Origin of the sequence: Rhodoplanes elegans, assembly GCF_016653355.1 — a bacterium.
Classification (GTDB): Bacteria; Pseudomonadota; Alphaproteobacteria; order Rhizobiales; family Xanthobacteraceae; genus Rhodoplanes; species Rhodoplanes elegans.
The window spans coordinates 112,613-199,253 of the sequence record NZ_NHSK01000076.1; the positions used below are offsets into that span (position 1 = coordinate 112,613).

The 86,641-nt window shown below is 70.1% G+C and carries 86 protein-coding genes and 1 pseudogene (1 of these 87 only partly in view); 38 read left to right on the top strand and 49 right to left on the bottom strand.

What is annotated here, in order from left to right:
* The 6 genes from CCR97_RS10015 to CCR97_RS10040 all read right to left on the bottom strand — a co-directional run.
* Positions 1 to 96, bottom strand: partial view of a flavin reductase family protein gene (locus CCR97_RS10015; protein ID WP_170145866.1) — the beginning only. The gene continues 588 nt to the left of window position 1, outside the view; 96 of the gene's 684 nt are visible here — the first part of the coding sequence; its start codon is at positions 94 to 96; its stop codon lies beyond the left edge, outside the window.
* 109 nt (positions 97 to 205) lie between these two features.
* Entirely contained in the window at positions 206 to 1,198 is a 993-nt protein-coding gene (locus CCR97_RS10020) for a Bug family tripartite tricarboxylate transporter substrate binding protein (RefSeq protein WP_111357683.1), read from the bottom strand.
* 72 nt (positions 1,199 to 1,270) lie between these two features.
* A complete protein-coding gene (locus CCR97_RS10025; RefSeq protein ID WP_111357682.1) occupies positions 1,271 to 2,236 on the bottom strand; it encodes a Bug family tripartite tricarboxylate transporter substrate binding protein in 966 nt (321 codons plus the stop codon).
* Between the two features lie 50 nt (positions 2,237 to 2,286).
* A complete protein-coding gene (locus tag CCR97_RS10030; RefSeq protein ID WP_111357681.1) occupies positions 2,287 to 3,135 on the bottom strand; it encodes an alpha/beta fold hydrolase in 849 nt (282 codons plus the stop codon).
* A 114-nt stretch (positions 3,136 to 3,249) separates the two neighbouring features.
* Positions 3,250 to 3,876 (bottom strand): fumarate hydratase C-terminal domain-containing protein, encoded by a 627-nt coding sequence (locus tag CCR97_RS10035; RefSeq protein ID WP_111357680.1) that lies wholly within the window; start codon positions 3,874 to 3,876, stop codon positions 3,250 to 3,252.
* A gap of 9 nt (positions 3,877 to 3,885) precedes the next feature.
* Positions 3,886 to 4,755 (bottom strand): fumarate hydratase, encoded by an 870-nt coding sequence (locus CCR97_RS10040; RefSeq protein WP_111357679.1) that lies wholly within the window; start codon positions 4,753 to 4,755, stop codon positions 3,886 to 3,888.
* 307 nt (positions 4,756 to 5,062) lie between these two features.
* On the opposite strand from CCR97_RS10040, the gene CCR97_RS10045 reads away from it, so the two are divergent.
* Complete coding sequence (locus tag CCR97_RS10045; protein WP_111357678.1) at positions 5,063 to 5,671, top strand: glutathione S-transferase family protein; 609 nt, start codon at positions 5,063 to 5,065, stop codon at positions 5,669 to 5,671.
* Positions 5,672 to 5,770: 99 nt separating this feature from the next.
* On the opposite strand, the gene CCR97_RS10050 is transcribed toward CCR97_RS10045, so the two are convergent.
* The 5 genes from CCR97_RS10050 to CCR97_RS10065 form a co-directional block, all read right to left on the bottom strand.
* Positions 5,771 to 6,913: a thiolase family protein gene (locus tag CCR97_RS10050; protein WP_111357677.1), complete on the bottom strand. Its 1,143-nt coding sequence runs from the start codon at positions 6,911 to 6,913 to the stop codon at positions 5,771 to 5,773.
* A 12-nt stretch (positions 6,914 to 6,925) separates the two neighbouring features.
* On the bottom strand, positions 6,926 to 7,336 hold the full coding sequence (locus CCR97_RS10055) for a Zn-ribbon domain-containing OB-fold protein (RefSeq protein ID WP_201159464.1): 411 nt from the start codon (positions 7,334 to 7,336) through the stop codon (positions 6,926 to 6,928).
* Between the two features lie 534 nt (positions 7,337 to 7,870).
* Positions 7,871 to 7,999 carry a hypothetical protein gene (locus CCR97_RS32040; RefSeq protein WP_274611504.1) on the bottom strand — a complete coding sequence of 43 codons (129 nt, stop codon included), beginning with the start codon at positions 7,997 to 7,999 and terminating at the stop codon, positions 7,871 to 7,873.
* A gap of 61 nt (positions 8,000 to 8,060) precedes the next feature.
* Entirely contained in the window at positions 8,061 to 8,330 is a 270-nt protein-coding gene (locus CCR97_RS10060; protein ID WP_111357676.1) for a DUF1488 family protein, read from the bottom strand.
* Positions 8,327 to 8,614, bottom strand: coding sequence for a hypothetical protein (locus CCR97_RS10065; protein WP_420826067.1), 288 nt, complete (start codon positions 8,612 to 8,614; stop codon positions 8,327 to 8,329). The genes CCR97_RS10060 and CCR97_RS10065 overlap by 4 nt, the downstream gene beginning before the upstream one ends.
* Before the next feature lie 454 nt (positions 8,615 to 9,068).
* Between CCR97_RS10065 and CCR97_RS10070 the strand changes: the two genes are divergently transcribed.
* The 3 genes from CCR97_RS10070 (at position 9,069) to CCR97_RS10080 (ending at position 10,229) form a co-directional block, all read left to right on the top strand.
* A complete protein-coding gene (locus CCR97_RS10070; RefSeq protein WP_111357674.1) occupies positions 9,069 to 9,395 on the top strand; it encodes a hypothetical protein in 327 nt (108 codons plus the stop codon).
* Between the two features lie 50 nt (positions 9,396 to 9,445).
* The gene (locus CCR97_RS10075; RefSeq protein WP_170145865.1) at positions 9,446 to 9,811 is read left to right on the top strand and encodes a hypothetical protein; all 366 of its coding nucleotides are present in this window, start codon (positions 9,446 to 9,448) and stop codon (positions 9,809 to 9,811) included.
* A 115-nt stretch (positions 9,812 to 9,926) separates the two neighbouring features.
* Complete coding sequence (locus tag CCR97_RS10080) at positions 9,927 to 10,229, top strand: hypothetical protein (RefSeq protein WP_111357672.1); 303 nt, start codon at positions 9,927 to 9,929, stop codon at positions 10,227 to 10,229.
* Positions 10,230 to 10,416: 187 nt separating this feature from the next.
* Here the strand turns inward: CCR97_RS10080 and CCR97_RS10085 are convergent, their stop codons facing one another.
* Both CCR97_RS10085 and CCR97_RS10090 read right to left on the bottom strand, forming a co-directional pair.
* Positions 10,417 to 10,572, bottom strand: a complete 156-nt coding sequence (locus tag CCR97_RS10085; protein WP_170145936.1) for a hypothetical protein — start codon at positions 10,570 to 10,572, stop codon at positions 10,417 to 10,419.
* A 221-nt stretch (positions 10,573 to 10,793) separates the two neighbouring features.
* Entirely contained in the window at positions 10,794 to 11,006 is a 213-nt protein-coding gene (locus CCR97_RS10090) for a cold-shock protein (RefSeq protein WP_111358491.1), read from the bottom strand.
* Positions 11,007 to 11,674: 668 nt separating this feature from the next.
* Here CCR97_RS10090 and CCR97_RS10095 point away from each other — a divergent pair.
* Entirely contained in the window at positions 11,675 to 12,826 is a 1,152-nt protein-coding gene (locus CCR97_RS10095; RefSeq protein ID WP_244670352.1) for an acyl-CoA desaturase, read from the top strand.
* Between the two features lie 178 nt (positions 12,827 to 13,004).
* Here the strand turns inward: CCR97_RS10095 and fdhD are convergent, their stop codons facing one another.
* Positions 13,005 to 13,913: a formate dehydrogenase accessory sulfurtransferase FdhD gene (gene fdhD / locus CCR97_RS10100; RefSeq protein WP_111358493.1), complete on the bottom strand. Its 909-nt coding sequence runs from the start codon at positions 13,911 to 13,913 to the stop codon at positions 13,005 to 13,007.
* 178 nt (positions 13,914 to 14,091) lie between these two features.
* On the opposite strand from fdhD, the gene CCR97_RS10105 reads away from it, so the two are divergent.
* Positions 14,092 to 16,401 carry an FdhF/YdeP family oxidoreductase gene (locus CCR97_RS10105; protein WP_111358494.1) on the top strand — a complete coding sequence of 770 codons (2,310 nt, stop codon included), beginning with the start codon at positions 14,092 to 14,094 and terminating at the stop codon, positions 16,399 to 16,401.
* Positions 16,402 to 16,444: 43 nt separating this feature from the next.
* On the opposite strand, the gene CCR97_RS10110 is transcribed toward CCR97_RS10105, so the two are convergent.
* From CCR97_RS10110 to CCR97_RS32280, 4 genes are all read right to left on the bottom strand, one after another.
* Entirely contained in the window at positions 16,445 to 17,395 is a 951-nt protein-coding gene (locus CCR97_RS10110; RefSeq protein ID WP_146618816.1) for a cytochrome c oxidase assembly protein, read from the bottom strand.
* A 126-nt stretch (positions 17,396 to 17,521) separates the two neighbouring features.
* On the bottom strand, positions 17,522 to 18,961 hold the full coding sequence (locus CCR97_RS10115) for a DUF1254 domain-containing protein (RefSeq protein ID WP_111358496.1): 1,440 nt from the start codon (positions 18,959 to 18,961) through the stop codon (positions 17,522 to 17,524).
* Between the two features lie 195 nt (positions 18,962 to 19,156).
* Positions 19,157 to 20,170 carry a SphA family protein gene (locus tag CCR97_RS10120; protein WP_111357570.1) on the bottom strand — a complete coding sequence of 338 codons (1,014 nt, stop codon included), beginning with the start codon at positions 20,168 to 20,170 and terminating at the stop codon, positions 19,157 to 19,159.
* A gap of 243 nt (positions 20,171 to 20,413) precedes the next feature.
* Complete coding sequence (locus CCR97_RS32280; RefSeq protein WP_146618756.1) at positions 20,414 to 21,367, bottom strand: helix-turn-helix domain-containing protein; 954 nt, start codon at positions 21,365 to 21,367, stop codon at positions 20,414 to 20,416.
* A gap of 289 nt (positions 21,368 to 21,656) precedes the next feature.
* Here CCR97_RS32280 and CCR97_RS10130 point away from each other — a divergent pair, with 289 nt between their 5' ends.
* The 3 genes from CCR97_RS10130 (at position 21,657) to CCR97_RS10140 (ending at position 26,083) form a co-directional block, all read left to right on the top strand.
* Positions 21,657 to 22,952 (top strand): anaerobic sulfatase maturase, encoded by a 1,296-nt coding sequence (locus tag CCR97_RS10130; protein ID WP_170145856.1) that lies wholly within the window; start codon positions 21,657 to 21,659, stop codon positions 22,950 to 22,952.
* A gap of 43 nt (positions 22,953 to 22,995) precedes the next feature.
* The gene (locus CCR97_RS10135; protein ID WP_111357568.1) at positions 22,996 to 25,539 is read left to right on the top strand and encodes an arylsulfatase; all 2,544 of its coding nucleotides are present in this window, start codon (positions 22,996 to 22,998) and stop codon (positions 25,537 to 25,539) included.
* 199 nt (positions 25,540 to 25,738) lie between these two features.
* On the top strand, positions 25,739 to 26,083 hold the full coding sequence (locus tag CCR97_RS10140) for a hypothetical protein (RefSeq protein ID WP_111357567.1): 345 nt from the start codon (positions 25,739 to 25,741) through the stop codon (positions 26,081 to 26,083).
* Between the two features lie 60 nt (positions 26,084 to 26,143).
* On the opposite strand, the gene CCR97_RS10145 is transcribed toward CCR97_RS10140, so the two are convergent.
* The 9 genes from CCR97_RS10145 to CCR97_RS10185 form a co-directional block, all read right to left on the bottom strand.
* Complete coding sequence (locus CCR97_RS10145; RefSeq protein WP_111357566.1) at positions 26,144 to 28,411, bottom strand: GAF domain-containing protein; 2,268 nt, start codon at positions 28,409 to 28,411, stop codon at positions 26,144 to 26,146.
* A 350-nt stretch (positions 28,412 to 28,761) separates the two neighbouring features.
* On the bottom strand, positions 28,762 to 30,132 hold the full coding sequence (gene ppsR / locus CCR97_RS10150; protein ID WP_111357565.1) for a transcriptional regulator PpsR: 1,371 nt from the start codon (positions 30,130 to 30,132) through the stop codon (positions 28,762 to 28,764).
* A gap of 303 nt (positions 30,133 to 30,435) precedes the next feature.
* The gene (locus CCR97_RS10155) at positions 30,436 to 30,753 is read right to left on the bottom strand and encodes a hypothetical protein (RefSeq protein WP_111357564.1); all 318 of its coding nucleotides are present in this window, start codon (positions 30,751 to 30,753) and stop codon (positions 30,436 to 30,438) included.
* 11 nt (positions 30,754 to 30,764) lie between these two features.
* Positions 30,765 to 31,298 carry a TspO/MBR family protein gene (locus tag CCR97_RS10160; protein WP_111357563.1) on the bottom strand — a complete coding sequence of 178 codons (534 nt, stop codon included), beginning with the start codon at positions 31,296 to 31,298 and terminating at the stop codon, positions 30,765 to 30,767.
* Positions 31,277 to 32,467, bottom strand: a complete 1,191-nt coding sequence (locus CCR97_RS10165; protein ID WP_420826069.1) for a geranylgeranyl diphosphate reductase — start codon at positions 32,465 to 32,467, stop codon at positions 31,277 to 31,279. The genes CCR97_RS10160 and CCR97_RS10165 overlap by 22 nt, the downstream gene beginning before the upstream one ends.
* Before the next feature lie 5 nt (positions 32,468 to 32,472).
* Positions 32,473 to 33,876: a BCD family MFS transporter gene (locus tag CCR97_RS10170; protein ID WP_111359171.1), complete on the bottom strand. Its 1,404-nt coding sequence runs from the start codon at positions 33,874 to 33,876 to the stop codon at positions 32,473 to 32,475.
* Positions 33,873 to 34,772 (bottom strand): chlorophyll synthase ChlG, encoded by a 900-nt coding sequence (chlG, locus tag CCR97_RS10175; protein ID WP_111359170.1) that lies wholly within the window; start codon positions 34,770 to 34,772, stop codon positions 33,873 to 33,875. Before chlG ends, CCR97_RS10170 begins: the two co-directional genes overlap by 4 nt.
* 30 nt (positions 34,773 to 34,802) lie before the next feature.
* Positions 34,803 to 36,224, bottom strand: a complete 1,422-nt coding sequence (gene ppsR / locus CCR97_RS10180) for a transcriptional regulator PpsR (RefSeq protein WP_111359169.1) — start codon at positions 36,222 to 36,224, stop codon at positions 34,803 to 34,805.
* A 66-nt stretch (positions 36,225 to 36,290) separates the two neighbouring features.
* Positions 36,291 to 37,175: a cobalamin B12-binding domain-containing protein gene (locus tag CCR97_RS10185; RefSeq protein WP_170145980.1), complete on the bottom strand. Its 885-nt coding sequence runs from the start codon at positions 37,173 to 37,175 to the stop codon at positions 36,291 to 36,293.
* A gap of 322 nt (positions 37,176 to 37,497) precedes the next feature.
* On the opposite strand from CCR97_RS10185, the gene bchF reads away from it, so the two are divergent.
* The 14 genes from bchF (at position 37,498) to CCR97_RS10255 (ending at position 52,902) form a co-directional block, all read left to right on the top strand.
* Positions 37,498 to 38,016 (top strand): 2-vinyl bacteriochlorophyllide hydratase, encoded by a 519-nt coding sequence (bchF, locus tag CCR97_RS10190; RefSeq protein WP_111359167.1) that lies wholly within the window; start codon positions 37,498 to 37,500, stop codon positions 38,014 to 38,016.
* Complete coding sequence (locus CCR97_RS10195; RefSeq protein ID WP_201159466.1) at positions 38,013 to 39,308, top strand: ferredoxin:protochlorophyllide reductase (ATP-dependent) subunit N; 1,296 nt, start codon at positions 38,013 to 38,015, stop codon at positions 39,306 to 39,308. Before bchF ends, CCR97_RS10195 begins: the two co-directional genes overlap by 4 nt.
* An 18-nt stretch (positions 39,309 to 39,326) precedes the next feature.
* The gene (gene bchB / locus CCR97_RS10200; protein ID WP_201159467.1) at positions 39,327 to 41,033 is read left to right on the top strand and encodes a ferredoxin:protochlorophyllide reductase (ATP-dependent) subunit B; all 1,707 of its coding nucleotides are present in this window, start codon (positions 39,327 to 39,329) and stop codon (positions 41,031 to 41,033) included.
* Positions 41,008 to 44,622: a magnesium chelatase subunit H gene (locus tag CCR97_RS10205; protein ID WP_111356743.1), complete on the top strand. Its 3,615-nt coding sequence runs from the start codon at positions 41,008 to 41,010 to the stop codon at positions 44,620 to 44,622. Before bchB ends, CCR97_RS10205 begins: the two co-directional genes overlap by 26 nt.
* Positions 44,619 to 45,572: a ferredoxin:protochlorophyllide reductase (ATP-dependent) iron-sulfur ATP-binding protein gene (bchL, locus tag CCR97_RS10210; RefSeq protein WP_201159468.1), complete on the top strand. Its 954-nt coding sequence runs from the start codon at positions 44,619 to 44,621 to the stop codon at positions 45,570 to 45,572. Before CCR97_RS10205 ends, bchL begins: the two co-directional genes overlap by 4 nt.
* 52 nt (positions 45,573 to 45,624) lie before the next feature.
* Positions 45,625 to 46,323, top strand: coding sequence for a magnesium protoporphyrin IX methyltransferase (bchM, locus tag CCR97_RS10215; RefSeq protein WP_111356739.1), 699 nt, complete (start codon positions 45,625 to 45,627; stop codon positions 46,321 to 46,323).
* Positions 46,320 to 47,771, top strand: coding sequence for a BCD family MFS transporter (locus CCR97_RS10220; protein WP_111356738.1), 1,452 nt, complete (start codon positions 46,320 to 46,322; stop codon positions 47,769 to 47,771). The genes bchM and CCR97_RS10220 overlap by 4 nt, the downstream gene beginning before the upstream one ends.
* Positions 47,772 to 47,794: 23 nt before the next feature.
* Positions 47,795 to 48,574, top strand: a complete 780-nt coding sequence (puhA, locus tag CCR97_RS10225; RefSeq protein ID WP_111356737.1) for a photosynthetic reaction center subunit H — start codon at positions 47,795 to 47,797, stop codon at positions 48,572 to 48,574.
* Positions 48,571 to 49,218, top strand: a complete 648-nt coding sequence (gene puhB / locus CCR97_RS10230) for a photosynthetic complex putative assembly protein PuhB (RefSeq protein ID WP_276330212.1) — start codon at positions 48,571 to 48,573, stop codon at positions 49,216 to 49,218. Before puhA ends, puhB begins: the two co-directional genes overlap by 4 nt.
* 13 nt (positions 49,219 to 49,231) lie before the next feature.
* A complete protein-coding gene (gene puhC, locus CCR97_RS10235; RefSeq protein WP_111356736.1) occupies positions 49,232 to 49,714 on the top strand; it encodes a photosynthetic complex assembly protein PuhC in 483 nt (160 codons plus the stop codon).
* Positions 49,711 to 50,013 (top strand): hypothetical protein, encoded by a 303-nt coding sequence (locus CCR97_RS10240; protein WP_111356735.1) that lies wholly within the window; start codon positions 49,711 to 49,713, stop codon positions 50,011 to 50,013. Before puhC ends, CCR97_RS10240 begins: the two co-directional genes overlap by 4 nt.
* Positions 50,010 to 51,137 (top strand): magnesium-protoporphyrin IX monomethyl ester (oxidative) cyclase, encoded by a 1,128-nt coding sequence (gene acsF, locus CCR97_RS10245; RefSeq protein ID WP_244670353.1) that lies wholly within the window; start codon positions 50,010 to 50,012, stop codon positions 51,135 to 51,137. The genes CCR97_RS10240 and acsF overlap by 4 nt, the downstream gene beginning before the upstream one ends.
* A gap of 19 nt (positions 51,138 to 51,156) precedes the next feature.
* Positions 51,157 to 52,188 (top strand): putative photosynthetic complex assembly protein PuhE, encoded by a 1,032-nt coding sequence (gene puhE / locus CCR97_RS10250; protein WP_111356734.1) that lies wholly within the window; start codon positions 51,157 to 51,159, stop codon positions 52,186 to 52,188.
* A 183-nt stretch (positions 52,189 to 52,371) separates the two neighbouring features.
* Positions 52,372 to 52,902 (top strand): REP-associated tyrosine transposase, encoded by a 531-nt coding sequence (locus CCR97_RS10255; RefSeq protein WP_111356733.1) that lies wholly within the window; start codon positions 52,372 to 52,374, stop codon positions 52,900 to 52,902.
* A gap of 275 nt (positions 52,903 to 53,177) precedes the next feature.
* Here CCR97_RS10255 and rpmB read toward each other — a convergent pair whose 3' ends face one another.
* Entirely contained in the window at positions 53,178 to 53,489 is a 312-nt protein-coding gene (gene rpmB / locus CCR97_RS10260; RefSeq protein WP_111356732.1) for a 50S ribosomal protein L28, read from the bottom strand.
* A 253-nt stretch (positions 53,490 to 53,742) separates the two neighbouring features.
* On the opposite strand from rpmB, the gene CCR97_RS10265 reads away from it, so the two are divergent.
* The 3 genes from CCR97_RS10265 (at position 53,743) to fdxA (ending at position 59,379) form a co-directional block, all read left to right on the top strand.
* On the top strand, positions 53,743 to 54,597 hold the full coding sequence (locus CCR97_RS10265; RefSeq protein WP_111356731.1) for a DUF3108 domain-containing protein: 855 nt from the start codon (positions 53,743 to 53,745) through the stop codon (positions 54,595 to 54,597).
* Between the two features lie 583 nt (positions 54,598 to 55,180).
* Complete coding sequence (locus CCR97_RS10270) at positions 55,181 to 59,005, top strand: helicase-related protein (RefSeq protein ID WP_476705561.1); 3,825 nt, start codon at positions 55,181 to 55,183, stop codon at positions 59,003 to 59,005.
* A 38-nt stretch (positions 59,006 to 59,043) separates the two neighbouring features.
* The gene (fdxA, locus tag CCR97_RS10280; protein WP_111358060.1) at positions 59,044 to 59,379 is read left to right on the top strand and encodes a ferredoxin FdxA; all 336 of its coding nucleotides are present in this window, start codon (positions 59,044 to 59,046) and stop codon (positions 59,377 to 59,379) included.
* A gap of 244 nt (positions 59,380 to 59,623) precedes the next feature.
* On the opposite strand, the gene CCR97_RS10285 is transcribed toward fdxA, so the two are convergent.
* On the bottom strand, positions 59,624 to 60,004 hold the full coding sequence (locus CCR97_RS10285; protein ID WP_201159480.1) for a hypothetical protein: 381 nt from the start codon (positions 60,002 to 60,004) through the stop codon (positions 59,624 to 59,626).
* Between CCR97_RS10285 and CCR97_RS10290 the strand changes: the two genes are divergently transcribed.
* Together CCR97_RS10290 and CCR97_RS10295 are read left to right on the top strand one after the other, a co-directional pair.
* Positions 59,931 to 60,965: a CarD family transcriptional regulator gene (locus tag CCR97_RS10290; RefSeq protein ID WP_111358058.1), complete on the top strand. Its 1,035-nt coding sequence runs from the start codon at positions 59,931 to 59,933 to the stop codon at positions 60,963 to 60,965. The genes CCR97_RS10285 and CCR97_RS10290 overlap by 74 nt on opposite strands.
* Before the next feature lie 135 nt (positions 60,966 to 61,100).
* A complete protein-coding gene (locus tag CCR97_RS10295) occupies positions 61,101 to 61,538 on the top strand; it encodes a PACE efflux transporter (RefSeq protein WP_201159469.1) in 438 nt (145 codons plus the stop codon).
* On the opposite strand, the gene CCR97_RS10300 is transcribed toward CCR97_RS10295, so the two are convergent.
* The gene (locus CCR97_RS10300; RefSeq protein WP_111358057.1) at positions 61,539 to 62,486 is read right to left on the bottom strand and encodes a LysR family transcriptional regulator; all 948 of its coding nucleotides are present in this window, start codon (positions 62,484 to 62,486) and stop codon (positions 61,539 to 61,541) included. It lies immediately after the preceding gene.
* Between the two features lie 94 nt (positions 62,487 to 62,580).
* Between CCR97_RS10300 and CCR97_RS10305 the strand changes: the two genes are divergently transcribed.
* Positions 62,581 to 63,399 carry an NAD(P)H-dependent oxidoreductase gene (locus tag CCR97_RS10305; RefSeq protein WP_111358056.1) on the top strand — a complete coding sequence of 273 codons (819 nt, stop codon included), beginning with the start codon at positions 62,581 to 62,583 and terminating at the stop codon, positions 63,397 to 63,399.
* Here the strand turns inward: CCR97_RS10305 and CCR97_RS10310 are convergent.
* The 4 genes from CCR97_RS10310 to CCR97_RS10325 all read right to left on the bottom strand — a co-directional run bounded on the left by CCR97_RS10310 (position 63,380) and on the right by CCR97_RS10325 (position 68,329).
* Complete coding sequence (locus CCR97_RS10310; RefSeq protein WP_245428965.1) at positions 63,380 to 64,474, bottom strand: esterase-like activity of phytase family protein; 1,095 nt, start codon at positions 64,472 to 64,474, stop codon at positions 63,380 to 63,382. The two genes, CCR97_RS10305 and CCR97_RS10310, sit on opposite strands and share 20 nt — an antisense overlap.
* Positions 64,471 to 66,369 carry a cobaltochelatase subunit CobT gene (gene cobT / locus CCR97_RS10315; protein WP_111358055.1) on the bottom strand — a complete coding sequence of 633 codons (1,899 nt, stop codon included), beginning with the start codon at positions 66,367 to 66,369 and terminating at the stop codon, positions 64,471 to 64,473. Before cobT ends, CCR97_RS10310 begins: the two co-directional genes overlap by 4 nt.
* Before the next feature lie 128 nt (positions 66,370 to 66,497).
* A complete protein-coding gene (gene cobS, locus CCR97_RS10320) occupies positions 66,498 to 67,484 on the bottom strand; it encodes a cobaltochelatase subunit CobS (protein ID WP_111358054.1) in 987 nt (328 codons plus the stop codon).
* Between the two features lie 221 nt (positions 67,485 to 67,705).
* On the bottom strand, positions 67,706 to 68,329 hold the full coding sequence (locus CCR97_RS10325; protein WP_111358053.1) for a J domain-containing protein: 624 nt from the start codon (positions 68,327 to 68,329) through the stop codon (positions 67,706 to 67,708).
* Positions 68,330 to 68,536: 207 nt separating this feature from the next.
* Between CCR97_RS10325 and CCR97_RS10330 the strand changes: the two genes are divergently transcribed.
* Positions 68,537 to 68,809 (top strand): BolA family protein, encoded by a 273-nt coding sequence (locus CCR97_RS10330; protein WP_201159470.1) that lies wholly within the window; start codon positions 68,537 to 68,539, stop codon positions 68,807 to 68,809.
* Positions 68,810 to 69,036: 227 nt separating this feature from the next.
* Here the strand turns inward: CCR97_RS10330 and CCR97_RS10335 are convergent, their stop codons facing one another.
* The 3 genes from CCR97_RS10335 to CCR97_RS10345 all read right to left on the bottom strand — a co-directional run bounded on the left by CCR97_RS10335 (position 69,037) and on the right by CCR97_RS10345 (position 72,223).
* A complete protein-coding gene (locus CCR97_RS10335) occupies positions 69,037 to 70,335 on the bottom strand; it encodes an HlyC/CorC family transporter (RefSeq protein WP_111359806.1) in 1,299 nt (432 codons plus the stop codon).
* 89 nt (positions 70,336 to 70,424) lie between these two features.
* Positions 70,425 to 71,552 carry a 3-dehydroquinate synthase gene (gene aroB / locus CCR97_RS10340; protein ID WP_111359807.1) on the bottom strand — a complete coding sequence of 376 codons (1,128 nt, stop codon included), beginning with the start codon at positions 71,550 to 71,552 and terminating at the stop codon, positions 70,425 to 70,427.
* Positions 71,549 to 72,223: a shikimate kinase gene (locus tag CCR97_RS10345; RefSeq protein WP_111359808.1), complete on the bottom strand. Its 675-nt coding sequence runs from the start codon at positions 72,221 to 72,223 to the stop codon at positions 71,549 to 71,551. Before CCR97_RS10345 ends, aroB begins: the two co-directional genes overlap by 4 nt.
* A gap of 284 nt (positions 72,224 to 72,507) precedes the next feature.
* On the opposite strand from CCR97_RS10345, the gene CCR97_RS10350 reads away from it, so the two are divergent.
* The gene (locus CCR97_RS10350; protein ID WP_146618913.1) at positions 72,508 to 73,122 is read left to right on the top strand and encodes a Spy/CpxP family protein refolding chaperone; all 615 of its coding nucleotides are present in this window, start codon (positions 72,508 to 72,510) and stop codon (positions 73,120 to 73,122) included.
* Positions 73,123 to 73,203: 81 nt separating this feature from the next.
* Here CCR97_RS10350 and CCR97_RS10355 read toward each other — a convergent pair whose 3' ends face one another.
* On the bottom strand, positions 73,204 to 73,383 hold the full coding sequence (locus CCR97_RS10355) for a hypothetical protein (protein ID WP_201159471.1): 180 nt from the start codon (positions 73,381 to 73,383) through the stop codon (positions 73,204 to 73,206).
* A gap of 41 nt (positions 73,384 to 73,424) precedes the next feature.
* Between CCR97_RS10355 and CCR97_RS10360 the strand changes: the two genes are divergently transcribed.
* The gene (locus CCR97_RS10360; RefSeq protein ID WP_111360735.1) at positions 73,425 to 74,114 is read left to right on the top strand and encodes a response regulator; all 690 of its coding nucleotides are present in this window, start codon (positions 73,425 to 73,427) and stop codon (positions 74,112 to 74,114) included.
* Between the two features lie 112 nt (positions 74,115 to 74,226).
* On the opposite strand, the gene CCR97_RS31630 is transcribed toward CCR97_RS10360, so the two are convergent.
* The 7 genes and pseudogenes from CCR97_RS31630 to CCR97_RS10390 all read right to left on the bottom strand — a co-directional run.
* A partial coding sequence (locus tag CCR97_RS31630) for a transposase (RefSeq protein ID WP_244670354.1) occupies positions 74,227 to 74,720 on the bottom strand: 494 nt, incomplete at its 5' end.
* Between the two features lies 1 nt (position 74,721).
* Positions 74,722 to 75,173 (bottom strand): annotated as a pseudogene (locus CCR97_RS31635) (IS110 family transposase); the annotation flags it as partial.
* 290 nt (positions 75,174 to 75,463) lie between these two features.
* Complete coding sequence (locus CCR97_RS10370; RefSeq protein ID WP_111360631.1) at positions 75,464 to 75,691, bottom strand: cysteine rich repeat-containing protein; 228 nt, start codon at positions 75,689 to 75,691, stop codon at positions 75,464 to 75,466.
* Between the two features lie 59 nt (positions 75,692 to 75,750).
* The gene (locus CCR97_RS10375) at positions 75,751 to 76,083 is read right to left on the bottom strand and encodes a hypothetical protein (RefSeq protein WP_111360632.1); all 333 of its coding nucleotides are present in this window, start codon (positions 76,081 to 76,083) and stop codon (positions 75,751 to 75,753) included.
* Positions 76,084 to 76,204: 121 nt separating this feature from the next.
* The gene (locus CCR97_RS10380; RefSeq protein ID WP_111360633.1) at positions 76,205 to 76,675 is read right to left on the bottom strand and encodes a periplasmic heavy metal sensor; all 471 of its coding nucleotides are present in this window, start codon (positions 76,673 to 76,675) and stop codon (positions 76,205 to 76,207) included.
* On the bottom strand, positions 76,672 to 77,100 hold the full coding sequence (locus CCR97_RS10385; protein ID WP_201159472.1) for a hypothetical protein: 429 nt from the start codon (positions 77,098 to 77,100) through the stop codon (positions 76,672 to 76,674). Before CCR97_RS10385 ends, CCR97_RS10380 begins: the two co-directional genes overlap by 4 nt.
* Positions 77,097 to 77,657 carry an RNA polymerase sigma factor gene (locus CCR97_RS10390; protein WP_201159473.1) on the bottom strand — a complete coding sequence of 187 codons (561 nt, stop codon included), beginning with the start codon at positions 77,655 to 77,657 and terminating at the stop codon, positions 77,097 to 77,099. The genes CCR97_RS10385 and CCR97_RS10390 overlap by 4 nt, the downstream gene beginning before the upstream one ends.
* Positions 77,658 to 77,809: 152 nt before the next feature.
* On the opposite strand from CCR97_RS10390, the gene CCR97_RS10395 reads away from it, so the two are divergent.
* Positions 77,810 to 78,139, top strand: coding sequence for a hypothetical protein (locus tag CCR97_RS10395; RefSeq protein WP_111360522.1), 330 nt, complete (start codon positions 77,810 to 77,812; stop codon positions 78,137 to 78,139).
* Between the two features lie 22 nt (positions 78,140 to 78,161).
* Here the strand turns inward: CCR97_RS10395 and CCR97_RS10400 are convergent, their stop codons facing one another.
* Both CCR97_RS10400 and CCR97_RS10405 read right to left on the bottom strand, forming a co-directional pair.
* A complete protein-coding gene (locus CCR97_RS10400) occupies positions 78,162 to 78,482 on the bottom strand; it encodes a hypothetical protein (protein ID WP_111360523.1) in 321 nt (106 codons plus the stop codon).
* Between the two features lie 147 nt (positions 78,483 to 78,629).
* Positions 78,630 to 79,973, bottom strand: coding sequence for a L,D-transpeptidase family protein (locus CCR97_RS10405; RefSeq protein WP_244670355.1), 1,344 nt, complete (start codon positions 79,971 to 79,973; stop codon positions 78,630 to 78,632).
* A gap of 428 nt (positions 79,974 to 80,401) precedes the next feature.
* On the opposite strand from CCR97_RS10405, the gene CCR97_RS10410 reads away from it, so the two are divergent.
* Positions 80,402 to 81,007: a UbiX family flavin prenyltransferase gene (locus CCR97_RS10410; RefSeq protein ID WP_111359935.1), complete on the top strand. Its 606-nt coding sequence runs from the start codon at positions 80,402 to 80,404 to the stop codon at positions 81,005 to 81,007.
* Between the two features lie 284 nt (positions 81,008 to 81,291).
* On the opposite strand, the gene CCR97_RS10415 is transcribed toward CCR97_RS10410, so the two are convergent.
* The gene (locus CCR97_RS10415; RefSeq protein ID WP_111359934.1) at positions 81,292 to 82,359 is read right to left on the bottom strand and encodes a tartrate dehydrogenase; all 1,068 of its coding nucleotides are present in this window, start codon (positions 82,357 to 82,359) and stop codon (positions 81,292 to 81,294) included.
* A 328-nt stretch (positions 82,360 to 82,687) separates the two neighbouring features.
* On the opposite strand from CCR97_RS10415, the gene CCR97_RS10420 reads away from it, so the two are divergent.
* Positions 82,688 to 83,098 (top strand): DUF3775 domain-containing protein, encoded by a 411-nt coding sequence (locus tag CCR97_RS10420; RefSeq protein ID WP_111359933.1) that lies wholly within the window; start codon positions 82,688 to 82,690, stop codon positions 83,096 to 83,098.
* 223 nt (positions 83,099 to 83,321) lie between these two features.
* Here CCR97_RS10420 and apaG read toward each other — a convergent pair whose 3' ends face one another.
* Positions 83,322 to 83,717, bottom strand: a complete 396-nt coding sequence (gene apaG, locus CCR97_RS10425; protein WP_111358755.1) for a Co2+/Mg2+ efflux protein ApaG — start codon at positions 83,715 to 83,717, stop codon at positions 83,322 to 83,324.
* Between the two features lie 249 nt (positions 83,718 to 83,966).
* Between apaG and CCR97_RS10430 the strand changes: the two genes are divergently transcribed.
* The 3 genes from CCR97_RS10430 to CCR97_RS10440 all read left to right on the top strand — a co-directional run.
* Positions 83,967 to 85,121, top strand: coding sequence for an OpgC domain-containing protein (locus tag CCR97_RS10430; protein WP_111358756.1), 1,155 nt, complete (start codon positions 83,967 to 83,969; stop codon positions 85,119 to 85,121).
* 26 nt (positions 85,122 to 85,147) lie between these two features.
* Complete coding sequence (locus tag CCR97_RS10435; protein WP_244670356.1) at positions 85,148 to 85,873, top strand: SGNH/GDSL hydrolase family protein; 726 nt, start codon at positions 85,148 to 85,150, stop codon at positions 85,871 to 85,873.
* On the top strand, positions 85,870 to 86,641 hold a 772-nt coding region (locus CCR97_RS10440; protein WP_201159474.1), incomplete at its 3' end, for an SGNH/GDSL hydrolase family protein. The genes CCR97_RS10435 and CCR97_RS10440, both read left to right, overlap by 4 nt.

The following is an 86,641-nucleotide window of genomic DNA, read 5'->3' on the forward strand; positions in this document are numbered from 1 at the left end:
GACCGGCCGCGGGACGACGCATCCGACGAGCAGCCGGTACGCCGCCTCGGTGTCGAGGGTCCGGCTTTCGATCGTGATGAAGGTGTCGTCTGACATCGTGGGAGTCCGATCGGCTATGCAGTGCATGCAGTGTGGCGGAGGTGAGCGCGCGACGCACGGTGCGTCCGGACCACGTGCGCGAGGCGTGGTCCGGACCGGCTTGCGATCAGCGGGTCTTGAGCCCGGCCGTGTCGATCAGCTTCGCCATCCGCTCGGCGTCGCGCTTCAGGTAGGCCGCGAAGGCGTCGGCGTCCAGATAGAACACCTCGCTGCCCTGGCCGACGATCTTCTGCCGCACGGCCGGCATCGCCATTACGGTCGCCAGCGTGCGGCGGAGCTTGTCGAGCACGGCGGGGGGCGTCTTGGCGGGCGCCGAGATCCCGTACCAGGTGCCGATGTCGAATCCTTTCAGCCCGAGCTCGTCGAGCGTCCGCACCGACGGGAGCTGGTCGGCTCGCTTCGGAATCGTCACGGCGAGCGCCCGCAGGCGCCCCGACTCGATGTGCTGGAGCAGCGGCGGCGCGTTGAGGAAGCCGAGGTCCATCTGACCCGAGAGCAGATCCGTGGTCGCCGGCGCGACGCCCGTGTACGGGACGTGCACCATGCTGGCGCCGGTCATCTGCATGAACAGCTCGCCGGCGAGATGCGGCTGGCTGCCGATTCCGACCGAGGCGAAGTTGAGCTGCCGGGGATGCGCCTTGGTGTAGGCGACCAGCTCGGCCATGGTCGTGATCGGCAGCGAGCTTCGCACCACCAGCACGTTCGGGACGTTGGCGATCATGGCGATCGGCGCGAAGTCGGCGACCCCGTCGTAGGTCGTCTTGGACAGGCGCGGCATGATCGTGTGCGCCGTCGCGGTCGAGAGATAGAGGGTGTGGCCGTCCGGCTCGGCATGGGCGACGAAGCTCGCCCCGATGGTGGTGCCGGCGCCCGGCTTGTTGACGACGATCACCTCCTTGCCGAGCAGGTCGCCCATGGCGGAGGCGACGGTGCGGGCCAGGAGGTCGGCCGAGCCGCCGGCTGCGTAGGGGTTCACGAGCTGAATCGTCGTGCGCGGAAATGCTTGTTCCTGTGCCTGCGCCTCGGCGCGCGTCGTGCCGGCCGTGGTGGCGGCGACGAGCAGGCTCAGGACGGTCGTGATCAGTCGTCGCCCGGTCATGGGTCCTCCCGTTCGTTCGTTGTGATTGTCGCGGGCCCGCCGGCCCGCGAGGTCGACGTCGCGGCACACCGCTCATTCGATCCGGATGCCTGCGGTCTCGATCACGGCTTTCCACTTGGCGGTCTCGGCCGCCATGAAGCGCGCCAGATCCTGCGGCGTGCCGCCGGTCGGCACGGCGCCGAGATCCTGGATGCGCTTCGCCATCGCCGGGTCCTTCAGGGCGGCATCGACCTCGGAGGCGATCTTCTCGACCACGGCCCGCGGCGTGCCGGCCGGCGCCAGGAAGGCGAGCCAGCTCCCCATCTCGATGCCGGGAATGCCCGCCTCGGCATTGTTCGGCACGTCGGGAATGGCCGGCGCGCGGTCCTTGCCGGTGACGGCGAGGGCCCGCACGGTGCCGGCCGTGATGAAGCTCATCAGACCAGGCACGGTGTCGACCGTGAAGTCGATATTGCCGGCGATCAGATCCTGCAGCATCGGGGCACTGCCGCGGTAGGGGACGTGAGTGCCGTTCAGGCCGGTGCTCGCCACCAGCACGGTGCCGCCGAGATGGCCGGTCGAGCCGACCCCGGCACTGCCGTAGGTCGCGCCCTTCGGCGCGGCCTTCAGCTCGGCGACGAAGTCCTTCACGGTCGTCGCCTTCACCTTGGGGCCGACCACCAGGACGCTCGGGAAGTCGGCGATCGAGACGACCGGCGTGAACGCTTTGGCGGAGTCGAACGGCATCTTCCGGTACATGAACTGGTTCATGACCGCCGGTCCGGGCGTCGCCATCAGCAGCGTGTATCCGTCGGGCTGGCTGCGGGCGACCGCGGCGGCGCCGAGATTCCCGGCGCTGCCGCCCATGTTCTCGACGACGACGGGCTGGCCGAGCCGCGTCTGCAGGCTGGCGGCGACGAGGCGGGCGACCACGTCGGTGCTCCCGCCCGCCGCGTAGGGGACGACGATGCGCACCGACGCGTCCGGCCACGCGGCGGCGGCCGTACCGGTGCATGCGAGCAGAAGCGCGACCGCGAGACCTTTCCAGCAGCTTCGCATGGGACCTTCTCCGAGTCCTGATCGAGATCGGCGGCCGTCGCGACCGGCCGTCACGGCAGCGTCGCGATCCAGGTCGCGAGCGCGTCGACGACGGCCTTCGGCTGCTCGGGGATCAGCGCGTGGCTGGCGTTCGGAATCACCGCGATGGTGACGCGCGCGCCGAACTCGTCCTTCATCTCGTTGCGCTTCGCCGGCGGCTTGAACGGATCCTGCTCGGCCTGCAGATCGAGCAGGGGCGCGGTGCCGCCGGACCACCAGTCGCTCTGCTTGACGGCGGCGACCGCGGCGCGCTGGGCGTCGCGCACCTGTGGGTGCCAGCCGTCGAGCCACACGCGCGGATCGTTGCCCGGGGCGAAGAAGCCGAACCGCAGCGCGGCGAGCCGCTCCTCCTCGGGCAGCGACGGATTGCCCGCCTTGGTCACCGCGACGGTGAGCTCGGGCGCGTACTGCTTGGCCGCGGCGGCTGCGATGACGACGCCGCGCACCAGCGCCGGGTGGTCGACGGCGGTCATCCGCGCGACCCAGTTTCCGTAGGCGTGGCCGACCACGACGGCGCGGCCGCCGCCCAGCGTCTCGATCACGGTAGCGATGTCGCGGGCGAAGTCGTGCAGGCTGATGCCGGTCATCGGGCCTTTGCTGCGGCCGATGCCGCGCGGCTGCGGCCGCAGCACGCGGAAGCCGCGGGCCGCGAGCCCCTCGGCCACCGCGTCGTAGTCCTCCGAGTCGCGAGCGAGCGAGGGCAGCAGCACCACGGCCGGCCCGCTGCCCTCGACGATCACGTCGATCTCGACGTCGGCATGGCGGACGATCTCGCGGTGGCGATCGGCCGCGGTCGCCGCCGTGACCAGCACGGCCAAGGCCGCGATCAGCCCGATCAGACTCTCGAACAGGGGCGTCATCGTTCGTGTTCCTCTCCCTTTGGGGCTCGCTCTCGTGGAGACGAGACCTCGTCGTTGGGCCGGACGGTCCGGCGGGTCCGTCAGGACCGTGCCACCGTCCGGTCGTGTGCCGGCTCAGACCATCCGTCTGCCCCGTTCGGCGTCGAGCGTCTTCACGATCTCCGGAAGGCGCTCCTCTGCGGTGCGCGAGCACTGCTCGAAGATGCTGTTGCCGTGGCTGTCGATGCCGACCACCAGCGGTCCGAGATCGGCGACCCGCAGCCTCACCAGGCGATAGTGGGAAATGAGATCGTCCCAGGCGACCGCGACGACGCTCCGGATCGCCTCGGTCAGCAGCGGGCAGCCGCCACCCAGGAACGACAGGTAGACGCAGCCGACCTCCTGCATGGCCGCGGTCGAGGTCATCCCGAGCCCGCCCTTGCCGCCGACCATGCGCAGCCGGTAGTGGCGGATCAGGTCCGGCATCAGGCCGTCGAAGCGGGTGCTGGTGGTCGGGTTCATGTAGAGGACGTCGAAGCGGCCGTCGGTCTCCTCGCTGTAGCTGCCGAGGTGGAAGAGCGTGTCCTCGGTGATGTCGATGGGGAGCGCCCGGCCGGCCTTCATGTACTCGACGATGCGGTGGTGGGTCGGCAGGCCCGCCGTGATGGTGATGTCGCCGTTCAACGTCACCAGATCGCCGGCCTCGAGGGAGCGGACGTCGGCTTCCGTCACGGGGAGCGCGAGAGACTTGAGGTCCGGCATGCCGTGCTCCTATTCGAGGGTCTCGATGCGGCCGTCGTCGTAGAGACGCGCGCTCGCCCGCCGATTGATCCAGCAGTTGAAGCACACGGCGACCGGCACGAAGCCGTGCGACGCCGCGTAGTCGACATGGACGGCGAGCGCCGTGGTGTCGCCGCCCGTGCCCATCGGGCCGAAGCCGGTCTTGTTGACGGCATCGAGGAGCCGGGCCTCCATGTCGGCGAGGATCGGCTCCGGGTTGATCTGCCCGAACGGGCGCAGCGACGCCTGCTTGGCGAGCTTGGCGCAGTAGTCGAAGGTGCCGCCGATGCCGACACCGATCACCACGGGCGGACAATGCTGCGATCCCGCCTTCAGGACGCAGTCCATCACGTAGCGCTCGATCACGTCGAGGCTCGGGAAGCTGAAGATCTCGAGCGCCGCCCAGCGGCCGGAGCCGAGCCCCTTCGGCGAGCAGGTGATCTCGAGCCAGTCGGCGCCGTCGACCAGCTCGAAGCTGACCAGCGGCATGCTGCGGCCCTTGTGGCCGCGCTCGAGCGTCAGCGGGTTCGTCACGTGCTTGAGGATCGGCGGCTGGACCGTGGCGACGAGATGGTCGAAGCCGTCGGAGATCGCCTGCCGGATGTTGCCCTCCAGGCGCACGGCCGTGCCGATCTTGACGAAATAGGTCGGAATCCCAGCGTCGGAGCAGAGATGGCGATCGGCCGCTTCGGCCCGCTGGGCGCTGCCGATCATCATCGACAGCACGCTCTGCGCCACCGGGCTGCTCTCCGCGGCGCGGGCCCGGACCAGCGCCGCCTTGGTGTCCTCGGGGACCTTCTTCAGGGCGCTGCCGTAGAGCTGCGCGGCGACCGCCTTGACCTGCTCGTAAGTGACTGGCACGGGCGTGACCCTCTGTGGTCGCGGCGATCCGGGTGCAGCTCTTCGTCGGGGACGTCTCTGGTCGACGGCGGGGCGGACGACCTCTTGCCTTAAAGGTCATAAAGATGACATTATAAGGACAATCAGCTAGCTGAATAAGGAAACGGTGTCAACACATGGACGATCCGCAGCACGTGGCGACACGGATGGAAGCGGGGCCGCACTGCAGCATGCGCCGCTCCGCTCCTCAGGCCGGCGACGGCGTCGCGTCGGCCGACCGTCGTCCCGGAGCCGAGCCGTCGACGTCATGACGAAAAGCGAGTGTCCGATGAAACTCCACTGGTCTCCCCGCTCTCCGTTCGTCCGCAAGGTGATGCTGTTCGCCCACGAGACCGGCCTGGTCGACAGGTTGGAGCTGCGGCGGACCGTCGTCGCGATGACGAAGCCGAATCCGGAGCTGCTTCCGGACAATCCGCTCAACAAGATCCCGACCCTGATCCTCGACGATGGGTCGTCCCTCTACGACTCCATCGTCATCTGCGAGTATCTGGACGGCCTGCACGGCGGTGCGAAGCTGTTCCCCGAGGAGCCGAAGGCCTATTTCACGGCGATGCGCCGCTGCGCGCTCGGCGACGGCCTGCTCGACCTCCTGATCCTGTGGCGCAACGAGCGCGAGCGGAAGCACCCCGATCCTGATTACCTTGCCGCCTATGCGGTGAAGTTCGACGCGAGCCTCGCCGCGCTGGAGAGCGAGGCCGACGCGCTCGCTGCGACGCCGTTCGGCATCGGCCATATCGCGATCGGATGCGCGCTGTCCTACACGGGCTTCCGCTTCCCCGATCTGGAATGGCGTCCGCGCCATCCGAAGATCGCCGCCTGGCTCGCCGACTTCTCGCGGCGCCCCGCCGCCGTCGCCACCGAGGCGCGCGACGGCTGAGGCGCGCGACGTCTGATATCGGCCGACACGCCGGCCCCGAGACGCGAAAGGACCGACAGGCGGGCGCCTGCCGGTCCATTCTCCGCGAAGCGTGCGACGTCAGCGCTTCAGGATCGTCACGGCGCAGTTGCCGCCGGCGCCGAGCACGTGTGCGAGCCCGACCTTCGCGCCCTCGACCTGGCGCTTTCCGGACTGTCCGCGGAGCTGCGACACGATCTCCACCACCTGGCCGAGATGCGAGGCGCCGACCGGCTCGCCCTTGCTGATCAGGCCGCCGCTCATGTTCACCGGCTTGGCGCCGCCGATCTCGGTGGTGCCGTCGTCGATCAGGCGGCCGGCCTCGCCGAGCCCGCACAGGCCGAGCTCCTCGTAGATCTCGATCTCGCAGAACGCGTCGGTGTCCTGGACCTCGAAGCAGTCGATGTCCTCCGGTCCGAGCCCGGCCCGCTCGTAGGCCATCTTGCCGGTCACCTCGGTCGGCCCGGGATTGTTCGCCGTGGCGCTCATGCTGTCGGCCGGGCAGCGGAAGTCGGCCGAGAAACGCGCGATGCTGTGGCAGCAGGCCGCGATGGTGATCGGGTCGCCGCCGAGCTTCGCGGCGCGCTCCTTCGAGGCGACGACGACGGCGGCGGCGCCGTCGTTGGGCGCGCAGATCTCGAGCCGCCGGATCGGGTCGCAGACCAGCGGCGAATGGAGAATCTCCTCCAGGCCGAACTCCTTGCGATACATGGAATTCGGATTGTGCACGCTGTTGCGGTGGTTCTTGTAGGCGACCTTGGCGATGTGCAGATCGGTGGTGCCGAACTCGTGCATGTGGCGGCGCGCTCGCATCGACCAGTAGCTCGGGTTGAGCGACATGCCCATCGCGATCTGCCACGGCGCGTAGATCATTCGTGGATCCATGAAGCCGCGCGGCATCTTTTCGGTGCCGAGCACCATCACGAGGTCGGCCTCGCCGGAGCGGATCGCGAGGATCGCCTGACGCAGCGCGACGCCGCCGGAGGCGCACGCCGCCTCGACGTCGACGATCGGGATGTCGGTCGAGCCGAGCCGGCGCAGGATGCGCGCCCCGGAGGTCGCGGGAAGATACATGCGCGCCAGATAGGCGGCCTGGATGTCCTTCCAGGCGACCCCGGCATCAGCGAGCGCGGCGGCCGCCGCATGGGCGCCGATCTCTTCGTAGCTCGTGTCGAACCGGCCGAACGGATGGATGCCGGCCCCCAGAATCACGACATCGGACATGATCGATCCTCTTCAGCTCTCGGCCGCGAACGCGAAGGCGACGACGTCCTCGCCGGACGGTCCGACGTGGTGGATCGCGACCTTCAGGGTCAGCGGCATGCCGACGCGCAGGCTGTCGACGTCGCCCTCGATCGGCGACATCACCCGCAGCCCGTCGGGCAGCTCGACAAGACCGAGGCCGAACGGCCGGAACGGCTCCGGCCCGCGATAGTCACCCGGCGGCTTGTGGCGCACCACCGTGTAGGTCCACAGCTCACCGCGGTCGGAGAGCGGGATCGTCTCGAGGTCGCTGCCGCCGCAGTTCGGGCACAGGCTGTTGCGGCCGAGCGTGACCTCGCCGCAGTGGCGACAGCGCGATCCCTGCAGCCGGACCCGGCCGAGATCGTCCAGCGGCTCCGTCAGCACGCCGTCACGAATTGCCACCCTGCGCGGGCCCCCGGTATCGTTCGCCATGTCTGCGGCCATGTCTGCCATGCTCCCGTGCAAGGACCGATCTTCGACGCGAGATGACGTCGGGCCGCGCCGCCGGTTCCTCCGGATTTGTTTAGGTCATAATGCTAGCCTTTAGAGCATGAGGGGTCAAGGGCGCGGTGGCGCGCCCGTGGGCGATCGGCCGATCGCAGCGATACCCGCCGAGATCGGAGATCGATCGCGAACGTCGTCCGCTCGACTCGGCGCTCGACCGCATGGAGCCAGTAGTCGGCTTCGCCGCAGACTCGATCCGGGCTGGAGCGCTTGGTCGTCGGGGATTTGTCGGTGCCGGCCGCCACCCCCGGCAAAGCCGATGCCGGACCAGGCGAGGGCTACCGTGAGCACGTCGCCGGTTCAGGCCATCGGGGCGCACAGCCATGGCCCGGCGAGGATCACGCCGGCGCTGTCGTGGCGCTCGGCCGCCGACAGGACGGCGGCATCGACCGCGTCGGCCGTATCGGAAAGGTCGCTATCGCCGCCAGGGCATCAAAAGAAGTCGGTGAAGTTGAACAGCCACAGAAAGCCACCCGACACGACCGCGGCCAGAATCGCGAGCGCGACGAGAATGCGACGGTCGAACGTCGCCGAGCCGGAGGCGTCGAGGGCTGGTTCCATGGTTCCTGATCCGGTGAGGGAGGACCTGCATGCCGGATCGGCTGGACCGATCCGTCGCGGTTCAGAAGTCGTCGTCGCTGAGCGCATGCGCTCCACTCCCGCCGCGCGCATAGGCCTTCACGGCGGCGGCCTGGATGCGGTCACGATGCGCATCGAACGCCTGCAACATGCTCGGCTCATCCGCGGACATGCCCGGCTGGAGCTGCCGAAGAATGCCCTCCGCCACGAAGAACGCGGCCTCCATGGCCCTGTCGTGCGCCCAGAATCCCACAGCGCGGCGGGTCGCATCGTAGTAGCGCGAGCGGTTCGGAAAGCGCAGCGCGACGGTCATCCGACCGATCCGTTGGACAGGACCTCGAAGTCTTTCAGAACATCGGCGATCAGGCGCTGCCGGCGTGGATCCAGCGCTGCCGGAGTGGCGGCGAACAGCGAGAGCAGATAGTGCGCCTTCTCGGCCGCCTCCGCCCAGCTCTGGGCCGGCGCGGCCAGAAGGTGGGACTCCAACGCCTGCTCACGCTCGCGCAGGGCCTTGGCGTTCGCCTCGACGTCGGCGCGCATCCGCCGCAGCTCGGTCGCCTGCTGAGCGATCATTCCACGGTGATTGTCGAGCGTCACGGGCTGATCGGTCATCTGGGCCTCTGGCGATGATCGCCGGAGGACCACCATGGACCTCGCCGGCGATATAAGCGAGACAATTCGCTGTATCCCGATGTCGCAACGGTCCGCGCGGAGAGCGCCTCCGTCCCGTCGTGAGACTCGCCACCTTCGTGAAACTGCAGCCTTCGATGAGAGAAGCCGTCGTGAAAAAGACGGACCATCTCGATAATAGGCTGGTCATCGTGAGACGAGACCGTCGTGAGAGGTGGTCTCGTGATAACGTTGATTCGGCGCCGCGGTCGTTCGGGGTCGAGATCGTATCGGGGGCGAAATCGTAGCGAAGCCGCTCGTCACATTCGCTTCTTTGCCCTTCTCCATCGCTGGAACATTCTCTCTCTTCGGGCGTTGACCCTTGTTCCTCGGACAGGTCCGCGATGTCGACGCCCCCTTCGGGAGGCAGGAAGGATCCTTCATGACGACGTTCCTGCGAGCCGAGAAGCCCGACGCCGACTGCGTGACGATCGCCTTCTGGAGCGAAGAAGGGATCACACGCTGCCGCATGCTCGGTCCGACGAAGATGATCTTCGGGCAACCGTTCGAGCTGCACGGGCCGGTCGCCGGCTCGGCGGCCGTCGTGCGGTCCCTCGAGATCGGACGTCGGTTCGCGGACGATCTCGGCGTGCCGATGGTGATCGTCGATCCGGACCGGCTGTGGAACGACGCCTGGGGCACGCTCGCCGACCGCGGCGCGCCCGGCCCACTCCTGCCGAGCGAGACGATCGGCTCGGTCCGAATTTGAGACCCGCGAGCGAAGCCCTCACGGCGACGATCGGCGCGCCCGCGTGCAGCTTGGCGCGATCGCGCATCGGCCTTGCCGTTTTACTGGCGGCACTCGCGCTGCCGGGTGCAGTGGCGACCGCGATCGCCGCCGGCGACCAGCCGGTGTTGGGACACGGCAATGTCGCCTGCCGGGCCTGGAGCGACGACCGACGCAGCCCGACGTCTGCCGGCGAGCCGCGGACCGCCTGGATTCTCGGATTCCTCACCGCCACCAGTCAGTACGGCGAGGCACCGGCAACCGACGTGTCGCGCGGCAGGAGCACCGAGGAGATCGTGGCGGCGATCGACCGGTATTGCGGCGAGCACCCCGACGACTCGCTTCACAAGGCCTCGTCGGTGTTGGTCGAGACCTGGCGCCAGCAGGCGAAGCCGTGACGACACGACGAGTGCGGCGCAGCGACCAAACCCACATGTCACGAGGCGCCGTCGCCCGTGGACAAGAACCCGAAGCATCAGGCCGGTCGTTGCCGGCGCCCTTGGAGATCGATCAATGAACACCCGATCCGTTCGCGTGCGTGAGGATGCCGAGAAGCGTTTCAAACGGAAGGCCGAGGATGTCGCACTCGCCAGCCGGGCGGCGGCGGATTACGCCGCGGCCCACCAGGGCGCGCTCGTCAACATGGCGCGGCTGAAGGCGTTGCGAATCGCGCGCGATGCCGGAGCGGTCCTCGCAAGCGCTCCCGTTCCCGTCCCCGCACCCGCGATCGCGGCGCCGCGGGCGAAGCGGGCGCGGCCGGCGCCGCTCGGCCATCGGCTGAAGCGCGTGAGCACCTCCGAGCGGGCGACATCCTGATCGCGATGTGAGCCGGCCGGTCCGTCGACCGGCACGGCATACGGCACGCGGAAACGTCCCGGTGGATCCGGCCTCGCGAGGCCGGATCCACCGGGACGTCTGCTCGTCGGGGCTGGAACGGATGTCGGAACCGTGCGACAGGCGCGGCGCCGCGCGGTGACGGTGCCGCGGCAGGCCGCCACCCGGCTCAGGCCTTGCTCTTCCTGAACAGTTCGCTCGTCGAGACGACCGTTGGTCTGCCCTTGGGCGCACCCGTCGGCGCGCTCGTGGCGATCGCGCCCTGCACCTTGTTCTTCTTCGGCTTCTTCTGCTCTCGATTGCCGCGCCGCTTCTCCTTCGACATGCCGTCCTCCTCGGGCTTTTTCGGGCCGTTCGGCCCTCTTCAAGCAGAACGGCCCCGCACCTCGGAGAGGCGCGGGGCCGAGACGAGGCGCCGAGCGCCTCCTCGAGGGTGATTGTCGCCGCATCCTTCATCCGGGCCGCCAGTACATCCGTGGTCGGCCGATCGGAACGATGCGGGCTGTGCCGGCGGCGTGGCGAGATACGCCCGGGCCGCCGAGACAATCAACCCAGAAGCTCGAGCTTCGTGGCCGTCATCTTGCCGGTGTTGCCGTCGGGAACGAGGTCGTAGCCGACCTTCTGCCCCTCCCGCAGATCGGAGATGCCGGCGCTCTCCAGTGCACTGATGTGCACGAAGGCATCCGCACCGCCGCCGTCCGGAGCGATGAACCCGAAGCCCTTTTGGGCGTTGAACCACTTCACGGTTCCATTGATCATGGCGACCGCCTTTCGTGAGCTGAAACGGGGAGCGCCCGCTCGCACACGGGCCGTCGAAATCGCATTGTCAGGAAAGAGGAGCGGGCGCGGCGCTGATCCATCAGCGCAAGGCCAGTCGTCCGGCCGTCTATCGACCTCTTTCATATGGGAGACGCGAGCCGGCATGACAAGGGGCGTGGTTTCGACGGCCGCGTGCGCCTCAGATCGCTGGTCGATCTGTGCATCCGCCACCGGACGATCCTCGATCGTCGTATTTCCGTGACGCCGTGGCCGCGCCGTGCGATGGTGCGCCACCGGATGCCACGCGACGAGGGTCATGGGCCTCGCGCTCACGGTGACCTCGATGCGTGGATTGGCTGCGCCCGCGATGTCTTCGGCGACGCCGTGGCGACGCGACGGTCGGCGACGGTGCCTCCACCCGCGAACCCCTGGACCACACAGGCCTCGGCGGCGCAAATCTGATGCCGGTCGCGGTGGCGCGGGACATCCGGCAAGCAATCCGGCGATCAGCGGCCTTCGCCACATCGTCGACACGAGAATCGGGCCGTCTGCGGCCCACCCGTGCCCACCGGCATCGGAGGCGAGTGACTTCACTCCGCCCCGACCGATGCAACCCGGCGAGGCACCGCGACGTTCACGACCAGACCCCAACCTCCTGGAGCCCCCGTTTGCCGAATCAGATCGAGTGCAGCGACGAGCACGACGACATCGTCTATCCGTCCGCCATACCGTTCCTGCTCGTCCACCTGGCCTGCTTCGCCGCGATCTGGACCGGTGTGACCCTGGACGCCGTGATCCTCGGGGTCGGCCTCTACTGGCTCCGGATGTTCGGAATCGGCGCCGGCTATCACCGCTACTTCTCGCACCGCGCCTTCTCGACCAGCCGCGTTTTCCAGCTCGGCCTCGCCGTCCTGGCCCAGAGCACGGCGCAGAAGAGCGTGCTGTGGTGGGCCGCCAAGCACCGGCATCACCACCTGCATTCCGACACCGAGCAGGACGTGCACTCGCCGGTGCGGAACAGCTTCCTGTACAGTCACGTCGGCTGGATCTTCGCCCGCCGGCACGACGCCACCGACCTGTCGAAGATCGCCGACTTCGCCCGCTTCCCCGAGCTGATGTGGCTGCATCGGTTCGAGCTGGCGCCGGCCGTGCTGCTGGCGGTGCTGTGCTTCCTGGTGGCCGGCTGGCCCGGGCTCGTGGTCGGCTTCTTCTGGAGCACCGTCGCGGTCTATCACGCGACCTTCTGCATCAACTCGCTCGCCCATGTGCGCGGCAAGAAGCGCTTCGTCACCGGCGACGAGTCGCGCAACAACTGGGCGCTCGCGCTCATGACCATGGGCGAGGGGTGGCACAACAACCACCACGCCTATCAGAGCAGCGTGCGCCAGGGGTTTCGCTGGTGGGAGATCGACCCGACCTACTACATCCTGCTCGGCCTGTCTCGGCTCGGCCTCGTGTGGGGCCTGAAGACTCCGCCGGCCGAGGTGCTCCGCAACGAGCAGCGCCTCGGCACCAAGGTGGTGAACCGGGCGGCCGAGCAGCTCGCGGCTCGCTTCAACGTCGAACGCATCGCCGCGGCGGCGGCGGCGGCGCTGCAGGGGCCCGACCTCGCGGCGTTCCGCGCCAGCGTCGCCTCGGCGCAGCACCGCGCGGCCGACATGCTGGCGAGCCTGCACCTGCCGCACGTTCCCGGTCGCGACGAGCTGCTGGCCGAGGCCCGTGCCATGTTCGCCAAGACGCCCTCGCTCGACGACATCGTCGACCGCGCCTACGGCCTGCTGCTCGCATCGGTCGCGTCACGCCTGGCGACCGCGAGCTGATCACGACGGAGCTGCGGGGCCGGACGCCCATGGCGCCGGCTCCCGACGCCATCCTCGCACTTCTCGTAGGCGCGGCTCGGTTCCAGCCTGCACGCGCCAGTGTCCGCAGCAGGTCACCCGCCCGGCCGTGGTCGTCAACGAGCATCTCCGGCGGGTGGTGCCGGGCGGGTGTCCCCGATCAGCGGATCCGCTGCGGATGGGCATAGACCTCGAAGGACGCTCCGCGCGCCATCGCCACCAGCGTGATGCCGGCCGCGGCGGCGACCCGGACCGCGAGCGCGGTGGGGGCCGAGACGGCGATCAGCACCGGGGCGCCGATCGCGGCCGTCTTCTGCACCATCTCGACGGAGACGCGGCTGGTGATGACGACGGCGCCCGACGCGGTGGACACGCCGCTGCACGCCAACGTGCCCGCGAGCTTGTCCAGAGCATTGTGGCGTCCGACATCCTCGCGCAGCGCCACCAGGCCGTCCTCCGGCGAGAAGAAGCCGGCCGCGTGGGTCGCGCGGGTCGCATGCTGGAGGTGCTGGGCGGATGCGAGCGCCGCCACGGCGGCGGCGATCGCCGCGCCGTCGAGAGTCGTGCCGTCGAGATCGGTGTGATCGGACACGGCGCGGATGGGCCGGCACGCCTCGTCGAGACTCTCGATCCCGCACAGGCCGCAGCCGGTGGGCCCGGCGAGGCGGCGCCGACGCCGAGTCTGGTTCTCGGCGCGCGGGCCGGCGAGCCACATCCGCACCTCGATCCCCGAAGGACCCGGCACGATCGCCAGGTCCTCGATCTCGTCGCGGCGCGTGACGATCCCCTCAGTCAGGCTGAAGCCGATGCCGAAGTCCGCGAGGTCGGCCGGCGTCGCCATCATGACGGCTTCGGTGCTGCCGCCATAGACCAGCGCGACCGCGGTCTCCTCCGGCACCGTGCGGTGGCCCGCCGCCGGCGCAGCGCTCCCGTGGGCGATCGACACCAGCCGCCGTGCGGGGGCCGGCAGATCGCTGGCGGGCTCGGACGTCTGCGCGGCGGGCCGCACAGAAACGGCCGCGACCGCGTGCGCGGCGGCGGGATGGGGACGCGGAAGCGGCGCGGTCATGGTGACGGATGGCAAAGGTCCGGCCTCGTCTGTTCGCCGGCAGACCGAGCTCGCGCGCCGGCTCCTGTCGGGAGATCGTCTCCACAGGAACTCCGATCCCCCGCCCGGCGTTCGCACCGCAGGATCGTTCCCGTCCGAGCGACGTGAGCAGCCCACTTCCCACTCCCGCGAGGACGACATGACGCAGCAGCGAAAGCAGAAGGCCGTCCAGAAGGACTATTCGGGTCCGGCCGGCGGGTGGGGGTCCGTCAGGGCGGTGGCCAGCATCCTGACCCAGGAGGAGGTCCGGATCCTGGGCAGCGAGATCCTGTGGAAGCAGAACAAGCCGGACGGCTTCATGTGCGTGTCGTGCTCATGGGCGAAGCCGGCCGAGCCGCATCCGTTCGAGTTCTGCGAGAACGGCGCCAAGGCGACGGCCTGGGAGATCACGCCGAAGAAGACCGATCCGGCCTTCTTCGAGGCCCACACGCTGACCGAGCTGCGCGACTGGTCGGATCACGCGCTCGAGGAGAACGGCCGCCTGACGCATCCGCTGCGCTACGATGCCGCGCGCGACAAATACGTCCAGGTGTCGTGGGACGAAGCCTACGCCGAGATCGGGGCCGAGCTGAAGAAGCTCGATCCGAAGGAGGTCGTCTTCTACACGTCCGGGCGCGCCTCGCTGGAGGCGAGCTACATGTGGCAGCTCTTCGGCCGCATGTACGGCACGAACAACTTCCCGGACAGCTCCAACATGTGCCACGAGTCGACCTCGGTGGCGCTGCCGCAGGTGATCGGCGTGCCGGTCGGCACCGTCCTGCTCGAGGATTTCGAGCACACCGACTGCATCTTCTTCTTCGGCCAGAACACCACGACCAACTCGCCCCGCATGCTGCATCCGCTGCAGGGCGCGTCGAAACGCGGAGTGCCGATCGTCGTCTTCAACCCGATCCGCGAGCGCGGGCTCGAGCGCTTCACTAATCCGCAGAACCCGGTCGAGATGGCGACCGGCAGCACCACCCGGATCGCCACGCAGTATTATCAGGTGAAGCCGGGCGGCGACATCGCCGCCATCGCGGGCGTCTGCAAGGCGCTGATCGAGATGGACGTGGTGGCGCAGCAGAACGGCCGGCCGCGCGTGCTCGACGTCGACTTCATCGCGCAGCACACCCACGGCTTCGAGGACTTCGCCGCGTTCTGCCGGGCGCAGTCGTGGGTCGACCTCGAGGCGGTGTCGGGCCTCTCCGAGGCCGAGATGCGGCAGGCCGCACGGACCTATGCGAAGGCGAACGCCGTCATCGCCAATTACGGGATGGGCATGACCCAGCACGTGCACGGCGTCGAGGCCTGCCAGATGGTCGTGAACCTGCTGCTGCTGCGCGGCAACATCGGCAAGAAGGGCGCCGGCATCTCGCCGGTGCGAGGCCACTCGAACGTGCAGGGCCAGCGCACCGTCGGCATCTCGGAGAAGGCCAAGCTCGTGCCGCTCGATCGGCTGAAGGAGCTGTACGGCTTCGAGCCGCCACGCGAGGATGGGCTCGCCACCGTGGATGCCTGCGAGGCCATCCTCGACGGCCGGGTGCGCGGCTTCGTCGCGCTCGGCGGCAATTTCCTGCGCGCGATTCCGGACCATTCCCGCATGGAGCCGGCCTGGGGCAAGCTTCGCCTCTCCGTCCAGGTCGCGACCAAGCTCAACCGCACGCATCTGATCCCGGGCGAGGTGACGTATCTGTTGCCGTGCCGGGGCCGCATCGAGATCGACCGCCAGGCGACCGGGCCGCAGGCCGTGTCGATGGAGGATTCGACCACCTGCATCCACGGCTCGAACGGCTTTCGCGAGCCGGTCAGCGCGCATCTGCGCTCCGAGCCGGCGATCGTCGCCGGCCTCGCCAAGGCGACGCTTGCGCGAAACCCGAAGGTCGATTGGGACGCCTGGGTCGGCGACTATTCGCTGGTGCGGGACGCCATCGAGAAGACCTGGCCGGACCAGTTCGAGGGCTTCAACAAGCGCCTGTTCACGCCGGGCGGGTTTCCGCGCCCGCTCGGTGCCCGCGAGCGGAAATGGACCACGCCGAACGGCAAGGCGAACTTCACGGTTCCGAAGAGCCTGGAGAACCGGCTTCCGGCCGAGGAGGGCGTCTATCAGCTCGTCACCCTGCGCTCCGACGGCCAGTTCAACACCACGGTCTACGGCCTCGACGACCGCTTCCGCGGAGTCTTCGGCGGGCGCGACGTCGTGCTGATGAACACGGCCGACATGGCGCGGCTCGGGCTCGAGAAAGGCGACACGATCCGCCTCGTGACGGCTTATCACGACGGCATCCGACGTGAGCTCGGCGGCCTGCAGGTGCTGCCCTTCGGCATCCCGCAAGGGTCGATCGCCGGCTATTATCCCGAGTGCAACGTGCTGATCCCGGTGGGGCACCACGCGCAAGGCAGCAAGGTACCGGCGGCCAAGTCGGTGCCGGTGCGGATCGAGAAGGACACCGCCGCGCTCGCGGCCGAGTGAGCGCGACGCTCGGACCTTGTCCGGCCTGGTCGCCCTGGCGGCGCTATCGGAGCGGTCCGGTGCCGGCCGACGCCGGGCCGCACGCCTCGTCCGCATCGCCGGTGGCCGCGAGCCCGCGCGCCACGAGGCCGAGCGCCGCCGCCATGTAGACGAGCCCCATCGGCACCCACATGATCAGGCCGGCGAGCTGCTGATCGGCGAGCGGCGACAGGCCGAAGGCGAGTGCGCCTTGCGCCATCAGCGGGAACCACAGGCCGGGCGAGAAGGTGAGCAGCGCCCCCAGCATGCCGGTGTGCATCAGGGTCGCCAGCAGCACCGGCGCGGCGGCGAGCGCGGCCCCGGCGCCGCTACGCGCCGCCACCAGGAGACTGTGCCAGAACGTCAGCGAGACGCCGAGGAGCGTGCCGAGCATCACGAGATGCAGCCCGCCATCGCGCAGCGCCGCTTCGTAGAAGCCCGGCACATGCCAGAACCAGATGGCGGCCCCGTAAGCCAGCCCGGCGCCAGCCGGCCGCCCGAGCCACGATGCGACCCCGGCCTCGCGTGCGCGGGCGTCCTCCGGACCCGCCCACACGCTCCGGGCTCCGAGCAGAAGGAGGGGCGGCGCCAGCGCGACCAGGATCACGTGCTGGACCATGTGAGCCCAGGCGAGATGGGCGGCGAGCCGACACAGCGGTGACACCACCGCGACGACGAGCAGGAGCCATCCCGTGCCGAACAGCACGATCCGCCAGGCGGGCGGCGCGGTGCCCTCGCGCCACCGCGCGACGACGGCCGAGAGAAAGAGCGCCGGCAGGAGCAGCACGGGCAGCAGCGTCGCCGGCGCGAGGCTCCAGGCGGACGCGACCGTGGTCGGTGTCAGGGCGGTCGCACCCGCGAGGCACAAGGAGATCAGGCGCTCGACCGGACCCGTGGACGGGCCGAGCAGGACGCCGAGGACGGCACCGGCGAGCCCGGCCGCCGTCACCGCCAGGATCAACCGAAAAGGCCGCATCACGTCTCCTCGTGCGCAGGAACCGATGGTCGCGCCGCCCGTCCGGTCCAGAAAGACCGCGATCAGACCGCGCGCGACCGCGCCGTCGAAGACGTAACGCGACAAGGGCGACAGCGATCCCGCCGCTCAGACCTTCCGGATCCGCGGCGGCTGCCAGGTTCCTTCGCCGGGCGGCAGGATGGAGGGCGGCGTGGACTTCGGCCAGTACAGCCGCATCACCACGTAGATCGGCCCCTCGGGCGCCGGCAGCCAGTTGCTCTCGCGCTCGGGGCCGGGTGACTTCGCCTGGATGTAGAGGGTCAGCGCGCCGTCGGGGCCGGTCTTCAGGTTCGGCAGCATCGGCGAGTTGATCAGATAGCGGTCGATCGGGTTCTTGACGAGGAGCTGCGTCTTGCCGTCGTACATGGTGACCGACCAGAACGCCTCTACGGGCGGCAACTGGCCCTTCTGGAAGGTCAGCGTGTAGCTCGCCTTGGCGCAATCGAGCGGCTGGCCGTCGGCATCGACCTTGGCCATCGGATACATCGCCTCGACGGCGTCGTTGCCGAGGATGCCGGCCTGCGCCGCGGCGGCGCGCATCAGCCAGTCGCCGTGGAAGAAGGCCGCGTCGCCGAACGGCGACCCGACCCGCCAGCCGTTGATGTCCTTGCCGAAGGTCGCGACCGCCGCCTCGACCTTGCGCTGGCCCTCCTTCATGCCGAGCAGGATCTCGGCCTTGTCCTCGAGCGAGAGCGCGCGGAAGTCGAAGCTCTTGCCGGGGCCGACGCCGATCTTGGCGAGCTGATCACGAATCCAGCGATCCTCGGGCAGCGCCGGGGCGAGCGAGAGCGCGAAGTCGAGGTACTCGAAGAACTCGGTGCGGACGAGATCCTTCTCGAATTTCGGAAAGTCGAACGCCGGGGCCGGCGGCGGCGCCGGCTGGTTCAGGAAGGCCGACAGCGGCTGCGCCTTGTAGCCGGCCTGGACCTTCTTCACGTTCTCGATGTCGGCCGGGTCGAACAGCTGGGTGCGAAACAGGCCGAGCGCGATGTCGGTGGTGGAGCGGAAGACCCGTCTGATCCCGACCGGGGTGGAGCCGGTCCAGTCGGGACCCGCCACCAGATAGCTGCCCGCGACGTTGCCGGTCGCGCGGCTGCCGACATAACCGAAATTGTAGGTGTTGAAGTCGACGAGCTGGACCGAGTAGTAGCGCTTCGCCTCGACGGCCGGCACCGAGATCACCATCGGCTCGGCGCGCAGATCCATCCACACGAAGGAGTACGGCGTGTCGCTGTTGGGCGTGACCACGGCCGTGTCCTGCCAGGTGAAGACCCGCGCCTCGTTGGACAGGACGTTCAAGGGAGCGCGATAGAGCTTCGAGCTCTTGTCGACCGCGTACTCGTACAGGATCCCGTAGGCCATCACCATCGGCAGGCCGTAGATGAAGCCGGCCTCGGCGATGTCCTTGGCCTTGAAGAATCCCGGGCGGCTGGAGAACCAGCCGGCCTGCGCCGGCGCGGTCGCGAGCGCCGGGGTCGAAAGGGCGGCAGCGCCGGCCACCCGCATCAGATCGCGTTTGGTGAGCATCGAATCTCTCCGGTTACGAAAGGCTGCGTGCGTCGGGGGCGTCGCGATCGTTCGATAGCGGGCTTTCGCCGGCGGTCGAAATCACGATCCCGAAAGCCGGCGAGCGATCGGCGCGGCGGTCCGGACCGTGGCTCGACGCCACCCGGCCGGCCGCGGGGGCCGGGTGGGACAGGCGTCGCGGGGAAGCCGGGCGCGCTACTTCAGCGCCAGATGCCGCTTCGGCGTCGCCGCGGGCGGCGGCGCCGCGGCCGGCGAGAGCGCCAGCGTCAGCCAGACGTTCCAGCCCTCGGGCCGGTTCTCCGACTCGAACTCCTTGTAGGCCTTGAGATTGAGATAGCCCTGGATCTCGCCCATCGGCACGATGTAGCCGACCTGGGCCCCGACGCTCATGATGCGCGATTCGAAGCAGCCGACGCGGTCACCCGAACCGCTGTCGCACGAGAGCTGCTGATACAGATAGCCGACCAGGCCGATCTGGAACTGCTTGGTGACGAACTGCGAGGCGCCCCAGTCGACATGGAAGTCGACGCCGTTCCGATACTGCGTGTCGGGGTTCTTGAAGTTGTAGGTGAGGCCGGCGACGGCCGAGAACTCGCGGCCGGTCGCCGGATTGAAATAGGTGTAGCCGAAGCCGCCGTCGATGGCGCCGTGCCCGAGGCCCAGATTGGCGATGCTGTTCGGGTCGTAGCTGCCGACCGGGATGTCGCCGGTCAGGTAGGTCATGTAGTTGTTCACTCCGGCATTCCAGCGCAGGAAGAACTGCGGGTAGAGATCGCCGACCCCGGTGTCGGTCTCGCTGAGATTGAAGAAGCGCGAGCCCGACGCGGCGAAGGGGCCGGCCAGCACAGAGGCGTTCAGCAGCGCGTCGATCGAGGTCGTGTTTCGGCCCGACACGGTCATCAGGCCGATGGTCGCCTGTCCGCCGAGCACCGGCGTGGCGAACGTGTAGGACGGGATGACGATGGCGAGGTCGGCCTTGCCGGTGAGGCTCGCCTCGACGTTCCCCGCGATCGTGACGGGCAGCCGGCCGGCGTTGATCTCGCGGGCGCGGGCGACGCTGCCGCCCGCCGTGACGGTCGTGTGATAATAAATCGAGGTGAGCGAGAAGCCGGGCTGCTGCGGCGCCGCCGCGAGGCTGCCGAAGATGCCGGGCAGCCAGAAGCTCACGCCGCCCTCGTCGGCGGCGGCCGGGGCCGCGGCAAGCGCCATCGCGGCAGCGGCGACCAGCGTTGCCGATGTCCCGGCCCGTCCGCGCCCGTCCCCTCGCCGATGTCCGGTTGTCGCGCCCGCCATCTCGGCCTCCCCCGATGCCGCCAATATCCCGGCCGTGACGGTACCGGGATCGCCGCCTGTCACTATGCAGAATCGGTCATGGGGGTCGGCGATAAGACAATTCGCGTGCGATGTGGCCGGCTGACAACATGGACGCGAACGGCGGCGCGGCCGCGTCCGTCAGCCGGTGGAGCGCTCCAGCCGTCGCATGGTCTGCGACGGCAGCTCGCCGAACAGTGTCCGGTATTGCGCCGCGAAGCGGCCGAGTTCGGTGACGCCGTGGCTGGTCAGTACGTCGGTGACAAGCCGTCCGCGCGCGCTCGGATCGAGCAGAGAGGCATGGACGTGGTTGAGCTGCAGGAGCTTGAGATAGCGCGACGGCGGCATGCCGTAGACGGCGCCGAAGGCGCGCCGCAGCGTCCGTTCGCACACCCCGGCGGCGACACACAGATCGGCGAGGCCCGGGACCGGCCCGGTCGCGTCGCGCCCCTGCTCGAACGCCCGTCGGACGATCAGATGGTGGTGCGGCGCCGCGGGCACGTGGCGGCTCCCCGGCGCTCCGATCACCTCGACGAGCATCTGGGAGATCGCCGTGGCGGCGTCGTGCGCCTGCTCCGGCGACGCCGCGTCGTCGCCGGATGGCGCCTCATCACGGGCCGCCTGGGACCGACCCTTGTCGATCTGCGCCAGCAGGGCGGCGAAGGTCTCGGCCTCTGCCTGGATCAACGATGCGGTGGCGCTGCGGGTCCGGCCGGCGAGCCGGTCGACCTGGGCGGGCGTCAGCATGGCCAGCGGCAGCGTCAGCGAGATCCAGCTGTGCGGCACCGCGTTGGCGAACACGAAGCGGCTGCCCGGCGGCAGCACGGCGATGCCGTGCCGCGCGACCGGGACCCCGTTGAGCGTGACGGCGTGCCGGTCGAGCGTGCTCTGCATGACGAAGACCAGGACGCCCGGCTGCCCGATCGTGCCGTCGGCCACCATGCCGGCCCCGCAGCGCCCATGTTGGATCACGACGTCGCCGCAGCGCCGGTTGTGCACCGACCACTCGGGCAGGCCGCGGCTGGTCAGCAGGAAGCTGACATCGGCCTCGCGCACTGCACGAGCGAACTCGACGAACGCCGATGCCGAAGACACGTTGCCCCACCCACCTAAGTCAATAAGGCTAATACAAAATGCCGGCGTGAAACCTCATCATACGAACAAACCGTGCGCATGCCTATCGTGATAAGCTTCATGGATTGCACATAAAGGTGTGGCCGCGCTCGGTTCGATCACAAGCACGGCATCCGGTCTCGCGTCCCTCGCGGCTGGCCGGAACTGCATACTGGCCCGTGGGGCGGCAAGCTAGCCTCCGATCGATCCCCGGCAGCTTCGCCTCTCCGCCGGTGCCGAGAGCGGCGCTGAATCCCGGTTAACCCGCCGGATGAGCTCCGTGGCCGACAAGTACGACGCTCCGATCAAGCTCGCGGGAATGGGCGAACGCAGCTTCCATGCCATGGCCAAGCCGGCCGGGGCGCGCTGCAATCTCGACTGCACCTATTGCTTCTATCTGAGCAAGGAGACGCTGCCTGACGGACAGGATGCACGCGGCCTCGGTGCCGGCGACATGGATCGCGACACGCTCGAGCGGTTCGTGCGCCAGTACATCGCCGGCGTCACCAGTCCCGAGGTGGTCTTCACCTGGCAGGGCGGCGAGCCGACCTTGCGCGGGCTCGGCTTCTTCGAGGAGGTCGTCGCCCTGCAGGCGAAGCATGCCCGGCCGGGCCAGCGGATCCACAACGATCTGCAGACCAACGGCGTGCTGCTCGACGAGACGTGGGCGCGGTTCCTGAAACAACACCGCTTCCTGGTCGGGCTGAGCATCGACGGGCCGCGCGAGCTGCACGATTCCTTCCGGGTCAACAAGGGCGGCGCGCCGACCTTCGACAAGGTGATGGCGGCGGCAGCGTTGCTGCGACGGTTCGGTGTGCCGTTCAACGCGCTCGTCTCGGTGCATCGCCTCAATGCGAAGAAGCCGCTCGACGTCTATCGCTTCCTGCGCCGTGAGCTCGGCGTGACCGTGATCCAGCTCATCCCGGTGGTCGAGCCGCGCGACTTCGCGACCACCGCGCCGCAGTCGCATGACCCGGCGCGCGCGCCGCTGCTCGGCAGCCCGCGGGCGCGGCCCGGCGATCCGGACTCGGTCGTCACCGACTGGTCGGTGGATCCCGACGACTGGGGCACGTTCTTGTCGCGGGTGTTCGACGAGTGGCGGCGCAAGGATCTTGGCACCGTCCTGGTCACCCATTTCGAGACCCTGGTGGCGCGCCGCCTCGGCCTGCCGGCTCAGATCTGCATCTACGCCGAGACCTGCGGCAAGGCCGTGGTGGTCGAGCACGACGGAAGCGTCTTCTCCTGCGACCACTACGTCTATCCCGAGCACCGGCTCGGCAGCCTGCACGAGGCGACCCTCGCCGATCTCGTCTTCTCGCGCGCGCAGGTGATGTTCGGCTACGCCAAGTCGGACCGCCTGCCGGCCTATTGCCGGGCCTGCGAGGCGCTGGCCGACTGCTGGGGCGAATGCCCGCGCAACCGCCTGATCAGGACACCCGACGGCGAGCCGGGCCTCAACTATCTGTGCGCCGGGCTGAAGCGGTTCTTCCGCCACGCCGGGCCGGCGGCCGACGCCATCGCGGCCGACATTCGGGCCCGGAAGCCGGCATTCACCAGCGGGACGTGACATTCTCAACGGAGGAGATTGCATGACCTTCGGATCAATAGCCATGCGTACGCTCGTCGGAGTCACGGCCGGCCTCCTGCTCGGCGCGAGCTGGTCGCTCGGGCCGGCCGTGGCCCAGCAGGTCACCGGCACGCCCGGCGCGCCGGATGCCACCACGACCATCGACGGTCGCCAGCTCCCCGCGCCGGACCCGAAGTTCGGCGGCGTGATCAGGAACGACGCGCTGCAGTCGAAGCCCTGGTGGGCGCCGCGCATCGTGCCGCCGAAGGAGGCGCCGAACGTCCTCCTGATCATCACGGACGACGCCGGCTTCGGCGTGCCGTCGACGTTCGGCGGCGTCATCCCGACGCCGACCATGGACGGCCTCGCGGCCGAGGGCCTGCGCTACAATCGTGTCTTCTCGACCGCGCTGTGCTCGCCGACCCGTGCCGCGCTGATCACCGGGCGCAACCATCACTCGGTCGGCTTCGGCGTGATCTCCGAGCAGTCGACCGGCTTTCCCGGCTACAACAGCATCATCGGCAAGGACAAGGCGACGGTCGGCCGGATCCTGAGCGACAACGGCTACGCCACCGCGTGGTTCGGCAAGGACCACAACACGCCGGCCTTCGCGGCGAGCCAGGTCGGGCCGTTCGACCAGTGGCCGACCGGCATCGGCTTCGAGTACTTCTACGGCTTCGTCGGCGGCGACGCCAACCAGTGGCAGCCGAACCTGTTCCGCAACACGACGCAGATCTACCCGTTCGACGGCAAGCCGCCGGGCACCTGGAACCTGATCACGGCGATGGCCGACGACGCCATCGACTACATCGGCCGGATGCACCAGACCGATCCGACGAAGCCGATCTTCATCAAGTATGCGCCGGGCGCCACCCATGCGCCGCACCACCCGACCAAGGAGTGGGTGGAGAAGATCACGGCCATGCATCTGTTCGACGACGGCTACGAGACACTGCGCGAGCGCATCTTCGAGAACCAGAAGCGCCTCGGCGTGATCCCGAAGGATGCCAAGCTGACGCCGTGGCCGCGCGAGGTGCTGAAGGCGTGGGACACGCTGACGCCGGAGGCCAAGAAGCTGTTCGTCCGCCAGGTCGAGGTGTTCGCCGCCTACGCGGCCTACAGCGACCACGAGATCGGCCGAGTCATCAAGGCTTTCGAGGACATCGGCCGGCGCGACAACACGCTGATCATCTACATCAACGGCGACAACGGCACGAGCGCCGAGGGAGGCCCGATGGGCACGCCCAACGAGGTGGCGTTCTTCAACGGCCTGAGCGAGCTGCCGGTCGACGTGCAGATGAAGTTCTACGACGTGTGGGGCACGGAGCAGACCTACAATCACATGTCGGCCGGCTGGTCGTGGGCCTTCGACACGCCGTTCGACTGGTTCAAGCAGAATGCCTCGCGGCTCGGCGGCATCAACCAGAACATGGTGGTGTCGTGGCCGGCCCGCATCAAGGACAAGGGGGCCTTGCGCGAGCAGTTCGTCCACGTCATCGACGTCGTGCCGACCATCCTGGAGGTCGCCGGTCTTCGCGCGCCCGACACGGTCGACGGCATCAAGCAGGCGCCGATCGAGGGGACGAGCTTCGCCTACACGTTCGACCCCAAAAACGCCAAGGCGCCGTCCCGGCACACCACTCAATATTTCGAGATGATGGGCCAGTGGGCGCTCTACAAGGACGGTTGGCTCTTGAGCACCAAGGTGAACCGCGCGCCCTGGGAGGCGTTCGGCGCGGCCAATCCTGACCCGCTCAACAACCAGGTGTTCCAGCTCTACGACCTATCCAAGGACTTCACCCAGGCCGACGACATCGCCGCCAAGAACCCGCAGAAGGTCGCGCAGATGCGCCAGGCGTTCGTCGCCGAGGCGAAGAAGTATCAGGTGCTGCCGCTCGACGCCTCGGTCGCTGCCCGCATCGTCGCGCCGCGGCCGAACATCACGGCGGGTCGCAGCGAGTTCGTCTACACGCGGCCGATGACGGGGTTGCCGCAAGGCGATTCCCCGAACCTCCTCAACAGCTCCTACACGATCACGGCCGATATCGAGGTGCCGGCCGGCGGCGCCGAAGGAATGATCCTCACCTCGGGTGGGCGCTTCGCCGGCTACGGCTTCTATCTGAAGGATGGCAAGCCCGTGTTCCTGTGGAACCTGGTGGATCTGAAGCGAGTGAGGTGGGAAGGGCCCGACGTGCTCGCGCCGGGCCGTCACACGCTGGAGTTCGACTTCAAGTATGACGGGCTCGGCATCGGCACGCTGGCGTTCAACAACATGAGCGGCGTCGGCCGCGGCGGCACCGGAACCCTGAAGGTCGACGGCAAGGCGGTCCAGACCATCGCGCTGCCGCACACGTTGCCGATGATCCTGCAATGGGACGAGGCCTTCGACATCGGCTCCGACACGCTGACCGGCGTCAACGACGCCGACTACACGCCGCCGTTCCGGCTCACCGCCAGGCTGAACAAGCTGACCATCAAGGTCGACCGGCCGCAGCTCGGCAAGGCCGACATCGAGAAGCTGGAGACCGCGCGGGCGACCGCGGTCGACGGCGCGCCGCTCACCCGCGTGCAGCCCGGGCCGCATTGAGGCAGCTTTCGCCAGGTGAAAGGCGCTCCCTTCGTCATGGCCGGGCGCGTCGCGGCCATCCTCGATCGTGGTCTTGCGGAGACCGCGAGATCGTGGATGCTCGCGACGAGCGCGGGCATGACGGGTCGGGAGAGTCGAGGGCTGGAACGAGACGCGCTCGAGGGGGCGACCTTCGTTTGATCACTGCAGGGAGAATGTCATGAGAACGAGTCTGTTGGTCGGTGTCGTGCTGGCGAGCGTGGCCGCGGGCGGCGCCTCGGCGCAGGTGCAGGGCGTGAATCTGAACGGCCCGTGGATTTGCGTCGCGAACTGTCTCGGCGGCCAGGGCAGCAGTGCGTTCATCACCCAGTACGGCACCCAGCTCAACGTGATCAACGACGCCGGCCAGCCGTCGGCCGGATGGGTCGAGTATCCGGGCCGCATCTGGATCGCCAACGCTTGGCAGGGTGCCGTCTACTCGCCGGACGGCATGACCATCCAGTTCGACAAGGGGACGATCTGGCAGCGCCCGCCGGTGGCTCCGCCGGCCCGCCGCCGCCGTTAGGCGTAGCCCCGCGGCGATGACCCCGGCGCCGGCGGCGTGGCGCCGCCGGGTCCGTCGGGATCAGTTCGGCCGGCGCAGTCCGGTGCCTGCACCCGGCCCGTCGCCGCGGCCGTCGGGACTCGACCGTGGCGCGTCGGGTCCGCCGGTGGTGCCGGGCTGCGCCCCGGCCTCGACGTCCTCGGCGCGCGCCGCGTGAGCGGCGAGATGCGCCAGCACCTCGGCGGTGCGGTAGACCGACGCCTGCACGCTGCCGAGCATCTCGGCCATCCGGGTGGTGTCGAGCCCGTCGGTGATCTCCAGCGCGGCGAGCTGCGCGTTCTCGACCACGGGCGAGAGCAGGGTGCGGTAGATGTGGTCGGCCTTGGGTTCGAGGCGCGCCGCGAACAGCGCGTTGCGGTCGACCACGTTCTCCTGGAACCGGCTGCGGGCCGTCTCGGCCGCCTTGCGCTCGGACAAATCCATGAACAGGAGGACGAAGCCCAGCACCTTGCCGGGCGACGAAAACACCGGGTCGGCCCGCACCAGGAGCTGGCGCGGATCGTCCTGCCCGGCGGCGAGCTGCACCTCGCCCCGCCAGGTGCGGTGGTCGCGGGCGAGATCGATCATGCGCTGGCGCACCTCGGCAGCGTCGACGAACAGCGGGACGAGGTCGCCGATGGTGGCGAGATCGCCGTGCGAGAGCGGCAGCAACCGGTTGAAGGCGGCGTTGCACAGGAGGATGTGGCCGCTCGAGTCGGCGATCACTGCCGGCTGGTCGGAGACCCGGACCTGGCTGCGCACGGTGTCGAGCTGGTGCTGGGCGATCAGGAAGCTGACGGCGCGGAATTGCAGCACCACGTCGGTGACGGTGTCGCTGATCAGCCGCGCGGCGGTGAGGTCGGCCGAGGTCCAGGCGTCGCTCGTGCCCTCGACGAGCTGGTGCCACTTGGCGAAGGAGCGCCGCGGCGACAGGTCCTTGGGCGTGGCGCCGACCTCGACCGGCTTGAGCGGATCGCCGCCCCAGGTGACGGTGCGCACCCGCTCGGGGCGGAACCAGACCAGATACTCGCCCGGCGACGGCGACACCGGGGTCGCGAGAATCCCGCTCGCCACCGCGGCGAGGCGGGCAAAGTCCGGCTTCTCGGCGCCGAGCGCCGAGGTGGCGTAGAGCGGCAGCCGCGGCCGGCTGTCGAGCCAGGCCCCGATGGCGCGCAGGTCCGGCGTGCCGGGCACCTCGCCGGTGGTGAGGACCTGGCCGTCGTAGAGCAGCGCCGCGCCGGTCGCGTTCACCGGCGTCAGCAGCGCCTGCGACTGGTCGAACAGCGCCATCCGCCAGTCGCCCTCGCGGGCGATCGCCTCGATCATGCGCTGCTCGAGCCGCCGCACCGACAGCTCGGCCTGCGCCTGCACGAAGCTCTCCAGCGCCGCGACTCGGGTGGCGATCGCCTCGGCGAGGAGCTCGCACACGGCCCGCACCTCGAAGGACACGATGCGCGGGACGTAGTGGTGGCAGGCGACGAGCCCCCACAGCTTGCCGCCCACCATCAGCGAGGCGACGAGCGTCGCGCCGACCCCCATGTTCTTCAGGTACTGGATGTGGATCGGCGACATGCTGCGCAGCCCGCACAGCGACATGTCGAGATCCGTGCCGGTGATCGGCGACAGCCGCGGCTCCAGCGGCACCGGGTCGTAGGCGACGTCGACCAGCACGCGCACCCGGTTGCGCTCGTAGAGCCGCCGGGCGATCTGCGGGATGTCGGAGGCCGGGTAGCGGTTGCCCAGATAGGGCTCGAGCTCCGGCTCGCGCTGCTCGGAGAACACCTGCCCGTGGCCGAGCTCGTCGAACCGGTAGATCATCACCCGGTCGTAGCCGGTGATCGCCTTGTAGATGCGGGCCGCCTCGTCGCACAGGGCGCGCAGCGAGGGCGCGCCGAGAATGCCCTGAAGCGCCTTCTCGATCTGCGACGCCAGCGGCATCGCGGCGCCGGCCCGCTCGAGCTCGATGACCAGCCCTTCGCCGGGCGGCCGGTGGATCAGCACGTCCCAGGACTCGCCGCCGAAGCGGCAGCGGATCGCGTGCGGAATGGTGTCGAGCGGCTCGGCCTGATGCGGCGCGATCGCCTCGGCGAGCGCCGGCGCCAGGTCGGCGACGCGGCGGCCGATCACCGGGCCGTCGACGCCCAGAAACGCCGCCGTGTTGGCGCTCGCCATGACGACGACGCCGTCGCTCTCGCGCATCATCATGAGCGCGCCGTGCGGCTGGATCGACTGCGCGAGATGGATCTGCTCCAGCTCGCAGTTCGACAGGTCGGCCTGTCCGAACGGCGGGATCGCGAGTGGCTCGCCCAAGTCTGCGTGCTCCGGTGTCGTTCTCGTGCCGTCGTTACGGGTGTGGTCGGTCCAGGGTCGTCGGGCCGGGGTCGTCGTCACGGGTCGTCGTCACGGTTCGCCCTCTCGGCTCGCCGTCGCGGGCGCCGGCGCAGTGGTACGAGCCCTTCCTTTCGGCGAGCTCCGCTCCATCGCGCCGGAAGCCCATCGCATCGCAACCCGCCGAGCCGGAGCCCGCCGGGCGACCCCGTAGGCGCTGGCGGGTCGGCGGCCGTCGGCGACCGCGAGGTCGCCTATCTAACCGAAATAGGTCACGGCTCGTCCAGCATTTGCGGTGGATGAGAGTAAAATTGGCGTTCGAGCGGTAAAATTCAGCTCTTCGACCCGCCGGCCGGCGGGTCGTCGCCGAGGTCGTATCGGTTGAGCTTGGCGTAGAGGCTCTGCCGGGACAGCCCGAGCAGCTCGGCCGCGGCGGTGCGATTGCCGCCGGCGAGGTCGAGGGCGGCCCGGACATAGTGCCGCTCCACCACGTTGATGGTGTCACGCACCAGCTTGCGCAGCGAGGTCTTGCCGATCTGCTCGGTCAGTGGCCCGAGCGCCGAGATCAGCCGGTTGGCGTCCTCGGCCGGCGGCAGCCGCCGCGCGACGTCGCGCAGGATGACGCCGATGTGGGGGTTGGAGGGATCGCCGGTGCCGGCCGCCGAGATCTCGACCTCGGTCGAGGCGCCGAGCTCGCCGTGGATGGTCGTCGAGAACAGCCGGACGAAGCGTTGCCGGTGGACATTGGCGAGCAGCACGGTGAGGTCCGCGCCCGGGCGCCACAGCCAGCGGCCGAGCCGCTCGCCGACCACGAGCCCCTTCGCCCCGACCTCGACGAGATCGAGGAAGGCCTGGTTGGTGCGGCGGATCACGCCTTCCTGGTTGATCACCACGAACCCGTCGGGCATCCGCTCGATCAGGTCCTCGACCGACAGGCGGTCGGCCTGGACCGGCATCGCGAGCGGCGCGCCGACCGGCGAGAGCTGGACCAGGAAGATCGGCCCCGGATCCGAGGTCATCAGCGAGGCGCGCACCAGGCACGCCTTCCGGGCCTGGCCGAAATGCATGACGATGCCGGGCGCCTTGCCCTGCTCGCGGACCCGCAGCAGCATCGCCTGGAGGAGGTCGCGCTCCTCGGGCAGCACATCGGCCAGGAAGTCGCGGCCGGCGACGCTGTCCGGGCGCGGCCCGACGGCGCCGAGCGCCTGCACGGCGGCCGGATTCGCCTCGATGATGCGCAAGTTGGAGGCGCGCAGAAGCAGCACGGCCTCGGTCGAGGTGTGGAACAGGAGCCGATAGCGAGTCTCGACGTCGCGCAACTTCCAGTAGTCGCGCTCCATCGTCTGCTGGGCGGCGATCAGCCGCGACTGCAGCTCGGCGACCGCCTGCAGGTTCTTGCCGATGGCGAGCAGGCCGGGCCGGCCGCCGAGCAGCACGGTCGTGTATTCGATCGGCAGCTCGCGGCCGCTGGGGAAGCGCTGGGTGACCTGTCGGAATGCCGAGACGCCGGTCTTGAGGGCGTCCTCCACCATGCGGCGGACTTTTTCGCCGCCCACCTCGGTGACGGTGTCGACCCAGGGCCGTCCGAGCCAGGCTTCGACGCCCTTCTCGGAGATGGCATCGGAGAGCGTGACCTCACGGATCACCCCGTTCATGTCGAGCAACAGGGTGACGTCCGGCTGCGAGATGTTGAGACTGGTCATGGTCGCTCGATACCGGAAACGTTAAAGAGGCGACCGCGCGCTGCCCTCGATGATCAAGTTGTCATGACCACGACGATGGTCTCAGCGGGAGCCCGGCGGCACAGGGGTTCGCTCACCAGGGGCGAATCAGTATGGCTCGAATTCCCATTCCTTGCTTGTCAATTGGACAGCTGACGCGGCGTCCGTCAATGGAGCTATTGCGGATCGCGTCGTAATTCAAGCGTCAACACGCAAACTGTCAGGCTTTTTTGACCTGGTATGCAACTATGGCGTAGATCCGGCGAAGTTGCGCCTGCCGGGTTGTCATTGCGCAATCGTCGGGTGTTGTCCGGACGACTTTACGGTCCGGCTTGTCAAGCGCGTCAGCAGATCCGCGACATGAGCCATCAACGCGGCGAATAGACTCGCCGCCACCCAGACCCAGTCCGCCCCGACCAAGGCGGCCCGGACGGCGACGAGAAGGCAGGCGCCGGCGGCGAGATTGGGCAGCAGCCGACGCAGCGGCGGCAGGCGCCCGGCGAGGGCCGGCATTCGACCGGCCAGCGCCAGCGCGATCGTCTCGACCACCACGAGCGCCAGGATCAGGTCGATCACCCGGCCGCTGGCGAACAGGTCGGCCATCGCGGCGCCGGTCAGCCGAACGGGCCGTTGAGCTGGACCACGGTCCAGGTGAGATAGGACGCGATCGTCACCCACACGAGGTAAGGGAAGAAGAGCAGGCTGGCGAGCTTGGAGTCCTTCAGCGGCGCGACCACGATCAGGAGCACGGCGAGCCACAGGGCGCCGACCTCGATCAGCGCCCAGTCGGGCCGCTGCTGATTGAAGAACAGGAAGCTCCACAGCATGTTGAGGCCGCCGATCAGGACGAACAGCGCGACGATCACGCCGCGCCGCCGCGGGCAGGCGACGTCGCGCCACGCGAACGCCATGCCGATCACCGAGAAGGTGAACACGGTCGTCCAGACGATCGGGAAGGCGTAGTCGGGCGGCTGCCAGGACGGCTTCTTGAGCGCCTGGTACCAGTCGCCCAGCTGGGTGAGCTCGCCGCCGATGGTGGCGATCGCCGCCGTGAACAGCGTGGCGAGCACGAGGGGCCACCAGAAGCCGGGCTCGCGCGGCTCCTGCGGCAGGTCGACGCGAAGCGTCAGGGGCGAGCGAGACCGCACAGCGTGGCGACGTCCTTGAAGAAGATCCGCACGTGAGCCGCGGGCTTGGCCCGGACCAGCTCCTTGTTCATGTAGGCTTGCCAAGTGAGCCGCTGCACGTCCGGGTCGCGGCACATCCCGACGAAACGCTCGCGCGTCCAGTCGCTGCGATACCAGAAGCGCTGCATCATTCCAAGGATGAAGAACACCCGGCCGTGCGCCTTCATGAAGCGCTTGCGGGCGAGTGCCAGCGCGCGCGCGTCGCCGGTCGCCAGCGCCTCGTCGACCGCCTCGGCGGCGAGGCGGCCGCCGGCGAGCGCGTAGTAGATGCCTTCGCCCGAGGCCGGCGCCACCACGCCGGCGGCGTCGCCCGCCAAGAGCACGTCGCGGCCGTTGTCCCAGCGCTTGAGCGGATGCAGCGGGATCGGCGCGCCCTCGTGGCGCAGCGTCTCGCAGGCGTCGAGCCCGGTCGCGCGGCGCAACTGCGCCACCGCCTCGCGCAGCGCGAAGCCCTTCTTCATCGAGCCGGTGCCGATGCTGGTCGTCGTGCCGTGCGGGAAGATCCAGGCGTAGAAGTCGGGCGACAGCGGGCCCTGATAGTAGACGTCGCAGCGCGCCGGATCGAAATCGCCGACGCCGGTCTCGGGCGACCGGACGATCTCGTGATAGGCGAACACCATCGGCACCTTGTCGGCGCCCGGCACCGCCTGGCGGCCGACCTGCGAGACGGCGCCGTCGGCCCCGATCACGGTGCGGGCCCGCACGCTCTGCGGCGCGCCGCTCTCCTTGTCGCGGTAGTGGAGGATCGAGAGGCCGTCGGTGCCACGCTCGATCCGCTCGAACGTGCCGGTGCGCCGGACGGCGCCGGCCTTGGCGGCGCGCTCGCGCAGCCACTCGTCGAACGGGCCGCGGTCGACCATGCCGACGAAGCCGCCGTCGATCGGCATGTCGACCTGGCGGGCCGAGGGCGCCACCATGCGGGCGCCGGTGATCTTGGCGCACAGCATGTGGTCGGGGATGTCGAAATCGCGGATGGCGCGCGGCGGGATGGCGCCGCCGCACGGCTTGATGCGGCCGGCCTTGTCGAGCAGCAGCACGGCGCGGCCGCGGCGGGCGAGATCGGTGGCGGCGGTCGCCCCGGCGGGGCCGCCGCCGACGACGACGGTGTCGTAGGTCTCCAGTGCGGGCATGGTCATCACCTCCCTGCCTTCGCGGGCGCGTAGAGCGGGTCGTCCGCGTCGGTCTCGCCCTCGGTCAAAGCGACGGTGCGCTCGGAAACGCGGCCCGGATGCACCCGCGCGGCCAGCACGGCCGACACCAGGAACAGCACGGCCTCGAGCGCGAAAACGGTGGCGTAGGCGGAGACGGGCGAGCCGAGCAGCGCGCGAGCGACGTCGCTCGCCAGCGTGCCGGCGAAGCCGCCGACCCCGAACGAGATCGCCTGCGCGGCGCCCCACAGGCCCATGCGCACGCCCTCGCGGTGCTCGCGGCCTTCGCTCGCCAGCCCCATCATCGAGCCGATGGCGGCGACCGCGTAGGCGCCGTTGGTAACGCCGAGCATGAACACGCAGGCGCGCAGCGGCCAGCCGGGCCCGACGAAGGCGCCGAGCGCGAGGCTCGCAAGCGCGATCGCCGAGGCGATGCAGCCGCCGATGCACCACGCCCGCATCGAGGCGAGCGCCCGCCCGAAGCGGCCCGTGCCGGCGATGCCGACCGTCACCATGCCGATCAGCACGCCCGAATGCTGGACGCCGGAGAGCTTGGTCGAATCGCCCGGCGTGAAGCCGAACACGGTGCCGGCGAACGGCTCGAGGATCAGGTCCTGGGCGCTGTAGGCGAGCATCGAGATCAGCACGAAGACGGCGAAGCGGCGCGCCTCGGGCTCGGCCCAGACCTGGGCCAGCGCCTCGCGGAACGGCACCTTGCGGGTCTCCTCGCCGCGGCCGGCGGCGACCGGCGCGGCCATGGCGCGAGGATCGCCCTCGACGCCCCACACGGCCAGCACCGAGACCACGATGGCGATCGCCGACACGCTGGTCGCGACGGTGACGAGGCGGGCCGGCGAGAACGGGTCGAGCAGATGGCCGGCGCCGCCCGCCGTGACGATGAAGCCGACGATCATCATCACCCAGACGATGGTGGCGGCGGCGGCGCGACGGTCCGGATCGACGCGCTTGGCGAGCAGCACCAGGAGCGAGGTGCCGGCGGCACCGACCCCGATGCCGATGCCGACGAAGGCGAGCGCCGCGATCGCGACGCCGAGCGCCACGCTGGTGCCGAGCAGCGCCGTGCCCATCGCGGCGGCGGCGCCCGACAGCGCCAGCGTCGCCATGCCGCCGATGATCCACGGCGTCGCGCGGCCGCCCGAGTCGGAGCCGTGGCCCCAGCGCGGCCGCAGCACCTGCACGGCGTAATGGATGGCGACGAGCGCGCCGGGCAGCATCGCCGGCAGGGCGAACTCGACGACCATCACCCGGTTGAGCGTCGAGGTGGTCAACACCACGATGGCGCCGAGCGCCGTCTGCACGAGCCCGAGCCGGATGATCCCGACGATGCCGAGCGGTCTTGCGCCCGATGCGAGGTGCGCGGTCGGGCTCATGCCGGGGCTCCGAGGCTCGCGAGCGCGACGGCGCTCGTCATCATGCCGGCGACGTAGAGCGTGACGCCGAGGCCGCTGAACCACGTCGCCTTGGCGATCGGCTCGCGCAGGAAGCGCACCGCCAGCGCGCCCTGCGCGACGAGCAGCGCCGTGACGATGGCGGCCTGGATCGGCTTGCCCCAGGCGAGCAGCAGGGCGATGACGATCACCTGCGGCACCGCCATCACGATGCAGGCGAGGCGGGCGGCGGCGTCGACGCCGAGCTGCACGGGCAGCGAGCGCACGCCGGTGCGGATGTCACCCTCGATCGACTTGAAGTCGTTGAGGGTCATGATGCCGTGCGCGCCGGCGCTGTAGAGGAAGGCGAGCGTGATGATCCGCCAGTCGGGCAGGCCGCCGATCATCACGGCGGCGCCCGTGAACCAGGCGAAGCCCTCGTAGGTGATGGCGCAGGCCGCGTTGCCGTACCAGCCGTTCTGCTTCAGCCGCACGGGCGGTGCGCTGTAGAGCCACGCCAGCACCAGGCCGACCGCGGCGGCGCCGAGCACCCAGTCGCCGAGCTGGCTCGCCAGCGCCAGCGACATCGCGGTCCACAGGATCGCGAGATAGAGGCCCCAGCGGCCCGGGATACGGCCGGACGGGATCGGCCGGTGCGGCTCGTTGATGGCGTCGACGTGGCGATCGAACCAGTCGTTGACGACCTGGCTGGTGGCGACCAGCAGCGGCCCGCACAGCAGGATTCCGGCGACCACCACGGGCCAGCGCGGCCCGAGCGGTAGCCCGGACGAGACGACGCCGCAGGCGAACGCCCACATGGGCGGGAACCAGGTGATCGGCTTCAACAGCTCGAGCACGGCCGACGGGGCCGGCACCTGCATGGTCGTCGTCACACTCATGCCTGAACGCTCGACTGGATGCTCATCGGCTCACTCTTCCGGCTCGACCGGCTCGCCGGCGTCGGCGAGGCCGTAGCGGCGCAGCTTCACGTAAAGGCTCTGGCGCGACAGGCCGAGCATCTCGGCCGCCGAGGCGCGATTGTTGCCGGTCAGCTCGAGCGCCGCCTCGATGCACAGGCGCTCGACCACGTCGGTCGCCTCGCGCACCAGCTCCTTGAGCGACACCCGCCCGACCAGCTCGGTGAGCTGGTCGACCGAGCGCGGCATCTCGCGGCCGGCGCGCGCGTCGGTCGGCAGGCGGCGGCCGACATTGCGGACCGTGAAGCCGTAGAAGGGCTCGGCCCCGTTGGCGACCGCGGCGGCCGAGATCTCGACCTCGGCCTGGGCGCCGAGCTCGCCGCGCAGCGTCGTCGCGAACAGGCGCACCGAGCCGATCTGACGCAGATTGGCGACCAGCACGTTGAGGTCGACGCCGGAGCGGCCGAGCCAGCGCTCGAGCGATTCGCCGCGCGCCTGCTCCTCGCTGGCGAGCTGGGCGAGATCCAGGAACGCCGGGTTGGCGGCGAGCACGCGGCCGTCGCGGTCGGTGACGACGATGCCGTCCGGGGCGTGCTCGAAGAAGCGCAGGAGCTTCGTGCGGCTTTCCGTGCCGGTCCCGGCGCCGTCGCGCTCCGGCAGCGACAGGCGGACCAGGAACAGCGAGGCGTTCTCCTGCCGGAACAGCGAGGCGGAGACGAACACGGTGCGGCCGGAATCGACCAGCCGGGCGCGCGTCGAGTCGGAGCGGCCGGCCGAGCGGACGCCGGCGAGCAGCGCCTGGATGGCCGGCACAGTGTCGGGCTCGAACGCCTCCAGGAGGGGTCGGCCGATGATGCGGCGGCCGAGATCCCCGAAGGTCTGGGCGGCGGCCGGATTGGCCTCGACGACCCGTTGCGACGAGGTGTCGACGATCAGCACCGGCTCGGGCGACATCTGGAACAGGAGCCGGTAGCGGGTCTCGGCGTGGCGCAGGCGCGTGTAGTCGCGCTCCATCGACTGCTGCGCCTCGACGAGCCGCTGCTGCAGCTCGGCGACCGGGCGCAGGTCGCGGCCGACCGCGATCAGCGGGCCGGACGGCAGCCGGATCGCCGAATAGAGAATCGGCACGTCCATGCCGCGGGTGGAGGGATGGTTGACCTGGCGGCGCGGGGTCGCCTGGTCGCCCGCCTCGCGCAGCAGCGCCTCGACCTTGGGACGACTCTCGGTCGTCACCGTGTCGGCGAAGGTCTGGCCGAGCAGAGGGCCGTGGCCCTCGAGGGCGGATTGCAGCTCCGGGCTCTGGCAGGCCATGTCGCGGATGACGCCGTTGTCGCCGACCACCAGCGCAACGTCCGCCGCGGCCGCGACGAGTGTCGCCGCCGCCTTCACGTCCAGCTCGCCCAACGTCTCTATCGGCGCTCTGAAGCCGTTCACGTGCGACCAAGTCCTCTTTCGAGCCGTCGGCGGCCCGCCATAGTCCTGGTCGGCGCGTGGCGTCGATCACGGACGATGGGCGAGCGCGGCGACGAGATTCTGTGCCTGAATGGGCGCCTGGCGGGCATCGACCGCGACCGCGTCGGCACCGACCCGGGCGACGTAGTCCGGGTGTTCGACGAAGACGCGACCGCCGACCAGCACGCCGACCGAACGGTTGCAGGAGTCGCGGCGAACCGTCTGGATGCAGGCGGCGAGCGCCTCCAGCCGGGTTTCGCAGCTCAACGAAAAGCCTACCACGGCGAACCACTCGTTGCGGACCATGGCGGCGAGGTCGGCGCGGGCCGGCACCGGCGCGTCCCAGACGAGCCAGCCGGCGCGGCGGAAGAACTCCGCCACCATGGCGATGCCGAACGTGTGCTGCTCGCCGGGCGCCGGCACGAGGAGCACCGGCAGGCCTTCCTGCAGGTGCTCGACCTCGCTGTGGAACGAGGCGCTGAACTCGCGCAGAACGCGATGGAGCCGCCATAGGCCGAGCGTGACCTGGGTGAAGTCGCAGGTGTCGTGGTTCCACATCTCGCCGAGTCGCCGGGCGGTCGGCGCCAGCACGTCGAGATAGACGCGCTCGACCGGCATGCCGCGGGCCAGCACGGCCTCGACGAAGGACAGCGCGCCGGCATCGTCGCCGGCGAGCACGCGGTCGGTCAGCTCGGCGACCTCGTCCGCGTCCAGTGCGGTGCCCGGCATCGGCAGCCCGTCACAGGTGCAGGAGTGCGCGAGCACGAGCTTGGGGAGAATGTGGTTCTCGATGGCGCGGTTGACGGGCGTCGCCACCGGCGAGGAGGACCACGGCGTCTCGCTGCGGTGCGCGTCGCCCACGGAGATCCGCTCGGCGGCGCGGCCGTCGCCAGGATAGCCGCTCGTCCTGACCCACCAATCCCTCGCCGCCACCTGGGGTCTCGCTTCGGCCATAGCTACGCCTCTCAACAAGTTAAAGCCCGCGGGGATGAACAGTCAAGTTTAGTTTACGTACAGAATTGTTGACACCACCAGGGAAGCATCCTAGGCTGCCTTCACGATGGCACGCGCAAGGAGCGGCGCGATGCAAAAAGGTGACTCAGAGGGGGTGGTCTCGTCTGCATGTTGCGCAACGCAAGATGCGGCAGGCCGCGGCGCTGCGGGAGATTCATCGCACCATCCGGCGTCCCGCCCGTCAAGGGCGGTTGACAGTCCGTGTCATTACCGATTGTCAGACAACTCGGGTTCTGATCGGATGCAGGTTTCCTCCGATGCAGCGCCGACGGCGGTGTCCGTCGGGCTTTACACGCCCGAGGAGCGCGTTCGTCGCGACGCCTCGCCGTGGACCCTCGTGCAGGGCATCCTCGCGCCGTTGCAGTTCCTCGTCTTCCTGGTCAGCCTCGGGCTGGTGCTGCGCTTCCTCGCCACCGGCGAGGGCTATGTCGCGGCCACGGCCTCAGTCGTGATCAAGACGATCGTGCTCTACATCATCATGATCACGGGCTCGATCTGGGAGAAGGTGGTCTTCGGCAAGTACCTGTTCGCACGTCCCTTCTTCTGGGAGGACGTGTTCAGCATGCTGGTGCTCGCGCTGCACACCGCCTATCTGGCGGCGGTCGCGACCGGGGCCGACGTGACCACCCAGATGACGCTGGCGCTCGCCGCCTACGCCTCCTACGTCGTCAACGCGACCCAGTTCGTCCTCAAGCTGCGGGCCGCCCGCAAGCAGCAGGAGGCGATGGACGCCGCCGCCCTCGCCGGAGCGGCGCAATGAACGCCATCGTCCCGCCCGTCGCCCCGCCGTCCGCCGAGATCGGCTGCACCGATGCCCCGGTGCTCTACGAGCGCGGCCAGCGCGAGGTGTTCTGCGGGCTGACCGGCATCGTCTGGCTGCACCGGAAGATCCAGGACGCCTTCTTCCTGGTGGTCGGCTCGCGCACCTGTGCGCATCTCCTGCAGTCGGCCGCCGGCGTGATGATCTTCGCCGAGCCGCGCTTCGCCACCGCCGTGATCGAGGAGCGTGACCTCGCCGGGCTCGCCGACGCGAACGCCGAGCTCGACCGGGTGGTGACCCGGCTCGTCGAGCGTCGCCCCGACATCAAGCTCCTGTTCCTGGTCGGCTCGTGCCCGTCCGAGGTGATCAAGCTCGACCTTTTCCGCGCGGCGGAGCGGCTCTCGGAAGCCTTCGCGCCGCGAGTGCGAATCCTGTCGTGGTCGGGCAGTGGCATCGAGACGACCTTCACCCAGGGCGAGGACGCGTGCCTCGCCGCGCTGGTGCCGCAGATGCCGGCCGAGGCCGCCGACGCGGCGCCTTCGCTCCTGGTGGTCGGGGCGCTCGCCGAAGTGGTCGAGGACCAGTTCGTCCGCCTGTTCGGCGAGCTCGGCATCGACCGCGTGCGCTTCTTTCCGCCGCGCCGCTCCGACGACCTGCCGCCCGTCGGGCCGCATACCAAGCTGTTGCTGGCGCAGCCCTTCCTGGCCGAGACGGCGCGTCTCCTGGAGAAGCGCGGCGCGCAGCGCCTGTCGGCGCCGTTCCCGTTCGGCGTCGAGGGAACGACCGGCTGGATCGGTGCGGCCGCCAAGGCCTTCGGGGTCGACGACGCGCGCTTCGACGCCGTCGTTGTCCCGCGCGCCGAGCGGGCCCGCTCGGCGCTGGCGCGCCAGCGCGACAAGCTCGCCGGCAAGAGCATCTTCTTCTTCCCCGACTCGCAGCTCGAGGTGCCGCTCGCCCGTTTCGCGGCGCGCGAGCTCGGCATGACGCTCGTCGAGGTCGGCACGCCCTATCTGCATCGCGGCCATCTCGCCGCCGAGCTGGCGCTGCTGCCGGCCGGCACGGCGCTCTCGGAAGGCCAGGACGTCGACAAGCAGCTCGACCGCGCCCGCGCCGCGCGGCCCGACCTCACGGTGTGCGGGCTCGGCCTCGCCAATCCGCTGGAGGCCGAGGGCCTCGCGACCAAATGGTCGATCGAGCTTCTGTTCACCCCGGTGCACGGCTTCGAGCAGGCGGCCGATCTCGCCGAGCTGTTCGCCCGGCCGCTCGTGCGTCGCGGCCGGCTGAAGGTGTGAGGAGGACGGTGTAGCAGCATGCAGCTCACGGTGTGGACATACGAGGCTCCTCCGCATGTCGGCGCGATGCGCATCGCCGCCGCGATGGAGGGCGTCCATTACGTGCTGCACGCGCCGCAGGGCGACACCTATGCCGACCTGCTCTTCACCATGATCGAACGCGCCCGGAAGCGTCCGCCCGTCACCTACACGACCTTCCAGGCCCGCGATCTCGGCGGCGACACCGCCGAGCTGTTCAAGACCTCCGTGAAGGAGGCGTACGAGCGGTTCCGCCCGCAGGCCCTGCTGGTCGGGGCGTCCTGCACGGCCGAGCTGATCCAGGACGACCCGGGCGGTCTCGCCCAGGCCCTCGGACTGCCGGTCCCGGTGGTGCCGCTTGAGCTGCCCGCGTACCAGCGCAAGGAGAACTGGGGTGCGGCCGAGACCTTCTACCGTCTCGTCCGGACCCTCGCCGGTCCCTCCGTGCCGCCGCCCGGCTCCAAGCGGCCGCCACGGGCGCCCGATCAGGCTCCCCGCTGCAACATCCTCGGGCCGACCTCGCTCGGCTTCCGACACCGCGACGACGTTCACGAGGTCACCGGTCTGCTCCACCGGCTCGGCATCGTCGTGAACGTCGTCGCGCCCCTCGGTGCCAGCCCGGCCGACCTCGCCCGCCTCGGCGAGGCCGACTTCAACGTCGTGCTCTATCCCGAGACCGGCTATCAAGCGGCGCAGTGGCTGGAGCGCAGCTTCGGCCAGAAGTCCACCAAGGTGGTGCCGATCGGATACGGCGCGACCTGCGACTTCGTGACAGAGGTCGCGGCGCTCGCCGGCGTCGATCCCGCGCCGGTGCTCGCCGACACGCGCAGCCGCGCGCCGTGGTACGCCCGCTCGGTCGACTCGACCTATCTGACCGGCAAGCGCGTCTTCGTGTTCGGCGACGCGACGCATGCGATCGCGGCCGCCCGCATCGCGGCGGAGGAGCTCGGCTTCGAGGTCGTCGGGCTCGGCACCTACTCGCGCGAGTTCGCCCGCGAGGTGCGGGCCGCGGCGGCCAAGTACGGCGTCGAGCCGCTGATCACCGACGACTACCTGGACGTCGAGGAGAAGATCGCGGCCGCCCATCCCGAGCTGGTGCTCGGCACCCAGATGGAGCGCCATACGGCGAAGCGCCTCGGCGTGCCCTGCGCCGTCATCTCGGCGCCCGTCCACGTGCAGGACTTCCCGGCCCGCTACTCGCCCCAGATGGGCTTCGAAGGCGCGAACGTGCTGTTCGACACCTTCGTGCACCCGCTGATGATGGGGCTGGAGGAGCATCTCCTGCAGATGTTCCGCGAGGACTTCGAGTTCCACGCCGACGCGGCGCCCTCGCATCTCGGCTCGCACGGCGCCGCCGCGGCGGCGCGCGCCGAGGCGCCGTCCGTCACTGCAACGGCCGTCGCCGCAGCTGTCGCCGCGCCAGTCGCGCCCGTCGCCACGCCGGTGCTCGAGCCGGCCGCCGCCGTCGCGGCGCCGGTTCTCGACCATGCTTCCCCGGTCCCGTCCGCAGACGGCGGGCCGGTTTCGCCGCCCCCGGCATCACCCCCGATTCGCTGGGCTGCCGACGCCGAGAAGGAACTGCGCAAGATCCCCTTCTTCGTGCGTGGAAAAGCCCGCCGCAACACCGAGCGCTTCGCGCAGGATCGCGGTCTGTCCCTGATCACAGTCGAGACGTTGTATGATGCGAAAGCGTACTACAGCCGCTGACACGACCCCGATCCGCGTCGTGATCGTGACGATGGACAGCCATCTCGCGGGATCGGTGGCGCGTGCCCGCGCCGTGCTCTCGCGCGAGCTGCCCGGTCTCGACCTGGTGATGCACGCGGCCGACGAATGGGGCGGCGACCAGGCGGCGCTGTCGCGCTGCCTCGCCGACATCGCCTCGGCCGACATCGTCGTCGCCACGATGCTGTTCCTCGACGAGCACATCCGCCCGGTGCTGCCCGCCCTGCAGGCGCGGCGCGACAAGTGCGACGCGATCGTCTGCGCGCTCGCCGCCGGCGAGGTGGTGCGCCTCACCCGCATGCACAAGTTCAGCATGTCGGGCGAGACCATGGGCGTGCTGAGCCTGCTCAAGCGGCTGCGCGGCAAGAGCTCCGAAGGGCCGGGATCGAACGGTCAGGGGCAGATGAAGATGCTGCGCCAGATCCCGAAGTTCCTGCGCTTCATCCCGGGCACGGCCCAGGATCTGCGCGCCTACTTCCTGGTCCTGCAGTACTGGCTCGCCGGCACCGACGAGAACATCACCAATCTCGTGCGTCTGATGGTCGAGCGCTACGCCGATGGTCCGCGCAAGGGCCTGCGCAGCGCCGTGAAGTCGGGCCCGCCGGTCGAGTATCCGGACATCGGCCTCTATCATCCGGCCGTGAAGGGGCGGGTGACCGAGAAGCTCGGCGAGCTGCCGACCGCCGGCCCGAACGGCACGGTCGGCGTGCTGGTGATGCGCTCCTATGTGCTGGCCGGCAACGCCGCGCACTACGACGGCGTCATCAGGGCGCTCGAGGCGAAGGGCCTGCGCGTCGTCCCGGCCTTCGCGTCGGGCCTCGACCAGCGTCCCGCGGTCGAGACCTTCTTCATGAAGGACGGCCACGCGACCGTCGACGCCGTGGTGTCGCTCACCGGCTTCTCGCTGGTCGGCGGCCCGGCCTACAACGACGCCCGCGCCGCCGCCGAGCTGCTCGCCAAGCTCGACGTGCCCTATATCGCGGCGCATCCGGTCGAGTTCCAGACGCTCGAGCAGTGGCAGGCCGACCCGCGCGGCCTGATGCCGGTCGAAGCCACCATGATGGTGGCGATCCCCGAGCTCGACGGCGCCATCTGGCCGATGACCTTCGGCGGCCGCTCGATCCTGTCCGACAGCGCCGCGCCGCGCGACGAGGGTCAGCGCGAGATGACGGCGCATCCGGAGCGCGCCGGCACGCTCGCCGCGCGCGTCGCCAAGCTGGTCGCGCTGCGCCGTGCCAAGCGGGCCGAGCGCAAGGTCGCGATCGTCATCTTCAACTTCCCGCCGAACGCCGGCGCGATCGGCACGGCGGCCTTCCTCTCGGTCTTCGCCTCGCTGCACAACACGCTCAAGACGCTGCGCGACGCCGGCTACAAGGTCGAGGTGCCGGAGACGGTCGACGACCTGCGCGACCGCATCCTGAAGGGCAACTCGGCCCGCCACGGCAGCGAGGCCAATGTCGCCGCTAAGATCGGCGCCGACGAGCATGTCCGCCGCGAGAAGTACCTGGCCGAGATCGAGAAGCAGTGGGGCCCGGCGCCCGGCCGCCATCTCACCGACGGGCGCAGCCTGTTCGTGCTCGGCGAGACCTTCGGCAACGTCTTCGTCGGCGTGCAGCCCGCCTTCGGCTTCGAGGGCGACCCGATGCGGTTGCTGTTCGAGCGCGGCTTTGCCCCGACCCACGCCTTCTCCGCGTTCTACCGCTGGATCAAGGAGGACTTCGGGGCGCATGCGGTGCTGCATTTCGGCACCCACGGGGCGCTCGAGTTCATGCCCGGCAAGCAGGCCGGCATGTCGGGCGAGTGCTGGCCGGACCGCCTCATCGGCGACCTGCCGAACCTCTATCTCTACGCCTCCAACAACCCGTCGGAAGGCATGCTCGCCAAGCGCCGCGCCGGCGCCGCGCTGATCAGCTATCTCACGCCGCCGATCACCAATGCGGGCCTGTATCGCGGGCTCTTGGACCTCAAGTCGTCGCTCGACCGCTGGCGGGCGCTGGAGCCCGACACCGATCCGGAGAGCCGCACCGCGCTCGCCGTGCTGGTGCAGGCGCAGGCCTCGGCCGTCAATCTGGCGCCCGTCGAGCCCGCCTGGGACGACCCGGTGACCGAGATCGCGGCGCTGACCAACAAGGTGCTGGAGCTCGAATACACGCTGATCCCGCACGGCCTGCACGTCGTCGGCGAGGTGCCGACCGCGCCCGAGCGGGCCGAGATGCTCGACGCCGCCGGCGTCACCGACACCGAGAAGCGCGCCGCGCTCGACAAGCTCCTGGCCGTCGACCACGAGCTGCCGGCGATCGTCAAGGCGCTCGATGGCCGCTATCTCGCGCCGGCGCCGGGCGGTGACCTGCTGCGCACCACCGACGTGCTGCCGACCGGCCGCAACCTGCACGGCTTCGACCCGTTCCGCATCCCGAGCGCCTTCGCGATCCAGGACGGCGCCCGCCAGGCCGAGCGTCTGCTCGCCCGCTGGCAGGCCGACGGCCACGCGGTGCCCGAGACCATCGCCATGGTCCTGTGGGGCACCGACAATCTGAAGACCGAGGGTGGTCCGATCGCCCAGACGCTGTGGCTGATGGGCGCCGAGCCGCGCCACGACAGCTACGGCCGCGTCTGCGGCGCCCAGCTCGTCTCGCTGGAGAAGCTCGGCCGCCCGCGCATCGACGTCGTCGTCACGCTGTCGGGCATCTTCCGCGACCTCCTGCCGATGCAGACCAAGCTCCTGGCCGAGGCCGCGCTGCTCGCCGCGTCGGCCGACGAGCCGGCCGAGATGAACTTCGTGCGCAAGCACGCGCTCGCCTATCAGGCGGCGAACGGCGGCACGATCGAGGAGGCGTCGCTGCGGGTGTTCTCCAACGCCGACGGCGCCTACGGCTCCAACGTCAACCAGCTCATCGACCAGGGCGGCTGGAACGACGAGGACGAGCTCGCCGAGGCCTACATGCGCCGCAAGGGCTTCGCCTACGGGGTCGACGGCAAGCCGGCCCGTCAGGACAAAGTCTTGTCCCACGTGCTGTCGAGCGTCGATCTCACCTATCAGAATCTCGACTCGGTCGAGCTCGGCATCACCACGATCGACCACTACTTCGACACGCTCGGCGGCATCACGCGCGCCGTCCAGCGCGCCCGCGGCACCACGGCGTCGGTCTATATCGGCGACCAGACCCGCGGCGAGGGCACGGTGCGCACGCTGGCCGAGCAGGTGGCGCTGGAGACCCACACCCGCGCCCTCAATCCGAAATGGTACGAGGCGCTGCTCGCGCACGGCTACGAAGGCGTGCGCAACATCGAGGCGCAGGTCACCAACACGCTCGGCTGGTCGGCGACCACGGGCCAGGTGGCGCCGTGGGTGTACGAGCAGCTCACCCAGACCTTCATGCTCGACGAGAAGATGCGGCGACGCCTGGCCGACCTCAATCCGGTCGCCTCGGCGAAAGTCGCACATCGGCTGCTCGAGGCCCACGAGCGTCGCTACTGGACGCCCGACGAGGCCATGCTGGACGCGCTGCGCCGCGCCGGCGAGGAGCTGGAAGACCGCCTGGAAGGTGTCGACCAAGGAGCCGCCGCATGACCATCATCCCCCGCCCGGCCGATCTCGCCGGTGAGCCCATCAAGCAGGAAGGCTGCGGGTCCTGTGCCGCCGCCGAGAACGCCGGCCGAGAGGACGGCGAAGGCAGCGTGCAGGTCCAGCTCGACCCGCGCGTCCAGATCGGAACCGCCAAGGTGTTCGCCGTCTACGGCAAGGGCGGCATCGGCAAGTCGACGACCTCGTCGAACCTGTCGGTCGCCTTCTCCAAGCTCGGCAAGCGCGTGCTGCAGATCGGCTGCGATCCCAAGCACGACTCGACCTTCACGCTGACCAAGTGCCTGGTGCCGACCGTCATCGACATCCTCGAGTCGGTGAACTTCCATTCCGAAGAGCTGCGGATGGAGGACTTCGTCTACGAGGGCTACAACGGCGTCATGTGCGTCGAGGCCGGCGGCCCGCCGGCCGGCACCGGCTGCGGCGGCTACGTGGTCGGCCAGACCGTCAAGCTCCTCAAGGAGCATCATCTGCTCGACGACACCGACGTCGTGGTCTTCGACGTGCTCGGCGACGTGGTGTGCGGCGGCTTCGCGGCCCCCCTCCAGCACGCCGACCGCGCCCTGATCGTCACGGCCAACGACTTCGACTCGATCTTCGCGATGAACCGCATCGCCGCGGCCATCCAGGCGAAGGCCAAGAACTACAAGGTGCGGGTCGGCGGCGTGATCGCCAACCGTTCGGCCGCCACCGACGAGATCGACCGCTTCTGCGGTCGCACCGGGCTCAAGACGCTCGCCCATATCCGCGATCTCGACGTGGTGCGCCGCAGCCGCCTGAAGAAGGCGACGCTGTTCGAGATGGACCCGACCGACGAGGTGATCGCGGTGCAGAACGAGTATCTGCAGCTCGCCGAGAAGCTGTGGGCCGGCGTCGATCCGCTGACGCCGACGCCGCTCAAGGACCGCGAGATCTTCGATCTCCTCGGGTATGATTGATCACGTGACGGACCGCACCCCGAAGCACGAGGACACGAGCAGGACGAGACGGATGCAGGGCGAGACCTACCAGGAGCGACGCGGCGAGATCGAGGCCTATTTCGATCGCACGGCGGCCGACGCCTGGGCGCGCCTGACCTCCGACGCGCCGGTCTCCGGCATCCGCGCGACAGTCCGCAAGGGCCGCGACGACATGCGCGCGACGCTGCTGTCGTGGCTGCCCGACGACCTCTCCGGTCGCCGCATCCTCGACGCCGGCTGCGGGCCGGGCATGCTGTCGATCGAGGCGGCGCGCCGCGGCGCCGAGGTGGTAGCCGTCGACCTCTCGCCGACGCTGCTCGATCTCGCCCGCGAGCGCATTCCGGCCGACCTCGCCGGCCGGGTGACGTTCGTGGCCGGCGACATGCTGTCGCCGGAGTTCGGGCATTTCGACCACGTCGTCGCCATGGACTCGATCATCCACTACCGCGCCGAGGACGCCGTGCGGGTGATCGCCGGGCTCGCGGCGCGCACCTCGCGCTCGCTCGTCTTCACCTTCGCGCCGCGCACCAAGGCGCTCGCGCTGATGCATTTCGTCGGCGGCTTCTTCCCGCGCAGCGACCGTGCGCCGTCGATCGAGCCGGTGCGCGAGGAGCGTCTGTACGAGCTGATCGCGGCCGATCCCGATCTCGCCCGCTGGCGGCCCGGCCGCACCCGGCGGATCGCCGTCGGCTTCTACACGTCGCAGGCTCTGGAGCTCGTGCCGTCATGACCACGAAGAAAAAGAAGGTCGGAACCCTCGGCAGCGCGTTTCTCGGCATCCTGGGGCAGCTCGGGCCGCGCTTCCTGCCGTTCGCCGACGTGGCGACCAAGGAGGTCCCGATGGGGCGCCTCCTGCGCCTGTCGCTGTTCCAGGTGTCGGTCGGCATGGCGCTGGTGCTGCTCACCGGCACCCTCAATCGCGTCATGATCGTCGAGATGGGCGTGCCGAGCTGGCTGGTCGCCCTGATGGTGTCGCTGCCGCTCGTGTTCGCACCGTTCCGGGCGCTGATCGGCTTCAAGTCGGACAACCGCCGCTCGGCGCTCGGCTGGCGCCGCGTCCCCTACATCTGGGGCGGCACGATGCTGCAGTTCGGCGGCTTCTCGATCATGCCGTTCTCGCTGCTGATCCTCACCGGCGACGCGCACGGCCCGATCTGGATCGGCCATGTCGGGGCCGCGCTGGCGTTCCTCCTGGTCGGCGCCGGCCTGCACACGACCCAGACGGCCGGCCTCGCGCTCGCCACCGACATCGTGCCCGAGGAGAAGCGGCCGCGCGTCGTCGCGTTTCTCTACGTCATGCTGCTGGTCGGCATGGTCGGCGCGTCGCTGATCTACGGCCGCTGGCTCACCGATTTCAGCCCGCTGCGCCTGATCCAGATGATCCAGGGTGCGGCGCTCGTCACCATGATCCTCAACAGCGTGGCCCTGTGGAAGCAGGAGCCGCGCGATCCTTCGCGCACCAACCGCGAGGGGCCGCGGCCGTCGTTCCGGGAGTCCTGGCGCGCCTTCACGGCGAGCGGGCACTCGACCCGGGTGCTGGTCGTCGTCGGCTGCGGCACGGCTGGATTCAGCATGCAGGACATTCTGCTCGAGCCCTATGGCGGGCAGGTCCTGCATCTGTCGGTCGGCGCCACCACGCTGCTGACCGCGCTGATGTCGGCCGGAAGCCTGGTCGGCTTCTGGCTGGCGGCTCGCCAGCTCGGCCGCGGCGTCGACCCCTACCGGCTCGCCCGCTGGGGAGTGGTCGCCGGCGTGCTGGCCTTCGTGGCCGTGATCATCTCGGCCCCGATCGACTCGCCCCTGCTGTTCCGGATCGGCACCGCGCTGATCGGCTTCGGCAGCGGCTTGTTCGCGGTCGGCACCCTGACGGCGGCGATGTCGCTCGGCCGCGAAGGCGAGAGCGGTCTCGCCCTCGGGGCCTGGGGAGCCGTCCAGGCGACGGCGTCGGGCGTTGCCATCGCGACCGGCGGCGCCATCCGGGACGTCGTCGCCGATCTCGTCACGGGCGGAGCCTTCGGGTCGATCTTCTCCAGCGTCGCGTCCGCCTACGGCTTCGTCTACGTCATCGAAGTCGTGCTCCTGTTCATCACCCTGATTGCCATCGGACCGCTCGTTCGTTTCGCGAGCGCGAAAGGGCAATCTTCCCTGAAGTTCGGTCTGGCCGAATTTCCCGGCTAGCCGTCATTGCGCGGAGGTCTTTCATGCAAACCGGCGCCTTCACTGCCCAATTGGACGTTGCCCAAGTCGTTCTCTATGCCTTCTGGATCTTCTTCGCCGGGCTGATCTTCTATCTCCGGCGCGAGGACAAGCGCGAAGGCTACCCGCTCGATTCCGATCGCACCGTCGCCTCCGGCGGTCAGGTCGAGGTGGTCGGCTGGCCGCGCCCGCCCGAGCCCAAGACCTATCTGCTGGCGAGCGGCGCCACCGTCACGGTGCCGTCCAACGCTCCGCTGAAGATCGACACCCGCCTGAAGCCCGGCCCCCATGCCGGCTCGCCCTTCGAGCCGGTCGGCGATCCGATGGCCACCGGCGTCGGCCCGGCCGCCTATGCGGATCGCGCCGATCATCCGGACCTCACCTGGGCCGGCGAGAACCGCATCGTGCCGCTGCGCGTCGCGACCGACCACTGGGTCGACGAGAACGATCCGGATCCGCGCGGCTTCAACGTGGTCGCCGCCGACGGCGAGGTCGCCGGCACGGTCACCGAGCTGTGGATCGACCGGGCCGAGCCGATCGTGCGCTACTACGAGGTCGCGCTCGCCGGCAAGGGCAAGACCGTGATGCTGCCGGCCGTGTTCGCCTATGTCGACGGCGTCCGCAAGGAGCTCTCGGTCCCGGCCGTGCTGGCCAGCCAGTTCGCCGGCGTTCCGCCGATCAAGAGCGGCAGCCAGATCACGGCGCTCGAGGAGGACAAGGTGTCGGCCTACTTCGCCGGCGGCAAGCTCTACGCCACCCCGGCCCGTGCGGAGCCGCTCCTGTGAGATGGCTGAAGCCCTGGGAACCCCGTCCCCTGCCGGAAGCTCTTCCCGACGGTGAAGAGATCCTGTGGCGGGGCGGGCCACTCCTCGCGCCGCTGGCCGTGCACGTGTTCCACGTCCGGAAGGCCGCCGTCTATTTCGCGGTGCTCCTCCTGTGGTTCGGCGCGTCCACCTATGCGGACGAGGGTTCCCTCGCGGGCGCCGTCGTCGCGGCCATGTGGGTGGTGCCGCTCGCGCTCGCCGCGATCGGCATCCTGGGGCTGTTCGCCTATCTGGTCCGGCGGACCACGACGTACACGATCACGTCCCGCCGGATCATCCTGCAGTACGGGGTCGCCTTCCCGATGACGCTGAACCTGCCGTTCAAGCACATCGGGGCGGCGTCCCTGCGCCTCTATCGCGACGGCTCCGGCGACGTCCCGGTCGTCCTGACTGGCGGCGTCAAGATCGCCTATCCGATCCTGTGGCCGCACGCCCGGCCATGGCATCTGCGCCGTCCCGAGCCTATGCTGCGGGTCGTCGCCGACGGCCGAAGGGTCGCCGAGATCCTCGCCCGGGCGATCGTCTCCCGGCCGGCCGAGGGCGTCGACAGCCCGCAAGGCGCCACGACCCCCGACCTGCCGCGGACCTCCAGCGCCGCGGCCTGACACGGAGCTTTTCATGGGCGACGTCGCCAATGGCGATCAGGCGCGACGACCGTTTCCGCTCGGCCCGCTGCTCGGCGCGGCGGCCCTGCTGGCCTTCGTGCTGATCGCGGTCGGCGTCTCGCGCGGCGTCGGAACGGTGCCGACCGGCGCCCCGCCCGCCCCCGAGGCGGTGGCCGCCGTGGCGGCCCGCGACCTGAAATTCGTCGATCGCCCCGACGGCGGCGTCGCCGTGGTCGACGCGGCGAGCGGGCGCGACATCGACACGCTGGCCGCCGGCCAGGACAACTTCATCCGCGGCACGCTGCGCGGCTTCGCCCGCGAGCGCCGCCGCCAGGACATCGGCATCGACCTGCCGTTCCGTCTCACCCGGTGGACCGACGGGCGCCTGTCGCTCGACGATCCCGCGACCGGGCGTCATGTCGAGCTGTCGGCCTTCGGCGTCACCAATGCCGAGGCCTTCGGCCGCTTCCTCGAGCGACGGGACGGGACGCGATGATCGGATCATGGAAGCGCGGGCGCCGCGTCGTCGAGGTGCCGTGCACCATCGAGATCGAGCGGACGGCGGACAGCCTGCACGCTCACGTCGACCTTCAAGGGATAGAGATCGAGCCGGGCGACGAGGTCATCGTCCACGACGCCCCGACATCGATCCCGTTCGGTGAGAGCACCATTGTCCACAGCCGGGCCACCGTGGTCCTGGCCGGACGCGTGGAGCGCCTGATGGCGCGGATCACCGGCTACTTCGAGCTGACCGAGCTTTACGAGGTCGGCTTTTCCCCTGGGAGGACGCCATGATCCAGATGGAAGGCGGAGTGGGGCCGAACCCCATCAAGGCCCCACGTGTGGCGATCGATCCGATCGCGACCGATCCGGTCACGTCGGATCAGACCACGACCGAGATCGCCAAGCAGGACACGATCCTCAGCCCGCGCTTCTACACGACCGACTACGCCGCCATGGACCGGGTCGACATCGGCTCGGTGCGGGCCGAGTGGGAGGCGATGCTGGCCGAGTTGCGCGCCGACCACAACAAGGGCCACTTCACCCGCGACGCCGAGTGGAAGGCCGACCTCGAGTCGCTGCCCGAGGGGCTGCGCCAGGAGTTCGTCGACTTCCTCGTGTCGTCGCTCACCGCCGAGTTCTCCGGCTGCGTGCTCTACGCCGAGATCAAGAAGCGCATCAAGAATCCCGACGTGCGGGACCTGTTCACCTACATGAGCCGCGACGAGGCGCGCCACGCCGGCTTCATCAACGACGCGCTCAAGGACTTCGGCATCGGGGTCGATCTCGGCTTCCTCAGCCGGGCGAAGAAGTACACGTATTTCAGGCCGAAGTTCATCTTCTACGCGACCTATCTGTCCGAGAAGATCGGCTACGCCCGCTACATCACGATCTATCGCCAGCTCGAGCGCCATCCGGATCGCCGCTTCCACCCGATCTTCAAGTGGTTCGAGAAGTGGTGCAATGACGAGTTCCGCCACGGCGAGGCCTTCGCACTCCTGATGCGGGCCGACCCGCGCCTGATCTCCGGCGTCAACAAGCTGTGGATCCGCTTCTTCCTGCTCGCCGTGTTCGCCACCATGTACGTACGCGACCACATGCGGCCCGAGTTCCACAAGGCGATCGGGATGGACCCGACGACCTACGACTTCGAGGTGTTCCGCAAGACCACCGAGATCTCGCGCCAGGTGTTCCCGCTGGAGCTCGACATCGACCGGCCGGAGTTCAAGGCCGGCCTCGACACGCTGTGGCGGATCGCCGAGGAGGGGGCCGCGGCGCGCGCCCGCGGTGGCGTCCTCGGGGCGCTGACGCGGGTTCGTCTCGGCGCCGTGGGCGCCTGGACGCTCGCCAGGCTCTACCTGCTGCCCGTCAAACAGAACACCCTGCCGGAGCGGGTGCGTCTCGCACCCGCCTGGTAACGACGAAGGATCCGCCCGCGTGGTCCATTACGGCATTCCGATCCTGTACACGCTGTTCGTGTGGTGGTTCAGCACGGGCGTGATCATGTTCCTGGACGGGCTGCCGCGGAAGACGTTCCCGTACAGCATCGCGGCCGCCGCGGTGCTGTACGGCCTCGCGCTGTGGGGGATCGCCGCGTCGAGCCACGACATGACGGTGTTCGGCGCCTACTGCACCTTCACGTGCGGCCTGATCGTCTGGGGGTTCAACGAGATCACGTTCCTGATGGGCTACGTGACGGGCCCGCGCACCACGCCGTGCCCGCCCGACTGCAAGGGCTGGCGGCACTTCGTCCACGCCGTGGAGGCGATCCTCTATCACGAGCTCGGGATCGTCGTGTCGGCCGTGCTGGTCTGCTGGGCGAGCTGGGGCGAGCCCAACCAGGTCGGAACCTGGACCTTCATGATCCTCTGGCTGATGCGGCTGTCGACCAAGCTCAACATTTTCCTCGGCGTGCCCAACCTCACCGAGGAGTTCCTGCCCGACCATCTCGCCTACATGAAGGGCTACTTCCGCAAGCGGCCGATGAACTGGCTGTTCCCGTTCACTGTGACGGCCTCGACCGTGATCGCCGCCGTGCTGGCCGTGCAGGCTTCCGAGCTCGCGGTGACGGATCCGCACCAGGCCGCCGGCCTCACCTTCGTCGTCACCCTGATGTCGCTCGCCATCCTGGAGCATTGGTTCCTGGTGATGCCGATGTCGGTGGTGCCGCTGTGGCGCTGGGGCCTGAAGTCGCGCGAGTGGTTCCGCAGGCTCGATCCCCGCCGCAACGGCACGCGCCGGGATCGTGCCGACCGCGCCGCCGCCACCGACGGGGCGGACACGCGCGGCGAAGGCGTCGGTCGCGGCGTCGTCGTCGAGATGGCGCCCGTCAAGGTCGAGAAGACCCGGCTGGCCCGTCGCATCCCGCGCACCGGCGGCACCACGCTTTCGCTGTCGCTCGACGCCGGGCCGGACGACCGCACGCTCTGCCCGCGCCCCGCCACCGTCGCGGCGCCGCCGCGCGGGTAGGCCGCGGCCGCCGATCGTCGGTTCAGACACGCGACGTCGGCGCGCCGCAGGCGCGGTGAGGCGCGCGTCGCTCCCTCCCGGGACAACGGTCGCGCAGCGGCGTGCCGTCGTGGGCGTAGGGTGGGCGTCGGCGCGCCGAAGGTGCGGCGATGCCCACGCCGTCCGGCGTGTGTGGGTCCTCTGATGTCACGTTACCGTCGCGCCCGTGTCGAAGGCGGCACGTTCTTTTTCACCCTCGTTCTCACGGACCGCAGCGACGATCTGCTGGTGCGTGAGATTGATCGATTCCGTCGGTCTTACGCCGACGCACGAGCGCGTCGCCCTTTCGAGACGGTCGCAATCTGCGTGCTGCCGGATCACCTCCACGCCATATGGACGCTTCCACCCGGTGACGGCGATTTCGCCACTCGCTGGTCCGTGATCAAGGCCGGCTTCTCGCGCGACCTCGCACCGGCCGGGTTGCGGTCACCCGGCCAAGTGGCCAAACGTGACAAGGGCATCTGGCAGCGTCGACACTGGGAGCACGTCATTCGCGACGATGCCGATCTCGCGCGGCATGTCGATTACATTCACTACAATCCGGTCAAGCACGGCTGCGTATCGGCGGTGCGTGATTGGCCCCACAGCAGCTTCCATCATTACGTTGCGCGTGGCCTGCTGCCTTCCGACTGGGGCGGCGATCTAGTCACAATCGAGGGAGCGTTTGGTGAATAGGTCGCGAATCGAGAGTGGGCTCTGCGGGTGGAGGGACGGTGCTCACGGCCGGCGACGTGATCCTGCTCGGACCCAGTGCCGAGTCGATCGACCGCGTGGGCAAGCCGCGCCTGAGCGGCGCAGCCAGCCCACCCTACAGTTCCGGACTACGGTTCCGGACGCCGGCAAACTCCCGCGCCCCCTGAACGCGAAAGCGCCCCGGCGGAGGGTCCGCGCGGGGCGTTTCGAATTCGACGTGAGCGGTGTCCGGCGCCTGCGCGCCGGCCGGCGCCGTGTCAGCCCGCGGCCGAAGCCTCGGCCTTCGCGGCCACGGCCTTCTTGCTCACCTGCCGCTTGAGCAGCAGGGCGCGCGGCGACAGCTCGGTGTCGCGGGCCTTGAGCAGGAACGCGTCGAGGCCGCCCCGGTGATCGACGCTCTTGAGCGCGTTCGCCGAGATGCGCAGCCGCACGCCGCGGCCGAGCGCGTCGGACTGCAGCGTCACGTTGACCAGGTTCGGCAGGAAGCGCCGCTTCGTCTTGATGTTGGAGTGGCTGACCGTGTGGCCGACGAGCGCCCCCTTCCCGGTCAGTTCGCACCGTCGCGACATGGAAACCTCGATGATGTCTGTAAATTCGGCGACCCTGCGCGCGCGCAAGGCCGGGACGCGAGCCGAAGCTCGTTCCGGGATCGCGGACGTATAGAGAGGGGGAGCCGCAGCGTCAAGCACGCGGAGCGCCGGAAACGCGGCCGCGGCGGGCCGATCCGCCCTGCCGAAACATCATAGAAACGACGTATTCGAACCCGACACAGGGCCGGTCGCCGACCATCGCCACAGCGCCCCCGCGAGGATCCGCACCCCCGTGTCGTCCGGCCGTTTCGCCACCCGCCCGCTTCTGTGCGCCTTGGTTGCGTTCGCCGGTCTCGGTGCCGTGGCGCCGGCGTCGGCGCAGGGCAAGCTCGACGCCCGCTACACGGCGACCCTCTCCGGAATCCCGATCGGCCGCGGCGCCTGGGTCATCGACATCGCCGACGACCAGTACACGGCGGCCGCGAGCGGCACCACGGCCGGCATCGTCCGTCTGTTCGCCAGCGGCCAGGGCTCGAGCGCCTCGCGCGGCCATGTCCGCCGCGGCAATTTGCTACCATCCACCTATGCGTCGAGCCTGACCTCGGACAAGAAGTCCGAGGAGCTGCGTATCGTCCTGCAGAACGGCACCGTCAAGGACGTCTCGGTCGAGCCGCCGTCGCCGCCGCAGCCGGAGCGGCTGCCCGTCACCGACGCCCACCGGCGCGGCGTCACCGATCCGATGAGCGCCGCCCTGATGACGGTCGCCGGCGCCGGCCAGCAGATCGGAACCGAGGCCTGCGCCCGCACGCTGCCGATCTTCGACGGCCGCATGCGCTTCGACCTGCAGCTCGCCTTCAAGCGCTTCGAGACCGTCAAGGCCGAGCGCGGCTATTCCGGGCCGGTGGCGGTCTGCACCGTCACCTTCACGCCGATCGCCGGCTACATCCCGGACCGGCCCGCCATCGTCTACCTGGCGCGCCAGCGCGACATGGAGATCTGGCTGGCGCCGCTCGCCGGCACCCGTGTCGTGGTCCCCTACAAGATCATCATCCCGACGCCGTTCGGCCTCGGCGTGCTGGAGGCGACCCAGTTCGTCGCGACCTCGGGCGCGACCCGGCCGACCCCCACCAGCGCGCGCATTCCCTGATCGTTGCACGGCGGTGCCGGGACGTTAACCGGAGCAGCGCGGATGCGGTCCGGCCGCGACCGGGCTCCTACCTCATCTGGATCTCCGGCGGCGGTGAAACCGAGATGTGGAGGAGAACGAATCTCGACTCGGGCCGAGTCAGCGATTCGGGCGCGATTCGTTCGAGAGTCGTTCCAAGGGCTTAACGGGAACGGCCGGCGTCCCGCGAAACCGTCGCATTCCGGGACAGGGCCCCCACCTTTGCTCCGGAAACACGTCGCGGGAGGCGAGGCGAGGCTTGGGTGCGCGGGCGAAAGCGGCTAAGAGAGAGCCGCCGGTGCACGCCTCCCGTGGGAACGGACGCGGATTCCAACGGGGCACCGGCAGGCCCGCGCGGTCGCGGCGGGCGAGACGCGCCGTCCGGTACAGCGCCGCCCGGACAGGAACGGACCCGGACATGACGTCCAGCTACCCGACGTCTCCAGACATGCGGTCTCGGAGACTTTCCCGAGAGGTTTCGCCGCGCGCCGTCGCTCGCGACCCGGCTCGCCCCTCCTCGTGCCGCGCGCCGGCCTGACCGCGGCGCTCCGGTCCAGAACAACCGATGCCCATCAGTTTCTCGTCCCCTTCCGTCCGCGACAGCCGGGCCCGCGGCGCCGGCGTCACCGCCGTGCTCGGACCGACCAACACGGGCAAGACGCATCTCGCCATCGAGCGGATGCTCGGCCATTCGTCCGGGCTGATCGGCCTGCCGCTGCGCCTCCTGGCGCGGGAGGTCTACAACAAGATCGTCGACCGGGTCGGTCCCGACGCCGTCGCCCTCGTCACCGGCGAGGAGAAGATCAAGCCGGCCCATCCGCGCTACTGGGTGTCGACCGTCGAGGCGATGCCGCGCGATCTCGACGTCGCCTTCGTGGCGGTCGACGAGGTCCAGCTCGGCTCCGACCTCGACCGTGGCCACGTCTTCACCGACCGCATCCTCAACCGGCGCGGCCGCGAGGAGACCCTGGTGCTCGGCGCCGCGACCATGCGGGGCATGGTCGAGAAGCTGCTGCCCGGCGCCAACGTAATCTCGCGCCCGCGCCTCTCGCAGCTCGCCTTCGCGGGGGAGAAGAAGCTGTCGCGGCTGCCGCGCCGCACCGCCATCGTCGCCTTCTCGGCCGAGGAGGTCTACGCCATCGCCGAGCTGATCCGCCGCCAGCGCGGCGGCGCCGCGGTGGTGCTGGGCGCGCTCTCGCCGCGCACCCGAAACGCCCAGGTCGCGCTCTACCAGTCCGGCGACGTCGACTACCTGGTCGCCACCGACGCGATCGGCATGGGCCTCAACCTCGACGTCGACCACGTCGCCTTCGCGTCGGATCGCAAGTTCGACGGCTACCAGTACCGCAAGCTCAATCCGGGCGAGCTCGGCCAGATCGCCGGCCGCGCCGGCCGCGCGACCCGCGACGGCACCTTCGGCACCACGGGGCGCTGCCCGCCGTTCGAGCAGGAGCTCGTCCAGGCGCTGGAGAGCCACGCCTTCGATTCGGTGAAGGTCCTGCAGTGGCGCAACACCGATCTCGACTTCGCGTCGCTCGGCGCGCTGTCGGCCTCGCTCGCCGTCACCCCGACATTGCCGGGGCTGACCCGGGCGCCCGTCGCCGAGGACATCCTGGTGCTCGAGCACGCGATGCGGGACGACGCCGTGCGCGACCTCGCGCGTCGGCCGGCCGACATCGCGCGCCTGTGGGACACCTGCCAGGTGCCCGACTATCGGAAGATCTCGCCCGCCGCGCACGCCGAGATGGTCGTCACCCTCTTTGGATTCCTGGCGCGCGAGGGTACGATCCCCACCGACTGGTTTTCGCGACAGGTCGCCCTTGCGGATCACACCGAGGGCGGTATCGATACCCTGTCTACGCGAATTGCGCACATCCGGACCTGGACCTTCGTCGCCAACCGTCCGGACTGGCTCGGCGATCCCGAGCACTGGCAGGGCGTCACCCGTGCCATCGAGGACAAGCTCTCGGATGCCTTGCACGAGCGCCTGGCCGAACGATTCATCGACCGCCGCACCAGCGTTCTGATGCGGCGTCTGCGAGAGAATGCGATGTTGGAAACAGAGATCACCAAGACGGGCGAGGTCGTCGTCGAGGGGCACGTGATCGGCCGGCTCGACGGCTTCCGCTTCGCACCGGAGGCGACCACCGGCAGCACCGACAGCAAGGCGCTGTCCGCCGCCGCCCAGAAGGCGCTGGCCGGCGAGATCGACGCCCGCGCCGGGCGCCTCGCCCACGCGCCCGACAGCCAGTTCGTGCTGGCCTCCAACGGGCTGATCCGCTGGATGGGCGAGCCGGTCGCGAAGCTTCTGGCCGGCGACAACATTCTGCGTCCGCGGGTGAAGATCCTCGCCGACGAGCATCTGAGCGGTGCCGCCCTGGAGCACGTCCAGACCCGGCTGGATCTCTGGACCCGCACCCATGTCGAGCGGATCCTGGCGCCGCTGTTCGTCCTCGGTGCCGCCGAGGACGTCACCGGCATCGCCCGCGGCATCGCGTTCCAGCTCGTCGAGGCGCTCGGCGTGCTGGAGCGCTTCAAGATCGCCGAGGAGCTGAAGGGGCTCGACCAGGCCCAGCGGGCGACGCTGCGCAAGCACGGCGTGCGCTTCGGCGCCTATCACGTCTATGTCCCGGCGCTGCTCAAGCCCGCGCCGCGGGCGCTCGCCGCCGAATTGTGGGCGCTCAAGCACGGCGACGTCGACACCACCGGGCTCGACGACCTGCAGCGCCTCGCCGCCTCGGGCCGCACCTCCTTCGCGGTCGACAAGGCGGTGCCGCGCACCCTCTACCGCACCATCGGCTATCGGGTGTGCGGCGAGCGCGCCGTCCGGGTCGACATTCTGGAGCGACTCGCCGACCTGGTCCGCCCGGCGCTCGCCTGGCGGCCGAACGCCCCCGGCGAAAAGCCGGCCGGCGCCTTCGACGGCAGCGGCTTCCTGGTCACCCAGGCGATGACGTCGCTCACCGGCTCGTCCGGCGAGGACCTCGCCTCGATCCTCAAGGCGCTCGGCTATCGGGTCGAGCGGCGGCCCAAGCCGCCGGAGGCCCCGGCGGAGGCCAAGGCACCCGAGAGCGTCGCAGAGGCGACGGCCGAGGGCGCTGCTGCCGAAAGCGCGACCGAGGCGTCTGTCGACGCCGTCGGGGGGGACGACGCCCCGGCCGAGGCGGCTGCCGCCGAGGCCGAGCCGGTCGTCGAGACGGTCGCGTCCGACGCGCCGGTCGCCCCGGACTCCGAGCCGGTCACGGCCGAGCCGGTCTCGTCCGAACCCGTCACCGAGGCGGAGCCGGTGTCGCTCGCGCCCGAGCCGGAGCCGGACGCCGTTGTTGCGGCTGCGCCCGAGGCGGACGCCGCGGAGGCCGGCGCTCCCAAGTCCGAATCGACCGCCGGCGCCGCGGACGCATCTGCCGAATCGTCCGACGGCGGCGAACAGCCGGTGGCCGAGTCGGTGGCCGACACCGCGGGCGAGGCGACGGCCGAGCCGGCGGCCGCGGCCACGCCGGCGGAGCCGCAGTTCATCGAGATCTGGCGCCCCGGCCGCCCCCACGAGGAGCGGCGCGGCGGACCGAAGCGCCATCATCGCGGCGCACCCGGCCGCCGTCCCGAGGGCCAGCCCGCCGCCGCGCACCTATCAGAGCCGCGACGAGCGGGCGGACCGGAGCAACAAGGAGCCGGATCCAAACTCCCCGTTCGCCAAGCTCGCCGCCCTCAAGGCGCAGCTCGAGGCCAGCGCCAAAGAGAAGCACTGACCGGCGGAGAGCATCGCCCACGTGGTCGACGGCGACCGCCAGCGCATCGACAAGTGGCTGTGGCACGCCCGGGTGGTCCGCACCCGCAGTGCCGCGGCCGCGCTCGCGGCTGCCGGCCATGTCCGGATCAACGGGGTGCGCATCGACGCGGCGAGCCGCCCGGTGAAGCGGGGGGACGTGGTGACGGTGGCGCTCGACCGCCAGGTCCGGGTGCTGGTCGTCACCGGCTTCGCCGAGCGGCGCGGCTCGGCGACCGACGCGCAGGCGCTCGTCCGCGACGAGACGGTCCGGCCGGAGACGCCGCCCGGGTCCGCCGCGACGGGATCGCGCGACACCGGGACCGGACGGCCGACCAAGCGCGACCGCCGCGCCCTCGACCGGCTCCAGGGCGACGACGACTGACGATGACGGGTGCGGACGGTGCGGCCCGGCCTGCGGGCCTGACGGATGACGTCCGCCCGGCCCGGAGCGCGAACTTTTCTCGGCCTGCGGTTAACGAACCGGCGGGTCGGAGGCGGCGATCCCCGGTCGTTTCGTCCGGCCGGCGGGTGCTCCGGCGTTGCGGCGAACCGCTGGGCCGGCCGGCTCGCTTTTTCGTCGCGCGACAGACCCGTTCGCTTGCGCGTGCGGTGCCGATGCGCTAGGCACAGGCAAAACTGGGCCCTGTCGGCCGGAGTCGAAGATGACCTACACGGTTACTGAAAACTGCATTAAGTGCAAGTACATGGACTGCGTCGAAGTGTGTCCGGTGGACTGCTTCTACGAAGGCGAGAACATGCTCGTCATCCACCCGGACGAGTGCATCGATTGCGGCGTCTGCGAGCCGGAATGCCCGGCCGAGGCGATCAAGCCGGACACCGAGCCGGGCCTCGAGCAGTGGCTCGGCCTCAACGCCGAGTACGCCAAGACGTGGCCGAACGTCACGGTGAAGCGCGATCCGCCGCCGGACCACAAGGAGTGGGACGGAAAGCCGGACAAGCTCAAGCTCTTCTCGCCGAATCCCGGCTCCGGCGACTGACGGCGCGAGAACCGATCTCGGGGGCCGGCGTCGCGGCGCGGCCCTCGCGCGGTGCGGGCGTTTTGCCTGCGTTGCCTCCAAATATCTAAAATTTAATGTTCATTGGGTACGGTGATGGCCGAATGCCGCACCGTACGGCTTTGTTTTTTGCAATGAATGTGATATATAAGCATCACACATGAGATCACGGCTCCGAGCGCTCCCTCCCGGGAGCATATTTTTTCGGGGCGTTCCTTGGGAACCGTCATACGGAGGCGTGTCTTTCCGCGAGAAGGCACGCGATCACAGTGGCAGCAAAAACTCGGCACAAGTCGAAGTTGAAGAAGGCCGTCGTGAAGCCTGCGTCCCGGACGGCGTCCAAGGCGCGGGTCTCGAAGGCGCTTTCGTCCAAGGCCCCGTCCGCCAAGCCGGCGACCTCGAAGACCGCGACCTCCAAGGCCTCGACCGCGAAGGCGCCGATCTCCAAGTCTTCGATCTCCAAGTCTTCGATCTCCAAGTCTCCGATTTCCAAGTCTCCGACGGCGAAGCCGTCCGCGGCGAAATCGCCGGCCGTGAAGCCTTCGGCTGCGAAATCCACGGCCACGAAGGCTCCGGCCGAGAAGGCCGCCGCGAAGATCGCCGCCAAGCCGCCCGGCAAGGCCTCCGCGCCGGCCCGTCGGCGGACGACCAAGACGACGCGTGATCACGTCCGCCGCGGCAGCGCGGCCAACCCATCGGCGGTGCGGGCCGAGAAGCCTGCGACCAAGCCGGCCAAGCCGATCCGCAAGCCCGACGTCGGACCGACGACGGAGCAGGCGGCAGAGACCAGGGCGACAGGCACCAAGGCGGCAGACACCAAGACGACGACCCTCGAGACCAAAAGCCTCGAATCGACGACCCCCGTCGCGACGGAGGTCAAGGCCGCCGTCAAGGCGACCCCCAAGGCTTCGGCCAAACCATCCCCCCGCCCTCGGGTGGAGGACCCCGGCAAGCCGCCGGAGGTTGAAGGAGCAGTTCCCGGAATGTCCAACAAGAAGACGACCCAGCGTCAAGGCTTCAAGACGAACGAGTTCATCGTGTATCCGGCCCACGGCGTGGGCCAGATCACGGCGATCGAGGAGCAGGAGGTCGCCGGCCACAAGCTCGAGCTGTTCGTCATCAACTTCGTCAAGGACAAGATGACGCTGCGGGTCCCCACCGCGAAGATCACCGCGGTCGGCATGCGCAAGCTCGCCGAGCCGCCGATCGTCAAGCGCGCCCTCGAGACGCTCAAGGGGCGGGCCCGGGTGAAGCGCACCATGTGGTCGCGCCGCGCCCAGGAGTACGAGGCCAAGATCAATTCCGGCAACATCGTCGCCATCGCCGAGGTGGTGCGCGACCTCTACCGGTCGGAGAGCCAGCCCGAGCAGTCCTACAGCGAGCGGCAGCTCTACGAGGCCGCCCTCGACCGGCTGGCGCGCGAGATCTCGGCCGTGCAGCGGATCACCGACACGGAGGCCGTGAAGGAGATCGAGGCGTCGCTCGCCAAGGGCCCGAAGCGCGGCGCTGCCGCCAAGGGCGAGGCCGAGGCGGACGACGACGGCGAGACCGAGGCCGAGGCGGCCTGACCGCAGCGATCGCTTCGCTCGGTTCGATTCGGAAAAGGCGCCGGTTCCCCGGCGCTTTTTTCGTGTCCGCGGTCCGCCGCCTCTGTCCCGCGTCCGCCCCCGCCGATCTCTCCCGGTCCGCTTCGCCGTCGTCCGATGCCGCTGTCGCGCATGCAGAACCCGACGATCCGCCGCATCGTCTACGTGACGCTCTACGAGCTCATCGCGCTCGTCGTCGTGACGGTGGCCCTGTCGGCCGTCTCCGGCCAGCCGGCCGTCGACACCGGCGTGATCGCGGTGGCGTCGTCGGTGATCGCGGTGAGCTGGGCCTATGTGTTCAACCTCGCCTTCGAGCGCTGGGAGGCGTCGCGCCGGGTGCGCGGCCGCTCGCTGGCGCGCCGCGTCGTCCATGCGACCCTCTACGAGGCGGGGCTGGTGCTGATGCTCGTGCCGCTGATCGCCTGGCAACTGGATGTCGGCCTGTGGGAGGCGTTCGTCTACGACCTCGGCCTGATCGCGTTCTTCACCGCCTACACGTTCGGCTTCACGGCGCTGTTCGACCGGGTGTTCGGGCTGCCCGCCTCGGCGTCGTGATCACGTCCGCGCGGCCGGTGCCGCCCCGCCCGGCGGATCGATCCCCGGCAGGCCGGCGATCTCGGCGGCCAGGACGTCGACCAGCAGCCGCACGCGGGTGATCCCGGCCCGCTCCGGAACCACCAGCAGGCTCAGCGGCGTGGTCGGCAGGCTGTACTCCGGCATGACGACCATCAGTCGGCCCGCGGCGACGAGATCGTCGACCAGCCAGCGATGCGCCGGCGCGATGCCGCGCCCGGCGATCAGCGCCTCGCGCGCCGCCAGCCCGTGATCGACCCGCAGCCGCCCGCCGAACGGCACGGCGTGGCGCGCGCCGTCGGGGCCGTCGAGCAGCAGCGTGTCGCTGCCGGCCACGTTGGTCATCCGGAGGCCCTCGTGCCCGAGCAGGTCGCGCGGCTCGGTCGGCGTGCCGCGCGCCGCCAGATAGGCGGGCGAGGCGACCAGCACGCGCCGGCTCGCGCCGAGCCGGCGCAGCGTCATGGCGGTGTCGCCGAGCGGGCCCAGCCGCACCGCGACATCGACGCCGTCGCGCACCAGGTCGACCCGCTCGTCGGTGAGTCCGAGATCGATGCCGATGTCCGGATAGCGGTCCTGGAACGCCAGGAGCAGTCGGGTGACGTGCAGGACACCGAGCGCCGCCGTGCAAGAGACGCGGACCGTGCCGGTCGGCGCGCTGCGGGTTCCGCGCGCCTCCTCGCCGGCCTGGTCCACGAGGCGCAGGATCTGGACGCAGGTCGCGTAATAGCGCGTGCCCTCGTCCGTCATCGTGACCCGCCGGGTGGTGCGGCCGAGCAGGGAAACGCCGACTGCCGCCTCGAGCTCCCGCAGGTGGCGCGTGACCGTCGACTGGCCGATTCCCAGCTCACGGGCCACCGCCGACAGGCTGCCCCGCTCCGCGACCCGGACGAAGGTCCGCATCCGCTCCAGCGTGACGTCCGATCTATCCATTTTTCGGCACGATCATATCCATTCCGAACAGCTACCGGATCGTTCTCGGTGGCGCTAGGTCGGATGGCATGTCGTCCGTCGCCTGGAGCCCTCCATGAACGTCCTGATCGTCTTCGCCCATCCCGAACCCCGGTCGCTCAGTGCGGCGCTGCGCGACGTTGCCGTCGCCGAGCTGACCGCTGCCGGCCACGCCGTGCAGGTGTCGGACCTCTACGCCATGCGCTTCAAGGCCGAGGTCGATCGCGACGACTTCCCGCAGCTCGCGCCGGAGGGCCGCCTGAAGGTGCCGGGCGCCTCGAAGGCTGGCTTCGCCGCGCGGGGGCTCACGGCCGACGTGGTGGCCGAGCAGGACAAGCTCCTGTGGGCCGACGTCCTGATCCTGCAGTTTCCGCTGTGGTGGTTCACCATGCCGGCGATCCTGAAAGGCTGGGTCGACCGGGTGTTCGCCTACGGGTTCGCCTACGGGGTCGGCGAGCACAGCGAGGCGCGCTGGGGCGACCGTTACGGCGAGGGCGTGTTCGCCGGCCGGCGCGCCATGGTGATCACCACCACGGGCGGCTGGCAGGAGCATTATTCGCCGCGCGGCGTGAACGGGCCGATCGACGACCTCCTGTTCCCGATCAACCACGGGATCCTGTTCTACCCCGGCTACGACGTGCTCCCGGCCTACGTGGTGCATCGGGCCGACCGGCTCGACGCCGCCGGATTCGACGCCGCCGCCGCGGGCTTGCGCGAGCGGATGCGGACGATCGCCACCACACCGCCGATCCGGTTCCGCCGGCAGAACGGCGGTGATTATCTGATCCCGACCTGCGAGCTGCGTCCGGAGATCGGCATGGCGGGAGCGCACGGCTTCGCGCTCCACGTCTCCGACGTCGCGAGCGACGACGGGCTCACTCGTCCAGCAGCGTGAACTGCAGCAGCACGGTGCGTTGGAGGAAGGAGAAGTTGTCGTCCGACATCAGCGTCAGCACGGTCTCGCCGCCGTCGCCGACATGGACGCCGAGCGCCTCCATGTTGTCGATCTGGAAGCCCATGTCGGCCGTGATCAGCGCCGGCCCGTCGACCACGGCGCCGGGCGCGATCGTCGCGATCGGGATGCGGCGCAGCCGCATCGCGACGCCGGTCGTCCAGGTGAAGCGGCGCTCCAGCAGCAGGAGATCGCCGTCGGGCAGCAGCGCGGCGTCGCTGATGTCGAAGCCGTCGTGGCGGGCGACCGTGAACAGGCCGGGGCGCGGGCCGCCGAGCAATGCCGCCTTGACGTTGCCGGCCGGATCGAGCGCCCGCTCGGTGATCACGATCAGGGCGCCGGCGAGCGGCGAGACGGGCGTTCCGCGCGGCACCGCGACGAGCGCCTCGACGCCGCGATTGTTCGGCAGGCCCGCGAGGCCCGCCGGCCACGGCACGACCTTCGCGGGCGCCGTCATGCCGAGCTTGCCGAACTCGAACCGTACGATGCGGTTGACGCGCTCGATGCCGACATAGGCGATGCCGCGGTCGGCCGTGACGGACTCGGTGTCGTACCAGCCGCGCTCGGCCAGGGTGCGGCCGTCCGGCCCCATGATCGGGCTCATCACGGCGTCGGCGAGGCCGACCGGCCGCTGGCCCTGATAGACGATGCGGCCGGTCAGCCATGCGGCCTTGTCGGTGACGGCGAGAAAGCGCGCGTCGTCGAGCATCACGAGGCCGGAGATGCCGCCGAACGACTTGCTGCGCGAGGTCAGCTCGACGCCGCCGCGAAACTGCAGGCGGCCGAAGCGCACCTGGTTCGGCTTGCCGATCTCGAAGGTGGCGAGCGGCCGCGCCTCGACCTCGATCGCCTCGTGCTGGACGGGGGCGATGGCGGTCGCGGTTGTGCCCCGCTGCGGCGTCGCAGCGACGGGCTGGGCACGCCCGTGCGGGGCCGAGAACGCGATCGCGGCCGCGACCACAAGCGCCGCGAGGCCGATGCCGGCGGCGGCGATCCGGGTCCGGCCGTGGCCGGTCACGCGTCGTACCGGCGGCGGGTGCGCTGCTTGCGCTCGCGCGACATCGCCTGCTCGTCGAACAGCTCGGCGAGCTTGTCGGTCATCACGCCGCCGAGCTCCTCGGCGTCGACGATGGTGACGGCGCGGCGATAGTAGCGCGTCACGTCGTGGCCGATGCCGATGGCGATCAGCTCGACCGGCGAGCGCTGCTCGATCTCCTCGATGATGTGGCGCAGATGGCGCTCCAGATAGTTGCCGGAGTTGACCGACAGGGTGGAGTCGTCGACCGGTGCGCCGTCCGAGATCATCATCAGGATCTTGCGCTGCTCGGTCCGCGCCAGCAGGCGCTTGTGCGCCCAGTCGAGCGCCTCGCCGTCGATGTTCTCCTTCAGGAGCCCCTCGCGCATCATCAGGCCGAGATTCCTGCGCGCCCGCCGCCACGGCGCGTCGGCCGCCTTGTAGACGATGTGGCGCAGATCGTTGAGGCGGCCCGGATTGGCCGGCTTGCCGGCGGCGAGCCACGCCTCGCGCGACTGGCCGCCCTTCCAGGCCCGCGTCGTGAAGCCGAGGATCTCGACCTTGACGCCGCAGCGCTCCAGCGTGCGGGCGAGAATGTCGGCGCAGGTCGCGGCCACGGTGATCGGGCGCCCGCGCATGGATCCGGAATTGTCGATCAGCAGCGTGACGACCGTGTCGCGGAAATCCGTGTCCTTCTCCCACTTGAACGAGAGCGGATGCAGCGGATCGATGACCACGCGGGTGAGCCGGGCCGGATCGAGGATGCCCTCCTCCAGGTCGAAGTCCCAGGAGCGGTTCTGCTGCGCCATCAGGCGGCGCTGCAGCCGGTTGGCGAGGCGGGCGACGACGCCCTGCAGATGGGCGAGCTGCTTGTCGAGATAGCCGCGCAGCCGCTCGAGCTCCTCCGGCTCGCACAGATCCTCGGCGCCCAACACCTCGTCGAACTTGCTGACATAGGGCTTGTAGGCGGGGCCGCGCGGCTCGTTGCGCCGCTCGCGCATCTTCCATGGCTCGGCCGCGGTCTCCGGATTGCCGCTCTCGGAATCCTCCGGCATCTCGGCGGAAGGCGCATCGAGCGCCTCGGTCGAGCTCTCCGGCAGCTCGTCGGCGGAGGCGTCGGCCTCCTCGACGGTCGAGCGCTCCATGTCCTCGCTCTCGGAGGTCTCGCCGTCCTGGCCCTGGTCGTCCTGCTGGCCGTCGTCCTTGCTCTGGTCGGAGTCCTCCTCCTCGTCGGCGCGACCGCGGTCGTCGCCCATGTCGAGGGAGTCGAGGAGATCGTGGACGACGTCGCCGAAGCCCCGCTGGTCCTCGAGGAAGCGGCCGAGTTTGTCGAGATCCGGGCCCGCCTTCTGCTCGATCAGCGGCCGCCACAGCTCGACGATCTTGCGCGCGGCCGCGGGCGGCGCCGCGCCGGTGAGCCGCTCGCGCACGATCATGGCGAGCGCATCTTCCAGCGGCGCGTCGGCCCGGTCGGTGATCTCCTCGTAGCGGCCGCGGTGATAGCGATCGTCCAGCATGGCACCGAGATTGCGGGCGACGCCGAGCATGCGCTTCGCCCCGATCGCCTCGACGCGCGCCTGCTCGACCGCCTCGAACACGGCGCGCGCCTGCTGGCCGCCGGGCAGGAGCTTGCGATGCACGGCGTGGTCGTGACAGGCCATGCGCAGCGCGATCGCGTCGGCGTGGCCGCGCACGATCGCGGCGTCGCCGGCCGAGAACTTGCGCGGCGGCTCCGGCAGCCGCGCCTTGTTGCCGGCGGCGCCCGGCCGGTCGGCGGCGAACTGCACCTCGAGGTCCGGCTTTCGCGCGATGGCCTTCAGGCAGACGCCGACGGCCCGCTTGAACGGCTCGTTCGGAGCTTCCTTGCCGCCTTTGCCTTTGCTGGTGTTCGACGCCATATCGCTTGCCGTTCTTGCCCCACACTCCGCTCATGCCCGCACAGGCAGGCATCCAGGGCGCCTCGTCGTGTCGCCCCTGGGTCCCCGCTTTCGCGGGGACACGCGGATCAGGACGACGCGACGGCGCCTCAGCTCAGCGCGACGTTGACGGACGACTCCGGCAGCTCCTGGCCGAAGCAGCGCTGATAGAACTCGGCGACCAGCGGCCGCTCCAGCTCGTCGCACTTGTTCAGGAACGTGACCCGGAAGGCGAAGCCGATGTCCTTGAAGATGTCGGCGTTCTCGGCCCAGGTGATGACCGTGCGCGGGCTCATCACGGTCGACAGGTCGCCGTTCATGAAGGCGTTGCGGGTGAGATCGGCGACCCGCACCATCTTGCCGACGATGTCGCGCCCCTGGGTGTTGCGATAGTGCTTCGCCTTGGCGAGCACGATCTCCACCTCGTTGTCGTGCGGCAGGTAGTTCAGCGTGGTGACGATCGACCAGCGGTCCATCTGGCCCTGGTTGATCTGCTGGGTGCCGTGATAGAGGCCCGAGGTGTCGCCGAGCCCGATGGTGTTCGCCGTGGCGAACAGGCGGAACGCCGGGTGCGGCTTGATCACCTTGTTCTGGTCGAGCAGCGTGAGGCGGCCCGACACCTCGAGCACGCGCTGGATCACGAACATCACGTCGGGGCGGCCGGCGTCGTACTCGTCGAAGCACAGCGCGACGTTGTGCTGCAGCGCCCACGGCAGGATGCCGTCGCGGAACTCGGTGATCTGCTGGCCCTCGTGGATCACGATGGCGTCCTTGCCGATCAGGTCGATGCGGCTGATGTGGCTGTCGAGATTGACGCGCACGCACGGCCAGTTCAGCCGCGCGGCGACCTGCTCGATATGGGTCGACTTGCCGGTGCCGTGATAGCCCGTGACCATGACGCGGCGGTTGCGCGCGAAGCCGGCCAGGATGGCGAGCGTGGTCGGACGGTCGAAGCGATAGTCCGGGTCGGTGTCGGGCACGTGCTCGTCGGGCTCCGAGAAGGCCGGAACCTCCATGTCGGAATCGATCCCGAAGAGCTGCCGGACCGACACCTTCATGTCGGGCAGCCCGGCCACGGCTTCTGTTGCGGCAGTCATTGCTCCTCCTGGCCCCGCGGGGGTGGGGCATACGGCGTCGGCGGCCTGTCGAGACCGCCTTTTTCTTTAGCAGACCGCCCGCGTGGCGCGGAAGCGGTCTCGGGCGCGATCTGCCGGGAACGGGACGCAGATCCTCGTATGGGCATGGCCTTCATATGGGCATGGCGTTGACGGGTCGCATCCGGGCGGCGTTCGCGCCGCCATCCGCCGCGCTCCGGCCGTCACACCAGCCCGGTCGACTTGAGATAATTGTAGGCCTCGAGGATTTCCCGGAGCTTGTCCTCCGAGCCGCGGTCGCCGCCATTGGCGTCGGGGTGGTGGCGTTTCACCAATTCCTTGAAGCGGCTCTTGATTTCGGCGCGCACCACGCCCGGCTCGAGGCCCAGCGTGTGCAGCGCCTTGCGCTCGGCGTTGCGCACGCTGCGGCGCTCCTGCTCGGCCTTCGCCTTGGTCGGGTCGGCGTGATGGCCGCCGAGCTCGCCGAACAGATCGAACGGGTCGGTCGGGTCGGCGTCGAACACCTGGTCGGAGCGGAAGCGGCGGGTGCGCGCATTGCCGCCGAGCCCGAGCTTCCAGGTCGGACGATGCCCGGTGACGGCGTCCTTCTGGTACTCGGCGACGGCGGAGTCGCTCATGCCGGCGAAGAAGTTGTAGTTCTGGTTGTACTCGCGCACATGATCGAGGCAGAACCGCCAGTACTCCCGCGCCTGCGTCCGGCCCTTCGGGGCGCGGTGCGTCGCCACGCAGGTGCAGCCCGGCCACTCGCAGGCCGGGCCTTCGGCAGGCCTGCGGTCGCGCTCGGGCTTGACGCGAATGCGGTCGAACAGGGGTGAGTCGAACTTCATCACGGACCATTATGGACGTCGCCCGCACCCCCGCAAGAATTGACAGGGGGCGGGTGATATGCTCGCCGACGCTGCACCACGACTTGCATGTAAGAGACACGCATGTCCGCGATCCGGTAGGACGCGCCATGCGGGCACGAGACAGGCTTGCACGGAACGCCGCGTCGGCTCCGAGCCTGACGGGATGGTTCTAACATAGGAAGCGCCATGCTGGTTCGCGACATCATGACGGAAAAGCTCTCGGCCGCGTTCGCGCCGTCGCGCCTCGAGGTCATCGACGAGTCCCACCGCCACGAGGGGCATGCCGGCGCCCGGCCGGGCGGCCAGACGCATTTTCGCGTGCGCATCGTCGCGGAGGCGTTCCGCGGCAAGAGCCGGCTCGACCGCCACCGCGCCATCAACCAGGCGCTCGCCGCCGAGATCGAAGGCGGCGTCCACGCGCTCGCCATCGAGGCGGCCGCGCCCGGGGAGGGGGCGTAAATTCGACCCGGCACGGCGCCCCTTATTCCTTCTCCCCGCGCGCGGGGAGAAGGTGGCTCGCCGCACAGCGGCGAGTCGGATGAGGGGGCGCCTCCGGAAAGCTCAGACTCGAAAGCTCAGACTCGCGGCGACGCCACCTCACCCGACATCCGCGCTGACGCGCGAATGTCGACCTCTCCCTGCACGGCGGGGAGAGGTGAAAGGGACGGCATCCCGCGCGCCCCGCCTCACCCGGCCCGGACGACGAGCGCGTTCTTGCGGCGCGTCAGCGGGGTGATGCGCAGCGAGGTGATGCGGTTGCGCTGGCGGCGCAGCACCTGGAAGCGGAAGCCGTGGAACGTGAAGCTCTGGCCCGGCTCCGGGATCGAGCGCGCTTCGTGGATCACGAGGCCGGCGATGGTCGTCGCGTCGGCGTCGGGCAGGCTCCACTCCATCACTCGGTTGAGATCGCGGATCGGCACGCCGCCGTCGACCGTCACCGAACCGTCCGGCTGGGTCCGCACGCCGGCCAGATCGACGTCGTGCTCGTCCGAGATGTCGCCGACGATCTCCTCCAGAATGTCCTCCAGCGTGACGAGGCCCATCATCTCGCCGTACTCGTCGACGACCAGCGCGAAGTGGGTCCGACGCCGCCGGAACGCCTTGAGCTGCTCGGAGAGCGGCCGGATTTCCGGCACGAACCAGGCCGGCCGCGCGAGCGCCATCACGTCGATCTTGGAGAAGTCGCCGTCGCTGCCGTGCAGGGCCCGCAGCACGTCCTTCACGTGCAGCACGCCGACGATGTTCTCCGGCGTCCCCTGCCACAGCGGCACCCGGGTCTTCGGCCCCGACAGCACCGCCTCGACGATCTTCTCGGGCGGGTCGGCGGCGTTCGCCATGATCACGTCGGTGCGGTGGATCATCACGTCGGCGACGGTCAGCTCGCGCAGGTCGAGGAGGCCGCCGAGCATGTCGCGGTCGATCTTCTCGACGCCGCCCTCGCGGTGGAACAGGTCGACGGCGCCGCGCAGCTCCTCGTGGGCCGAGAGGATCGGCGCGCTCTCGCCGATGACGATGCCGGCGCGCGCCAGCAGCCAGCGCACCACCGCGTTGACGGCGCCGATCACCGGGCCGAACAGCCGGACCAGCGCCGCCATTGGGCGGGCGACCAGTAGGGCGATGCGGTCAGGATTGTCGAACGCCGCGGTCTTCGGCAGCACCTCGCAGAACACCACCACCAGCACGGTCATGATCACGGTCGCGTAGACGACGCCGACCTCGCCGAACCAGGCGAGCAGCAGGCCGGTCGCCATCGACGAGGCGCCGATGTTGACGACGTTGTTGCCGATCAGCAGCGCGCCGAGCAGCCGCTCGCGCGCATCGAGCAGGCTGTTCACCAGCCCGGCGCGGCGGTCGCCGTCGCGGGCGAGCCGCGCCATCGTGGCGCGCGACGAGGCGGTCAGCGCCGTCTCGCTCCCCGAGAAGAAGGACGAGGCGACGAGGCAGACGACCAGGGCGGCGAGGATCAGCCAGTCGGAAGCGTCCATGGCGGGGTCTCGTAGGGTCGCGACATCCGCGGCTCACCCCTCCCCGCACGCGGGGCGAGGGAACCGGAGCGCGCTCGCGCCGGCCACTCTCACGCGAGCTGCGACGCCACGAAGGCGCGGATGTCGTTCGGATCGACGTCGCGGGTCACGAAGGCCTCGCCGATGCCGCGCGCCAGGATGAAGGTCATGCGGCCGCGCGAGACCTTCTTGTCCTGCGCCATCAGATCCATCATCCGGTCGGCGTCGGGCCAGCGGAACGGCACATCCTTCACCCGGGTCGGCAGGCCGACATCGGCGAGGTGCTGTTCCACCCGCTCGGCCTCGGTCTTCGGCAGCAGGCCGATGCGGGCCGAGTAGCGGAACGCCAGCACCATGCCGAGCGACACGGCCTCGCCGTGCAGGAGCTTGGCCGAGAACCCCGCCGCCGCCTCGAAGGCGTGCCCGAAGGTGTGGCCGAGATTGAGCAGCGCGCGGTCGCCGGTCTCGCGCTCGTCGCGGGCGACGATCGCGGCCTTCATCCGGCAGCAGGTGGCGATGGCGTGCTCGCGGGCCGGGCCGCCGGCGAACACGTCGCGGGCGTTCGCCTCCAGCCAGGCGAAGAAGCCGGCGTCGCCGAGAAGCCCGTATTTCGCGACCTCGGCATAGCCGGCGCGGAACTCGCGCGGCGGCAGCGTGTCGAGCAGGCTCGTGTCGGCCAGCACCAGGATGGGCTGATGGAAGGCGCCGACCAGGTTCTTGCCGAGCCGCGAGTTGATCGCGGTCTTGCCGCCGACCGAGGAATCGACCTGGGCGAGCAGCGTGGTCGGCACCTGGACATAGTCGAGCCCGCGCCGCGTCACCGCCGCGGCGAAGCCCGACAGGTCGCCGACGACGCCGCCGCCGAGCGCGACGACGAGATCGCCGCGCTCGATCTTGGCGGCCAGCAGTTCGTCGCAGACGCGCTCCAGCGTGGCGAAGCTCTTCGAGCCCTCGCCGGCCGCGACGATGACGCGCGTCGAGGCGATCCCTGCGGCGGCGAGCGCCGCCTCGATCGCGGCGAGGTGCAGGGCCGCGACCGTCACGTCGCAGACGATGGCCGCCTTGGCGCCGGGCTTGAGGGCGGCGAGGCGGGGCCCGAGCGTCGCCACGAGGCCGCGGCCGATGACGATGTCGTAGGCGCGCTCGCCGAGCGCGACGTCGACCACGATCGGCTCGCCGGGGCGGGTCGGAGCATTCATGGCGCGGATCCTTTTTGGACGTGCTGTCCGTCGTTCACGACCGCCTGCGGCCCCTCCGACGGCGCGGCCACAGGCACCGGCCGCGCGACGCCGAGATGGCCGGCGAGCGCGGCGACGATCTCGTCGACGATGACGTCGTGCGGCACGTCGCGCGACTGCACCGTCAGGGTCGCCTCGGCATAGACCGGATAGCGCTCCGCGATCAGCCGGGCCAGCGTCGCCTCGGGATCGGCGGTCTTCATCAACGGCCGGTCGGAGCGCCGGCGGATGCGGCGCAGCAGCACGTCGATCTCGGCGTCGAGCCACACCGACACGCCGCGCTCGGCGATCAGGGCGCGGGTGCCGGGGTTCATGAAGGCGCCGCCCCCGGTGGCGATGACGCGCGGCCCGTCGGCGAGCAGCCGGCCGATCACCCGCGCCTCGCCGGCGCGGAAATAGTCCTCGCCATGCGCCTCGAAGATGTCCGGGATCGACATGCCGGCAGCGGCCTCGATCTCGTTGTCGGCGTCGACGAAGGGCAGGCCCATGCGGGCGGCGAGCCGACGGCCGACCGAGGACTTGCCCGCCCCCATCATCCCGACCAGCACGAGCGCGCGCCGGCCCAGCGCGCCCGCCACCGCGGTGGCGAGCCCGGCAGGCTCGGGAGAGGGGCGCAAGGCGACGTCGGTCATGCGGTCCGGCCGATCCGTTCGACGAATGTTCGCGAAGAGTGCCCGCTCGATACAACCCCGGCGCCCGGCTGTCCATGGCGGCCCCGGGCGTGCTGACCGGCGCAGCCGCGGGTCGCCGCCGGCCGCTCGGCTTTACATAACTTTACCGGGCGGAGAAGCCCGCGAAACCGCCGTCCCCGACAGTGTCGCCATGGCCGATCGACACGAGCGGTCGCGCCGACATCTTCACGGACGAGCGCCGCGGCGAAGGCCGGACGATCGTCGCGACCCCAGAGGAGACCTCCATGTCCGATACCACCTCCGCCCCGCAGGCCCCGCTCCCGACGCCGGTCCCGACCCGCAAGCGCGGGCGCCGCATCGCCTCCTACGCCGTCGTCGCGGCGCTCGCCGCGGGTCTCGTCGGCGTCGGCCTGTCGGCCACCGGCTCGCTCGGCCAGGGCATGGGCTTCGGCGGCCCGTTCGGGCACGGCGGCCCGGGCTTCGCCGGCGGCTTCGGCCCGCACGGCTTCGGGGGCCCGTTCGGCCGCGCCTTCGATCCGGCCCAGGCCGAGCAGCGCGCCGACCGCATGGTGCGCCACCTCGCAGTCGAACTCGACGCCACCACGGAGCAGCAGGACAAGCTGCGCGCCATCGTGAAGTCGGCCCTCAAGGACGTGCTGCCGATGCGCGAGAAGCTCCGCACCGCGCGCAGCCAGGCGCACGATCTCCTCACCGCCCAGACGATCGACCGCGCCGCCATCGAGAAGCTGCGCGCCGAGAACATCGCGCTCGCCGACCAGGCGTCGAAGCGCATCGCCCAGGCGCTCGGCGACGCCGCCGAGGTGCTGACCCCCGAGCAGCGGCGCAAGCTCGACGAGCGCATGCCGCCGGCCGGCTTCTTCCGCGGGTGGCGCGGCTAGTCCCCAGTCTCCGCCCCCACGGCCGAGCGTCGCCGTCCACCACCCCGGACGGCGACGCTCACCGCCGTTTTGCCCGGTCCGTCATTCCGGGGCGGCGCACAGCGCCGAACCCGGAATCCAGCCCAGAATGCCGAGCTTGCCGCTGGATTCCGGGTTCGCGCCTTCGGCGCGCCCCGGAATGACGACGTCTGCGAAGCCCTCGCCTGCGCGGGCATGAGCGGAGGTCGGGGCGCGCGCCGCTGAAACTGCGATAGACTGCACGCCTTCGTGTCCCGCTGCCTCTCTGTTCCGCGACGTCCTTCATGACCGACCGCATCCTGCTGATCGAGGACGATGCCCGTCTCGCCGAGATGGTGAAGAGCTATCTCGGCGCCGCCGGCTTCGACGTGACGGTGGCGCCCACCGGTGGCGCCGGCATCACGCTGCACGACCGCCAGGGCTTCGACGCGCTGGTGCTCGACCTGATGCTGCCCGACATGGACGGGCTCGACGTCTGCCGCACCATCCGGACGCGCGCCCGCACGCCGATCCTGATGCTGACGGCACGCGGCGATGCGATGGACCGGGTCATCGGGCTGGAGATCGGCGCCGACGATTATCTGCCGAAACCGTTCGAGCCGCGCGAGCTGCTCGCCCGCCTCAAGGCGGTGCTGCGCCGGTCCAAGGGCGGGGAGCCGGTCGCCGAGGTGATGCGGTTCGGCCGGCTGGAGATCGACCTCGGCGCCCGCGAGGTGCGGCTCGACGGCGAGGCACGGCCGCTGACCAGCTATCAGTTCGAGCTCCTGCTGGTGCTCGCCCGCCATGCCGGCCGGGTGATGTCGCGCGAGGCGATCATGGACCTCGTCAAGCACGAGCGCCTGGAGGCGTTCGACCGCTCGATCGACGTGCACGTCTCGCGCATCCGCGCGGCGATCGAGGACGACGTCAAGCAGCCGCGCCGCGTCATCACGGTGCGGGGCGCCGGCTACGTCTTCGCGAAGGCGCAGGACTGATGCCCCTGAGACCGGATATCCGAGGCACAGCGCCGATTATCCCTCTCCCCGCGCGCGGGGAGAGGGTGGCTCGACGCGCAGCGTCGAGTCGGGTGAGCGACTGTCTTGGCTGTCAAGCGTTTTGCCATGGTCGATTGTCCCTGAGCATGGCGTTGAGGATTGTCAGTAGCTTCCGAGCGACGGCGATCAAGGCGACCATCTTCGGCTTGCCGGCACTGACGAGCCTGGTGAAGAAGAGCTTGAGGACTGGGTTGTGGCGGACGGCGACCATGGCGCCGACGAAGAGCACGCTGCGCACGACGGTCCGGCCTCCCCCGATGAAGCTTCGGCCGCGCCATTGGCCGGACTGGCGGGTGAAGGGCGCGAGGCCGGCGAGGGCCGCGACCTCCCGACGGCCGAGCTGCCCGAGCTCGGGCAGCTCGGCCAGCAAGGTGCGGGCGATGATCGGCCCGACGCCTGGGACCGAGGCGAGCAGGTTCTCCTTGGCGCGCCACACCGGGGAGCCGCGGACAGCGTCGTCGATGTCGGCGTCCAAGCTGGCCAGCTCCTTTTCGAGCGCCTTGAGCAGGCGGACGATGCTCTTGCGCAGGCGCGGGACCGTCACCCNGGGACCGTCACCCGGCGCTCGCGTTGGCGCTCGGCGCCGATCATCTCGACGATCTGGCGGCGGCGCGCCATCAGATCGGCGAGCAACCGCGTCGCCTGGTCGGGTAGCGAGCGCGGCTCGGGCTTCACGGCCGCGGCGAAGTGCGCGATCACGCGGGCATCGATCGGATCGGTCTTGGCGCGCTGGCCGACCGCCTTGGCGAAAGCGCGGACCTGGACCGGATTGACCACCACGACCGGCAGCGCGGCGGCTGCCAGCGTCGCCGCCGCGAGGGTCTCGAACCCGCCGGTCGCCTCCAGGGCGACGACCTGCGGCGCCAGCGCGACGAGCCGGGCCATCAGCTCCTGCAGCCCGACGGCACTGTTCTCGATCGCGAACGTCTCCTCGCCGGGAAGCACGGCGACGTCCAGCCGATCCTTCGATACGTCGATACCAACCGCGGTGATGTCCATGGCCACCCGTCCTTGCCTAAGCGGGCTTCGCGCGATGCGGCCCCGGCGACTGTTCGGGTTCGATGGAACGACGGGCGGGGCACCATGCTCACCCACGGCCTGACCTGGCCCAGGGGCTCCCGGGCTCCCGCCCGTCACCGCGGCCCGCAGACTACGCGAGTCGCGACAATCAGAGTTACAAGGGTTTACGGCGCCGTTTGGAGATCTCGGCCCCCCTCACCCCACGCGCGTTGCGCGTCGACCTCTCCCCGCAGGGGAGAGGTGAGAAAGGGGGCTGCGGCCCGATCTGATCACTTGCGCGCCGACAGCGCCGTCTTGCAGCCGGGCGAGAGCTTGTCGCTCTGGTCCTGCAGGCATTTGATGATGCGGCCGCCGCCCGGTTGCATGCCCTGGCAGAGCTTCTGATAGTCTGCCTTGCAGGCGTCGCGCAGCACGGCCTGGTCCTGCGCGAGCGCGGGCGCGTGCACGCCGGCGGCGAGCAGCACGGCGAAGCCGGTGGCGGCGAGGATCGATCGCATCGTCTGTCTTCTCCTGATGTTGGTCGTGCGGGGTGAGGGACTGATCACGTCCAGTCGTCTCAGCAGACGCGGACGCGGCGCATCACGGTGCGGCCGCCGACCCAGACGCGCGTCGTACGCCAGGTGCAGTGCGGCCCCGCCACCACGGTGCGGCTGACGCCCGCCGTCGGGACATAGGCGGGGCGCGGCCCCCAGTAGCCGCCGTAGTAATAGGGGCCGGCGACCACCACGGGCGGCGGCGCGGGAACGATCACGGGCGGCGGCGGCGCCGGCTGGACGACCACGTAGCGGCCGTTCTGGACGATCACGTCGGCGGCCTGCGCCGGCAGGACGGTGAAGCCGAGCAGCGCGGCCGGCAGCGCCGCGGCGAGCGTGGAGCGGAGCAGCGTCATGAGGGTCTCCGTGCGTGAGAACGGCGGATGCCGTTTGCTCTGCTACGACGACGCGCCCGGTTTCCTTCGCGGCGCAGGTTCGATCTCGCGATCCGCGTGTCCGCGATCGCCGGCGACGTGATCAGAATCGTCGGCGCACCCGGCCGACCAGCGCCTCGCGGGCCTGCGGCGGAATCTGGACGGCGGCCTCGACCACGGCGTCGATGACGATGTCGCCGATGGCGACCCGCTTGTCGCGCGCCTCGGTCACGGCGGCCCGGAAGGCCGCGACGTCGAGCTGCGGATCGGCGAGCTTGAGGATCGCGTTGCGCAGCGCCTGCTCGTACGCGGCCTGTGCCTCCGCGACGGCCGGCTTGCGCACGTCGTAGAGGCGGCGCAGCCGCGCCGCGTCGTCGTCCGGCAGCCGGTCGGCGATCGCCTCGACCAGGCGGGCCGGCGCGCCCGGTGCCGCCCCGATGATCGGCCGCGGCGCCAGCCACTGGGCGGCGACGTAGCTGCCGAGCGTGACGTTGAGACAGAGCGAGGCGAGCAGCGCGACGTGCAGGCCCCGGATCCGCGGCGCAAGTCCGACGAGACGCGACACCTTGGTCATGGGAGCTCCAGATCGTTCGGAACCGTGCCGGCGCCGACCGCCATGGCGAGGATGACGGCGGCCGGCGGAGGGCCGGCCCGGTAGGGCAGCTCGCGGGCGAGCGACACGCCGACGAGCAGCGAGCAGGCCAGGCTCGCGGCCGGCACCAGCCAGCGCCAGCGGGCGCGCCCCGTCGCACCGAAGGCGCGACCCGACGGCGCGCCCCCGAGCCGCTGCATCACCGCGAAGGCGAGGTCGTCGGCGCGCCGGCGGGTGACCTCCGGCGCCTCTTCCAGCATCAGATCGAGCCGGCGCTCGACGGCGAGCAGCACGGTGCCCTCCGCCGTGCGGGCGATCGCGCGGGCGGCCGCCCGCGTCTCCTGCGGCCAGCGCTCGACATCGCCGCCATAGGTCTCGGCCAGACGGCGGAACTCGGTGAACGTCACGGTATCCTCCCGGCAGTTTCTGCGCGCGGCCGGCACGCCGCCTTCATGGCGGCGCGGCCGCGGATCAGCAGCGACTCGAACGCCTTCTCGGAGAGCTCCAGCACGGCCGCCGCCTCGCGGCCGCTCAGGCCCTCCATGTGGAACAGCACCACGGCGGCGCGCTGCCGGGCCGGCAGCGCCGCGATCGCCGCGTCGACGGCGCGCCGCTCCTCGCGGGCCTCGAGGGTGGCGTGCGGACCCGGCTCGCCGTCCGCCACCTCGGCGGCCAGCTCCAGATCGGCGTGCAGCGGCCGGCGACGCTGGTCGATCGCGAGATTGGTGACGATCCGGTAGAGCCAGGTGGTGAAGCGCGCCTTGGTCGGATCGAACGAGCCGGCCCGCGTCCATACCCGCAGGAACGCCTCCTGGGCGATGTCGTCGGCGTCGGCGGCATTGCCGGTCACCCGCTGGGCGACCCGGACGGCGAGCGGCATGTGACGCTCCATGAGACGACGAAAGGCGAGCCGGTCGCCGGCGGCGACCTGCGCGACGAGCCCCTCGTCGGCGTCGTTCTCCATCGCCCTCCGACCCCCTGATCGGTCGTGCTTCTGGCCTGATACGCCGCGCCCGCGACTTTCCTTCGGCGCCGCGCCCGGGCGCGGCGGCGCGAAGGTCCGGGTCGGTACGACCGTAGCAGGAGCGACGCAGACGCCGAACGCAGGAGGCCCGCATGGTCCGAGCTTGGGTGGTAGCCGCGGTTCTCGGGCTCGCCCTGCCGGCCGGTGCCGGCGCGGTTCTGGCCCAACCGTCGCAGCCGGACTTCTCGGTTCTGGCGACCACGCCGGGGACGGTCACGGAACGGGCAGCGCCCGGATCGCGCGCGGCCGCGACGGCGCAGAAGCGACGCCTTCATCTCGAAGGGCTCGGGGTAGGCTACGACGTCGACGACCGGGTGACGCTCAAGGGCGGCTATCGGGCCGGTGGCCGGCCCGATAGCGGCGGCTCCGGCGGCGGGTCCGGCGTCTATCTCGGGCTCAGCCGCTCGCTCGGGCGGAAATAGGACGGGTTGCCGGAGGCCCTGGTCAGAACGGCCGGGTCGGGCCCGGACCCATGTGCCAGTCGCGCTTGAAGCCGGTCAGCCGGCCGGCGCGGAACTGCAGCCAGACGAGGCCGTCGACCGGAGTGAGGCCGGGGGTCGCGGCCGGCAGCCGCGCCACATAGGTGCGCGACGCGCCCTGACCGGCGACCGGCTCGAGCGGCACGCCGAGCGCGATCGAGGCCGCCTGCGGCGTCATCCCGAGCTCGAGCGGCGCCGTGTTCGGGGCCGTCGTCGAGGTGGTCACGCAGCCGCCGAGCGCGGCCGCGACGGCCAGCCCGGCAAAACCCGTGATCGCGCGTCTCATCCTGTCGTCCCCCTCGCCGCGATGGTGCTGCGGCGCCCCCGGCCCGTCAATCGCCGCCGCCCAGTATTCCGGACCCGTATCCCGGATACGACAACGGCCGGGGGATCCCCCGGCCGTACGTCCTCGATCAACGTGCGGCGTGGACCGTCAGCGGATCACCTGCGGCAGACCAGCGGCGCGCGGCCGCTGCGGCCCGGCCGGCGGGGTCTGCACGGCGCCCGACGAAGCCTTCGGCTTCACCACCACGCGAGTGCCGACGCCGACCCGGCGATACAGGTCCTCGATGTCCTCGTTGACCAGCCGGATGCAGCCCGACGACACGAAGCTGCCGATGGTGGACGGCTGGTTGGTGCCGTGGATGCGGTAGACGGTCTTGCCGAGGTAGAGGGCGCGGGCGCCCATCGGGTTGCTCTCGCCGCCGGCCATGAAGCGCGGCAGGTAGGGCTGGCGCTCGATCATCTCGGCCGGCGGGTGCCAGTCCGGCCATTCCGCCATGCGGCTGACGCGCTCGACGCCGGTCCAGGTGAAGCCCTCGCGGCCGACGCCGATGCCGTAGCGCATCGCCTTGCCGTTGCCGAGCACGAGGTAGAGGTAGGTGTTCGGCGTGTCGACCACGATGGTGCCGGCCGGCTCGGTGGTCTGGTAGTCGACCAGCTGGCGCTTGAACTGCGGCGGCAGCTCCTTGCGCTCCGTCTCGGGCTGGTAGTCGGGCCCCAGCGCGGCGTAGGCCTGGTTGCCGGCGCCGCCCTGCGGCGCCGTGCCCGGCGGGATGCTGCCGACCGGGGCGCGATCGGCCTCGGCCGGGCGGCCGTAGGCGGGCGCGCCGTAGCCGGGCTGCGACCCGTAGGCGGGCGGCGCGGCGCCGTAGCCGGCCCCCGGCTGGACGCCGTAGCCGGGCTGCGCGCCATAGCCCGGAGCCTGCTGGGCGCCGTAACCCGCGGGCGGCGCGGCCGTGGCATAGCCCTGGCCTCCCATCGGCGGCTGGCCGATCCCCGGCTGACCGACGGGTGCCTGGCCGGCGATCTCGCCGGGCGGACGCAGCGGCAGCGGTCCATCGGCCGGGGCCGGCGCGGCGTAGCGCGGCATCTGGCCTTGCGGCGGCGCAAAGGTGTCACGGTACGGCGCGGGCTGCGGCGGCTCGCGATAGGGCGTGCCGTCCCGATAGGCGGGAGCAGTACCGCGCGAATAATCGGCTTGGCCGGGGGGCGGCAGGGGCCGGGTCTCGTAGGGCACCGGCGCCGCGGCCGGATGGCCGCTGAGGTCGCCGCCCCCGTAGGCGCCACCCGCCGGACGCTGCGGCGCGCCCGGATAGGTCGCGACCTCGTCGTCCTCGTCCATGACGGGCGCGGACCCGTACGGGCCCGGGGCCGCGTAGGTGCCCGGCGTCCGATAGGCGCCCGGATAGGTCTGGGCCGTGGCATCGACCGTGGACGTGGCCAGCGAGGACACGCCGACGCCGGCGGCCAACAGGATCAGACAGGTTGCGCGCAAAAGACTCGTCCCCCTCGAATTCACGCCCGATCTTGCCGATCATCTGGGAAGAAGTTAGGGCAGCAACAAGGCGGAAACCGTGTCCGCCGCCGATCGACACTGCATCCCAACCCTGAGAATTTGGTAAAGGGACGGCAAACTGGCGTCCCCTCGCACGCACCGTCGCACGCGCGATGCAAGCGGCCTGCGCCGACCAACGGCGCGAATGCGCCGCGATCACGCGGCCCGCGCGCAGGCTCGGCGTCATGATACCGCGGCAGGCGTGATTCGGGAGATGAATCGTCACCCGAACTGCGCTAGCTGTCGGCCTCCGGCCGATGCCGCCCGCGCGGCCGGCCCTCGTACCGCCCCGCCCCCGCGCGACCGCGTCACCCGCCGGTCGCCGCCGCCCGCGTCACGACGCCGCCGGCCCGCCACAGGAGACCCGCATGACAACGACGCCGCGCCGCTTGATCGTCGGGATCAGCGGCGCCTCCGGCATCGTCTACGGGCTGCGGCTCCTGGAGATCCTGCGCGCCGTCGACGTCGAGACCCATGTGGTCGTCTCCAGCGCCGCCAAGGTGACGCTGGCGCTCGAGACCGACCGCACGCTGGCCGACCTGCAGGCGCTCGCCGACGTGTGGTACGCGACCAACGACATCGGCGCGGCGATCTCGTCGGGCTCGTTCCGCACCAGCGGCATGATCGTCTGCCCGTGCTCGATGCGCACGCTCGCCGAGATCGCCAACGGCATCACCGGCTCGCTGCTGCCGCGCGCCGCCGACGTGGTGCTGAAGGAGCGCCGCCGCCTGGTGCTCGTGGCGCGCGAGACGCCGCTCCATCTCGGCCACATCCGCAACATGGCGGCCGTCACCGAGATGGGCGCCATCGTCTATCCGCCGGTGCCCGCCATGTATGCAAAGCCCGCGTCGATCGAGGAGATGATCGACCACACGGTCGGCCGCGTGCTCGACCTGTTCGACATCGACACCGGCACGGTCCGCCGCTGGCGCGACGCCCCCGACGAGCCGGGCGGCGAGCCGAACGGGGTGTGAGCGGAGCGGTCCGTGACCTCGTTATCACCTCTCCCCAGCGGGGAGAGGTCGACGCGCGGAGCGCGTCGGGTGAGGGGGTGCCGACCTCTGGATTAATCCCATCGGCGTCGGCACCCTCTCACCCCACCCCTCTCCCCGCCGGGGAGAGGGAGCCGCGCCGTGCTCGCCGTACCGTCAGAGGACGCCCGCACCATCCTCCGTATTCGGCCGGCCCATTCGTCGGGTCATGTGCCCGAGCTGGCCTGCGACGGAAGGGGGATGCCGGCTCTCCGTAACGACCGCGATCAAATCATCTCGGCGATCGCCTTGCCGCAGGCGACCGTGTCGGCGTTGCCGCCCAGATCCCGGGTGCGCAGCGTCTTTTCGGCCAGCACCTTCTCGATCGCGGTCAGCACCGCGGCGGCGGCTTCGCCCTCGCCGAGATGGTCGAGCATCATGGCGCCCGACCAGATCTGGCCGATCGGATTGGCGATGCCCTGACCCGCGATGTCGGGCGCCGAGCCGTGCACGGGCTCGAACACCGACGGGAAGGTGCGCTCCGGATTGATGTTGGCGGCCGCCGCGATGCCGATCGTGCCGGCGCAGGCCGGGCCGAGATCGGACAGGATGTCGCCGAACAGATTCGAGGCGACGACGACGTCGAACCAGTCCGGATGCAGCACGAAGTTCGCCGTGAGAATATCGATGTGATACTTGTCCCAGCGCACGTCCGGATAGGCCTTGGCCATCTCCTCCACGCGCTCGTCCCAGTACGGCATGGTGATCGAGATGCCGTTCGACTTGGTGGCGGACGTGAGATGGCGCTTCGGGCGGCGGCGGGCGAGCTCGAAGGCGTATTTCAGCACCCGATCGATGCCGGTGCGGGTCATCACGGTCTCCTGCACGACGAACTCGCGCTCGGTGCCGGGAAACATCTTGCCGCCGATCGAGGAGTACTCGCCCTCGGTGTTCTCGCGCACGACATAGAAGTCGATGTCGCCGGGCTGGCGGCCGGCGAGCGGACAGGGCACGCCCGGCATCAGCTTGACCGGCCGCAGGTTGACGTACTGGTCGAAGTCGCGCCGGAACAGGAGCAGCGAGCCCCACAGCGAGACGTGGTCGGGCACCACCGCGGGCCAGCCGACGGCGCCGAAGAAGATCGCGTCGTGGCCGCCGATCCGCTCCTTCCAGTCCTCCGGCATCATGCGGCCGTGCTTCAGATAGTAGTCGCACGAGGAGAAGTCGAACCAGTCGAGCTGGAGCGCGAAGCCGTGCCGCTTGGCGACCTTCTCGAGGACGCGGACGCCCTCCGGCACCACCTCCTTGCCGATGCCGTCGCCCGGGATCACGGCGACCCGATAGGTTCTCTTCATGCCTCGCCTCCGGCGGCGTACGCCGCCTATCTGTGTGCTGTCGGGAATGTGTGTGCTGTCGGGGATCTGTGCTGTCGGGACGATCGCGCGTCGAGGCGCGCAGGGTGGCGGCAGTCGCGACCGCGCGTCAATCCCCGGACCGGCAGGGCCGTGCCCCGCGGCGCGCAGCCGCAGACGCGCCGGCTGCTTGACGCAAATCAAGGCCCGCGCGGCGCCCGGTCATAAGCTTTCCACAGGTTGCAAGCGGTCGATGCTGTCGGCGAAGCAGACGGAGGGTGAGGGCCGGTTTCGACGTCGACATGGGCTCGGCCGCACGAGGACGCCAACCATGATCACCGCGCCTGCCCTGACCATCTCGCCCGAAAAGGTCTGCTACGTCATCATGAAGGCGCGCGAGTTCGAGGTTCAGGACGTCGCCACCGACAGCGACGACGACGCGGACGAGTCCAGCTGGTCGGCGCTCGACGCCCGCCGCGACGACCCGACCTATCGCGAGCTCAAGGCGTTCATCCGCTCCCTCAATCAGGACGAACAGGTCGACTTGGTCGCCCTCACCTGGCTCGGCCGCGGCGACGGCGCGCTCGACGACTGGGACGATCTGCGCGCCGAGGCGGCCCGCGCCCACAACAAGCGCACCGCCGACTACCTGCTCTCGAAGCCGATGCTGCCGGACCATCTCCAGGACGCCCTCGACCAGTTCGGCTGCTCCTGCGACGACTACGACCTCGGGCACTTTTGAGCGGACGCGCGGTCCGAAGCGTCTCCTCGGCTCGCATGGGAGAGCATCGCGGACTCGTCATCCCGGGGCGCGGACCTTCAGGTCCGCGAGCCCGGGATCCATACCCCCGGTGTCGGTGGCTCACGAGAAGCAGGGCGTATGGGTCCCCGGGCGCGGCGCTACGCGCCGCCCCGGGACGACGAAGCGCTTGTCCAAAGCCCGCGCATGACACTCGTCCAACCCCTCAGTTCACCACCCGGGCGGCGGCGTGCGGGAGGTCGAGCGAGAAGGTCGGGATGGCGATGTCGAAGCGCTCCCCGGCCTCGTCGACCATCGTGTAGCTGCCGGTCATGAAGCCGGAATCGGTCGTCAGCGGCACCCCGCTGGTGTACTCGTAGCTGGCGCCGGGCGCGAGCACGGGCTGCTCGCCGACCACGCCGGCGCCGCGCACCTCCTGGACACGGCCGAGCGCATCGGTGATGCGCCAGTGGCGGCTCTCGAGCTGCACGGTCGCGTCGCCGTGATTGGTGATCTCGATCGTGTAGGACCAGAAGTAATACCGCTTGTCGGCGGACGAGCGCTCCGGCAGGAAGCGCGGCGTCACCTTCACCTCGATGTCGCGGGTCCGGGTGATGAACATGGGCTCCTCGCGGCAGGATGCGGGTCCGTGGTCGGCTCCGGACCGTTATACCCGCTCGGCCGCCGGGGACGAACCGTCGCGCCGCCGCACCGTCCGGCCCCCCCCCGGACGCGCGTCCGTCCGACGCACGAGCCGAGCCGCCGTCGCTTCGCCCCATTGCATCGCAATAAGCCGGGGCTCGTGCTATGCGGACGGCGCGGCGACCCGGCGCGGGTCGCCGCCGATCCGGGACGGACTCGGGACGGACTCATGTCGACAGCCGGCGGACGCGATCTGCGCCTCGACCTCTTCCGCGGTCTCGCGCTCTGGCTGATCTTCCTCGACCACATCCCGTCGAACGTGGTGAGCTGGATCACCATCCGGAACTACGGCTTCAGCGACGCCACCGAGATCTTCGTCTTCATTTCCGGCTACACGGCCGCCTTCGTCTACGGCGCCACCATGCAGGAGCGCGGCTTCCTGGTCGCCTCGGCCCGGATTCTGCGCCGCGCCTGGCAGGTCTACGTCGCCCACGTGTTCCTGTTCACCATCTACATGGCCGAGATCGCCTATGTCGCGGCGAGCTTCGAGAACCCGCTCTACGCCGAAGAGATGGGCGTGTTCGAGTTCCTGCGGCAGCCGGACGTGACGCTCGTCCAGGCCCTGCTGCTCAAGTTCAAGCCGGCCAACATGGACGTGCTGCCGCTCTACATCGTGCTGCTGGCGTTCTTCCCGCCCTATGTCTGGTTGACGCTCCGCGCCCCGACCGTCGCGCTGTTCGTCACCGTCGCGATCTACGCGCTGGCCTGGGAGTTCGGCATCAATCTGCCCGCCTATCCGAGCGGCCACTGGGTGTTCAACCCGTTCGCCTGGCAGCTCCTGTTCTGCTTCGGCGCTTGGTGTGCGCTCGGCGGGATCGACCGCATCGGCGGCTTCATCCGCTCGCCCTGGGTGGTGGCGCTGGCGATCGCCTACCTGGCCGTCTCGTTCGCCGTCGTGCTGACCTGGTACGTGCCGCCGTGGACCCGCTTCGTCCCGAAGGCCGTGGCCGAGTGGATGTACCCGATCGACAAGACCAATCTCGACGTCCTGCGGGTCGCCCATTTCTTCGCCCTCGCCGCGCTGGCGGTGCGTTTCGTTCCGCGTGACTGGCCGGCCCTGAAGTCGCGCTGGGCGCGGCCGGCCGTGGTCTGCGGTCAGCACTCGCTCGAGATCTTCTGCCTCGGCGTGTTCCTCGCCTTCGCGGCGCATTTCGCGATGGCGGAGCTGTCGGACGGAATCGCGATGCAGATCATTGTCAGCGTCGCCGGGGTTATGGTTATGATTGGAGCGGCGGCCGTTATGTCCTGGTACAAGCTGATCGAGGGCCGCCACGCCGGGTCGCGGGCCACGTCGAGCACCGGGCCGGCCGGGAGCTCGTCATGACCCGCGCGGTCCTCGCCCTCCTCGCCATGCTGCTCGCCGGCCCCGTGCTGGCCGAGCCGGAGGCCGCGTGCCAGGTGCCGGACGGCCTGGTGCAGGCGGATTTCGCGATGCCGCGTGTGGCCGACGCGATCGCCGCAAAGACGCTCGAGATCGCCGTCCTGGGCAGCGCCTCCTCGGCGCTCGCCGGCCCGGCGGGCGCCGGCAAGGCCTATCCGGGGCCGCTTGAGGCGGCGCTGAAGGCCGCCCTGCCCGGCGTGACCGTGACGGTGAGCACCTTCGCCAAGCCCAAGCAGAGCGCCGCCGAGATGCAGGCCGCCATCCCGGCGATCCTCGCCGACAAGAAGCCGGCGCTGGTGATCTGGCAGTCCGGCACCGCCGACGCGATCCGCGGCGTCGACCCGGAGGACTTCCGCATCGCCCTGGAGGAAGGCACCGAGGCGCTGCAGAAGGGCGGCGCCGACGTGATGCTGATGAACATGCAGTTCAGCCCGCGCACCGAGTCGATGATCGCGGTGAATGCCTACGCGGACGCGATGCGGTTCGTCGCCCTGCAGCATTCCGTCAACCTCTTCGACCGATTTGCGGTCATGAAGCACTGGAACGAGGCCGGTATCTTCGATCTGACGACCGTCACTAAGAAAATGGACATGGCCGAGCGGGTACACGCGTGCTTCGGCAAGCTTCTCGCAAGGCTGATCCTCGACGGGGTCGCCTTGACAAGAGAGGAACGGAAAGCAAACGATCGGCCATGATGGTGTCCCGCCTCGCTCGGATGCGCAGCACAGTCCTCGCCGCGCTCCTCCTCTCGCCCTTCGGTCTCGCCCTGCCCGCCGCCGCCTCCGACGGGGCGCCGCCGTGCCGGTCGCAGTCGGACCTCACCCGCTTCGCCGACCGGCTGACCCGGACGGCGCAGAAGATCGCCCGCCGGCAGCCGCTCACCATCGTGGCGCTCGGCTCGTCGTCGACCGCCGGCGCGGGCGCGAGCGGGCCCGCCGCCTCCTATCCGAGCCGGATGGAGGCCCGCCTGCACGAGACGCTGCCGGAGCAACCCTTGCGGGTACTCAATCGCGGCGTCAACGGCGAGGACGTCCGGGAGATGCTGGCCCGCTTCGAGGCGAGCGTGCTGGCCGAGCAGCCGGACCTCGTGATCTGGCAGACCGGCACCAATGCACTGCTGCGCGGGCACTCGCTCGACGACGTGCGCACCCTGGTGACCGACGGCATCGCCCGCCTGCGCCGCCTCGGCATCGACGTGGTGCTGATCGACCCGCAATACGCCCCCGCCGTGCTGGCCAAGCCTCACGCGGCCGAGATGGTCGCCCTGCTGGCCACGATGGCGCGCGAGGGGCACGCCGACCTGTTCCCCCGCTTCGCCGTGATGAAGCGCTGGCACGAGACCGAGAGCATCCCGATCGACACCTTCATCGATCCGGACGGGCTGCACATGAACGACTGGGGCTATGCCTGCTTCGGCCGCCTGATGGCCGACGCCGTCACCGAGGCGGCGACCCGGCCCGCCA

Coding starts and splice junctions, on each gene's coding strand:
- CCR97_RS10020 (WP_111357683.1), bottom strand. CDS start 1,198: ATGACCGGGCGACGACTGATCACGACCGTCCTGAGCCTGCTCGTCGCC.
- CCR97_RS10025 (WP_111357682.1), bottom strand. CDS start 2,236: ATGCGAAGCTGCTGGAAAGGTCTCGCGGTCGCGCTTCTGCTCGCATGC.
- CCR97_RS10030 (WP_111357681.1), bottom strand. CDS start 3,135: ATGACGCCCCTGTTCGAGAGTCTGATCGGGCTGATCGCGGCCTTGGCC.
- CCR97_RS10035 (WP_111357680.1), bottom strand. CDS start 3,876: ATGCCGGACCTCAAGTCTCTCGCGCTCCCCGTGACGGAAGCCGACGTC.
- CCR97_RS10045 (WP_111357678.1), top strand. CDS start 5,063: ATGAAACTCCACTGGTCTCCCCGCTCTCCGTTCGTCCGCAAGGTGATG.
- CCR97_RS10050 (WP_111357677.1), bottom strand. CDS start 6,913: ATGTCCGATGTCGTGATTCTGGGGGCCGGCATCCATCCGTTCGGCCGG.
- CCR97_RS32040 (WP_274611504.1), bottom strand. CDS start 7,999: ATGGAACCAGCCCTCGACGCCTCCGGCTCGGCGACGTTCGACCGTCGC.
- CCR97_RS10060 (WP_111357676.1), bottom strand. CDS start 8,330: ATGACCGTCGCGCTGCGCTTTCCGAACCGCTCGCGCTACTACGATGCG.
- CCR97_RS10070 (WP_111357674.1), top strand. CDS start 9,069: ATGACGACGTTCCTGCGAGCCGAGAAGCCCGACGCCGACTGCGTGACG.
- CCR97_RS10080 (WP_111357672.1), top strand. CDS start 9,927: ATGAACACCCGATCCGTTCGCGTGCGTGAGGATGCCGAGAAGCGTTTC.
- CCR97_RS10085 (WP_170145936.1), bottom strand. CDS start 10,572: ATGTCGAAGGAGAAGCGGCGCGGCAATCGAGAGCAGAAGAAGCCGAAG.
- CCR97_RS10090 (WP_111358491.1), bottom strand. CDS start 11,006: ATGATCAATGGAACCGTGAAGTGGTTCAACGCCCAAAAGGGCTTCGGG.
- fdhD (WP_111358493.1), bottom strand. CDS start 13,913: ATGACCGCGCCGCTTCCGCGTCCCCATCCCGCCGCCGCGCACGCGGTC.
- CCR97_RS10105 (WP_111358494.1), top strand. CDS start 14,092: ATGACGCAGCAGCGAAAGCAGAAGGCCGTCCAGAAGGACTATTCGGGT.
- CCR97_RS10110 (WP_146618816.1), bottom strand. CDS start 17,395: ATGCGGCCTTTTCGGTTGATCCTGGCGGTGACGGCGGCCGGGCTCGCC.
- CCR97_RS10115 (WP_111358496.1), bottom strand. CDS start 18,961: ATGCTCACCAAACGCGATCTGATGCGGGTGGCCGGCGCTGCCGCCCTT.
- CCR97_RS10120 (WP_111357570.1), bottom strand. CDS start 20,170: ATGGCGCTTGCCGCGGCCCCGGCCGCCGCCGACGAGGGCGGCGTGAGC.
- CCR97_RS10130 (WP_170145856.1), top strand. CDS start 21,657: ATGAGCTCCGTGGCCGACAAGTACGACGCTCCGATCAAGCTCGCGGGA.
- CCR97_RS10135 (WP_111357568.1), top strand. CDS start 22,996: ATGCGTACGCTCGTCGGAGTCACGGCCGGCCTCCTGCTCGGCGCGAGC.
- CCR97_RS10140 (WP_111357567.1), top strand. CDS start 25,739: ATGAGAACGAGTCTGTTGGTCGGTGTCGTGCTGGCGAGCGTGGCCGCG.
- ppsR (WP_111357565.1), bottom strand. CDS start 30,132: ATGACCAGTCTCAACATCTCGCAGCCGGACGTCACCCTGTTGCTCGAC.
- CCR97_RS10155 (WP_111357564.1), bottom strand. CDS start 30,753: ATGGCCGACCTGTTCGCCAGCGGCCGGGTGATCGACCTGATCCTGGCG.
- CCR97_RS10165 (WP_420826069.1), bottom strand. CDS start 32,467: ATGCCCGCACTGGAGACCTACGACACCGTCGTCGTCGGCGGCGGCCCC.
- CCR97_RS10170 (WP_111359171.1), bottom strand. CDS start 33,876: ATGAGCCCGACCGCGCACCTCGCATCGGGCGCAAGACCGCTCGGCATC.
- chlG (WP_111359170.1), bottom strand. CDS start 34,772: ATGAGTGTGACGACGACCATGCAGGTGCCGGCCCCGTCGGCCGTGCTC.
- bchF (WP_111359167.1), top strand. CDS start 37,498: ATGCAGGTTTCCTCCGATGCAGCGCCGACGGCGGTGTCCGTCGGGCTT.
- CCR97_RS10195 (WP_201159466.1), top strand. CDS start 38,013: ATGAACGCCATCGTCCCGCCCGTCGCCCCGCCGTCCGCCGAGATCGGC.
- bchB (WP_201159467.1), top strand. CDS start 39,327: ATGCAGCTCACGGTGTGGACATACGAGGCTCCTCCGCATGTCGGCGCG.
- CCR97_RS10205 (WP_111356743.1), top strand. CDS start 41,008: ATGCGAAAGCGTACTACAGCCGCTGACACGACCCCGATCCGCGTCGTG.
- bchL (WP_201159468.1), top strand. CDS start 44,619: ATGACCATCATCCCCCGCCCGGCCGATCTCGCCGGTGAGCCCATCAAG.
- bchM (WP_111356739.1), top strand. CDS start 45,625: ATGCAGGGCGAGACCTACCAGGAGCGACGCGGCGAGATCGAGGCCTAT.
- CCR97_RS10220 (WP_111356738.1), top strand. CDS start 46,320: ATGACCACGAAGAAAAAGAAGGTCGGAACCCTCGGCAGCGCGTTTCTC.
- puhA (WP_111356737.1), top strand. CDS start 47,795: ATGCAAACCGGCGCCTTCACTGCCCAATTGGACGTTGCCCAAGTCGTT.
- puhC (WP_111356736.1), top strand. CDS start 49,232: ATGGGCGACGTCGCCAATGGCGATCAGGCGCGACGACCGTTTCCGCTC.
- CCR97_RS10240 (WP_111356735.1), top strand. CDS start 49,711: ATGATCGGATCATGGAAGCGCGGGCGCCGCGTCGTCGAGGTGCCGTGC.
- acsF (WP_244670353.1), top strand. CDS start 50,010: ATGATCCAGATGGAAGGCGGAGTGGGGCCGAACCCCATCAAGGCCCCA.
- CCR97_RS10255 (WP_111356733.1), top strand. CDS start 52,372: ATGTCACGTTACCGTCGCGCCCGTGTCGAAGGCGGCACGTTCTTTTTC.
- rpmB (WP_111356732.1), bottom strand. CDS start 53,489: ATGTCGCGACGGTGCGAACTGACCGGGAAGGGGGCGCTCGTCGGCCAC.
- CCR97_RS10270 (WP_476705561.1), top strand. CDS start 55,181: ATGCCCATCAGTTTCTCGTCCCCTTCCGTCCGCGACAGCCGGGCCCGC.
- fdxA (WP_111358060.1), top strand. CDS start 59,044: ATGACCTACACGGTTACTGAAAACTGCATTAAGTGCAAGTACATGGAC.
- CCR97_RS10295 (WP_201159469.1), top strand. CDS start 61,101: ATGCCGCTGTCGCGCATGCAGAACCCGACGATCCGCCGCATCGTCTAC.
- CCR97_RS10300 (WP_111358057.1), bottom strand. CDS start 62,486: ATGGATAGATCGGACGTCACGCTGGAGCGGATGCGGACCTTCGTCCGG.
- CCR97_RS10305 (WP_111358056.1), top strand. CDS start 62,581: ATGAACGTCCTGATCGTCTTCGCCCATCCCGAACCCCGGTCGCTCAGT.
- cobT (WP_111358055.1), bottom strand. CDS start 66,369: ATGGCGTCGAACACCAGCAAAGGCAAAGGCGGCAAGGAAGCTCCGAAC.
- cobS (WP_111358054.1), bottom strand. CDS start 67,484: ATGACTGCCGCAACAGAAGCCGTGGCCGGGCTGCCCGACATGAAGGTG.
- CCR97_RS10325 (WP_111358053.1), bottom strand. CDS start 68,329: ATGAAGTTCGACTCACCCCTGTTCGACCGCATTCGCGTCAAGCCCGAG.
- CCR97_RS10330 (WP_201159470.1), top strand. CDS start 68,537: ATGCTGGTTCGCGACATCATGACGGAAAAGCTCTCGGCCGCGTTCGCG.
- CCR97_RS10335 (WP_111359806.1), bottom strand. CDS start 70,335: ATGGACGCTTCCGACTGGCTGATCCTCGCCGCCCTGGTCGTCTGCCTC.
- aroB (WP_111359807.1), bottom strand. CDS start 71,552: ATGAATGCTCCGACCCGCCCCGGCGAGCCGATCGTGGTCGACGTCGCG.
- CCR97_RS10345 (WP_111359808.1), bottom strand. CDS start 72,223: ATGACCGACGTCGCCTTGCGCCCCTCTCCCGAGCCTGCCGGGCTCGCC.
- CCR97_RS10350 (WP_146618913.1), top strand. CDS start 72,508: ATGTCCGATACCACCTCCGCCCCGCAGGCCCCGCTCCCGACGCCGGTC.
- CCR97_RS10360 (WP_111360735.1), top strand. CDS start 73,425: ATGACCGACCGCATCCTGCTGATCGAGGACGATGCCCGTCTCGCCGAG.
- CCR97_RS10370 (WP_111360631.1), bottom strand. CDS start 75,691: ATGCGATCGATCCTCGCCGCCACCGGCTTCGCCGTGCTGCTCGCCGCC.
- CCR97_RS10375 (WP_111360632.1), bottom strand. CDS start 76,083: ATGACGCTGCTCCGCTCCACGCTCGCCGCGGCGCTGCCGGCCGCGCTG.
- CCR97_RS10380 (WP_111360633.1), bottom strand. CDS start 76,675: ATGACCAAGGTGTCGCGTCTCGTCGGACTTGCGCCGCGGATCCGGGGC.
- CCR97_RS10390 (WP_201159473.1), bottom strand. CDS start 77,657: ATGGAGAACGACGCCGACGAGGGGCTCGTCGCGCAGGTCGCCGCCGGC.
- CCR97_RS10395 (WP_111360522.1), top strand. CDS start 77,810: ATGGTCCGAGCTTGGGTGGTAGCCGCGGTTCTCGGGCTCGCCCTGCCG.
- CCR97_RS10400 (WP_111360523.1), bottom strand. CDS start 78,482: ATGAGACGCGCGATCACGGGTTTTGCCGGGCTGGCCGTCGCGGCCGCG.
- CCR97_RS10410 (WP_111359935.1), top strand. CDS start 80,402: ATGACAACGACGCCGCGCCGCTTGATCGTCGGGATCAGCGGCGCCTCC.
- CCR97_RS10415 (WP_111359934.1), bottom strand. CDS start 82,359: ATGAAGAGAACCTATCGGGTCGCCGTGATCCCGGGCGACGGCATCGGC.
- CCR97_RS10420 (WP_111359933.1), top strand. CDS start 82,688: ATGATCACCGCGCCTGCCCTGACCATCTCGCCCGAAAAGGTCTGCTAC.
- apaG (WP_111358755.1), bottom strand. CDS start 83,717: ATGTTCATCACCCGGACCCGCGACATCGAGGTGAAGGTGACGCCGCGC.
- CCR97_RS10430 (WP_111358756.1), top strand. CDS start 83,967: ATGTCGACAGCCGGCGGACGCGATCTGCGCCTCGACCTCTTCCGCGGT.
- CCR97_RS10435 (WP_244670356.1), top strand. CDS start 85,148: ATGCTGCTCGCCGGCCCCGTGCTGGCCGAGCCGGAGGCCGCGTGCCAG.